This is a genomic window from Bradyrhizobium sp. AZCC 1678 (assembly GCF_036924765.1).
GTDB lineage: Bacteria > Pseudomonadota > Alphaproteobacteria > Rhizobiales > Xanthobacteraceae > Bradyrhizobium > Bradyrhizobium algeriense.
Window position 1 is genome coordinate 54,876 of the sequence record NZ_JAZHSE010000001.1, and the last position, 114,501, is coordinate 169,376.

Here is a 114,501-nt window from a genome sequence, read left to right on the forward strand (position 1 = left end):
TCGGACCGTCCTGGCCGAAACCGGTGACCGAACAGTAGACGAGCGACGGCTTCAGCCCGCGCAACGACGCCGCATCGAGACCGTACTTCGCGAGAGCGCCGACCTTGAAATTCTCGATCACGACATCGCATCGCTGCGCCATGGCGCGGATCAATTGCTGGCCCTCGGCGGTCGCGATGTCGACGGCAACCGATCGCTTGCCGCGATTGACCGAGAGGAAATAGCCGCTTTCACCGGTGGCGCTGCCCTCCCGGCCCTTAAGAAACGGCGGCCCCCAGGCGCGCGTATCGTCGCCTGCGCCCGGCCGCTCGATCTTGATGACGTCGGCGCCGAGATCGGCGAGAATCTGCGTCGCCCAGGGCGCTGCCATGATGCGCCCGAGGTCGAGCACGCGGATGTGCGTCAATGGACCCGTGCGTGGTTGCGCCGCCTCAGCCATCGACGATTTCCGTCGCCCGGGCCGACGGGCGCGCCGCAAACATGGCCTGCCACGCCGCCAGCCGGGGCCGGCCTTCGCGCCACGCGAGATCGGCAAAGCGGAAGTCCAGATAGGAGAGCGCGCAGCCGACCGCGATGTGCCCGATTCCGAACGGTTCGCTTTCCAGAGCGCCCGCCTCCGCCTCCATGCGGTCGAGCGTGGCGGCGGCCTTGACGGCAAAGGCGTCGAGCCACTCGTGCGTCTGCCGGCCGGCCGGCTTGTCGCGCTCGTTGCGCCAGAGCACGAGCAGGTCGAGCAGGCCGTCGGCGAGAGCCTGGTGGCTCAGCACCAGCCAGCGCTGCCTACCCGCCGGTGCGAGCAGCCGGCCGCCTCCGGCGAGACTGTCGAGATATTCGACGATGACCGCCGAATCGACCAGGACCGTGCCGTCCCCGAGAACCAGCGCCGGGATCTTGCTCAACGGATTGTCCAGCATGATCGAGGCGTTGGGTTTGCTCATCGCCGCGACACTACGCACGCATTCGATTTTTTCGGCGAGGCCAAGTTCGTGCGCGGCGACCATCACCTTTCGCACGAATGGCGACCGTGGAGACCAATGCAGTTTCATGCTTTCGCCCGTCGAGAATGCAGGCCGCTTCAAGGGCCTTCCTTTCGCGGTAAAGGTCATATATACGGACTTTTGTCAATTCGAACTGCCAGCCGGGGGAAAGCCGTGGCGAGCCTGACCGACGCCGGAGTACCTTTGAGCCGTAGCGCCGTGGCGCGCTACATCCAGCTCGCGACCCTGTTCCGCAGCCGCATCATGTCCGGCCAGTGGGCCGCCGGCGCGCAGATCCCGACCATCGAAGCGCTGATGGCCGAATGCGGCGTCGCGCGTGCAACGATCCGCCAAGCGCTCGGCCTGCTCGAGGACGAAGGCCTCGTCTCGCGCTATCGCGCCAAGGGCACGTTCGTCACGAACAAGGCCCGGGCGCATGTCTGGCTCGACGTGACGACCGACCTCCGCGGCATGTTGAACACGCGCGACGGCGCGACGATCGAGGTGCTCGAGGATACGCTGGTTCCTGCGCCCGAGCGATGGCCGCACGATATCGGCACGATATCGCGGACCTACCGGCGGCTGCGGCGCCGCCACTCCCGCGACGGGCGGGCGTTCCTTATCGCCGAAGTCTATATCGACGCAGGCCTGGCGAGCCGCCTGCCGAAGCGCGCCATCACCACGCTGACCGCGATGCGCCTCGCCGCGAGCATTCCCGGCGTGCAGATCGAAAGCGCACGTCAGACCATGACGATCGGCAGTTCGGATCTGGAAGTCTCGGAACTGCTCGGATTGCCGCTGAATGCGCCGATCTGTTTTGTCGATCGCTCGGCGGTGGATCAGCGGGGACGGCTGGTGCTGGTGTCGAAGGGCATCTACCGCGGCGACGTCGTGCGCGTCGACATGGACGTCAAGTAATCGGCATGGGCCCGATAGGTTATAAGTATGTACTTATGCGTAGCATGGTCGCTTTGGCCGCGATGGGGCCGGTGATGGCTGGCCCGGCGGCGTCTGCCGAGATGACGCGCAGCCGCGAAATCGTGCGCTATGACAACATCGAAATCGATCTCATCGCCGAAGGGCGCGGGCCGCTGATCGTCATGCTGCCGTCGCGCGGCCGCGACTCCGAGGATTTCGACGATGTCGCGTCCCGGCTTGCACAGGCCGGCTATCGCGTCCTCCGGCCACAGCCGCGGGGCGCCTGCCGGAGTACGGGCCCGCTCGAAGGCATCCGGATGCAGGATCTCGCCCGCGATGTCGCGCATGTCATCGCCCGCGAGAACGCAGGCCCGGCCGTGATCGCCGGTCATGCCTACGGCAACTGGATTGCGCGCATGACCGCCACCGACCATCCCGCGCTTGTGCGCGGCATCGTTCTGATGGCGGCGGCGGCCAAGACGTTCCCGGACGAACTACGCGCCGTCGTGCAGCAATCCGCTGACGCGAGCCTGCCGGACGAGCCGCGCCTCGCGGCCTTGCGCAAGGGCTTCTTCCTTCCGGCCCATGACGCCTCCGTGTGGCTGCACGGCTGGGCACCGGCCGCGAACAAGGCGCAGGGCGCAGCAGCATCGGCGACGAAGCAGGCCGAATACTGGCAGGCCGGCACGGTTCCGATGCTCGATCTGGTTCCCGAGCGGGACCCGTTCAAACCGAAGGAGAAGTGGAACGAAAGCCGCGCGGAGTCCGGCGAGCGCGTGTCCGTCGTCGTGATTCCGAACGCCAGCCACGCGCTGATCCCGGAGCAGCCGGGCGCCGTCGTCGACGCCATCGTGGCATGGATCGCGAAGCTGTAACGCACCAAACAATGAAAACGAGGTGCAGCAAGCACCTCGCACATGGGAGGAAAGTAATGATGCGAAGTCTTGTTCGCGGGATGATCGTGGCCGCGCTTCTGGTCGGGCCGCAAATGGCACAGGCGCAGTCCTATCCCAGCAAGCCGATCAAGCTGGTCGTGCCGTTTCCGGCCGGAGGTCCGGCCGACACGATCGCGCGTGTGCTGACGGAGAAGATGGCGCCTCTGCTGGGCCAGCCGATCATCATCGAAAGCCGTGCCGGCGCCGGCGGCGTGACAGGAATAACGGCGGTCGCGAAAGCGGAGCCCGACGGCTACACCATCGGCCTTTCAAGCGCCGGCCCGCTCGCGATCACGCCGGTGCTTTCCGAGACGATGCCGTACGACGTGCACAGGGACTTGAAGCTCCTGACGCAGGTCGTCGAGGTTCCCGAATTGCTTGTTGTCGCCGACAACGTCCCGGCGAAGACATTCGGCGAACTGATCGCGCTCGCCAAGTCGAAACCGGGCAAGCTCAATTTCGCCTCGACCGGCGTCGGCGGCGTGCCGCACATGGCAGGCGAATTGCTCAAGGTGTCGGCGGGCGTCGACGTCGAGCACGTGCCGTATCGCGGCGCCGCACCCGCCGTGAACGACCTGCTCGGCGGTCACGTCAACATGATGTTCGCCGACATTCCCGTGCTGCTCGGCAACGTCACGGCCGGCAAACTCCGTGCGCTCGCCATCGGCAGCGCCCGGCGTGCCCCGAGCGCGCCAGATGTGCCGACGACGGCCGAGCTCGGCATGCCGCAAGTGCTCGCCAACAACTGGTATGGGCTGGTGGCGCCGAGCGGCATTCCAGCCGACGTCGCCGCCAAAATCTATTCAGCGGCTACCGAGGCGTTGAACTCGGCCGAGGTCAAGGACAAGCTCGCCCTTCAGGGCGCAACCACGGTCGGCAGCACGGGCGCAGAGTTTGCGGCACATGTGAAGGCCGAGATGGAGAAGTGGGCGCAGGTCGGCAAGGCGGCGGGCGTCAAGCTGCAGTGATTTGCATGAAGCCGGGCCGGCGAGCCGGAATAATGACCTGGCGCCTGAGTTACGCCCGCGCCCGCTCGTTGCGGATGCTCTGCAGTTCCACCGGGCGGTCGGGGATCGAGATCCGGAAGGTGGCGCCGATGGTGCCCTCAACCAGGTGGATGTCGCCGCCATGGGCGCGCACCAGTTCGGCGGCGATCGCAAGCCCCAGCCCGCTGCCGCCGAGGCGGCCGGAGGTCTGGAACGCCTCGAACAAATGCTCGCGCGCCTTCGCCGGCACACCGGGGCCGGTGTCGGACACCTCGATGATCGCGACCGAGCCTTCGCGGCGGCCGGTGATGCGGATCTGCAAGGTCGCGGCATCGCCCTTGGCGCTTTCCAGCGCCTGGGCGGCATTGCGCACCAGGTTGAGCAGCACGCGAAACAGCTGGTCGGGATCGGCGTCGATCGAAAGCGAGCGCTCGATCGCGCTGATCCAGGTGATCGAGGCATCGGCGGCGAGGCCGGCGGATTCGCGCACTTCGGTCACCACGGGTTCAACCTGGATCATGCGGCGGTCGGGCTCGGCTTCCTGCGCGCGGCCGTAAGAAAGGGTCGACTGGCAGAAGTCGATGGCGCGCTCCAGCGAGCGCATCAGTTTCGGCGCAAATCGCTGCACGCGCGGATCCGGCACGCTGGCCAATTGATCCGACAGCAATTGCGAGGACGCGAGAAGATTGCGCAGATCGTGGTTGATCTTCGACACCGCAAGGCCGAGCGCGGCGAGCCGGCTCTTCTGCGAGAGCATCGAGACCAGATCGCGCTGCATGTCGGACAGTTCGCGTTCCGCCACGCCGATCTCGTCGCCGCGCTGGCTCGGCACGATGATGCGCGCAGCACTTTCCGGATTTTCGTGGAAGCCGACCAGATTTGCAGTCAGCCGCCGCATCGGGCGGACGAACAGATAATGCAGCGCGAGATAGACCAGTCCCGCGGCGAGCATCGCGATCCCCAGCGAGACCAGCAGCAGATTGCGGGAAAACCGGTACATCGCCTGCCGCAACGGCTTTTCATCGACCACGACCTCGATGAATTGCGCGCCGCCGGGCGCAGGCCCCACCACGCGAATCGTCTGGTTGCCTCGCTCCAGCATCGTCTCGAAGGATTCGACGATCGCGGACCACACCGTCAGGGTCCGCATGTCGATGTCGCGGTCGATCGCCGGCGGCAGATCGGCGCTGGCGAGCATCCGGCGCTGCTGCCCCATCTTGATGGCAACCGCGCGTGCCCCGACGCTGGTCAGGATCTGACGCGCCAGCGAATCCGGCACCATCCCCAAGGGGGCCGCATCCAGCACCAAGGCGGCCGTGTTGGCCGCCGCGAGGCGGTCGTTCAGCCGGTTGGTCCAGAAATTTGCGATCGAAGGCACGTAGATCATCAAGAGCGCGATCATCACGAGCGGAATGGTCAGCAGCAAAAGCTTGCCGGACAAGCCGAGCCGACGCGGGCCCGTGCACCGCGGGGCTTGAGGGATCGGCTGGTCGTCGGTCGCTGACACGAATATCCGCCTTGATATCTATGTGATTGGAGCCCCATGTTTGGAGCCCTGCCGGACACAGGACCGGCGCTGGTCTTGACCCGTACACTGATTCCGAGGATGCGTTCTGCGCCCCTGACCGGTCAAATTACCGATCGCTAATGTCCGCGAGTTCCGATGGTCGGGGCGCGCCGCCTTCTCGCCCACAAAAACCCCGCGAAAACAGATATATTCGCCCCAATTGCGACGTTTCAAAGAACTGACGCTGCAGCAACCCCCGACATTGACGAAAACAGGTCGCTCCCGTATAAGCCGCGCCAACTGTCCGCGATGGCCCGGTTCCACCGGGGGCGGCTCGTTTGGGCCGTAAATGGCCCCTTTTCGGGCTGGCCCGCATCACCGGACGCATCTCAATCCAACAGGCAAATTGCCCGGTCAGCGGAGAAATACCCGTGAAGCGGACTTATCAACCCAGCAAACTGGTGCGCAAGCGCCGTCACGGCTTCCGCGCCCGTCTCGCCACCGCCGGCGGTCGCAAGGTTCTCGCCGCCCGTCGTGCGCGCGGCCGCAAGCGTCTGAGCGCCTGAGCCGGATCTTCCGGAGATTTCATTCATGGATCGGCTGAGGCAGCGGGCGGACTTTCTCGCCGTTGCCAATGGCACGCGGGCGAACAGCGCTGCCTTCGTCGTGCAGGGCCGCTCCCGCGACGATGACGGCCCGATCCGGATCGGTTTCACCGTTACCAAAAAGAACGGTACTGCCACCGAGCGCAATCGCATCCGGCGCCGGCTTCGCGAACTCGTGAAGCGGCTGGACGTCATATCCATGCGACCACACCATGATTATGTGCTGGTAGGCCGCCGGGCCGCGCTCACCCGCGACTTCTCAACCATGCTCGACGATCTCCGCTCGGCGCTGCATCGCCTCGACCGGCAGCCGACCAAACTTCCGAATTGAATGGCGAGACCTCAAAAACGATGACCGACAATCGCAACACCATCCTCGCCGTCATTCTGTCCGGCCTCGTGCTGATCGCCTGGCAGTATTTCTACAACATGCCGCAGATGGAGCGGCAGCGCGCGCAAACCCAGACCCAGGCCGAGCTCAACAAGCCGGCGCCGCAGACGGCACCGGGATCGACCACGCCACAACCGGGCTCGGCGCCATCCGCCACCACGCCGGCCGGCCAGCCGGGCGCGCCCGCGCCCGTCGTCAGCCGCGACGCCGCGATCGCCGCCTCGCCCCGCATCAAGATCGAGACGCCGCGCCTTTCGGGCAGCATCGCGCTGAAGGGCGCGCGCGTCGACGACCTGTCGCTGGAGAAATTCCGCGATACCGTCGATCCGAAGTCGCCCGCGATCGTGCTGTTCTCGCCTTCGAACACGGCTCATCCCTATTATGCCGAGTTCGGCTGGGTCGCGGCCTCGGGCGCGACGGCGCGGCTTCCCGACCGTGAGACGGTGTGGCAGCAGGAGGGCTCCGGCAGCCTGACGCCCGGCACCCCGGTGACACTGAAATGGGACAATGGCGAAGGCCTCACCTTCCGCCGCACCATTGCGATCGACGACCGCTATCTCTTCACCATCAAGGACGACGTCACCAACGTCGGCGCTGCGCCGGTCACGCTCTATCCGTTCGCCCTCATCTCCCGCCACGGTACGCCTGAGGTCTCGGGCTACTACATCCTGCATGAAGGCCTGATCGGCTATCTCGGTGACAAGGGCCTGCAGGAGCACGGCTACAAGGCCGTCGCCGAGGCGCCTGTTCTGGGCAGCGGCGGACGGGGTTTTGAGTTCAATGTGACGAATGGCTGGCTCGGCATCACCGACAAGTATTGGGCCGCGGCGCTGTTGCCCGACACGACGGCGCGCCTCAAGGCCCGCTTCCTCGCCGAACCCGGCGCCAAGGTTCGCTATCAGACCGATTACCTGCAGGATCCGCAGACCATTGCGATCGGCGGCACCGGCAGCGCCAATGCGCGGCTGTTTGCGGGGGCCAAGGAGGCCGGCGTCGTCGGCATCAACTTCCCGCTGGCCGGCCACGGCGGCTACAACAAGCAGCTCGATCTGAACCATTTCGATCTCTTGATCGACTGGGGCTGGTTCTACTTCATCACCAAGCCGATGTTCCTGGCGCTCGACTATTTCTTCCACCTGGTCGGCAATTTCGGCGTCTCGATCCTGCTGGTGACGGTGCTGGTGAAGCTGCTGTTCTTCCCGCTCGCCAACAAATCCTATGCCTCGATGGCGAAGATGAAGTCGGTGCAGCCGCAACTGGCCGCGCTGAAGGAGCGCTATCCGGACGACCGCCAGAAGCAGCAGCAGGAGATGATGGAGATCTACCGCAAGGAGAAGATCAACCCGATCGCCGGCTGTCTTCCCGTCGCGCTACAGATCCCGGTGTTCTTCTCGCTCTACAAGGTGCTGTTCGTCACCATCGAAATGCGCCACGCCCCGTTCTACGGCTGGATCAAGGACCTCTCGGCCCCCGATCCGACCAACCTGTTCAACCTGTTCGGTCTGCTGCCCTTCGATCCGACGCATATACCGGTGATCGGATTTTACCTCGCGCTCGGCGTCTGGCCGATCATCATGGGCATCACGATGTGGTTCCAGATGAAGCTGAACCCGACGCCGCCGGATCCGACCCAGAAGATGATCTTCGACTGGATGCCGCTGATCTTCACCTTCATGCTGGCGGGCTTCCCGGCGGGTCTGGTGATCTACTGGGCCTGGAACAACCTGCTCTCGGTCCTGCAGCAGAGCTACATCATGCGCAAGAACGGCGTGAAGGTGGAGCTATTCGACAACATCAAGGCGACGTTCGCGCCCAAGAAGGCCGTCGAGAAGACGTGATAATCGCGTTTGCTCGCAATGCACTCCGTCATTGCGAGCGAAGCGAAGCAATCCATACCTCATCACGGGGATAGATGGATTGCTTCGTCGCTACGCTCCTCGCAATGACGGCGTGAAACCGAGAACCTTCGCATGAACGCTGACATCGATGCGAAGCTGATCGAAGAGGGCCGAAAACTCTTCGCTGGCGACTGGAAGTTCGTCTGGGCCTCGCCCTCGATCGAGACGCTGCCGCCGATGGCGGGCGTGGAGGTGGCGTTCGCCGGCCGCTCCAATGTCGGCAAATCGAGCCTGATCAATGCGCTCACCGGCCGCAACGCGCTGGCGCGCACCTCGCATACGCCGGGCCGCACCCAGGAACTGATCTTCTTCGACGGCCCGGACAGCGCAGGACTGCGGCTGGTCGACATGCCCGGCTATGGCTACGCCTCGGCGCCCAAGACGCAGGTCGCGTCATGGACCAAGCTGATCCATCAATTCCTGCAGGGACGCGCCACGCTGGCGCGGGTCTATGTGCTGATCGACGCGCGCCACGGCATCAAGGATGTCGACCAGGACGTGCTCAAGACGCTGGATAAATCCGCCGTGAGCTATCAGGTGGTGCTGACCAAGGCGGATCAGGTGAAGGCGACTGAGCTGGAGAGGAACATCGAGCAAACCACGGCGGCGCTCGCCAAGCATCCGGCGGCGTTTCCGGAAGTATTGGTAACGTCCTCGCGCTCCGGCGCCGGAATGCCGGAATTGCGCGCCGCGATGGTGCGCCTGTTGCACGAGCGCGCCCGATGAACCGCACGGCCCGCATCCTGATCGTGCTCGCCGCTATCATGGGCGCCGATGGCGTCATGCTGGCAGCCGCTTCCGCCCATGGCGCGGACGCGTCGCGGCTGGCTTCCGCCTCGTCGATGCTGCTGTTTCATGCCAGCGCGGTATTAGGTGCCGTCGCGCTGGCCGAGCGCGGGATTGTCCATGGCCGCATCGGGATCGTGGCCGCGTTCGGCTTCGTGCTAGCGGCAAGCCTGTTCGCCGGCGACCTGACGCTGCGGCATTATGCCGGGCATGGCCTGTTTCCGATGGCCGCGCCGACCGGCGGGACGCTGCTGATTGTGAGCTGGCTGGGACTGGCGGTCGCGGCGGCCTGGCCGAAGCGGGGTAAAATTCCGTAGCCCGGACGGAGCGAAGCGCAATCCGGGAAAACTGCATCATTGGACGGGACTGCCCCGGATTTCGCGGAGCCTGTCATCGGGCGCGCATTCGCGCGACCCGTTGGCTCCATCCGGGCTACGGCCTTTGCGATCCCCCACTTTGCGCCCTGCCCGCCAATCGGATAGAACCCGCCCCGACATCTGGAATGGCGAGACCCCGCTTCATGACATCAGCGCCGAATATCAGCCCACTCGATCAGGCCCGCATCCTGTCGGAAGCGCTGCCGCATATGCAGCAATATGACGAGGAAACCATCGTCATTAAATATGGCGGCCATGCCATGGGCGCGGAAGAAACCGCCAAGGCGTTCGCGCGCGACATCGTGCTTTTGGAGCAGACCGCGATCAATCCGGTGGTGGTGCATGGCGGCGGGCCGCAGATCGCGACCATGCTCAAGCGGCTCGGCATCCAGTCGGAATTCGCCGCCGGGCTTCGCATCACCGATGCCGCCACCATCGAGATCGTCGAGATGGTGCTGGCGGGCTCGGTCAACAAGCAGCTGGTCGGCTACATCAACGAGGCCGGCGGCAAGGCCGTGGGCTTAAGCGGCAAGGACGGCAACATGGTGAAGGCGTCGAAGACGTCGCGCACCATGGTCGATCCGGATTCCAACATCGAAAAGGCGATCGACCTCGGCTTCGTCGGCGATCCCGACAAGGTCGATCTGACGCTGTTGAACCAGTTGATCGGCTACGAGCTGATCCCGGTGCTGGCGCCGCTCGCGACCTCGCATGACGGCCACACGCTCAACGTCAACGCCGATACCTTTGCCGGCGCGGTGGCGGGCGCGCTGAAGGCGAAGCGGCTGCTGCTCCTGACCGACGTTCCCGGCGTGCTCGACAAGTCGAAGAAGCTGATTCCGGAGCTGTCGGTGAAGGACGCGCGAAAACTGATCGCCGACGGCACGATTTCCGGCGGCATGATCCCGAAGGTCGAGACCTGCATCTACGCGCTGGAACAGGGCGTGCAGGGCGTCGTCATCATCGACGGCAAGACGCAGCATGCGGTGCTGCTCGAATTGTTCACCAACCAGGGCACCGGCACGCTGATCCACAAGTGATGCACGAGCGGCAAAAGATGGTCGTCATGGCCGGGCATAGTCGTCCGAAGGACGGCGTCGCTCCCGCTAGCCTGCGCCCGGCCATCCACGCCTTTGCCGGCCGTGCGAAGAACGTGGATGCCCGGGAGCGCCGGCAAGTTTACGCAGTCTGCGCAAGGCGGACGGCTATGCCCGGGCATGACGAGCGGAGAACGAAGCCACAGCTTCGATCTGTCCTCACTCGCCTCCTCATGTCCCTGCCGGCCGCGGCGATCTCGCTGTTCGCTTCCTCGCTGCCCGCCTCCGCCGACCTCAAACTCTGCAACCGCATGAGCTATGTGGTCGAGGCCGCGATCGGCATCGACGACAAATCGGCGACCGCGACGCGGGGCTGGTTCCGGATCGATCCCGCCGCCTGCCGCGTGGTGCTGCAGGGCGCGCTGACCGCCGACCGCATTCTTCTGAATGCGCGCGCGCTCGGCGTCTACGGTGCTTCGCCGATCCCGCAGAACGGCAGCGACACGCTGTGCATTGCGCCGGAAAATTTCGTCATCGCCGCCGCCCGCCAGTGCCGGGGCAACCAGACGCCTGCGCCCTTCACCCAGATCACGCCGACGCGGACCGACGACGGCAACCTCGTCGCCTATCTCGCCGAGGATTCCGAATATGACGACGAGCAGGCGCGGCTTGCCGGCATCCAGCGGCTGCTGGTGATCGCGGGCTATGACGCCGCTCCGATCGACGGCGTCGACGGGCCGAAGACGCAAGGCGCCCTCTCGGCATTCCTGAAGAGCCGCGGGCTTGCCGCTGATACCGTGCAGTCGCAAAATTTCTTCACCACCATGATCGACGCCGTGCAGAAGCCTTCCTCCACCGGGCTGACCTGGTGCAACGATACGCCGCACAAGATCATGGCGGCGGTCGCCACCGACGATGGCAAGGCGCTGACCAGTCGCGGCTGGTACCGGATCGATCCCGGCAAGTGCCTGCATCCCGATGTGACCGGCCAGCCCAAACAGGTCTACAGCTTTGCCGAAGCCGTCGACGGCGAAAACCGCGTAGTCAAATACAGGGACAAGCCGTTGAACTGGGGCGGAGCGAAAGAGCTCTGCACGCGCGAGAGCAAGTTCGAGATTTCAGAGCAGGGCGATTGCGGTAGCCGCGGGCTTGCGCCGATCGGCTTTGCGCCGGTGGACATGAGCAGCGGCGGCAAGACGCTGCGATTTGCGATGCCGTGATGAGTCACAATTCTATCGTCGTCCCTGCGAACGTGTTTGGTCCCGGGAGATTGGCTGGATGGAATCGGTGTAGAACGAGGCATCGCCTTTGTCAGGGAGTGCCTCGTGTCATGGAACTGAGCCTGCACGCCAACGCTGCGACGACGCCGAAGACGCGCGCCTACATCCAGCGCAGCAAGAGGTCGGTCGCTGAATTGGCAGCCGAGCTCGGGGTCAGCGAGACCACGATCCGTCGTTGGCGCGGCCGCAGCACCGTGGCGGACCGGCCGCATACGCCAAAGACCCTGCAGACCGGTCTGTCGGCGATCGAAGAGCGGCTGGTCTGCGAACTGCGGACATCGCTGCAATTACCGCTCGACGACATCGTCGAGGTGATGCGGCGATGCGTCAACGCCGAGCTGTCGCGCAGCGCCATCCACCGTTGCCTGCAGCGCCACGGCATCAGCGCACGCCCTAAACCTGACAAGCCAAAAGTTGGCGTCTTCCAGACCACCGGTATTGGCTTCATCCATATCGACCTCAAGCATCTGCCGGCGCTGCAGCGCCACAAGAGCTATGCCTTTGTCGCGATCGATCGTGCCACCCGCTACGTCTATGTCGAGGTCCATTCCAGGCGGGATGGCAAGACGGCAGCCGCCTTCCTCGCGCGCTTCCTGGCCCACTTCCCGCACGAGGTCCATACCATCCTGACCGACAACGGCGCCGAGTTCACCGACCGCTTCGCCGTCGACATGAAGAACAAGCCGCCCGGCCGGCCCTCCGGCAACCATCCCTTTGATCGCCTCTGTCAGCAGCGCGGCATCGAACATCGCCTGACCAAGCCTTATCATCCGCAGACCAACGGCCTGGTCGAACGCTTCAACCGGCGCATTGCCGAAGCCATCGGTCGCGAGGACAAACGCGGCGGTGCTCGCCGCACCTTCACCTGCCACGCCGATCGCGACGCTTTCCTCAGCAAGTTCGTCCACGACTATAATCGAACCCGCCTAAAATGCCTCGGCTACCAGGCGCCGATCCAGGCCCTTGCCAATCTCCCGGGACCGAACACGAACGCAGGGACCCATAACCACCGAACTGAGTTTTGGCTACGATGTCACCCAGGACCAAAGGCAACACGCACCGTGCACACCAATAACCGCCGCGGCGTATGGGTCCCTGCGTCCGCAGGGACGACGGGATGAGGGAGCAATGAAAACCAACTCGCCCCGCCCCTTCACGCACATCGACACCTGGGTGTTCGATCTCGACAACACGCTGTACCCGCATCACGTCAATCTGTGGCAGCAGGTCGACGCGAGGATCGGCGAGTTCATCAGCGCGTTCTTGAAAATCTCCGCGGAAGAAGCCCGCGTGATCCAGAAGGATTATTACCGCCGCTACGGCACCAGCATGCGCGGCATGATGACCGAGCACGGCGTGCACGCCGACGATTATCTGGCCTATGTGCACAAGATCGATCATTCGCCACTGGAGCCTAACCCCGCGATGGGGGGCTGCGATCGCAAAACTTCCCGGCCGCAAGCTGATCCTGACCAACGGCTCGACCGACCATGCCGGCGCGGTGCTGGAACGACTCGGCATAACAGAACATTTCGAGGCGGTGTTCGACATCATCGCCGCCGAACTGGAGCCGAAGCCGGCGCCGCAGACCTACGACAAGTTCCTGCGCGTCCACGGCGTTGATCCCCTGAAATCGGCGATGTTCGAAGATCTCGCCCGCAACCTCGTGGTGCCGCACCAGCTCGGCATGACCACGGTCCTGGTGGTGCCCGATGGCGCCAAGGAAGTGGTGCGCGAGGATTGGGAGCTGGAAGGCCGGGATGCGGCCTATGTCGATCATGTCACGGATGATCTGACCGGGTTTTTGGAGACGTTGAGCGCTGCGTAGCCCGGATGGAGCGCAGCGAAATCCGGGGACGGTCTCGCAAATGGTGAACAATCCCGGATTGCGCTTCGCTCCATCCGGGCTACGACGCTCTTGCCGCCTTGACTCTCCCCTCCCAAATCCCGAAAAAGCCCGTCAACTTCGCCCGAAAGCCTGAGGAAATCCCGATGTCCCTGTCCGCGCTCGAATCCACCGTCAACGCCGCCTTCGATGCCCGCGACGGCATTTCGACGTCGACCAAGGGCGAAGTTCGCGAGGCTGTAGATCACGCGCTCGAACTGCTCGACAAGGGCGAGGCGCGCGTCGCCGAGCGCGAAGCTAGCGGCAAGTGGAAGGTCAATCAGTGGCTGAAGAAGGCGGTGCTGCTGTCGTTCCGCCTCAACGACATGGGCGCTATACCCGGCGGCCCGGGCAAGGCCTCGTGGTGGGACAAGGTGCCCTCGAAGTTCGAGGGCTGGGGCGAGAACCGTTTTCGCGATGCAGGCTTCCGCGCCGTCCCCGGCTCGATCGTGCGCCGTTCGGCGTTCATCGCCCGCAACGTCGTGCTGATGCCGTCCTTCGTCAATCTCGGCGCCTATGTCGATGAGGCGACCATGATCGACACCCTGGTCCACTGTCGGAAGCTGCGCGCAGATCGGCAAGCGCGTGCATATTTCCGGCGGCGTCGGCATCGGCGGCGTGCTCGAGCCGCTGCAGGCCGAGCCCGTGATCGTCGAGGACGATTGCTTCATCGGCGCGCGCAGCGAAGTGGCGGAAGGCGTGATCGTGCGCAAGGGCGCGGTGCTGGCGATGGGCGTGTTCCTCGGCGCTTCCACCAAGATCGTCGACCGCGACACCGGCGAAATCTTCATCGGCGAGGTGCCGGAATATTCGGTCGTGGTTCCCGGCGCCCTGCCCGGCAAGCCCATGAAGAACGGCCAGCCCGGCCCCTCCACCGCCTGCGCCGTGATCGTCAAGCGCGTCGACGAGCGCACCCGCGCCAAGACCAGCATTAACGAGCTGCTGAGGGACTAGGATTCGGCCATTTCGGGCACGATCTGGCCCAAAGCCGGGCCGGATCACGCCCCGTTCGAACCCCGAGCCCCATGGCGCGACCAATGTACCGGATGGCGTAAATGCCGCCGTTCGGAGGTCGGGCGATGGACTACGTCTGGTATCTGTTCAGTTTCGAGGGCCGCATCAACCGCGCCCGGTACTGGCTGGCGACGCTGATCATCGTGTGCTGGATGATCTTCCTGGGCGCGCTGACGATCGGCCTTGTCGTCCTGTTCGGTGGCACCGCGCCGATAAATCTCGGCTACGGCTTCGAAGATCTCTTCAAGGTCTTCGATCCTGCTTCCTATCGATCGCTTTCTCTGGCCGACCTGCCCGGAATTTTTCTCAATACGGCCTTCTCCACGCTGTTCATGTGGGTCTGGCTGGCCACCTCGATCAAACGCCTCCATGACCGCGACAAGAGCGGCTGGTGGGTGATTCTGTTTTTCGCCGTTCCACTCTACAACAAGCTCGTCGATCTGCTTCCTGACGATTCCTATTTCTTGGATGCCGCCCTTCCGCTTGGCCTCATCGCGCTCGCTGGCTGCATCTGGATCTTCGTCGAATTGTACCTCATCAAGGGCTCCCGCAAGACCAATCGGTTCGGCCCCGATCCGCTGGCATCGCCGCCGCGGCCGGATACACGGCCGCCCTGGGACCAGCAGAGCGAGATCGAAATGGTGCCGCACAAGGCTGGCCCGCCGCCGGTTTGGCGTGTTAAGCCGGGCTATGAATGACGCCGTTTCCATTACCCGCGACTTGGTCCGCTGCCCGTCTGTCACCCCTGCCGATGCCGGCGCGCTTGGCGTCGTCGAGCGCCTGCTGAAAGACGCCGGCTTCGAGGTGCACCGCGTCACCTTCGGCGAACCCGGCACATCAGACATCGACAACCTCTACGCCCGCATCGGCACCGAGGCGCCGCACATCACCTTTGCCGGACATACCGACGTGGTGCCGCCCGGCGACGAAACCGCATGGACGCTCGGCGCGTTCTCCGGCGAGATCAGGGACGGTTTCCTCTATGGCCGCGGCGCGGTCGACATGAAGGGCGGCATCGCCTGCTGCGTCGCCGCGGTGCTCGACTATCTGAAAGACAATGGCGGCAAACCGCAAAAAAATGGCGGAGGTTCGATCTCGTTTTTGATCACCGGCGACGAGGAAGACATTTCCGTCAACGGCACCATCAAACTTCTGAAATGGTGCGCCGAGCGCGGCGAGAAATTCGATCATTGCGTGCTTGGCGAGCCGTCGAATGTCGAAGTGCTCGGCGACTGCATCAAGATCGGCCGCCGCGGCTCGCAATCCGGCACGCTCTATGTCGACGGCGTGCAGGGCCACGTCGCCTATCCGCACCGCGCGGCCAATCCAGTGCCGGATATTTCGCGGCTGATCCTGGCGCTCTCCGACGAGCCGCTCGATCACGGCAGCGCGCAGTTCCAGGCCTCCAATCTCGAATTCACCTCCGTCGATGTCGGCAACACCGCGAGCAATGTGATCCCCGGCCAGGCGCGCGCAAAATTCAACATCCGCTTCAACGACAACCACACCCAGGAAACGCTGCGCGCGCTGGTTGAGGAACGGCTGGCGAAGGCCTGTGGCAACCGCATCCGCGCCCGCATCGTGTGGGAATATTCCAACTCCAACGTGTTCGTGACCAAACCCGGCGCCTTCACCGATCTCGCGGTCGCCGCGATCGAGGAGGTGACGGGACGCAAGCCGGAGCTTTCGACGAGCGGCGGGACCTCGGATGCACGGTTCATCTCGAGCTATTGCCCGGTGATCGAGTTCGGCCTGGTCGGCCAGACCATGCACCAGATCGACGAGCGCACGCCGGTGTCGGATCTGGAAAAGCTGACTCGGATTTATCGGGGCGTGTTGAACCGATATTTTGGGTAGCTCTTCTCCCTCGCCCCGCACTTGCGGGGAGAGGGTCGGGGTTAGGGGCTCTTTCCACGAGTCGTGTGCGGTGATGGACCTGTACCCCCTCACCCGGATCGCACCGGACGATGCTTCGCATCGCCGAGGCGATCCGACCTCTCCCCGCAAGCGGGGCGAGGTTAAGCGAGGCCGACTCCAGCCGCGCCTAATACTCCACCCGCACCAGATACAATCCCTCCGGCGGGGCGACGGGGCCGCAGGCGGCGCGGTTGCGGGCAGCGAGCGCAGCGGCGAGGTCGTCTGCGCTCCAGCGGCCTTCGCCGACCCACACCAGCGAGCCCACCATCGAGCGCACCTGGCTGTGCAGGAACGAGCGTGCGGAAGTGAGGATCGAAACCGCGTCGCCGTCCCTGACGACATCGAGCTGATCGAGCGTCTTTTCCGGCGATTTTGCCTGGCATTCAGTATCGCGAAAGGTCGTGAAATCGTGCTTGCCGAGCAGCCGTTGCGCGGCGATGTGCATCGCGTCCGTATCGAGATGCCGCGGTATCCGCCAGCTCCGCTTGATATCGAGCGCGAGGTTGGCTCTGGCGTTGGTGATGCGGTAGCGGTAGTGGCGCTTTTTGGCGGAGAAACGCGCCTCGAAATCATCGGCGACGATCTCCGCCGAGAGCACGCCGATCGGATGCGGGCGTAAATGCGCGTTCAATCCGTCGCGCAGCCGGCCGGGCGGAAACGGCTTTTTTATATCGCAATGCGCCACCTGCCCCAGCGCATGCACGCCGGCATCGGTGCGACCCGAGCCATGGACCCGAACCTGCTCGCCGCAGATCGCCATCACCGCGGCTTCCAGCGCGCCCTGCACGGTCGGTGCGTTGTCCTGGATCTGCCAGCCGGAGAACGGCGTGCCGTCATATTCGATGATGAGTTTGTAGCGGGGCATCAGCCGAGCCGCGCCGGCGGTTTGAGCGGCGTCCCGCGCAGGAAATCCGCCGACTTCATCGGGCCCTTGCCGGCGCGTTGCAGTTCGAGAATGCGGATCGCGCCGTCGCCGCAGGCGATGGTCAGGCGATCGTCGAGCACTTCGCCGGGCCTGCCAGGGCCCTTTGCGGATTCACAGCGCAGTATCTTGATGCGGGCCGGTTCGCCATCGGTTGCGATCTCGCACCAGGCGCCGGGGAACGGCGACAGGCCGTGAATATGCCGCAGCACTTCACGCGCCGGCCTGCTCCAGTCGATCCGCGCTTCGGCTTTCTCGATCTTGGCAGCGTAGGTCACGCCATCTTCGCTCTGCTTGCTGAGCCGAAGCCCGCCGCGCTCAAGTCCACCCATCGCGCGCACCATCAAGTCAGCGCCGAGCGGGGCCAGCGCGTCATGGAGATCGGCGGCGGTCATGGTGTCCGTGATCGCCAGCCGCTCCGCCATCGCGACATCGCCGGTGTCGAGGCCGACATCCATCTTCATCACCATCACGCCGCTCTCGGCGTCGCCGGCCATGATGGCGCGGTTGATCGGCGCGGCGCCGCGCCAGCGCGGCAGCAGCGAGGCGTGCAGGTTGAAACAACCGAGCGGCGGCGCATCGAGAATCGTTTGCGGCAGGATCATGCCGTAGGCGACGACGACGGCCGCATCGGCATTGTGCGCGCGAAATGCCTCAAGCGCTTCCGGCGTCTTCAGCGTCACTGGCGTCAGCACGGGAATGCCGAGCCGCCGCGCCTCCTGCTCCACGGGCGTCGGTTGCATCTTCATGCCACGCCCCGCCGGCTTCGGCGCGCGGGTGTAGACAGCCACGACCTCATGGCCGTGGGCCACGAGTTCGAGCAGCGTCGGCACCGCGAAATCGGGCGTGCCCATGAAGATCAAACGGAGAGGCATGAGGTTCGAAGTATCCCGAGGAGGTTCGATTTTACTCCGTCATGGTCGGTCATGACGGTCGATAGAGAGGGACTACTCCGCCGCGCGTTTGGCGGCCTTGGTGAACTTCTTCAACACGCGGTCGCGCTTCAGCTTCGACAGATAGTCCACGAACAGCACGCCGTTGAGGTGGTCGATCTCATGCTGGATGCAGGTCGCGAACAGCCCGTCGGCGTCCTCCTCGTGCACCTTGCCGTCGAGATCGGTGAAACGGATGCGGACCTGCGCCGGGCGCTCGACTTCCTCGTAATATTCGGGGATCGAGAGGCAGCCCTCCTCGTAGACCGACAACTCCTCCGACGAGGAAATGATTTCCGGATTGATGAACACCCGCGGCCTCGGTTTGGTCTCGCCGTTCTCATCCTTCTTGGCGAGGTCCATGGTGATCAGCCGCAAGGGTTGCGCGACCTGGATCGCCGCGAGCCCGATGCCGGGCGCGTCGTACATGGTCTCGAACATGTCGTCGGCGAGCTTGCGGATCTCCGCCGTCACCTTCTCGACGGGTTTGGAGACGAGCCGCAACTGCTTGTCCGGCAGGATGATGATTTCTCTGAGGGCCATAGCGCGCGATTTAAGCTGCTGATTTGTCGCGGTCAATGCGCCGGGGCGCCCGTTAAGGCGGCCTTAACCATGATTTTTAAGGCGGCGTTAACCACGAAAATTAACCCGCCGTTTACCATAAATGTTCCCTCTTCGTTCGCGAAAGTCGGCGAATCGGGCTACAAGTCGCGCATGAATGAAATTCTCTTCTCCGTCGGCGACCTGCCGATCCACGTCGGCGAGGCGCTGGCAGGCTTCGGCGTGCTGGCTTTGGTGCTGCTGCTGGCGATCGCCATCGTCATCGCCCGCTCCGGCCGCCGGGGCGCGGAACTGGCAATGGCTCAGGCGATTCGCGCCGACGAGCTGGAGGAGCGCCTAAGCGAGATGCTGCGGGCGCAGAGCGAGTCCACCGGCCGGGTCGACGCCATGGCGCAGGCGCTGGTGGGTCGCCAGTCCGAGATGACGCGCGCGGTCAACGAGCGGCTGGATTCGGTGACGCACCGGGTCGGCCAGTCGATGGAGGCGACCACGCGCCACACCATGGACAGCTTGCGCATGCTGCACGAGCGGCTCGGCATCATCGACAACGCGCACAAGAACCTCACCGACCTGACCTCGCAGGTGACCACGCTGCGCGATGTGCTCGCCAACAAGCAGTCGCGCGGCGCCTTCGGCCAGGCGCGGATGGAAGCGATCGTGCAGGACGGCATGCCGCAGGGCTCCTACGAGTTCCAATACACGCTCTCGACCGGCAAGCGGCCGGATTGCGTGGTGTTCCTGCCCGACCAGCGCCCGCTCTGCATCGACGCGAAATTTCCGCTGGAAGCGATGACCGCGCTGCATGACGCACGCAGCGACGAGGAGCGCAAATTCGCTACCCAGCGCCTGCGCAACGACGTGATGAAGCACGTCAACGACATCGCCGAGAAATATCTGATCGCCGGCGAGACCCAGGATACCGCGCTGATGTTCGTGCCGTCGGAATCGGTCTATGCCGAAATTCACGACGGTTTCGACGACGTGATCCAGAAGGCCTACCGCGCCCGCGTCGTGCTGGTATCGCCCTCGCTTCTGATGCTGGCGATCCAGGTGATGCAGCAGATCCTGAAAGACGCGCGGATGCGCGACGCCGCGGATCAAATCCGCACCGAAGTGCTCAATCTCGGCGACGATCTGGGGCGCCTGCGCGAGCGCGTGCTGAAGCTGCAGAAGCACTTTGGCGACGTCAACGAGGACGTCAGGCAGATCCTGATCTCCGCCGACAAGATCGAGAAGCGCGCCGGACGGATCGAGGAACTCGATTTCAGCAAGGCGGAGGCGCCGGTCGAGGCGCCGCGCGTGGTGAAGACCGGAACAGCCGAACTGTTCCCCGTGCCGCGCAAGCTGCAGGCGGGGGAGTGACGGGTCCTACCTCTCCCTGCTTGCGGAGAGGCACAGCCGTCAGAATCTGCTAACACCCCTCCATGACCGCACCAGAATCCGCCTCCGTTTCACCTGAGAAAGCCACACCCGCGCCCTCCTGGCGCGAGGCCTGGGCCGTGTATCTGCAGCCGCGCGTGCTGATCGTGCTGATGCTCGGCTTTTCGTCCGGGCTGCCATTGGCGCTGTCGGGATCGACTCTCCTGGTATGGATGCGCGAATCCGGCGTCGATCTCGGCACCATCGGGCTGTTTGCGCTGGTCGGCACGCCCTACACGCTGAAATTTATCTGGGCGCCGCTGGTCGATGCGCTGCATGTGCCGATCTTCACGCGCGCTTTCGGCCGCCGCCGCGGCTGGCTGGTGTTCTCGCAACTGCTCCTGATCGGTGCAATCCTGCTCTTGGCGCTGACCGACCCGGCGCGCTCGCCGCTGTTCGTCGCGCTCGGCGCGCTGCTGGTCGCAACGATGTCGTCGACGCAGGACATCGTGGTCGATGCGTTCCGCGTCGAAAGCCTGCCCGAGAGCGAACAGGCCGCCGGCATGGCGTCCTACGTCGCGGCCTACCGGATCGGCATGCTGGTCTCGACTGCCGGCGTGCTGTTCCTGGTGAGCGCATTCGAAGACACCGGCATCGGGCGCAACTCGGCATGGATGTGGGGCTATGTTGCCATGGCCGCGCTGGTGCTGATCGGCACCCTCACGGCGCTGGCCGCCACCGAACCCGAACAATCGGTGCGCGCGGAGGCCAAGACCCGCGGCGAGGCAGCTTTCTCGCGCGTCATGCATGCGGCCATCGGGGCATTCTCCGAATTTCTCGCCCGCAAATATGCCTGGATAGCACTGGCCTTCGTGGTGTTGTTCAAATTCACCGACGCATTTTCGGGCACGATGACCGCGCCGTTCGTAATCGACCTCGGCTTCACCCGCAACGACTACGCCGCCATCGTCAAGGGCGTCGGCCTCATCGCGACCCTGATCGGCGGTTTTGCCGGCGGCTATCTGGCGCGGCGCTATTCGCTGGTTGCAAGCCTGTGGATCGGCGGCGTGCTGCAGGCGATCTCCAACCTGGTGTTCGCTTGGCTCGCCTATGTCGGCGTCAATCAATGGGCGCTGGCGGTCGCCATCTCGGCCGAAAACTTCACTGGTGCGATCGGCACCGTGATCTTCGTCGCGTATCTCTCGGCGCTGTGCCAAAACCCGCTACACACGGCTACCCAATATGCGCTGCTCACCGCACTGGCCGCAGTCGGGCGGACCTATTTATCCTCCGGCGCGGGCTTTGTGGCGGAGACCACGGGCTGGCCTCTGTTCTTCGTGATCTCCGTCGCGGTCGCGGTGCCGAGCCTGATCCTGCTGGCCTGGCTGCAGCGGCGCGGGCATTTCGAGGCAGTGGGGCCGGTGAAGGTTTAAGTCTCTTGTAGCCCGGATGAAGCGAAGCGAAATCCGGAGTCGGTCCGACGGCGATGAGATCATCCCGGATTGCGCGGAGCCTGTCATCGGGCGCGCATTCGCGCGACCCGTTGGCTCCATCCGGGCTACGAAGTTCGCTACCTCAATGCTTGGTCACCACGCTCCATTTGGTGATCACGGCTTCGCTCATCTGCCCGGCGTCCTGCGCGCAGGCGACCTCGTCGACCTTCACGGAAATTTCCTTGCCGATGAAATTTTTCAGCTGCGCCGCCTGCGCGTCGCTGCTGGTGACGAGTTGGAACGTCTCAGGTCCGGTTTCGAGGTTGCACAGCCCGTTCGGCGGCGGCAGCCGGCGCGGTTCGCTGGTGATCTGGTAGGTCGAGGCGCGCTTGCTCTTCTTGCCGCCCTTCATGGCGTTGAGTTCACCGGACAGGACATCGCCGGCATTGATCGGCTTGCCGGGCTTCGGCGCCGGCTCGGCCTGCTGCGCCCACGCAGAAGGCGCGGCCAAGGCCACCGCCATCATGAAAACAAAACAGGAGCGCTTGCCGAATCGCGGTTTCGTCATGTCGATCAGTTCCGTTGTGTTGGCTAGAACAGCGTTCGCTGCCGCATGGCAGCCGATAGCGTACCTTCGTCGAGATAATCAAGCTCGCCGCCGACAGGCACGCCATGCGCGAGCCGGGTCACCTTGACGTTGGCGTCCTGCAGGAGATCGGTGATGTAATGGGCGGTGGTCTGGCCATCAACCGTTGCGTTCAGCGCCAGAACGATCTCGCTGACTTGTGATTCGTGCGCGCGGGCCACCAGCGCGTCGATGGTCAGGTCCTGCGGACCGACGCCGTCAAGTGGCGACAATGTGGCGCCGAGCACGTGATAGCGGCCGCTGGTCGCATTCGCCCGTTCCAGCGCCCAGAGATCGGCGACGTCGGCGACCACGACGATGGTCGAGGGATCGCGCCTTGGGTCCGTGCAGACCGTGCAGGGATTTTGCGTGTCGATATTGCCGCAAGTCTTGCAGACCTGGATCTTGTCGATTGCGACCTGCAGCGCACCGGCGAGCGGCGTCATCAGCGCCTCGCGCTTCTTGATCAGATGCAGCGCCGCACGCCGCGCCGAGCGCGGCCCCAGCCCCGGCAGGCGCGCCAGGAGCTGGATCAGACGTTCGATTTCGGGGCCGGCAACGCTGGCTGCCATTTCAGGTGAGGCCAAGCCCGGGCGGCAGACCGAGCCCGCCGGTCAGCGCCTGCATTTTTTCCATCGCCGCGGTTTCCGCCTTGCGTCGCGCGTCGTTATGCGCGGTCACCAGCAGATCCTCGAGCACTTCGCGCTCCTCGGCCTTCATCAGCGACGGATCGATCCTGACGCCCTTCACTTCCATTTTCGCCGTCATGCGCACGGCGACCAGCCCGCCGCCGGAAATGCCCTCGACCTCGAGATTACCGAGCTCTTCCTGCATCGCCTGCATCTTGGATTGCAGTTGCTGCGCCTGCTTCATCATGCCGAGAAAATCAGCCATTCGTCCGTCCTCTCGAGAGCCCGATCAGTCGTCGTCGCCGTCGGAGCTCTCGTTCAACTCTTCACTGTTAATATTGGATTCCGGCGGCTCGGCGGCAAGTCGACGCACCTCGACCACTTTGGCGCCGGGAAATCGCGCCAGCACCTCCTGCACCCGCGGATCGGCCTCGGCGGCGCGGGCGTGCTCGTTCCGCGCCTGCTCATTCTGCGAGCGCAGCGTCGGCTGGCCGGCCTCGTTGGAGACGATCACGGTCCAGCGCCGCCCGGTCCATTGCTCCAGCTTGCGGGAGAGGTCGTTGACCAGTCCCCGCGCCGCGTTACGTTCCAGCGCCACTTCCAGCCGCCCGTCCTCAAAACGGACGAGGCGCATGTCGGATTCCAGCGCCGCCTTGGTCAGGATATCGCGCTTCTCGGCGGCGAGCGCGACGAGCTGCGGGAAGGTCGTGAGCCGCAGGACGGGCGCGGACTCGGTTTGGATCGATGGCGCCACAATTTGCGGCCGCGCGGACGCTTCGGCGCCGGAGCGGGGCGAGGCAGGCGTCCGCATCGGCGACGCGGCAGACATTGAAGATACCGGTGCGGTGGACGCAGGGCGTGACGGCGCCGCGCCGCCGGAGGCCATTTGCGATCCGCCGCCGTTCTGGTCGAGCATCCGGATCGCCTCGTCCGGCGTCGGCAAATCGGCGACATAGGCGATGCGGACCAGCACCATTTCCGCCGCCGCCGCCGGCCGGGTCGCGGTCTGCACCTCGGTGATGCCCTTGAGCAGCATCTGCCACATCCGCGACAGCACCCGCATCGACAATTTTGCGGCGAATTCACGGGCGCGGACCCGCTCGGTCTCGCCGAATGCGACGTTATCGGCGGTGGCGGGGACGACCTTCACGCGGGTGACGAAATTGACGAATTCGGCGAGGTCGGACAGCACCACGACCGGATCGGCGCCGACGTCATACTGGCTGCGGAATTCGCCAAAGGCGCTGGCGATATCGCCGCGCGCCAGATGCTCGAACAGGTCGATCACCCGGGTGCGGTCGGCGAGCCCCAGCATCTGCCGCACGGCATCGGCACGGACAAGGCCCGCCGCATGCGCGATTGCCTGGTCGAACAAAGACAGCGAATCGCGCACCGAGCCTTCGGCGGCGCGGGCCATGATGCCGAGCGCCTCGGGCTCGACCTCGACGCCTTCCTTTTTCGCGATGTTGGAGAGATGCCCCATCAGCACGTCGGCCTCGACCCGGCGGAGATCAAAACGCTGGCAGCGCGACAGCACCGTGACCGGGACTTTGCGGATTTCCGTGGTGGCGAACACGAATTTGGCGTGCTCGGGCGGTTCCTCCAGCGTCTTCAGGAAGGCGTTGAAAGCCGCCGTCGACAGCATGTGGACTTCGTCGATGATGTAGACCTTGTAGCGGGCGCTGGCCGGCGCGTAGCGCACGCTGTCATTGATCTGGCGGACGTCGTCGACGCCGGTATGGGAGGCGGCGTCCATTTCCAGCACGTCCATGTGCCGGCTTTCCATGATCGGCTGGCAGTGCACGCCCAAATCCGGCATGTGGATGGTCGGCCCCTTCACCGAACCGTCCTGCTTTTCGTAGTTCAGCGCGCGGGCGAGAATCCGCGCCGTGGTGGTCTTGCCGACGCCGCGGACGCCGGTCAGGATCCAGGCCTGCGGAATCCGGCCCGTCTCGAACGCATTCGAGACGGTGCGGACCATGGCCTCCTGGCCGATCAGGTCTTCGAAACTGGACGGGCGGTATTTGCGTGCCAGCACCCGGTAGGGCTTGGCCGCCTCGTCTTGGCCGAGAGCAAAACCGCTCTGGCCGGCGCCATCTGACTTGTCGGGGGGAGCGCCAGCATCACTCATCGGTCGATCCGCAATTGATTGTCTCTCGGGCCGGCTTTGCGGAAAGGAACGAAATCGGGCGCAAGGGCAAGCTTTGCCGCCACCTGGCGCGATTCGCTCGAAAAACAGGTAGGAGACTGACGAGCGACCCGATCCGGACCTCGTTAGGGCTGCTTCCTTCCGGACCTGACCCGGTTGGCGAGTGGCTCGTCCACCGCCAATCTCCCGGTCCTTATTTGGGGCCAAAAGGGCTGGAAAGCAAGCGGGGTTGGCGCGTGCCATGCGTCGAAACCACCCCTGTTTCGTCATGGCCGGGCTTGACCCGGCCATCCACGTCTTGCTTGTTCCAATTCAGCGAAAAAAGACGTGGATGCCAGGCACGAGGCCGGGCATGACGAAGGAACGAGCATGCCCTCTGACGCCTCCGCCTGGTCGCTGCATTCCCAGCTCAAAAAGGACACGATCGACATCGGCGACCTGCCGCTGTGCAAGGTGCTGGTCATCAAGGACGCGCATTACCCGTGGCTGCTGCTGGTGCCGCGCCGGGAGGGTGCGGTGGAAATCATCGACCTCGACGAGGTCGCGCAGGCCCAGTTGATAACCGAAATCTCCCGGGTTTCGCGCGCACTGAAAGAGGTCACCAAATGCGACAAGCTCAATGTCGCGGCGCTGGGCAATCTGGTGCCGCAGTTGCATGTCCATGTCATCGCACGGCGCACCAGCGATGCGGCCTGGCCGCGCCCGGTCTGGGGCGTTATGCCGCCGCTGGCGCATGACGCCGAGGAAGTACAGAATTTCATCAACGCGCTTCGCCGCAAGATCTGGTTGGGTTGAACCGATGTCCACATTCGACAAATATCCGCTGGGGAAGCCCGCTTTCGTTACCCATATTCTGGATCGCGCCGCGCATCTGCGGGCCAATGACGAAAAACTGTTCGCGCTGGAGAGCCAGCGCAACGCCGGCGCCTATGTGATCTACCGCGACTCGCTTCTGGTGAGGCAGGAGGCGGATGGACCGCGCGTGCTGCTCGGCGTCGAAGAGGGCGGTGAAGCTCGGCGCCAATCCCGGCACGATCTTTTTGGGGTTGCGCGACGGCGCGCCGGTTTTCGGCATGGGCATTTCGGCCGCAGCCGTTGAGAAGCTGATCACGCGCGACGACGTCGCCGTGACCGAGCTGCGCGGCATGGCGATGCAGGGCACGGCGCCGCCGGAACAGCTCTCCGCCATCGCGATGGCCAAATCGATGGTGACGTGGCATCAGCGTCACGGCTTCTGCGCCAATTGCGGCACCCGCACCGCGATGAAGGAAGGCGGCTGGAAGCGCGAGTGCCCGAGCTGCAAGGCCGAGCATTTTCCGCGCACCGATCCGGTCGTGATCATGCTGGTCACGTCAGGCGAGAAATGCCTGCTCGGCCGGCAGAAGCAGTTCATGCCCGGGATGTGGTCGTGTCTGGCCGGCTTCGTCGAAGCGGCCGAGACCATCGAAGACGCGGTTCGCCGCGAGATTTTCGAGGAATCGGGCATCCGTTGCACCGACGTGAGCTATTACATGACGCAGCCATGGCCGTATCCGTCATCGTTGATGATCGGATGCGCCGCGCGCGCGCTCAACGAGGATATCGTGGTTGATCGCACCGAGCTTGAGGACGCGCGCTGGTTCGATCGCGCCGAGGTCGCCCTGATGCATCGGCGCGAACATCCTGACGGCTTATTTGCGGCGCATCCGTTCGCGATTGCGCACCATCTGATCGGACGCTGGGTGCATGGGAGAAACGAAACGAGCGCATAGCGGGAACCGTCCATGGACCAGTTGATTAACTCCGGACTTTGGTTCCGGCTGAAGGCGGAACCGACATGACGGACTCCCGAATGAACTTCCAAGACAATGCGCCCAAAATCCCGGCACGGATTCTCTGCATCGGCATGCCGGTGCGCGACCTTACTTTCCATACGCCGGGTGTTCCCGGGCGAGGCTCCAAGGAGAATGCTACCGCATTCGACGAAATCTGCGGCGGCAATGCGCTCAATGGCGCGATCGGTATCGCTCGGCTCGGTGGCCGCGCCTCGATCTGCGGGCCGATGGGCGATGCCAAGGAGGCATCGAGCCGCTTCATTTTCGATCAGATGGCGCATGAGGGCATCGAGACGAAACATCTCATCCACATGCCGGGGCTGGTGACGCCCATCTCGGCGGTGATGATCGATCCTTCCGGCGAGCGCACCATCGTGACCTTCCGCGATCCGGAACTGTGGCACGTGAAGTTGCCCGACTTCGACACGCTGTTGGACGATTGCGCCGCCATTCTCACCGAGAGCCGCTGCGCCGAATTCTGCACCGAGCTTTGCGCCGAGGCCGTCAGGCGCGGCATTCCCGTGATCGTCGACGTCGATCGCGCGATGTCGCTGCGCGAGGGCCTGCTGAACGCCTCCTCCCACCTGGTGTTCTCGAGCGAGCCGCTGCAGGAGACTGCAGACGTCACCGACGACGCCCAGGCGCTGAAGAAGATCGCCAAATTGACCCCGTCGTTCCTGGCGGGAACCCCGGGGCCCGAGGGGCACGATCTGGCTCGACGAGAACGGGAAGATCCAGGAGACCCCGGCCTTCCCGGTGCATACGGTGGACACCCTCGGCGCCGGCGACGTGTTCCACGGCGCGTTTGCGCTGGCCATCACCGAGAAGCAGGAATTGCGGCAAGCGCTGCGATTCGCCTCCGCCGCCGCAGCGCTGAAATGCACCCGCTTCGGCGGCGCTTTCGCCGCCCCGCAACGTGCTGAAGTTGAAGAGCTTTTGAGTCACGGCCAGGTGGCAGACCGGGCGCCGACCGGTCAATAGCAGGGCTTGCTATAGAAGAATTTTCTATATATTAGGAGATAGAACCTCCCGTATGGAACATTCTTCTCATGACCGACCTAGCCGTTCAGCTCCCTGAAGCCAACCGCCGCCTGGATGCCATCGACCGCAAGATCCTGACCGTGCTGCAGGAGGACGCCTCCTTGTCGGTCGCCGAGATCGGGGACCGGGTCGGGCTGTCGTCGACGCCGTGCTGGAAGCGCATCCAGCGGCTGGAGGCCGACGGCGTGATCCTGCGCCGGGTCGCGCTGGTCGACCAGAACAAGATCGGGCTGGGCATTTCGGTGTTCGTCTCGGTCGAGAGTTCCGACCATTCCGAGGCATGGCTGAAGACCTTCGCCAGCGCCGTCAGCGCCATGCCCGAGGTGATGGAGTTCTACCGGATGGCCGGCGACGTCGATTACATGCTGCGCGTCGTGGTCGCCGACATGGCGAGCTATGACGTGTTCTACAAAAAGCTGATCAGCGCCGTGCCGCTGAAGAACGTCACCTCGCGCTTTGCGATGGAGAAGATCAAGTCGGTAACGGCGCTGCCGGTGCCGGCGGCGTAAGTAACCTCCGTAATTCTACGGAGCGGGTCCGTTCACCGAACATTAGCCCTGTGTCCATAGACACGGCGGATGGGTCGGAATGCCACACTCAGCCACCGATGGCCCGCATGGCTCAACGCCGTGCTGTTGCTGATCGCCAGCTTCATCGGCGTCGCAGCACTGTCTTTTCAGGCTCGCCCAGGCACCGAAGTCGTGGCCGTAGCATTTCCCGTTTGGTGGGATTCTCAGCAGGCCTTCTCGGCCGCCGCGTCAGCCAATGCAGCAATCGTCCGCGTGACCGCCGTTCCATCGCTGCTGGTGGTGCGGCCCGATGGCGTTGAGGGATTGTCACGGCTGCACGAGGCCGGGGCCTGGTTCGTAATCGATCCGCAAGCGATCGCCGCCTGTTTCACAAACAAAGCAGCTATTTATTGAATGCATATTGGGAATCCGGAAATGACCATTGAAAGCGATGATCTTGCAGCTTTGCGCGAAACCACCAGCAAGGCCTTGCTGGGATTGCTCTGGCTTCATGTTCCCATTGCGCTCGCCATCGGCCTGATGCGCGATAGCGGCTGGCTGGCGCCAACCGCGCTGACGGCGGCGATGGCGCTGGCTGCGACCCTGTCGTGGCGCACCTCGGGTAACGGGCTTTCGACGCGGCTGATCTTTGGCGTCGCCCTGATGGGCAGCGTGTCGGTGTTTACCTTCCAGCTCGCCGGCCATGCCTGGCAGGTCGACACGCACATGTATTTCTTCGCCACGCTGGCATGTCTCCTCGCCTATTGCGACTATCGCCCGATCCTCGCCGGCGCGGTCGCGGTCGCGCTGCATCATCTGGTGCTGAACTTCCTGCTTCCGGCGGCGGTTTATCCCGGCGGCGCCGATCTCGGCCGCGTCGTGCTTCACGCCGTCATTCTTCTGATCGAGGCCGGCGTGCTGAGCTGGCTGGCGGTGAAGCTGTCCGGCCTGTTCGAGACGACCGCGCAGAAGACCGCCGAGGCGGAAGCGGCAAATGCCGCCGAAGCCCGAGCCAATATCGATCGGATAACCGCCGAACGGCAGGCCAAGCAGGACAGCGACGCGGCGCGCCGCGAACTCGCCGTGGGTTTCGAGCGCAAGATCGGCAGCATCGTCGAGGCGGTCGCGTTAACCGCCAACGAGGTGCAGGGCCTCTCCACCTTGATGAGCAAGAGCAACGCGGAAACCACGCGGCATACCGCAGAGGCGGCGGCCGCCTCGACCCGGGCCTCGTCGAACGTGGAAACGGTTGCGGCGGCGACCGAGGAGCTGACGGCCTCCATCAGCAACATTGCCCAGCAGGTGACGCGCTCCGCCGAAATCGCCAACAAGGCCGCCGAAGAGGCTCGCCGCACCAACTCCGTGGTTGAGGGGCTTGCCGCCGGCACCCAGAAGATCGGCGAAGTCGTCACGCTGATCCAGAGCATTGCGAGCCAGACCAACCTGCTGGCGCTGAACGCCACGATCGAAGCCGCCCGCGCCGGCGAACATGGACGGGGATTTGCGGTGGTGGCGAGCGAAGTCAAGGCGCTGGCCAATCAGACCGCGAAGGCAACGGAAGAAATCTCCGCGCAGGTGCAGGACATCCAGACGGCCACCAGCCAGGCCGTCAGCGCCATCCAGGCGATCGGCGGAACCATCGCCGAGATCGACGAGATATCCAATGAAGTCGCCGCCGCCGTCGATCAACAGGGCGCAGCGACGCGGGAAATCGCCGGCAATGTGCAGCAGGCGGCCAACGGTACGCGGGACGTCAACGGCAACATTGTCAGTGTCAGCCGTGCTTCCGAAGAGGCCGGCCGGGCAACATCGAAGCTACTGGATGCTGCGAACGGTCTGTCGTCGCAATCCGACCGGCTGAAGTCCGAGGTCGACAGCTTCCTGGGCTCGCTGCACGTGGCGTAAGAATTCGAGAACACTGTCATCGTCCGCCTTGTGCGCAATTGCGCACTGGGGTGGACGATCCAGTATTCCAGAGACTTCAGCGACCTAACAGGAAAGCCGCGGCGTACTGGATCCCCGCCTTCGCGGGGATGACGAACGCGTGATAGGCAAACACCGTCCGCCCCTCAAATCTTCTGATTATACGCGCCGACTTCCGGATGCGTGCGCAGCACGGAATCCATCGCCTCGAACATGTCGCGCATGCGCTGTTCGGAGACGGGGCTCTCGACCACGACCACCAGTTCCGGCTTGTTCGATGACGCCCGCACCAGACCCCAGCTGCCGTCCTCGACGGTAACGCGCACGCCGTTGACGGTGACGAGGTCGCGGATCTTCTGGCCGGCGACCTTGTCGCCCTTTTTCTGCAACGCCTCGAAATGCTTCACCACGGCGTCGGCGACGCCGTATTTGGTTTCGTCGGCGCAATGCGGCGACATCGTCGGCGACGACCAGGTCTTCGGAATCGCATCTTTCAGGTCCGCCATCGACTTGCCAGGCGCGCGGTCGAGCATCTCGCAGATCGCAATCGCCGAGACCAGACCGTCGTCATAGCCGCGGCCGAACGGCTTGTTGAAGAAGAAGTGTCCGGATTTTTCGAACCCCGCCAGCGCGCCCATCTCGTTGGTGCGGCGCTTCATGTAGGAATGTCCGGTCTTCCAATAGGCCGTCTTCGCGCCCTGCTTCTGCAGCACCGGGTCCGTCAGGAAAAGTCCGGTCGATTTCACGTCGACCACGAATTGCGCATCCTTGTGGATCGCCGACATGTCGCGCGCCAGCATCACGCCGACCTTGTCGGCGAAGATTTCCTCGCCGGTGTTGTCGACCACGCCGCAGCGGTCGCCGTCGCCGTCGAAGCCCAGCCCGACATCGGCCTTGTGCTTGAGTACCGAATCGCGGATCGCGTGCAGCATCTCCATGTCTTCGGGGTTCGGATTGTATTTCGGGAACGTATGATCGAGTTCGGTGTCGAGCGGGATCACCTCGCAGCCGATCGCTTCCATCACCTGCGGCGCGAACGCGCCGGCCGTGCCGTTGCCGCAGGCGACCACGACTTTCAGCTTGCGCTTCAGCTTCGGCCGGCTGGTGAGATCGGCGATGTAGCGCGCCGGGAAATTCTCGTGGAATTGATAGGAACCGCCCGCCTTGTTGTTGAACTCGGCGTTGAGCACGATTTGCTTCAGCCGCGTCATCTCGTCGGGACCGAAGGTGAGCGGACGGTTGGCGCCCATCTTGACGCCGGTCCAGCCATTGTCGTTATGCGAGGCCGTCACCATCGCGACGCAGGGCACGTCGAGATCGAACTGCGCGAAATAGGCCATCGGCGTCACCGCCAGCCCGATGTCGTGCACCTTGCAGCCCGCCGCCATCAGGCCTGAGATCAGCGCGTATTTGATCGAGGCCGAATAGCCGCGAAAATCATGGCCGGTAACGATTTCTTGTTTGACGCCGAGTTCGGCAATCAGCGCGCCGAGCCCCATGCCCAGCGCCTGAATACCCATCAGGTTGATTTCCTTCTCGAACAGCCAGCGCGCGTCGTATTCGCGAAAGCCGGTTGCCTTCACCATCGGCCCGGATTCGAACTCATAGGTATTCGGAACCAGCATGGATTTGGGCTTGGGGAACATGAGCTGCCTTGTCGTGAAAGCTTAAGGGAACACCGCAGCCATAGCGAATACGCGGGCCGGGCGATAGGCGGGAGTAGCGCCTTGTGGCAGCTAATTAAGGCAGATTGGTAACCGGTAAACCTTACTGTTCCAGCACCAGCCTGCCGTTGGCGTATTCGAACCGCTTCAGCTTCGACAGGAACGACAGGCCAAGCAGGTTCTCCGACAGCGCCTCGTCGGGCAGCACCACGGCGTCGACGTCGCGCACCACAAGGCCGCCGAGTTCGATCATCGCAAGCCGCGTGCGCGCGGCCTTGATGGTGCCGTTGGCGGTGGTGACGGTCGCGTTGTAGTCGCTGCGTGAGGGACGGAAGCCAAACCGCGCCGCGGACTTTTCGTTCAGCGCCACCAGCGAGGCGCCGGTGTCGACCATGAAATTCATGCGCTGACCGTCGATGTGGCCGTCGGTCTGGAAATGCCCGCGGGCGTCGCGGGGAATGTCGAGGCTGCGGCCGGAGGCCTGCGCGACCGTTTGCGCGGGCGCTGTTTTCGGCGAAGTGCTGGCCGAGGCCGGCGCCAGCGACATCTTGTCCGCCATCTGCCCCATGTAGGTGCCGAGACCGACCAGGACGGCGGCAAGGATCATCAGGTTACGCATTACGCCACACTCGATTCCCAGACCGCCGATAACACCACGCCAGGGGCCAAGCCGCGACTTAGCAGACGCGACCGAGGCTGCCATTTTGACGAAAAGGATGAGCGAAGCGTTAACGGCCGCGCGTTTACGTCCCGCGCGGCTTGACCCGCCGCGTCGGCAGCGCGGTGGCCGGGTCTTCCGGCCAGGGGTGGCGGGGATAGCGGCCGCGCAGGTCGGAGCGCACGGCCGCATAGCTGCCGCGCCAGAAGCCCGGCAGGTCGCGCGTCACCTGCACGGGACGTTGCGCTGGCGACAGCAATTCCAGCACCAGCGGCACCGCGCCCTTGGCGATCGAGGGATGGGTGTTGAGCCCGAACAATTCCTGCAAGCGCACGGCAATGGTCGGGCCCTGCTCGGCTTCATAGTCGATGGCCAGCATGGTGCCGGTCGGCGCTTCGAAATGCGTCGGCGCTTCGCGCTCCAGCCGCGCGCGCAATTCCCACGGCAACAATGCCATCAGCGCGTCCGAGAGATCGCCGGGGGAAAGCTCCTTCAGTGAGGTCTTGTCGTACAGAACAGGAACCAGCCAGTTCTCGCAGTCGGCAGCGAGCGCAGTGTCCGACAGATCGGGCCAGCTATCGCCTTCCGCCTTGCGCAGGAACATCACGCGGTCGCGCCACTGCTTCAGGGATTTCGACCACGGCAGCTTGTCGATCCCGGCCGCAACCAATCCTGCGGCGAAAATGCGCGCGGTTTCCGCGGAGGGCGACAGCGCGATCGGCGCTTCGGACAACGTGATCGCGTGCAGCGTCCGCTTGCGGCGCCCGCGCAGCGCCATCGCGCCGCGATCGAACGAAGTCTCTTCGGTATCCTCGATCTGATCGGCGAAGCGCGCTTCGATATCGGCTTGCGCGATCGGCGCCGCCAGCAGAATGCGCCCCTGGGCCGCGGTGCCGGTCAGCTCGGCAACGGCGATATAGGGCGCGCGTGCCAGCGACGAGGTTTGCTCGACGGCGGCGCCACGGCCATTGGCGAGCACGAAGCTGCCATTGCCGCGATTGCGCGCAACGCGGTCGGGAAAGGCGAGCGCGAGCATGATCCCGGTCGACGGCGAGGCGTCCTCGCCAGCCGGCCCTTCCGTTGAAGCCACCTGCTGCGCCCAGCGCTGCGCGAGGCTACGGGCGCTGGAAGCGCGCGGCGAGCGGTCGCGGCGGAACTGGTCGAGCCTGGCATCGAGATCGACACTGTCGCCGCCGAGGCCGCGCTCGGTCAGGATGGCGGCGATGTCGGCCGCCTCCTCGCCCGCCCCCAGCCGATGCGAATCCACGATCATGCGCGCCAGCCGAGGCGGCAGCGCCAGCGCCCGCAGGCTCTTGCCCTCCGCGGTGATCCGGCCATCCGAATCGAGCGCGCCGAGTTCGTGCAGCAGGCTGTTGGCTTCCTTCAAGGCCGGCGCCGGCGGGGAATCGAGAAACGCCAAGGTCGCCGGGTCACGGACGCCCCATTGCGCGAGATCGAGTACCAGCGAGGAAAGGTCGGCGGAGAGAATTTCGGGCTGGGTGTAGGCGGCGAGCGAGGCGGTCTGCGGCTCGTCCCACAGCCGGTAGCACACGCCGGGCTCCGTGCGGCCGGCGCGGCCGCGACGCTGATCGACCGCGGCGCGCGAGGCGCGCACGGTTTCCAGCCGGGTCAGGCCAATGTCTGGCTCGTAGCGGGGCACCCGCGCCAGGCCGGAATCGACGACGATGCGGACGCCCTCGATGGTCAGCGAGGTCTCGGCGATCGAGGTTGCTAGCACGACCTTGCGCTGGCCCTTCGGCGCCGGCGCGATGGCGCGGTCCTGCACGGCAGCATCGAGCGCACCGAACAGCGGCACGATTTCGACGCTCGCATCATGAACCCGTTCACTGAGAAAATTCTGCGTGCGGCGGATTTCGGAGGCGCCCGGCAGAAACGCCAGCACCGAGCCGGGATCGGCGCGCAGCGCGACAGCGATCGCATCCGCCATCTGCCGCTCAACGGGTGCATCCGCCTTGCGGCCGAGATAGCGCGTCTCGACCGGAAAGGCGCGGCCTTCGCTCGCCACCACCGGCGCGTCGCCGAGCAATTTGCCGACCCGTGCGCCGTCAAGCGTCGCCGACATCACCAGGATGCGCAAATCCTCGCGCAAGCCGGTCTGCGCATCGCGGGCCAGCGCCAGGCCCAGATCGGCATCGAGCGAACGCTCGTGAAACTCGTCGAACAGCACGGCGGCGACGCCTGATAGTTCGGGATCGTCGAGAATCTGACGCGAGAAGATTCCCTCGGTGACGACCTCAATCCGCGTCGCGCGCGATATCTTTGAGCCGAAGCGGACGCGATAGCCGACAGTCTCGCCGGCGCGCTCGCCCAGCGTCCGCGCCATGCGCTCGGCGCTGGCCCGCGCCGCGATCCGCCGCGGCTCCAGCATGATGATCTTTTTGCCGTTCAGCCAGGGCGCGTCGAGCAGCGCCAGCGGCACCCGCGTGGTCTTGCCGGCGCCGGGAGGGGCCACCAGCACCGCGGCGTTGTTGGCCGCGAGCGCGTGCGCGAGCTCGTCCAGCACCGCGTCGATCGGTAGAGGCGTGTCGAAGGTGCGGGGCAATTGCGGCTCGTATCATTGGCTCTCTTCCCCTCTCCCCTTGTGGGAGAAGGTGGATCGAATGAGCGTCAGCTCATTCGAGACGGGTGAGGGGTCTGTCTCCGCGGATAGAGACCCCTCATCCGTCTTCGCTTCGCGAAGCCACCTTCTCCCACAAGGGGAGAAGGGAAGGAAGATCAAGTCGTCACGCGCCCGACGCTCTCATAGGTAAACCCGTGGGCGGCCATGTCCTCGGGACGGTAGATGTTGCGCAAATCCACCACGACTGGCTGCGCCATTTCGGCCTTGAGGCGGGCCAGATCGAGCGCCCGGAACTGGACCCACTCGGTGACGATTACCAGCGCATCAGCGCCGCGCGCGCATTCGTAAGGGTCGGCGCAATATTCGATCTCGGGCAGTTCCTTCTTCGCCTGCTCCATGCCGACCGGATCGTGCGCGCGCACTTTCGCGCCCATGTCGAGCAGGCCGGTGACCAGCGGGATCGACGGTGCCTCCCGCATGTCGTCGGTGTCGGGCTTGAAGGTGAGACCGAGCACGGCGACCGTCTTGCCACGCAGGTTGCCGCCAGCGGCATTGGAAACCTTGCGCGCCATCGCCCGCTTTCTGATGTCGTTGACGCCGAGCACGGCCTCGACGATTCGCAACTGCACATCATGGTCCTGCGCGATCTTGACCAGCGCGCGGGTATCCTTCGGAAAACACGAGCCGCCGAAGCCCGGGCCGGCGTGCAGGAATTTCGCGCCGATGCGGTTGTCGAGCCCGATGCCGCGCGCGACCTGCTGGACGTCGGCGCCGACCTTCTCCGACAGGTCGGCGATTTCGTTGATGAAGGTGATCTTGGTGGCGAGGAACGCGTTGGCCGCGTATTTGATCAACTCCGCGGTGCGCCGCGCGGTGAACATCAGCGGCGCCTGGTTGAGCGACAGCGGCCGGTAGACGTCACCGAGCACCTTGCGCCCGCGTTCATCATCAGTGCCGACCACGATGCGATCGGGGAATTTGAAGTCGCGGATCGCGGCGCCCTCGCGCAGGAATTCCGGATTGGACGCGACCACGACCTCGGCCGACGGATTGGCTTCGCGGATCAGTCGTTCGACCTCGTCGCCGGTGCCGACCGGCACGGTCGATTTTGTCACTACCACCGTGAAGCCGGACAGCGCAGCCGCGATCTCGCGCGCGGCGCTGTAGACGTAGGTCAGGTCGGCGTGGCCGTCGCCGCGCCGCGACGGCGTGCCGACCGCGATAAACACGGCGTCGGCTTCCGCGACTGGCGCCGTCAGATCGGTGGTGAAATCCAGCCGCTTGGCCTTGACGTTGGACGCCACCAGGGCATCGAGCCCGGGCTCGAAGATCGGGATTTCACCCCTGCGCAGGGCTTCGATCTTGCCGACATCCTTGTCCACGCAGGTGACCTGGTGGCCGAAATCGGCAAAACAGGCGCCGGATACCAGCCCCACATAACCCGTGCCAATCATGGCGATTCGCATGAAAACAGTCCGTATTTGATGGTTAACGCCAATCCCGAATTCGCGGGCGTCTTAGAGCATTTTTCAGCAAAGGGGAAACCGGAAAAAGCGCAGAAAGCCGGCATGTCACTTGTATGGATAAAGGAGAAAGCAACGGATCGGGCCGAAGATGCGCCCGCCTCGCGCCGAAAAGGGACACCGATGACTTTAAACGGCACATCCGCCACCGACCGTTCCACCCGCATCGACTGGGTGGACTACGCCAAGGGCATCTGCATCGTCATGGTGGTGATGATGCATTCGGTGCTCGGCGTGGAAAAGGCGGCCGGCGACACCGGTTTCATGCATGCGTTCGTCATGTTCGCGCAGCCGTTCCGGATGCCGGACTTCTTCCTGATTTCGGGCCTTTTTCTCGCCGTCGTGATCGATCGCGACTGGCGCACCTATCTCGACCGCAAAGTCCTGCACTTCGCCTATTTCTACGTGCTGTGGATGACGATCCAGTTTGGCTTCAAGGCGCCAGGGTTCGCCGCCGAACAAGGCTGGCGCCATGTCGGGTTGCTGTATCTGGAATCCTTCGTCGAGCCGTTCGGCACGCTGTGGTTCATTTATTTGTTGCCGGTATTCTTCGTCGTCACAAAACTGTCACGCGGCATCCCCGCCATCGCGATCTGGCTCGTCGCCGCGGCGCTCGAGACGGCGCATGTCGTGACCGGCTGGACGGTGATCGACGAATTTTGCGGACGCTTCGTCTATTTCTATTCCGGCTATCTGTTTGCTTCCTTCGTGTTCGCGCTGGCGGATCGTTCGCGAGAGAAGCCGGCGCTGGCGCTGGCCGGACTGGTGCTATGGACGCTCGTCAATAGCGGCCTCGTGATCGCGGACTTCAGCCATTGGCCGCTGATCTCGCTGGCGCTCGGGTTCGCCGGCGCTGGCGCCATCATCGTGATGGGCGCGCTGCTGGCGCGGATGCAGTGGCTGAACTTCCTGCGCTATTGCGGCGAACACTCCATCGTCATCTATCTCGCGTTCTTCCTGCCGATGGCGGTGACCCGAACGCTGCTGCTGAAGACCGGCCTGATCGCCGATATCGGGGTGATCTCACTGATCGTCACCGTTGCCGGCGTTGCAGGCGCAGTGGTGATCTGGCGGCTGGCGCTGGCGCTGCGCGCCGACTTCCTGTTCGAGCGCCCCGAAGCCTTTTGGATCGCGCCAAAAAAGGCCGCTCCGGCGTTGCAGCCGGCGGAGTAAGTCGTCGGTCCCGTAGCCCGGATGGAGCGCAGCGCAATCCGGGGAAATCCCGCAACCGGCGCGAATCCCGGATTTCGCTGCGCTCCATCCGGGCTACGGCTTTTTGCCCGGGACGACGGCAATTTGGCTGTGCGGTAGCGACCAAAATCCACCTCTCAAGGCTGTCAATCCGCGCAAAAATCCCTAAATTTCGGCCATGCCGAAATCAGCCCCCAAAGCCGCCGCGAAACCCGCTCCCGCCGCCAAAACCCCTGCCAAGGCGCCAGCCAAACAGCCTGGCAAGGGCGACCATGTCTTTCTGGTCGACGGTTCCGGCTACATTTTCCGCGCCTATCACGCGCTGCCGCCCCTAAACCGCAGATCCGACGGGCTGCAGGTCAATGCCGTGCTCGGCTTCTGCAACATGCTGTGGAAGCTGCTCCGCGAAATGCCGGAGGATAACCGGCCGACGCATCTGGCGGTCGTGTTCGACAAATCCGAGATCACGTTCCGCAACAAGCTCTATCCCGATTACAAGGCGCACCGGGCAGCGGCGCCGGATGACCTGATCCCGCAATTTGCGCTGATCCGCGAGGCGGTGCGCGCGTTCGACCTGCCCTGTCTGGAACAGGTCGGCTTCGAGGCCGACGATCTGATCGCGACCTATGTCCGCATCGCCTGCGAGCGCGGGGCTTCCGCCACAATCGTGTCCTCGGACAAGGACCTGATGCAGCTCGTGACCGATTGCGTCACCATGTACGACACCATGAAGGATCGCCGGATCGGCATTCCCGAAGTGATTGAGAAATTCGGCGTGCCGCCGGAGAAGGTGGTCGAGGTGCAGGCACTGGCCGGCGATTCCACCGACAACGTGCCCGGCGTGCCCGGCATCGGCGTCAAGACCGCGGCGCAATTGATCATCGAGTATGGCGATCTGGAACAACTGCTGTTCCGCGCCGGCGAGATCAAGCAGCCGAAGCGGCGCGAGGCGCTGATCGAGAACGCCGAGAAGGCGCGGATTTCGCGGCAGCTGGTACTGCTCGACGACAAGGTCGATCTCGAAGTGCCGCTCGACGACCTCGCCGTGCACGAGCCGGATGCTCGCAAGCTGATCGCCTTCCTCAAGGCGATGGAGTTCTCCACCCTCACCCGCCGCGTCGCCGAATATTCGCAGATCGACCCGGCCGACGTGGAGGCCGATGCGGGTAACAAGAGCGGCGCGAGCGTTTTCGCAGTGCCGCCATCAGGCAAGAAGCCGGAGGGCTATTCCGAGGGAGCGACGCTGTTCGATGCTCCCGGCTCCTCTCCCGCTGCGCCCTCGGGCAAGGGAGGGACCGCGCCGGACAAGGGCGCCGACAAACAGGATAAGGCCGCGAGCCTCAAGGGAGCGCCGATCTCACTCGCCGCGGCCCGCGCCGAAGCCGCGCGCAAACTGCCGGTCGACCGCAGCAAGTATCAGACCATCCGCAACCTGGATGAACTCAAAGCGTGGATCGCGCGCGCCTACGATACGGGCACTTTCGCGATCAACGCCAAGGCGAGCTCCGACAATCCAATGCAGGCCGACATCTGTGGTATCGCGCTGGCGCTGGCGCCGAACGACGCCTGCTATGTGCCCCTCACCCACAAGCAGTCGGGCGGCGGCGCGGGCTTGTTCGACGCTGGCCTCGCGCCCGACCAGATCAAGGCCACTGAGGCGCTGGCGGCGCTGAAGCCGCTGCTGGAATCGGCAGGCATTCTCAAGATCGGCTTCGACATCAAGTTCAACGCCGTGATGCTGGCTCAGCATGGCGTCACGTTACGCAATATCGACGACGCGCAATTGATGTCGTATGCGCTCGATGCCGGGCGCAATTCGCATGCGCTGGAGTCGTTGGCCGAACGCTGGTTCGGACACGCTGTGGTCAACTATGGCGAGCTCACCGGCAGCGGCAAGAACAAGCTCACCTTCGATCAGGTCCCAATCGACAAGGCAGCCTCCTATTCGGCCGAAAGCGCCGACGTGATCCTGCGCCTGCATCGCGTGCTGAAGCCGCGGCTCGCCGCCGAACACATGACGACGGTCTACGAGACGCTCGAACGGCCGCTGGTCAGCGTGCTGGCGCGAATGGAACGGCGCGGCATCTCGATCGACCGCCAGGTGCTGTCGCGGCTGTCGGGCGAGTTTGCCCAGACCGCGGCCCGCGTCGAGGCCGAGCTGCAGGAGATTGCGGGCGAGCCGATCAATGTCGGCAGCCCCAAACAGATCGGCGACATCATCTTCGGCAAGATGGGAATAACCGGCGGCACCAAGACCAAGACCGGCGCATGGTCGACCTCGGCGCAGATCCTCGACGAACTCGCCGAACAGGGTCATGAGTTTCCGAGGAAGATTTTGGAATGGCGGCAGGTGTCGAAGCTGAAATCGACCTACACCGACGCGCTGCCGGAATATGTGCATCCACAGACCCATCGCGTGCACACGACGTATGCGCTGGCAGCGACCACCACGGGGCGGCTGTCGTCGAACGAGCCGAACCTGCAGAACATTCCTGTTCGCACCGAGGACGGCCGCAAGATCCGCCGCGCCTTTATCGCGACGCCCGGCCACAAGCTGGTGTCGGCGGACTATTCGCAGATCGAATTGCGGCTATTGGCCGAGATCGCCGACATCCCCGTGCTGAAGCAGGCGTTCCGCGACGGGCTCGACATTCACGCCATGACGGCGTCCGAAATGTTCGGCGTGCCGATCAAGGACATGCCGGGCGAGGTGCGCCGCCGGGCGAAGGCAATCAATTTCGGCATCATCTACGGCATCTCGGCATTTGGTCTGGCGAACCAGCTCGGCATCGCCCGCGAGGAAGCCTCCGCCTACATCAAGAAGTATTTCGAGCGCTTTCCGGGCATCCGCGCCTATATGGATGAGACCAAGGAATCATGCCGCACGAACGGTTATGTCACCACGCTGTTCGGCCGCAAGATGTACTACCCCGACATCAAGGCCTCCAACGCGTCGGTTCGCGCTTTCAACGAACGCGCGTCGATCAATGCGCGACTGCAAGGCACCGCCGCCGACATCATCCGCCGCGCCATGATCCGGATGGAAGACGCGCTGGCGGCGAAGAAACTTTCCGCGCAGATGCTCTTGCAGGTGCATGACGAACTGATCTTCGAGGTGCCCGACAACGAGGTCGCGGCGACGCTTCCGGTCGTGCAGCACGTCATGCAGGACGCGCCTTTCCCCGCGGTGCTGCTCTCGCTGCCGCTGCAGGTGGACGCGCGCGCCGCGAATAATTGGGACGAGGCGCATTAGCCACGCTGTCATCGACAGAAATGTCCTCGGAGCAATATACGAAATGACATCGCGGTCCGACGCGCGCTAGAAACTTGCGCATTCCGCCCGCGAGTCCCCCATGCCTCACATTGCAACGCTGCTCGGTTTCGCGCTGGTCTCGCTCGGCATGGTGCTGACGCCGGGGCCAAACATGATCTACCTGATCTCGCGCTCGATCACGCAAGGGCCGGCAGCGGGGATTGTGTCGCTCGGCGGCGTAGCCCTCGGCTTCGTGTTCTACATGCTGTGCGCGGCGTTCGGCATTACCGCGTTGTTGTTTGCGGTGCCTTACGCCTATGACGCGCTCCGCTTCGCCGGCGCCGCCTATCTGCTGTGGCTGGCGTGGCAGGCGCTGAAACCCAACGGGCGTTCGCCGTTTCAGGTGAAGAAGCTCGCGGTCGACGGCCCGCGCAAATTGTTCGCGATGGGGTTCGTCACCAACCTGCTCAATCCGAAGATCGCGATGCTGTATCTGGCGCTGCTGCCGCAGTTCATCGATCCCACTGTCGGCGGCGTGCTGACGCAGTCGCTGGCGCTGGGCGCGATCCAGATCGTCATCAGCGTCAGTGTTAACGCCATGATCGCACTCGCCGCGGGATCGATCGCGCGCTTTCTCGGCACGCGGCCGAGCTGGCTTCTGGTGCAGCGCTGGCTGATGGGCACCGTGCTGGCGGGGCTTGCCGTGAAGATGGCGTTTGAAGCGAAGCGGGCGTGATCTTCCTTCCTTCTCCCACAAGGGGAGAAGGAAAAGCAAAGCGCGTCCGCTAATCCAGCTTGGCTTCCATGCCGCGCTTGGTCGCCGGGCGGGCCATCAGGGCGTTGTACCAGCGCTCGACGTTCGGAAAATCCTTCAGCTCCACCTTGTGGCGCGGGTGGCGCCAGGCCCAGCCGAGGATGGCAAAGTCCGCAACCGATAAGGCGTCGGCGACGAATTCGCGCCCCTCCAGCCGACGGTCCAGCACGCCATAGAGCCGGCGCGTCTCGGCCATGAAGCGCTTCAGGCCATAGGCGCGGTCAGTTTCATTTTCCAGCGCGATGAAGTGATGCACCTGGCCCGGCATCGGCCCAAAACCGCCCATCTGCCACATCAGCCATTCATAAACCGGAATACGCTCGGCAAGCGGCTTGGGCAGGAACTTGCCGGTCTTCTCGCCGAGATAGAGCAGGATCGCGCCGGATTCGAAGATGCTGACCGGCTCGCCGCCGGGGCCGTCGGGATCGACGATCGCAGGGATCTTGTTGTTCGGGCTGAGCTTGAGAAAGGCGGGTGCATTCTGCTCGCCCTTGGTGATGTTCACCGGGATCACCTTGTAGGGCAGCCCCATTTCCTCCAGCGCGACCGAGATCTTGCGACCGTTCGGCGTGTTCCAGGTGTGCAGTTCGATCGTCATTTACGGTTTCCCCCAAGAGAAGCTTGGTAGAAGCTTTGGTAGAAGCTTTGGCCCTCCCGTAGCGCGGAACCAAAGGGCCTTACAACGGTCCTTTCCGAATGCCGTCCCTGCGTTCATCGGGCCGCCGCGGGACACCGTGCCCTGTTGACGGCACGAGATCAGCGCTGGAATGTGCCTGGCAGCGCCGATAGATTGCGCCCGGCCTGAAACCCCGGGGAAACCGCCTTGTCCAAATCCGCCTCCCGCGCCCGCCTCGCCGAGATCATCCGCAAGCGTTCGTTCGGGCGCGGCGAGATCACGCTGGCCTCGGGCCGCAAGAGCGACTTCTACTTCAACCTCAAGCCGACCATGCTCGACCCCGAAGGCGCGGCGCTGCTGGCGGAACTGACCTATGAGGCGCTGAAGGACGACAACCTCGATTTCGTCGGCGGGCTGGAGATGGGCGCAGTCCCACTGGCGGGCGCGATCGCGCAGCTGTCCTGGCTCAAGGGTCACCCGATCGCCGCCTTCTTCGTGCGCAAGAAGCCGAAGGAACATGGCGCCCGCCTCGCGGTGGAGGGGCTTGCCAAGGGCGAGACCTTGCAGGGCAAGCGCATCGTCATCGTCGAGGACGTCACCACGACCGGCGGCTCGGCGCTGAAGGCGGTGGAAGCCGTGCGCGACGCCGGCGGCGAGATCGTGCTGGTGTTGACCATGGTCGACCGCGAGGAAGGCGCGACCGAAACGTTCGCGGAAGCCGGCTTGGAGTTTCGTTCACTCTACAAGGCCGGTGAATTTTTGAAGGGGTGATTGCGACTTCTACTCCCTCGCCCGCTCTTTTGCGGGGCGAGACAAGAAGAAGCCCGCATTTCTTTTCCGCCTTCCCGCCCCCGGTAAAAGCTCGTTTACCATCCCCCGTTAAGGTTACCCCGAACTGAAGTCTATGGCGCTTCAGCGCGTTGGCGGGGTGGAGTTGGCGTTGCGTACAGAGTTGGCTTTTTCGCGCGTGCGGCGCCGCGCGACATTTGCGACGGCCGCCACCCTTGCGGGCTCGCTTGCGCTGGCACCCGGCAGCGTCTCCGCCGAAGGTCTGTTCGATTTCCTGTTCGGCGGCGCCCAAAAGCCGCAGGCGCGGCAAGCCCCCGCGCAGGCGAACTTCTTCGCCGATCCGTTCGGCACCAATCAACCGGCCCATTCCGCGCCGGCGCCGCGCGTTGCGGGGTCTGGGCCTGCCTTCTGCGTGCGAAGCTGCGACGGCAAGTATTTTCCGCTGACCATGCGCGGCAACGCCACACCGGTTCAGACCTGCCAGGCCTTCTGCCCGGCGAGCGTCACCAAGGTGTTTTACGGCAGCCATATCGACAGCGCGACCGCAAGCAATGGCGAGCGCTATGCCGACAGCGAAAACGCCTTTGCCTATCGCAAGGCGCTGCGCGCCGATTGCACCTGCAACGGCCGAAGCCCGTCCGGGCTGGCGCCGGTCGATCTCACGCTCGATACCTCGCTGCGCTCCGGCGATGTCGTCGCCACCACCGACGGCCTGGTGGCCTATACCGGCGTCCGCCTGGGGGCCGACCAGACGGCGGAATTCACCCCCGTCGCCTCCTATCCCGGCCTCACGGCAGATGTCCGCGCCCGGCTCGGCGAAATGAAGGTCGCGCCTGTCAGCGCCGAGATGGTCGCCGGCAACGCGCCGCTGCCCGAAGCACGACGCGACGACGACCTGCCGACCGCCTCGATTCCGAAGCCGGCTGTACCGAAAGCGGCGAAGCGAGCGGAAGTGCGATAAGGCCGCCCGCAGTCACCGCGGAGCCCAAACACAAAATTGCGAAAACAACCCCATGCAAAGTAGCATGGGCCCCGCTCGCAGCATTCACGTAGCTGACGCCAGCATTACCGCCCGACGATGACCCCAATCACGTTCGGCGCGGACAGATATTTTTCCTCGATCGCCGCACGCGCCGCGGCGCGGTTTTCCGGCGTCAGCAGGCCGCGCTTCTCGGCCAGGATCATCCAGCAATAGCCCCACCAGTCCGTCAGCATGCCCTGATCGTCGACGAGGTCGTAGCCTTGTTCGGCGGCAAAGATTCGTGCCTGCGTTTCATCCAGCGCGTCGAGAAAGGCGTGGTCCTCGACCGAAAACAGCTCGTCGCTGAAATCGTCCGTGGTGTAGCCCCACACCGACATGCAGACCGCGTTGAACTCGCGGTCGATCGCGTCGTCGTCGACGAGCCGGCGGCGCGAGGCCTGATGCAGGCGCGACAGCGAGCGCGCGAAATCGGCGATACGGGTGAGAGCGAACTGATCGTAGGCGATGGTGGACATGTAGTCCTCACAAACTCGGATAGACCATAGATGTTGTGCCGGCGGCGCACCGAATCACAATGATATATCAAACACTTGCTAAAGTGTTCTTAATTTGTTCTGGTAGAGCAGCAAAATATCCCCTATCAGAGATTGTCTTTCGGTGATTTGCCGCAAAGAACCGAGGACGATGGACGCGACGCAGGCTACCGAGATCCGGACCTTGTTACTGGAAGCGGCCGACGCGATCGACCGCACGAATGCGATCGTGTCCGCCCTCGACAGCGACGATCGGGCCCTGCTTGCCAAGCCTCTCGACGAGATATCGTCCGCCTTGCATTTCGAGCTGCTGCAAAAGCTCTATCTCCGCTACCCCGGACTTGCCGAGGAAGGCGAAGGCTGGCACGGCGCCACGGCATGAACCGTCCGGGGCTCAATCCTTCACATCGCCGAGAGCAGCTTGTCGCCGCAGTAATTGGCGTAGAATTTTCCGCCACACTGCCGCTTGATCGCCGCGCAGCGCGCCGCTGGCGAAGCGCCTTGCGCGACGCTGAAGGAACAGCTCAGGCCGTCGGCGCTCTTGCCGGCCTTGCCGGCGGCAAAGGCGGCGCTGGTCGCACTGATGCAGACGACCAACAACGCAGCGGCGACGATCTCGATCGTCAATCTCATGGCAAGCCTCCCGTTCTGGCGGCACGCGTTTCCTTAAGCGCGCACTGGCACCCGGTTATCCCAGCGATCCCTCGGCTTCCGCACTCGATTATATCACCAAAGGCAGCCGCCGGTGCCGCGAAATCGGCCCGGTCCTTGCATAAAATCATACCAGCGCAGTGCACAACGCACTCCGGCATACTCCGGCGTTTCGATTGCCGGGCAAGGCGCGTATCTTCGTTCTGAGTCTCAATCGCAGGAATCGACGTATTGCAGGAACAAATCCCAGGAAACCATCCGACCAGTTATCCGGCGCTGGATCAGCCGATCGACGAGCTGTCGCTGGCCGAAATCAAGGGCGCAATCCTCGCCAAGCTCCGGCTTGCGATCGGCAAGGACGCCGGCATGGCGACACGGCGCGACTGGTACAAGGCCGCGGCGCTGGCGCTGCGCGACCGCATCGTGCACCGCTGGCTGACGGCCGAGAAGGAGAGCTACGACGCCGGCAGCAAGCGGGTCTATTACCTCTCGCTCGAATTCCTGATCGGGCGGCTGTTCACCGACGCGCTGAACAATATGGGCCTGCTGCCGGTGTTCGAGGCGGCGCTCGGCGATCTCGGCGTCGGGCTTGACGACCTGCGCAAATGCGAGCCGGACGCGGCGCTCGGCAATGGCGGCCTCGGGCGGCTCGCGGCGTGCTTCATGGAGAGCATGGCGACGCTGGCGATTCCCGCCATCGGCTACGGCATACGCTACGATTTCGGCCTGTTCCGCCAGATCATCGCGCAGGGCTGGCAGCACGAATACCCGGACGAATGGCTGAGTTTTGGCAACCCCTGGGAATTCCAGCGGGCCGAGGTGGTCTACCACATCCATTTCGGCGGCTTTGTCGACCACGTCAACGACCGCGGCCGCGACCGCGCGACGTGGCGTCCGGCGGAAACCGTGCAGGCTGTCGCCTACGACACCCCGATCGTCGGCTGGCGCGGCCAGCACGTCAATGCGCTGCGGCTGTGGTCGGCGCGCGCGCCCGACCCGCTGCGGCTCGATGTCTTCAACACCGGCGATTATCTCGGCGCCGTCGCCGAGGAAGCGCGCGCGGAATCGATCTGCAAATTCCTCTATCCGAATGACGAGAGCTCTGCGGGGCGCGAACTGCGGCTGCGGCAGGAATATTTCTTCGTCTCGGCCTCGCTGCAGGACCTGATCAAGCGGCACCTTGCGTCCGACGGGCAGTTGCGCAACCTCCCCTCCAAGGTCGCGGTGCAGCTCAACGACACCCATCCCAGCCTCGCCGTCACCGAGCTGATGCGGATCCTGGTGGACCTGCACAATTTCCGCTGGGACGAAGCGTGGAAGCTCACGGTGGCGACGCTGTCCTACACCAATCACACGCTGCTGCCGGAAGCGCTGGAGACCTGGCCGGTCGAACTGTTCGAGCGGCTGCTGCCGCGGCATCTCGAAATCATCTACCGCATCAATGTCGCGCATCTGGCGATGGCCGAACAGCGTTGCCCCGGCGACATCGATTTCCGTGCCTCGGTGTCGCTGATCGACGAGAAGTCCGGACGGCGGGTGCGGATGGGGCAACTCGCTTTCGTCGGCTCGCACCGCATCAATGGCGTCTCGGCGATGCATTCCGACCTGATGAAGGAGACCGTGTTCCACGATCTCAACCATCTCTATCCCGGCCGCATCACCAACAAGACCAACGGCATCACCTTCCGCCGCTGGCTGATGCTCGCCAACCCGAAGCTGACCGGACTGATGCGCGAGGTCTGCGGCGAGGCCGTGCTCGACGACTTCTCCCTGTTCGAGCGCCTCGAGGCCCGCGCCAGCGACAACGCGTTCCAGCAGCGTTTTCGCGAGGTCAAGCATCACAACAAGCTGGCGCTGGCGCGGCTGATCAACGAGCGGCTCCGCATCAAGATCGATCCGTCGGCGCTGTTCGATATCCAGATCAAGCGCATCCACGAATACAAGCGGCAATTGCTTAACGTCGTCGAGACCGTCGCGCTGTATCAGGCGATCAGGGACGAGCCGCAGCGCGACTGGGTGCCGCGGGTCAAGATCTTCGCCGGCAAGGCGGCGGCGAGCTATCGCTATGCCAAGCTGATCATCAAGCTGATCAACGATGTTGCCGAAGTCGTCAACAACGACCCCGTCATCGCAGGAAGGCTCAAGGTCGTCTTCCTCGCCGACTACAATGTCAGCCTTGCAGAGGTGATCATTCCGGCCGCCGATCTCTCCGAGCAGATCTCGACCGCCGGCATGGAAGCCTCCGGCACCGGCAACATGAAGCTGGCGCTGAACGGCGCGCTCACCATCGGCACGCTTGACGGCGCCAATATCGAAATCCGCGACCATGTCGGTGCGGAGAACATCGCGATCTTCGGCATGGAGGCCGGCGACGTCATGGTCCGCCGCAAGCAGGGGCTGGACGCAACGGATGTGATCAGCCGCTCGCCGCGGCTGGCGCGGGCGATTACCGCCATCGAGAGCGGCGCGTTCTCGCCCGACGATCCCGCCCGCTTTGCCTCGATGGGTCACGCGCTGCGTTATCTCGACCACTACATGGTCTCGGCCGATTTCGATTCCTACTACGCAGCCCAGCGCGGCATCGACGCCCGCTGGCAGGTGGTGCCGGCCTGGACCCGCGCCTCGATCCTCAACGTCGCGCGGATGCCATGGTTCTCCTCCGACCGCACCATCCGGGAGTATGCCGAGGATATCTGGCATGTGCCGGTGCGCGCCGCGGCGCCGGTGCCGGAGCCAAGCGCCCAGCGCGGGGTGACGCGGTAAATCCCGGCGGGCGGAAATCCATTACCTCGGGCGTCATTGAATTCGGCAAAAGAGTCGCGATACTCCATCCGCCGTCATTGCGAGGAGCGTAGCGACGAAGCAATCCATTCCTCCGCTTGCGGCGCGATGGATTGCTTCGGCGGAGCCTGTCATCGGGCGCGCATTCGCGCGACCCGTTGGTTCGCAATGACGGCATTTGCGGCGACCACGTCGCGCCCTTCTAGACCGAAGAGTATCAATGCTGATAAAAGCCCCGCATCTTTTCGACGACGCCACACGCGTCACCGCCGGCGATAGCTGCTGGCAGGGCAGGACCAGTCCGGACTACTGGGCCTTTGTCGGGCCGTTCGGCGGCTGCACGGCCGCCACCATCCTGCGCGCGCTGATCGACCATCCGCAGCGGGCGGGCGATCCGCTGTCGCTGACCGTGAATTTCTGCGCGCCGGTGGCCGAAGGCGCGTTCGACCTCGACGTGCGGCTGGTCAAGGCCAACCGTTCGAGCCAGCACTGGTGCGTGGAGATGACGCAGGGCGGCGGCGACGTTGCGACGCTGGCGACCGCCGTGTTCGCCGAGCGCCGCCCGTCATGGTCGCACCAGCAGGCAAAATTTCCCGGCGCTACGCCGTTCGAGCAGGCGCGCGCGTTTCCGAACACGCCGATGACGTGGACGCACCAGTATGATTTCCGCTTCGTCGAGGGCGAGCCGAGTTTCTATGGCTCGCCGGCGTCGCCGCCGCTCGATGCGTACTCGAAGCAGTGGATCGGCGACCACGTGCCGCGAAAGATCGACATGCTGTCGCTGATGTCGATGTCGGATGCGTTCTTCGGCCGGGTATTTCTGGCGCGCCGGGAATTGATGCCGTTCGGCACCGTATCGATCACGACGTATTTTCATACGGCGTCGGACGACCTCGCGGCCGAGGATATCACGCGGGTGTTGGCGGTGGCGGATGCCAAGATCTTCCACAGGAGCTATGGCGACCAGAACGGCGAATTGTGGTCGCCGTCGGGGCGGTTGCTCGCGACGACGACGCAGATCGCCTATTTCAAGGCTTAGCGGAACATTAAAGTGCCGGCTCTCTTGTAGGGTGGGCAAAGGCACCCTTGCGCCGTGCCCACCATGTATCCGATAATTACCCCGAAATGGTGGGCACGCTTCGCTTTGCCCACCCTACCTTTTCTGCGATTCATCAAAGGCGCTCCATGTCCGACGGCAACGTTGCCCGCATCGCCCTGCTCGGCGTCCCCATCGAGATCGGGGCTTCGCAACTCGGAACCTTGATGGGACCGGACGCGCTGCGCACCGCGGGCATTGGCCGCATCCTCAATCAGCTCGGCTTTGCCGTCGAGGATCACGGCAACATGGCCAAACCTGACGTTGCTCTCGACGAGGGCCCGCCGCCGGCGAATGCCAAATACTACGACACCATCAAAGGCTGGATCCGCGAGCTCAGCGAGCGTTCCTATTCGCTGGCGCGCTCCGGCGCCGTTCCGATCTTCATGGGCGGCGATCACTCGTTGTCGATGGGATCGGTGAACGGCGTAGCACGCCACTGGCAGGAGCAGGGCCGGCCGCTGTTCGTGCTCTGGGTCGATGCCCATGCGGACTACAACACACCGCAGACGACGGAGACCGGCAACATGCATGGCATGTCGGCCGCGTTCCTGTGCGGCGAGGGCGGCCTCGACAATCTGCTCGGCAACCATCCGCGCGCCTCGATCGGCCCCGACCAGCTCGACCTGTTCGGCATCCGCTCGATCGATCCGCTGGAGAAGCAACTGGTGTTCGAGCGCCGCATCGCGATCGCCGACATGCGCGCCATCGACGAGTTCGGCGTCGGCGTGCTGATCCGCAAGGTGATCGATCGCGTACGCGCCAAAAATGGCGTGCTGCATCTAAGCTTCGACGTCGACTTTCTCGATCCCGCGGTCGCGCCCGGCGTCGGCACCACGGTGCCGGGCGGCGCGACCTATCGCGAGGCGCATCTGATCATGGAGCTGCTGCACGATTCCGACCTGGTGCGCTCGGTCGATATCGTCGAGCTCAACCCGTTCCTCGACGAACGCGGCCGCACGGCGCGTGTCGTCGTCGAACTGATCGGCAGCCTGTTCGGACTGCAGATCACTGATCGCCGCACGCCGAGCAACGCGGTGCTTCCGGGTAACGGCTGACTGCGTATCCACAACAAAAGGGCGGCTCATGGAGCCGCCCTTTTCAAATGTGTTCGTTATCGTTTGCCGGTTACTCCGCCGCGAGCTTGAGGTCCGGCGCAGCGGCGCGGACTTCGGCGTCGACCTGGGCTTCGAACTTGGCAAAGTTCTTCTGGAACATGCCGACCAGGCTACGGGCGGTCTTGTCGAACTCAGCCTTGTCCTTCCAGGTGTTGACGGGGTTGAGGATCTCGCTCGGAACGCCCGGCAGCGCCGTCGGCACCGCGAAGCCAAAGTACTTGTCGGTGCGGAATTCGACGTTGCGCAGGCTGCCGTCGAGCGCCGCGGTGAGCAGTGCGCGCGTGACCTTGATCGGCATCCGGCTGCCGGTGCCGTATTTGCCGCCGGTCCAGCCGGTGTTGACCAGCCAGCAATCGACATTGTGCTTGGCGATCAGCTCGCGAAGCATGTTGCCATAGACGGAAGGATCGAGCGGCAGGAACGGCGAACCGAAGCAGGTGGAGAATTCCGGCTGCGGCTCGTTGCCAAGACCGCGCTCGGTGCCAGCGACCTTGGCGGTGTAGCCGGACAGGAAGTGATACATCGCCTGCGCCGGCGAGAGCTTTGCAATCGGCGGCAGCACGCCGAAGGCGTCGGCGGCCAGCATCACGACGTTCTTCGGCTGGCCGGCGCGGCCGGTGCGCGAAGCGTTCGGGATGAACTCGAGCGGATAGGCCGAGCGGGTGTTTTCGGTCTTCGAACCGTCGTCGAAGTCAGGCACGCGGGTATCTTCGCCGAGCACCACGTTTTCCAGCACGGCGCCGAAGCGGCTGCTGGCGGCGAAGATCTGCGGCTCGGCTTCCTTCGACAGCTTGATGCACTTGGCGTAGCAGCCGCCCTCGAAATTGAAGACACCGTCATTGCCCCAACCGTGCTCGTCGTCGCCGATCAGCGTGCGGTTCGGATCGGCCGACAGCGTGGTCTTGCCGGTGCCGGAAAGGCCAAAGAAGATCGCGGTGTCGCCCTTGGGCCCGACATTGGCCGAGCAGTGCATCGGCAGCACGCCCTTGGCGGGCAGATAATAGTTCAGCGTGGTGAAGACCGACTTCTTCATCTCGCCGGCATAATAAGACCCGCCGATCAGGACGATCTTGCGGGCGAAATCGATCGCGACGACGTTCTCCGAGCGCACGCCATGGCGTTTAGGATCGGCGCGGAAGCTCGGCAGGTCGATGATGGTGAGCTCGGGCACGAAATCCCTGATCGCCGAAGCCTCGGGACGGATCAGCAGCGTGCGGATGAACAGCGAGTGCCAGGCAAGTTCGGTGAAAACGCGCGTCTTGATCTGGAAGCTCGGATCGGCGCCGCCATAGAGATCCTGCGCGAACAGCGTCATGCCTTCGGCATGCTTGAGGAAGTCGGCATAGAGCGCGGAGAACTGGTCCGCGGATATCGACTGGTTGCCGGCCCACCACATGTTCTTGTCGGTGGTCGCATCGCGAACCGTGAACTTGTCCTTCGGGCTGCGGCCGGTGAACTCACCAGTGTCCGCACACAATGCGCCATCCGCCGACAGTACGGCTTCACCCGCGGAGAGCGAATATTGATAGAGCTGCGGCGCACCGAGATTCCAGTGCACCGTCTTGAGATTTTTTAAGCCGAATTTGTCGGCGCCGAAGGCACCGTTGCGTAGACCCGTCTCTTGCACGAAGAAATCCCTCCTCGAACCCGCGTTACTCGAATCGCGCGCATGTCGCTTGACGCGCTCTGTCGCGGTGACCCCTGAATATAGCCTTCCGGCCTCGGTCCGGCGACCTAATACTGATGAACGCTGTGCTTGCCAAGCCGATCCACGCGATTTGGTTTATTCAGGCGCGAGTGGTTGATCTGCATCAATCGTTTGCTGCAGCGCTTTTAGCGAGTTTGCCGTCGTGGTTGCGCGACCATCCGTCGCTGCCTCGCCTGACTGAAAATTGCTGCGTCGCACAATTAGAAAATTTCAACGCGCGGCCCCTTCTCCGATCAGCGCAAATGGCCCCCAGAACGCCGGATAGGCGTTGCGGGGCGAGGACGCATCGTTGAGATAGGCCAGCATGGCCTGCCGCAGCGCCTCGGCGCGGCCGAGCTTGGGATCGCCCTTCAGCCGGTCGAAGGTCGAAATCGAGAGCCGCGTGGCGGCCTCCGAATTGACCGCCCAATGCGACACCAGCAGCGCCCGCGCACCGGCGTAGAAGAACGATCGCGCGAGCCCCGAGAGCGCTTCGGCGCCGGGCTTGTCGCCGGCGATCGTATTGCAGGCTGACAGCACCACCCAATCGGCATTGAGCTTCAACTGCGCGACTTCGCTCGCGGTGAGCAGGCCATCATCGAATTCCGACGGCTGTTTTGGAATGCTCAGCACCAGCGACGGTTCGGCAAGCCCTTTCACATCGCCGGCGACAAGACCATGGGTGGCGAAATAGACGATGCCGTAATCGGCCAGCGGCGTGCGCTTGAGCGTGGTTTCGCTGGCGTCCTCGCCGAGGTGAATATCGGCGGCCGCGACGCCGAGGTTTTTGGCTATCGCGTTGAGTTCGTCGGCGGTGTCGGGCAATTGCGCGAGCGCGTCCGAAAGCCGCGCGCGATCGACGCCGGCGCCCTGCCAGAAATCCGTGTAGGCGCCGGTCGCAAGGCTGCGCGCGGCGGCCCTGGTGGGACGGTTGCCATCAGTGGACTTCCCAGCGGGATTGAAAATCGGATCGCCAAAGCCCGTCATCGGCTTGGTGCTTTGCTCACTTCGCGCTGCAAACACCCGCAGCGCTTTCAGGCTCGCGGCCGACGGCAACACCGATACCGCATACTTTGCGTACCCACGACAAAAGTCTATCACTGACTGGCGCGATTCAGCGTTTCCGAGGTGGCGACCCGATTCGCGCTCTAGTTTGCGGCTACCCAGCCGCTGCACGCGGCGGAGAAGATTTTGGTCTCGGTGCAAGCCTATGTTGACGATTCGCGCAGCGATCAGGGCGAACAGCGGTTGGTTTTGGCTGGCTACATCAACACTGCCGAAAGATGGTCGCGGTTCTCAAACGCATGGTACGCCGAACTGCGGCGCTCCCCCTCCATAGATTACTTCAAGATGGTTGAAGCGGCTGGTCTGCGGGGCCAGTTCGGCGGATGGTCCACTGTGGACCGAGACAACAAGGTTGAGGACCTGGCTCGTATTATCCGGCACTGGGAACCCGCTTCAATCCACTCATCAGTTAGCCAAAAGCTAGTGGCAGAAATAGTTAAGCCGGTCGCGCCTTACGGGATGGCAAGTGCGTATTCATTTGGCTTCGAAGCAATCATGATCCCTCTGGCAATCCACCAGTCAAAACAGAAGGACCTGATGCAGGTCCCAATTGACTTCATTTTCGACCACCAAGAAGGGTTGGGTGACGCGGCTAAGCTCCTTTACCAGTCCATCAGGGCACGGCAGCCAAGGGCTGTTCAAAAGGTTCTTTCCGTCGAGCCTGTATTCCGAGACGACAAGTTGATTATGCCTCTGCAGGCGGCCGACATGCTTGCGTGGCATATCAGGAAGCATTTTGAGAGTGGCGACCCGGATGCATTCCCGGTTCCTCCCATGCTCTCTGCGAACGGAATGCATAGCGCGTCGGATATTCCCGAGTGGTATCTCCGGCGCGCCGCCGAGCAGTTCTCGAATGTGCCGGGCGCATCTACCTTGTCTGACAAGAAAGAATGGAAGAAGTATCGCAATGAGGCGCGTCAGCTAGGAATGCCCACTTTTCCGGTTGAGAGGCCCTTTGGTCGGGAGAATGCGATCGATCGCTTCAGAAAATTTCTCGCCAGACTCATCGCTGGATAGCTCCCGCGCGGTCTCAATGAACCGCGCGGACCGATCTTTGTCGGGCTTGCTCTTCGGTTTTGCCTTGGGCTTTGGTTTTTCTGCCATATCGCTTCGGTCCCTCAAATAAGTGTTCGGTACTTGAGGCGCTTGCCGACGACGCTGGTCAACATGCGGTCGGTGCGGTTCACGTCATCGCAACCGAGCGCAACGCGGTTGTTATCGCGGAAGTCGTATTCAGCTAGATAGCGGTGCAGGTGCTTTCGCCGCAGTGCTGATAGATGCCGTCATGCCGCGTTTGAAGATAGAGAACACGCCTTCAACGGCGCTCGTCGCCGCCATCTCGCCCTTTGCGCGCACGACGGCGCGGAGAGGCAGGTGCCCGACAACAGCGCGAGACACACTGAAAATATCCTTCGATTGCGGGATTTCATGCGGGCTTTCGCTGGTCACCTTTGCGCGGGCTTGCCTTAGTCGCGCAAAGGTCTGCGCCCGTTCAAATCCGCGATCGATGGACGGCAAGCGTTAACCCTTGTTAGTCCTTGCCCCGCGCCTCGCCCGCCAGCCGCACCAGCATCTTGCGCAACGCCATGGCGCCGGTGACCCGTTCCGGAAAATCCAGCCGCAGCGTCGCGCTGCCAGCCTGCATGTCCATGCCGTCGGGGTCGCAGCCGGTGCAGCGCCAATCGGCGGATTCGGCCCCCAGCAGCCTGGTCGCATAGAGGTTCATCGCCTCGCGGTGATCCTCGTTCATATGCTCCACCGCGCCCTGCTCGGCTTCCAGCAGTTCTTCGGCATCGCCGATCCCGGTCAGAAACTGTTCTGGCTTGAGGTCGATGATGCGGCCAAAACCGGCGACCAGATGCAGGCCCGACGGGGCGATCCGAAAGAACGAGAAATCCTTGAAATCCACAAAGGCTTCCGCGGATGGATGGGCGTTGAGGTAGCGCCGGCGCACGATTTTCGCAGCCTCGCCACTGGCCTCCTCGGCCCGGCCCGCCAGCATGATCCGCGCGCCCTCCAGGGGATCGCCGGCGGCGCGCTCGTCCAGCATCAGCGAGACCCTTCCGTCGCCGAGGATGTTCTTCGTATGCAGCGCCAGCCGCGAAATCAGCAGGATCGGCGAGGCATCGGCATGGCTGGCAACGTTAACCAACGAGCAGTAGGGATCGCCGCTTTCAGGCATAAGAGTGGCGAGCGCGCCCTGCCGGCTGCGCCGCAGCAGCGAACGGGCGAGTTTAGAAGCATCAAAATCTGCGGTGGGCTGCATGGTTCCGTTCCGGCCATCTTATTGCAAAAAGGGGGTTTTCTCCACCAGACAGGGTGCTATATGGGGGACAGCGCGTCTCCGCGGGAACGTTTTGCGGAACTCGGTCACACTTCAGCCCAGCTTGCATTGCTCGTTGACCGTGTACAAAGCCCATTTATGCGGCGTCTGGCTGGATTGCCCGCCGTTTAAGCCACTCTCTTATTCGAAAGCAGGCTCATGCCCACAATCGCCCTGGTCGATGATGACCGCAACATTCTCACTTCCGTGTCGATCGCACTCGAAGCCGAAGGCTATCGCATCATGACCTACACGGATGGTGCTTCGGCGCTCGACGGCTTCCGCACTTCGCCGCCGGACCTCGCGATCCTCGACATCAAGATGCCGCGCATGGACGGCATGGAAACGCTACGCCGGCTGCGGCAGAAGTCCGACCTGCCGGTGATCTTCCTGACCTCCAAGGATGAAGAGATCGACGAATTGTTCGGCCTCAAGATGGGCGCCGACGATTTCATCCGCAAGCCGTTCTCGCAGCGCCTGCTGGTCGAGCGCGTCAAGGCCGTGCTCCGCCGCGGCCAGCCCAAGGATCCGACCGCCGTGCCGAAGGAGCCGGATGCGCGCGCGCTGGACCGCGGCCTGCTGCGGATGGATCCGGAGCGTCACACCTGCACCTGGAAAAACGAGCCGGTGACGCTGACGGTGACCGAATTCCTGATCCTGCAGGCGCTGGCGACCCGGCCGGGCGTGGTGAAAAGCCGCAACGCGCTGATGGACGCGGCCTATGACGATCAGGTCTATGTCGACGACCGCACCATCGACAGCCACATCAAGCGGCTGCGCAAGAAGTTCAAGGTTGTCGACGACGATTTCGAGATGATCGAGACGCTGTACGGCGTCGGCTATCGCTTCAAGGAAGCCTGATCTGCGTTTTCCGGGCGGAAGTGCCGACTGACACATCCGCCCGTTCGGCGTAGAAGCGTAGAATTACGAAAGCGGCGCATCACAACCGGCAGCTCGACCATTGCTAGATCGAACGCAGCCCGATTCCAGCCTGAACCACGAGGATGCTTCCGAGCTCCTCGAGCAGCGCAGCGTTGCCGACGATAGCCCGGGCGAAAAGGGCTGGCGGCGGCCGCTCGGCTGGTTGCGCCGGGCCGGGCAATTCTTCTTCGCGCTGTCCTTCTCCAGCCTCACGCGCCGGATCGTTTCGCTCAATCTGGCGGGCCTCGTCGCCCTGGTGGCGAGCATTCTCTATCTCTCGCAGTTCCGCGCCGGCCTGATCGACGCGCGGGCGCAGAGCCTGCTGGTACAGGCCGAAATCATCGCCGGCGCGATTGCCGCCTCCGCGACCGTCGAAACCAACACCATCACTATCGATCCGGACCGCCTGCTCGACCTCAAGCCCGGCGAAAGCTACGGCGCGCCGGACGAATCCTCGGGGCTCGATTTTCCGATCAATCCGGAGCGCGTCGCGCCGGTGCTGCGGCGGCTGATCTCGCCGACCAAGACCCGCGCGCGCATCTATGGCGGCGACGGCGGCATGATCCTCGACAGCCGCAGCCTCTATGGCAAGGGGGACGTGCTGCGCTTCGAACTGCCGCCGCCTTCGACGGAGAAGCCGGGCTTTGTCGAGCGCGCCACGATCTCGATCCGCACCTGGCTCAATCGCGGCGACCTGCCGCTGTATCGCGAGCTGGGTCCGGAAAACGGCAAGGGTTACCAGGAAATCGTGCAGGCGCTCGACGGCGTCAAGAGCAGCATGGTGCGGGTCAACGATCGCGGCGAGGTGATCGTCTCGGTCGCGGTCCCGGTGCAGCGTTTCCGCGCCGTGCATGGCGCCTTGATGCTCTCGACGCAGGGCGACGACATCGACCAGATGGTGACCGCCGAGCGGCTGGCGATCCTCAAGGTCGGCGGCGTCGCCTCCGCCGTCATGATCGTGCTGTCGCTCTTGCTGGCGAGCACGATTGCGGGTCCGGTGCGGCGGCTGGCCGACGGCGCCGAGCGCGTCCGCCGGCGCATCCAGACCCGCGTCGAGATTCCCGATTTCACCCGCCGCCGCGACGAGATCGGCCATCTCTCGGGCGCGCTGCGCGACATGACGAATGCGCTGTATAGCCGCATCGAGGCGATCGAGATGTTCGCCGCCGACGTCGCCCATGAATTGAAGAACCCGCTGACCTCGCTGCGATCGGCGGTGGAAACGCTGCCGCTGGCGCGCAACGACACCAGCCGCGCGCGCCTGCTCGAGGTGATCGAGCACGACGTCAAGCGGCTCGACCGGCTGATCTCGGATATTTCCGACGCCAGCCGCCTCGATGCCGAATTGCAGCGCCAAGACATGGCGCCGGTCAATGTGCGACGGCTGCTGACGACGCTGGCCTCGGTCGCCAACGAAACCCGGCTGGGTCATGACGTCGCAGTCGAGGCGCGCTTCGAAGGCCGCGGCGCAACCGACGCGTTCTCTGTGCCGGGCCACGATTCGCGGCTTGGGCAGGTGATCTCCAACCTGCTGTCCAACGCGCAATCCTTCTCCAACCCCGGAGGCAAGGTGCGCGTCACCTGCCGCCGCGTGCGCTCGGAAATCGAAATCGTCGTCGATGACGACGGGCCGGGCATCGGCGAGGATGCGCTGGAGCGCATCTTCGAGCGTTTCTACACCGACCGGCCGCATCAGGGCTTTGGCCAGAACTCGGGCCTCGGCCTGTCGATCTCCAAGCAGATCATCGAAGCGCATAACGGGCGGGTCTGGGCGGAAAATCGCCACGGCCCGGCTGATGCCGACGGCAGGCCGACGGTGGTCGGCGCGCGCTTCGTGGTTCGGCTGCCAGCGCCATGATGACGCAGGGCGCGAGCGTGCACGCCTCCGCCGTGCTGGTGGGCGATCGCGCCGTGCTGATCCGGGGCCCGTCAGGCGCCGGCAAGTCCCGGCTGGCCTTCGATCTGATTCTCGCCGGACGCGCCGGGCAGCTTCCGCCGGCCGTTTTGGTCGGCGATGACCGTGTCCATCTCGACACAGTGGACGGACAATTGTGGGTCCGGCCGGCGCGGGAACTGGCCGGCCTGATCGAGATTCGGGGCCTCGGAATCCGCCGCTGCGACGTCGTCATTGAGGCCATCGTTGGGCTTGTGGTCGATCTGGCGGCCGGCGATGCGGAGCGGCTGCCGCCGCCAGAAGCGCTCTCCATTCGCTTAAACGGTGTTTTGTTACCGCGAATCCCCGTTGGAAGCGGCTATGACCCCCTCCCGATGATTGCAGCAGCCCTGACGACAACCGCAAGTTCAGGTTCCGTCCAACCTTTGGATGATTGTTCGAAGGGGATTGGTAACCATATAAGCCCCAATATCGCCACCGATTAAACCGGCACAGGCCTCACTGTTTACCGCCAAGTACTGGAACAATAGCCAAGATGCCCTCTTGCGCGGGGCCTCTGGATGGTCAAAGTGGCGCGTTCGTGCGGTGCACCAAAAAGCACCCGCGAGGAGTTTCCGATGATTGGTCTAGTGCTTGTGACCCATGGGCGCCTTGCCGACGAGTTCAAGGCGGCGCTCGAACATGTCATGGGTCCGCAAAAACAAATTGAAGCCATCACGATTGGAGCCGAGGACGACTCCGATTTGTGTCGAAGCGATATCATCGAAGCGGTGAATCGCGTCGACAGTGGCGATGGTGTCGCTATCCTCACCGACATGTTCGGCGGCACACCTTCCAACCTCGCAATATCCTGCATGAGCCGTCCCAAGGTGGAGGTGCTCGCAGGCATCAATCTTCCCATGCTGGTTAAGCTTGCCAAGGTGCGCGAAGAGCGCTCGCTTCCCGATGCCATCGCCATGGCCCAGGAAGCCGGCCGCAAATACGTCACCATCGCCAGCCGCGTGCTCGCCGGCAAATGAGCGACGAGGCCGCGCCCGAAAAGGAACTCGGGCCGACCGTGCCTGCGGGCGCCATTTCGCGGGAACTTCAAATCATCAACAAGCGGGGCCTGCACGCGCGGGCCTCGGCCAAGTTCGTGCAGATGGTCGAAAAGTTCAACGCCGAGGTCTGGGTGACGCGCGGCAGCGAGACCGTCGGCGGCACCTCGATCATGGGTCTGATGATGCTGGCGGCGGGACCGGGAACCTCCGTGACGGTCTCCGCGATCGGCCCCGAAGCCCAGGCCGCGGTCGATGCGATCGCCGCGCTGGTCGCCGACAAGTTCAACGAAGAAGGTGTGTGATGCTTGGCCTGCTCCCTCGCCAAGCTCTTTGCGGGGAGAGGGTTGGGGTGAGGGGCTCTCTCCGCGAAGTTGATGCGAGTTGATAGACCTGTACCCCCTCACCCGGATCACATCTGACGATGTGATCCGACCTCTCCCCGCAAGCGGGGCGAGGTCAGCAGCGCCATCCCAAATCTTTCAAAACGGGTTCGTCACGATTCCCCCGTCGACGCGGAGCGCGGCGCCGTTGGTGGCGCTGGAGGCTTTCGAGCAGACGTAGCAGATCAGGTTGGCGACCTCTTCCGGCTTGGCGTAGCGCTGCAGCAGCGACGCCGGGCGGCGTTCGGTGAAGGTGCGCGCGACGAGATCCTCCACCGTCGTTCCCATCGTCTTTGCGCGCGCGGCGAGACGGACCGGCGCCATCTCGACCCAGGTCGGGCCCGGCATCACCGAGTTGACGGTTACGTTGGTGCCCTTGGTCGTCTCCGCCGCGCCGCGCGCGATGACGAGCTGCGCCGATTTGGAGAAGCCGTAATGCACCATCTCCTTCGGTATGTAGACGCCTGACTCGCTGGAGACGAACACGACGCGGCCCCAGTCCTTGTCCTCAAGCATCCGCTTCAAATAATGCCGCGTCAGCCGGACCCCGCTCATGACGTTGACTTCGAACATCTTTGACCAGTCCGAATCCTCGATCTCGAAGAATCCCTTTGGATCGTAGATGCCGAGATTGTTGACGAGGATATCGACGTCAGGGAATTGCTTCACCAGCGCGGCACAGCCGGCCGCATTGCCGAGATCGAACACCGCGGCATGCACCTTGGCTAACGGCGCGGCCCCCTGGACTTTCGCCACGGCCTCGCCGACCGCCGCCTTGTCGCGCCCGTTGATGATCACTTCCGCACCCATTTGCGCAAGCCCGCTGGCGGTCGCGAGCCCGATGCCGCGCGTCGAACCGGTGACGAGCGCCGTCTTGTCCGTCAGGTCGAGATCCATGCGTTACCCTCTTTCGATTTTCTTATGGCCGCTTCTATTTGGCCGGCGGCACGATGAAGATATTCCAGGCCGTCGCGGGGCCGGGCATCCCCAGAAAGTACCGCCGCGTGGTCATCACCATGCGCTCGGCATTGGCGGCATGGGCTTTCATCCACGCCTCGCATTTTTCCAGCTTCCAGTCGCCGACCTCGCAGATGCCGATGAAGCCCGATCGCTTCGCTTCGTCGAGCGAGGTCAGGCCCGACGACCACGGCTCGTCGCGGTGTCAGTGGCGCCGGATGATCGGGGCTGTAGAAGGTAACGGGCTGGCCGGTATCGGTATAGGCCGCGACCACCGGCCAGCGCGAATAAAACCGCGTGTGCCAGGCTTCCGTCAGTTCGCGGGCGAGTTCGGAACGCGCCCGGTAGGTCGCGCCTGCGGTGCGCTTTTCATTCATTTCATAGGCGACGATCCTTGGCGAGACCGCCAGCACGACGAGCGAAATCACCAGCCAGGTCGCCGTCAGGTTCAACAGCGCGATTTTCCGGACCCGCACCGCTGATATCGCGATCAACGCGAGCGGCATCAGGAAGAACAGCGAGATGCCCCAATCGGTCTTGATGTAGATGTGGAACAGCAGGGCGCCGAGCGGCGGCCCGATCGCCACCACCGCCTGGACGATCCAGACATTGAACGCCTGCGACGTGTTCACGCCGGAATTGGCGCCGCGCGCCAGGGCTGGAAACGGCGTCAAACGCAGCGGCCGCCAGCCAAGCGCGATCGCGCCGAGCACCACCGGCAAGGCCAGCAGCGCCAGATTATGCAAGACATAGCCGAGCGCGAGATCGTCGATCATCGCGCGGTCGGTGAGCGAATACGTATTGCCGGCATAGGTGAGCGGGACGAAGTCGACCTGCTTCAGCCACATCAAGTGCGGCAGCATCGCCACCACGAGCGTGACAATCGCGACCCACGGCGCCGGCGAGCGCAGGAATTGCAGGCGGTCGGGATGGATCAGCGCGGCAAGGCCGACGGCGCCGATCATGGTCAGCACCCAGTATTTGGTCATCAGCGCCAGCGCACCGGCGAGCCCGAGCCACACGCCGGATTTGATGGTGCGCTTCTCGAACGCGTCGAGATAGGCCAGCACGACGAGCGGCAACGTGACGAGCTGCAGCAGGTCCGGATTGTACTTGAAACCCTTGAAGTTGAAGATCGGATAGAGCGCCAGCATCACCACGACGAAGAACGCGCGGCGGCGATCGACCACGCGCAGCGCCAACAGCCAGCAGATCACGAGGCCACAGCCGAGCGTCGCCATCGCCAGCGCATAGGTCGCCCAGTCGGTGACCGGAAACAGCATGAACCAGACGCCGGCGACCCATCCCGACAGCGGCGGGTGCTTGCCATAGCCAAGCAGGAACTTCTGCCCCCAGGCGTAAGCTTCCGCGACGTCCATATGGACGTCCTGCCCGGCCTTCAGATTGACCAGAATCAGCGTCCACATGACGGCGTGAACCGCCGCAAAGCCGGTGACCAGCCACAGGCCGGTTTTGGGATCGCTGGCGAGCGAGGCCAGCCACGCCGCCAGCCGCCGGAGGGAGGGAATGCGTTTTGGGCGCGCAGCTGCTGACGAAACAGAGGTACTCGACATGGCCCCGTGCGTAGCGCGTTTTGGGCTTGAGTGGAATCAGCTTGGCGTGAAGAATCCCCCTTAGAATACAGCAATATGGTTGCCGCACGGGGATGTGAATGCTATCCCGCGCCTCATGACAACCGTCCCCATTTCCAACATCCGCAACTTCTCCATCGTCGCCCATATCGACCATGGCAAATCGACGCTGGCCGACCGCCTGATTCAGATGACCGGGGGCCTGACCGATCGCGAAATGGCGGGCAAGGAACAGGTGCTCGATTCCATGGATATCGAGCGCGAGCGCGGCATCACCATCAAGGCGCAGACGGTGCGGCTGAACTACCGCGCCAAGGACGGCAAGGACTACATCTTCAACCTGATGGACACGCCAGGCCATGTCGACTTCGCCTACGAAGTCTCGCGGTCGCTGGCGGCCTGCGAGGGGTCGCTGCTCGTGGTCGACGCCAGCCAGGGCGTCGAAGCGCAGACGCTCGCCAACGTCTACCAGGCGCTCGACAACAATCACGAGATCGTTCCTGTCCTCAACAAGGTCGACCTGCCCGCGGCCGAGCCCGAGAAGATAAGGCAGCAGATCGAGGACGTGATCGGCATCGATGCGTCGGATGCCGTGATGATCTCGGCCAAGACCGGCCTCGGTGTGCCCGATGTGCTGGAAGCGATCGTCACCCGCCTGCCGCCGCCAAAGGGCGACCGCGAGGCGACGCTGAAGGCGCTGCTGGTCGATAGCTGGTACGACGTCTATCTCGGCGTCGTCGTGCTCATTCGCGTGGTCGACGGCACCATGAAGAAGGGCAGCCGCATCCGCATGATGGGCACCAATGCGGCCTATGACGTCGAGCGCGTCGGCTTCTTCACGCCCAAGATGGAGCAGGTCGACGAGCTCGGCCCCGGCGAGATCGGATTCATCACCGCGGCGATCAAGGAAGTGGCCGACACGAGAGTGGGCGACACCATCACCGACGACAAGAAGCCGGTCACCGAGATGCTGCCGGGCTTCAAGCCGGCGATCCCCGTCGTCTTCTGCGGCCTGTTCCCGGTCGATGCCAACGATTTCGAGACGCTGCGCGCGGCGATGGGCAAATTGCGGCTCAACGACGCCAGCTTCTCCTACGAGATGGAAACCTCAGCGGCACTGGGTTTCGGCTTCCGCTGCGGCTTCCTCGGGCTGTTGCATCTGGAGATCATCCAGGAGCGGCTGTCGCGCGAGTTCGACCTCAACCTGATCGCGACGGCGCCGAGCGTGATCTACAAGATGCACCTGACCGACGGCCAGGAGATCGAGATCCACAATCCCGTCGACATGCCTGATGTCGTCAAGATCGCCGATATCGAGGAGCCGTGGATCGAGGCGACGATCCTCACACCCGACGAATATCTCGGCAGCGTGCTGAAGCTCTGCCAGGACCGCCGCGGCGCGCAGAAGGAGCTGACCTATGTGGGCTCCCGCGCCATGGTGAAATACGATCTGCCGCTCAACGAGGTCGTGTTCGATTTCTACGACCGGCTGAAATCGGTCTCCAAGGGCTACGCCTCGTTCGACTATCACCTGACCGACTACAAGGTGGCCGACCTCGTCAAGATGCAGATCCTCGTCAACAACGAGCCGGTGGACGCGCTGTCGATGCTGGTGCACCGGACCCGCGCGGAAGGGCGCGGCCGCGCCATGGTCGAGAAGATGAAGGAATTGATCCCGCCGCACATGTTCCAGATCCCGATCCAGGCCGCGATCGGCGGCAAGGTGATCGCCCGCGAAACCGTCCGCGCGCTGCGCAAGGACGTCACCGCCAAATGCTACGGCGGCGACATCACGCGCAAACGCAAGCTTCTGGAGAAGCAGAAGGAAGGCAAGAAGAAGATGCGGCAGTTCGGCAAGGTCGACATCCCGCAGGAAGCTTTTATTGCGGCGCTGAAGGTGGATAGCTGAGGCGAGCGCTCAAACCGCCAAAGCATGATGAGATCAGGTCCGGCCTGAGGCGTCCGCGACTGGACAACAAAAATATCGAAAACAACCCCATGCAAAGTAGCCGGCGGGGCCGGCGCGACGTCCTTCGCATTTTACGAAATCGTTTGACGCGTCGGGCAAATCACCGGCACGATGCCATCATCGCCTGGGCGTGTGATCGGTGGTGCCCTTTCCGAGCCATCGAAACAGGCGCAATCCCGCCTCGCCCCGTTAGCCTGGCCTCCGCACCGGTTGCATTGGGGGCAGAGCGGACATCAAATGGCAGGTAAAGGCCGAAGGCTCGGTCGAAAATGACCCATTTCGGAAATTGCGTCTCCCTTTTCCGGAGCGAATGCCATGTCGAGAGCCTCATTTGCTGGCCGCGCCGATTGAGAGTCTTGCGAGAGTCTTCTTCGACGGAATCACGATCGTGGGATCGAACGGCCTGTCGAGCGTCCCCAGCTGCCCTTCCAGCTGGGACAAGCCGAGAGACGCTCCTCGCGTCCAGTTCTCGAAGTGGATGGATCGAGGCGATGCGTCGCCGCCTATACCGACAAGCATGATTCGCTCTGCCGGTTCGCAGACGAATGTATGCAGTGTTCCTGATCCGGACCGATAAGCATGATCGAACACGGGCGATCCCGCGTGATTGAGCGCGGCAAATAATTGTTGAGATGACAGTTCGGCACGAGACCATGTTTCGAGAGGGGGAAGGCGCCGGTGTGACCCCGGGTTACGCCGGTTATAACGTCCAAGTTTTGCGATCTGAAAGTGATTGGTGCAAGCAAGCTCCCGGCCATCCCGCACGGATGTTGCCAATGGCGAAGCCTCAACGACCGCTGCGGCTCCGATTGCGTCGAGAAGCGAATAGTTGAAGGGTTGGCCATGGGGAATTCGCGTCAGCAATCGGACCGCCTCCCGCGTCGTCGCACATTGGTCCAGCACCATGCGGACGATCAGGATGCAAACCAGCCCGGGCCGGACCGGCCGGTAGTTGACAAAGTGCAACCCGACGCAAAGACCGTGCTCATTCATTCCGTCTACGCGGCCGGTAAACCTGTCCGAAAATGCGAGACTGGCATGCATGCCCTTCGGCTGCACGGCAACCAAAGTAGGATCATATCGACGCGGACTGTAGTCGTAATTGCGCCCGTAGAACGCATTAGTCATGACTGAGGAGCATCCGCGCTTCGGAAAGCTAAGGCGGGCGTTCGAGTATTGGGCAGCGGCCCGCTCCAGTGGAATCTTGAGGCCGTCTGCCAGTCCGTGCAGTTCTTCCCAGATATTCGGCGCGTAGGTGCAGAGCGCCGCCTGCGCGTCTTTCAGAACGAAACCGAATGGCTGATGCCCCTTGCGCCTGTGAAACGTCGCTCCGCGAGTGGTTTTCAGAAAGCCTTCGGCCATCTGCTTGCCGACGTCATAGGAGCTTCCTCTGCACTGCAGCACGTCCACTCGCCACGGTTTGTTCATTTTCACTTCTTTCCCGAAACGGCCTGATTGCTGCTGGTGGCTTGCTCACAGGTAAACTCTTGCGAGCGATGTTGATCGTCAAGCGAGAGACGAGCATAACCGCTGAGCTTTGGGCGGCCTTTACGGCCGCAGGAGCTGCATCTACACTGACTGAAATTGCAAATTTCTCGCGTGCGCATTCCCAAACAACTTCGAGGAGTAGAGTGCGGACTTGCGGAAGCGAATGTCCCTTCATGGCCCATCGCGTCATATCGCTGCTACGCAGCAACCACGTCGCTTTGATAGCAAAGCAGACATCAACTTCGGCACGCACGCCGCCAGATTTATGAGTAAACGGCCTAATCTGGTCTTCTCCAAAGCGCGCCACGCCAGGACCGTGCGGGCGCTGCGCAACGACCCTATGCAAGTAGCCGGTGACCGCCGGCGTAATACTTTGCGAATTTCCGAAATTGACAGATTGGCAAATTAGCGGCACGACGCCATCATCGCAGCGCATGTGCTCGGTAGGGACTTCTGGAGAAGAACGCAATAAGATGCGGCAGTTCGGCAAGGCCGACATCCCGCAGGAAGCGTTCATCGCGGCGCCGAAGGTGGATAGCCGAGGCGTATTGAACGGGCGGGCGGCTTAAGTGAACGCCGCGGTCTCCTCATCTACCAAACGCTCCAGCGCGACCTTCGAGGCGCGTTGATCGCTGACCAGCTTTTTGGCCATGGCGAGCCGGGTGATCGTCCGCACCAGCGCGGTCGCCACGGGATTGGGGCCTTCAGGCTTCGCGCAGCGTAGCGACAGATGCGTGCCACCGTTTTCGAGCGGCGTGAGCTCGGCCATCTGCCTCACGACGGCGCCCATCGGGAGGTGGATATGCCAGGTGACGTAGTCGAACGGCCGCCAGTCGACGATATCGTGCACCGTCGAATCCTTGCCATGGGCGCAATGCTGCGTCGCTCCCAGCCCGACCCGCCCCCGGGCAAGTCCGGTCATCGTCATGCCGTCGATGCCGTGCTGCCAGCGGATCTTCTTCTCGATGTCGGTGACATAGGCCCAGGCAATCGCCGGCGGCACCGGCAGGTCGCATTCCATCGATTCGAAAGCCAGGGGCTCGTCATGCTGCACCACAACGCGGCGCGTCGCGCGCCATAGCGTAAAGATCGGGGCCAAATCGTAAACATAACAAACCGTCTCGCCGAACTCGCCAAGGTTCTCGACGTGACGGATTGAGCCAGCGAAGAAATCCGGCAGGCCGATTGCGTCTGCCGCCTGCTCCGTCACCAGCGCGTAGGCCTTGATGCCAGTCGCCGCCGTCACTGAATTCTTCATCAGCCGATGCAGGCGGATCACCTCCGCCCCCTGCAATTCGGTGCGTCCGGCCATCTCCTGCGTGGCGTACGTGCCGTGATGCAGGAAGAATTTGAGATCGAGTTGACCCATGTTGCGGCATGCGTTGCAGGTGCATGTCGTGTTCAGGCGCATGGCGCCGAGCGTATTGGCGAAGCTGCAGTAAATCCGCTCGATCGCATCCAGCGGAAACTGGCGCTGCGGCAGATTGGCGTCGGGCAGATAGGTCAGTGCCGCGTCGCCCTGCAGGTTGGACAGGATGATTGGCGGCTTGATCTCGGCAAAAATGCTCTTGAACAGCGCATCGAGAATTCCCTGCGCGTGCTCGAGCTCGGAGCGCGTCAGGAACATGGTGTAGCCGGCAATATCGGCAATGAGCAGAAAGCCCTGTTGCGCCATGGCGTGTACTCCCGGAGGATTACGACGCGAAATGCGGCCAGTTTAGCAGAAAGTTGCGGTCCGCGCGCCGGAGAATGAGAGGTATTCCCGTCCCCGCCTTGCTCCGCGAGGCTCGATAAGCCACCATCCTCCTGCTCAGATCACAACTACAAAAAGAGCGAAGGAAACGCATGAGCAAGTCCTCCGGATTTTCCTACGGCTGGGTCGTCGTCGCTGTGGGCGCGCTGATGACATGCGTCGCGTTCGGGTCGATGCTGTCGCTGGCCGTGTTCTTGCAGCCGATTTCGGAAGCGATGGGCTGGTCGCGCAGCGGCGTCTCGGCGGCGGCGACGATCGACTTTCTTGCGATGGGGGTGGCGGCGTTCTTCTGGGGCGCCTTGTCCGACCGGTTTGGTACCCGCACCGTCGTGCTATCAGGCACGCTGTTGCTGGGAGCCGGCTTGATCGCGGCGAGCCAGGCCACCGCGCTCTGGCAATTTCAGTTGGCGTTCGGCGTCCTGATCGGGATTGCCGCCGGCAGTTTCTACGCGCCGATGATGGCAGCCGCGAGCGCCTGGATCGAGGATCAGCGCAGCCTCGCGGTTGCGCTGGTGTCGGCTGGCATGGGCGTGGCGCCGCTGACGGTTGCGCCGTTCGCGAGCTGGCTGATCACCACCTACGACTGGCGCACGGCGATGCTGGTGATCGGCATCGTGGCGCTGGCGCTGCTGATTCCGGCTTCGCTGCTGGTGCGCCCGGCGCCGCAGGCCGCGGCGTCTGCAACAGCAGGCGTGGACGGCGCGCCCGACGTGCAGTGGACGGCCGCTCAGGCATTCAAAACCCCGCAATTCATCACGCTCGCGCTCGCGCATTTCGCCTGCTGCGCGGCGCATTCGGGGCCGATCTTCCACATGGTGAGCTACGCCATGGTCTGCGGCATCGCGCCGCTAACCGCCGTCACCGTCTATAGTCTTGCCGGGTTCTCCGGTCTTGGCGGCCGTCTGCTGCTTGGCGCGCTGGCCGATCGAATCGGCGCCAAGCACGTATTGGTCGGCGGCCTGTTCGTGCAGGCCTTGTCGGTCGCGAGCTATCTCGCCGTCGGCCAGCTCGGCGAATTCTATGCGCTGTCGGTGGTGTTCGGCCTCGCCTATGGCGGCGTGATGCCGCTCTACGCGGTTCTGGTGCGCGAATATTTCGGCGCGCGGATCATGGGCACAGTGTTCGGCGCCGTCTCCGCCTTTGCGAGCCTTGGCATGGCGCTGGGGCCGTTGGCCGGCGGATGGGTGTTCGACACCTTCCACGCCTATAACTGGCTCTATGTCGGCTCTTTTGCGATCGGAATAGCGGCGGTCGCGGTAGCGCTCAGCTTCCCGTCGACAAAGCGGCCATCGCAGCCGTCGCTGGGTCTCGGCCGCGCAGCGGCGTGAGGAGGAAGCCGGAAGACTGCCTGTCCACGCCGCCTTGATCGGCGGCGGCGGATGGGCCACCATCACTGTTGCTCCGGAGAACAAGAAAACGCGAGGAAGCATGAACAAGCCTCCCGGCATCGACCTGGTCGAGCGCGCGCGGGCACTCGCGCCGCTGATCGCTCGCGACGCCGACGAGATCGAGCGGACGCGGCGGCTGACATCAGCGGTGACACAGGCGCTGATCGAGAACGGGCTTTATCGCGCGCTGCTGCCGAAGAGTTTTGGCGGCATCGAGGCTTCGCTGGAAGCGTTCATGCAGATGCAGGAGGAGATCGCCAAGGCCGATGCCTCGACCGCGTGGTGCCTGGGCCAGTGCAGCGTCTGCGCCATGACCGCGGCCTATCTCGATCCTGATGCGGCCAACGAGATCTTCAATGTCGCACCCGGCATTCTGGCATGGGGCGCGATCAATCATGAAGTGCAGGCGGTTCCGGGCGGCTACAAGGCGAGCGCGCGCTGGGATTTTGCCTCCGGATCGCGGCAGGCAAGCTGGCTGGGCGCCCATGTCCGCGTCGTCGAGGCCGATGGCACGCCGCGGCGCAAGCCGGATGGCTCGCCGGAGATCCGCACCATCCTGTTTCCGGTGACCAGCGCCACGATGTACGATGTCTGGGACGTGATCGGGCTACGCGGCACCGGCACCGATTCCTATTCGGTCGACAATCTCTTCATACCTGAAAAATTCGCCGCACTTCGCGACGAACCGCAGGCCCGGCGCGAAGACGGGCCGCTGTACAAGCTCTCCACCAACATGGTGTTCGGCATGGGCTTTGCGGCAACCTCGCTCGGCGTCGCCCGCGCGACGCTGGATGCGGCGATCGACCTTGCCCGCGCCAAGACCCCGCAGGCGCAGAAGCCGATGCGCGACAACAATGCCGTGCAGGGATTGATCGGCCGCACCGAGGCGACCTTGCGCGCGGCGCGGGCCTATCTCTACGCGACCGCGGCCGAAGTCTGGCGGGACCTTTCGCGCGGTGAGGCCACCACCGAAGCGCATCGCATCGCGCTTCGCATTGCCACCACCTGGACCATTCATCAATCGGCCGCCGTGGTCGACACCGCCTATCGCATGGCCGGCGCCACCGCCGTGTTCAACGCCAACAAGTTCGAGCGCCGCTTTCGCGACATGCACGCCATCGCGCAGCAGATCCAGGGCCGCGACGCGCATTATGAAGATGCCGGCAAGGCGATCCTGTCAGGCCATCTCGATACGCCGCCGACGATGCGGTATCCGTAGTTCTACGGACCGGCTCGCGCCCCTGTTGTTAAATAATTCATGAAATCTCTTATGGAGCCTCGTCCGCTGGAGCTTCCGTATTTCTCATGTTCAAAATTCGTTCGATCGCCGTTCGGCTGATCCTCGCCATTTCGCTGACGGTAGCCGTCGCCTGCGGCATCCTTGGAACCTTCTCGATCATCCAGCAGCGCTCGCTAACGCAGCTCGCACTCGATCAGCAGCTCAAACTGCAATACGACAGCGTCATCGCCGCCATCGACTATGAGGGGCGCGCCGCGCTTGCGGTCTCAACCGTGATCGCATCCTTGCCGCCGGTCGCTGACGCCATAGCAAAGGGCGACCGCGACGGATTAGGCAAGCTGCTTGGCGAGGCCATGGAGCCGATGAAGGCGCAAGGCATCCCGTTGATTTCGTTCTGGCGGGCGCCCGCGATTTCCTTTTACCGCGTCCATGCGCCGAAGGTGTTCGACGACGATGCTTCCGCGCGGCGTTCCACGGTGGTCGAAGCGATAAAGACCGGCAAAACCATCGTCGGCGTCGAGCCCGGTCGCGAGGCGCTCTCGATCTTCGGCATGACGCCGATCGTGCGCGACGGCAAGACGCTGGCCAATGTCGACGTCGGCGCCGCCTTCGGCAAGGAATTCGTCGATCGCGCCAAGAAGCGCTTTGGCATCGACCTTGCGGTCTATTCGTTCGACGGCAAGGACTTCAAGAAGCTATCCTCGACCTTCGGCGACGAAGTGGTCGCGACATCAGGCGAATTGAAGGGCGTGTTCGACGGCCAGCCGTTGCGCCGGGACGCCACGATCGGCGGACGCCCCTCCGCGCTCTATCTCGGGCAGATCAAGAATTACGCCGGCCAGCCGGTCGGCATTCTGGAAGTCATCAAGGATACGACCGAGTACGAGGCCGCAGCGGCGAGCTCGCAGCGCAACCTTATCCTCGGCACGATCGCGATCCTGTTTGGCGCAATCGTGCTGGCGTTCCTGCTCGGTCGCGGCCTGTCGCGCCCATTGGCCGCGATCACCGCGGTCATGAACCGCCTTTCCGGCGGCGAGATCGACGTCACGATCCCCGGCAGCGAGCGCCGGGATGAACTTGGCACCATGGCGAGCGCAGTCGACGTGTTCCGCCGCAGCATGATCGAGTCGCGTAGCATGCGCGAGGCGCAGGAGGCCACCAAGCAGCAGTCCGAACTCGAGAAGAAGGCGCTGCAGCGTCAGATGGCCGATCGGTTCGAGACCGACGTCAAGAGCGTCGTCGCCACGGTCGCCCGGGCAACCACCGAGATGCAGCGTGTGGCCGGCGAGATCGCGACCAGCGTGAACGGCACCTCGGAGCGGGCTGCCGCAGCCGCAGCCGCCTCCGACGAGGCGTCTGGCAGCGTCAACGCGGTTGCCGCCGCGACCGAACAACTGGCATCCTCGGTGGCCGAGATCGGCCGTCAGGTCACCCATTCCAGCCAGGTCGCCGACAACGCCGTGGTCAAGGCCGGACAGACCACCGAAATGGTGAGCAGCCTGGCCTCGGCCGCCGAAAAGATCGGCGATGTGCTTCGCCTGATCGGGGCGATTGCCAGCCAGACCAATTTGCTGGCGCTGAACGCGACCATCGAGGCCGCGCGTGCCGGCGAGGCCGGCAGAGGCTTTGCCGTCGTCGCATCGGAGGTCAAGGGGCTCGCCAGCCAGACCGCGAAGGCAACCGAGGAAATCGCCGGACAGGTGGCTGCAATCCAGTCCGCCACCGGTGACTGCGTCACGGCGATCAGCGGCATCAGCGACACCATCCGCGAAATCAGCGCGATCGCCACCACCATCGCCGCAGCCGTGGAAGAGCAGGATTCGGCGACGCGGGAAATCGCCCGCAGCGTGCAGCAGGCCGCCACCGGCACCGGCGAAGTCTCGCTCAACGTGACCGGCGCCAGCCAGTCCGCCAACCAGTCCCGGACACTGGCCGATAACGTGGCGACCGCGACCAACCAGCTCAGCCAGCAAGCCGATGCGCTGAATAAAAGCGTCGACACGTTCCTGGCGGGCCTGCGCGACGCCGCGTAGTCATTCGAAACGGCAGGCCGTCTCCCGTCGCGTTCGGAACCCCCTCGCTGGGCCTGCGTTGCTTCTTCAGCAACCGCAACAACGAGGGAGATACGGCATGCCCCGTGGTGACAAGTCCAGCTACACGAACAAACAGAAACGCAAGGCCGAGTATATCGAGGAAGGCTACGAAAAGCGCGGCGTCAGCAAGGATGAAGCCGAGCGGCGGGCTTGGGCGACCGTCAACAAGGAAACCGGCGGCGGCAATAAGAGCGGCTCCGGCCGCGGCGTCAAGGACACCAATGTCGCGGCGAAAAAGGGCGGCCGGATCGGCGGCCCGCGCGGCGGCAAAGCGGCTGCCAGACGGCCTGCCGCAGCGCGATCGCGCTCGGCCAAGAAGGCGGCTGCAACGCGCAAACGAAAGACGGCCGCGAGATCCAGCGCCCGCAAGACGACACGATCCGGTGCTCGCAAGACGACGCGGACAGGCGCACGCAAGGCTGCGCGGAAGCGCTAGCCGCCACTAGTCGCTTCCGGCTGTCTGTCCGTGCTATGGGTTGTGCGAGCAGCTGATATACACGGAAGGACGGATGAAGAGGCCGACAGCGAAGAAAGCCACAAAGCGCGCCGTTGCGCGGCCGCGCGGGCATTTTGCAGAGCCCGCGGTGGATGCGATCTTCAGTGCCTACCCCAATCCGGTCAAATCAAAGCTGCTGGCGCTGCGCCGGCTGATCTTCGATACCGCTGATACCACCGAAGGCGTCGGCGCGCTGGAAGAGACGCTGAAATGGGGGCAGCCGAGCTATCTCACGACCGAGAGCAGAGCGGCAGCACGATCCGGATCGACCAGGTGAAGGCGGAAGCCGGCCAATACGCCGTCTATTTTCACTGCCAGACCGATCTGGTCGAGACCTTTCGCGAGCCTTATCCGGAACTGCGCTATGGCGGCAACCGCAGCATTCTGCTCGACGCCGGCGAGAAGCTGCCCGAGGCGGCGCTACGCCACTGCGTCGCGCTGGCGCTGACGTATCACGCGAGGAAGAAGGCGGAACGAGTGAAGTAGCCTCCTCCGTCATTGCGAGCGAAGCGAAGCAATCCATCTCAACAGACGCTGAGCGGTTGGATTGCTTCTCGCTTCAGCGCAAAATTGCTACGACAATTTTGTCGCGAGCTCCTCGCGATGACGGCCGCGAAAGTAGCGCCAGCTTCACGCCACCAGCGCCGCGCCTGCCGGCGAGCTCCAGTTGCCTTGCGTCTTCAACAGGCCCACGATCTCCGCATTGGGCCGCGCGCGGCTGAACAGAAAGCCCTGCCCCTCGTGGCATCCCTCGTTGCGCAGGCAGTTTACTTCGGCTTCGGTCTCGACGCCTTCCGCCGTGATGGTGACGCCCAGGCCCTTGCCGAGGCTGATGATCGAACGCACGATCGCCTGCGCGTCGGGGTTGGCGGCGAGGTCGCGCACGAAGGACTGGTCGATCTTGATCTTGTCGAACGGAAAGCTGCGCAGGTAGCTCAGGCTTGAATAGCCGGTGCCGAAATCGTCCATCGAGATGCGAACACCGAGCGCGCGCAGCGCATGCAGCGTCGCCAGCACCTCGCTGCTCTTTTCCAGAAGCAGCGTTTCCGTGATCTCGAGTTCCAGGCGCCTGGCCGGCAGGCCGGACTGCTTCAGCGTATCCGTTACCAGTGACAAGAGATTGCCGAGGCGGAACTGCAGCGGCGACAGGTTGACTGCGACGTGGACGTCGTCGGGCCATTGCGCCGCATCCGTGCAGGCGCGCCGCAGCATCAAACCGCCGACCGCGTTGATCAGTCCAGTCTCCTCCGCAACGGGAATGAATTCGGCCGGCGAGATCATGCCGCGCTCGGGGTGCGGCCAACGCACCAGCGCTTCGAAGCCGGTGATGCGCCCGCTCGAAAGATCGACCAGCGGCTGGTAATAGGGCCGCAGCGTATCGCCCTGGACGGCCTCGCGCAGCTCGGTTTCGATCTTGCGGCGGGACTGGGCGCGCGCGTCCATTCCGGCCTCAAAGAACGAGAATGTGCCGCGCGAATCGTTCTTGGCGCGCGACAATGCGAGGTCGGCGTTCTTCAAAAGCTTCTCGGATTCATCGCCGTCGCCGGGCGACATCGCAATGCCGACGCTGGCGCCGATCACGACCGAATGCCCGTCCAGAAGATAGGGATCGCCGATGGCGTCCAGGAGGCGCCTCGCCAGGAACGCCGCATCCTCAGGCCGCGTCACCCCGCTCTGGACGATTGCGAATTCGTCGGAGTTGAGCCGGGCCAGCACATCGTCGTCGCGCAGCATCGATCGCAATCGTTTGCCTACGCCGCGCAGGAGCTTGTCGCCGATGCCATGGCCGAGCGTATCGTTGACCGCCTTGAAATGGTCGAGGCCGAGCACGAGCACCGCCACCTGCTCGGCGTTGCGGCGTGTGCGCAGCAGGATGTCGTCCATCTGCTGACGCAGCAAATTGCGGTTCGGCAGTCCCGTCAGGCCGTCGTGCTGGGCCATGAAAGTCAGCCGCGCCTCGGCGCGTTTGCGTTCGGTAGTGTCCATCAGCGCCAGCAGGGCCGCAGGCCGATCGCCGTAAACGAGCTGGCGCGAATAGATCGCCAGATCGATCCGCGTACCGTCGGCCCTGACGTGCTTCCAGGTTTGCGCCGCGCGCTCGTCGCCGGTCCACGGCAGTTCGGCGTCGAAGGCCTGCAGGCTGCGGATCGTCAGCTTCTCGAATTCGCCGCGGCTGTAACCGTAGTGCTGGATCGCAGCGTCGTTGACGGCGAGAATGCGTTCGTCACCCAGCGCGCAGACGATCATCGGAACCGGATTGCTGTCGAACAGCAGCCGGAACGAAGCCTCGCGCTGCTTCAATTCGGTGATATCGACGCGCAGGCCGATGATGCCGCCATCCTCGGTCAGGCGCTCATCGATCAGGATGACGCGGCCATCGGCCAGCGTCTGCTCATGCCGCGCGCCCGGCTGGTACATCTTCTTGAGCCGCGCGGCGATCCATTCTTCCTCGCGGCCGATCGCTTCCGGATAGTCGCCGCGCGCGACGCCGAGGCGGATCGTATCCTCCAGCCGCGCGCCGGGCTTGAACAGGTCCGAACTGCGGCGGTACATCTCCGCATATTTCTTGTTCCAGAGAATATAGCGGCCTTCGGCATCGAGAAACACGACGCCCTGCGGCAGGATGTCGATCGCCTCGCACAAGCGCTCGTGCGATTTGCGCGCCTCGGCAAGCGCTGCGTCGACCTCGGCGCGCTTGAGCGCGATCTCGCCGGCCGCGGCGGACGGGCGACGCTCGCGTTTGGCTGATGGCTTGGGCACGGGTTTTGCCGGACGACCGCGAAAGCGGACAATCGCCGCCTGCTTGGGCTTCCCTAGAGTTCTTCGCTTCTTCGTCGACATCGCCAGGCCTACCCCGCGCATTGCTGCGGGCGATGTTTGCAGAAAAGTGTCTGAAAAAAAGGTATCTCTTGCCGCATAAAGGGCTCGTGCGCGCCCGCATTCACTGCCCAACGGAAAGGCGGACGCACGCTCTGCGTGTATCGCTTTTGACGAAAATCGCAAGTTAACAGGGCAAAATCGTCGCGCTTGCGCGGCAGACGGGCGACACCATCCCTGATGCACAAGGAATGCGCGAAACGCCGCGCGTGCGCATGAGTATACGTCAACGATCGACAGGGTTATCGCGCGGTTAAGGGCGGTGGCGGCATAACGCCCGTTCAACCCAAAGCAGCCGCCGCGGCTTGCGCTTCGGGCACGACGTCGTGATCGTAAAGCCGCCTGCGAAACGCCGCATGCGCCGATATCTCGGCATCGCGAACGCCGAGATCGGAATAGGAGGAGTCGTAGCGCATGCCGTTCTCGCGCGCACCGCGCTGAACCGCCGCCACGCGCTCGCGTCGCAGCCGCTCATACGCAAGCAGCGCCGCCGGTACGCTGGCGCGCGTCGCCTGTGCCAGAATTGTCGCCAGCGCCATGCCGTCTTCGATCGACTGGTTGGCGCCCTGGCCGAGATGCGGCAGCATCGGGTGCGCGGCGTCGCCGAGCAGCGTCAAGCGGCCACGCGTCCAGCTCGGCAGCGGCTCGCGGTCGTACAGCGCCCATCGGAATGTCGTTTCAACCTGGCTCAGCAGGGTTGCGATGCGCGGGTCCCATCCCCAAAACTCGTGGCGCAGCACATCGGGATCTCCGGGCGCCGACCATGATTCCTTCATTTCCGCATCGGCCGGCACGAAGCCGACATAGTTGATGAGTTCGCCTGATCGCACCGGAAAGCTCAGGAAATGTTTTCCCTTGCCGAGCCACATCTGCCAGCAATCGGTCGGCCAGTGCGGAATGCGCGCATGCGGCAGCACGCCGCGATAGGCGACGGAGCCGTGGAAGACCGGCCGCGACGGCGGCGCGGCATAGGGCCGGAGTTCGGAGTGAATGCCATCGGCCGCGATGACGACATCGCCTTCGGCCACCGCACCGTTGGCGAATGACACGCGCGCGACCTCGCCGGCCTGCTCAAAGCCCGTGCCGCGATGTCCGGTGCGCACCACGCCTGGTGGCAATGCGCCCGACAGCATCTCGACGAGGTCGGCGCGATGCATGCCGAAGGTGGCGTTCCAGCCGGCAGAATCCGTTACCTGGACCGGGGCTATCGGCGCGCCGTCGTGGCGAAAATAGTGAGAACCGTGGCCGACCCTGGCGCCCCGTCGTTCTACCTGAGGTCCAAGACCCACGCGCTGCAATTGCCGCACGCTGTTCGGCGTCAGAAAGACCCCTGCTCCGACCTCGCCGAGTGCGGGTGCCTGCTCATAGACGGAAACATCGAAGCCGCGGGCGATCAGCGCGTTGGCGGCGAAGAGCCCGCCAATTCCGCCTCCAATGATCACGACAGTGAGCTGCGTCATCGTCCCACGCAAAAAAGGCTTCGGAAGCTTGCTGGTTCAAGCTATCCTTCCTTGCTGCAAATACCAAGCGCCGACAGCTCAGACTGGACGGGGCAAAACGGTAGCGGGAGGAGTTTGAATGCACGGCTCTGCGCCAGCTCTACTTCCCGTTCGCGGTAAACTGATGATCGTGACACTGCTTCTGGCCTTGTTCGCGCCTGGTGAAATGCCGGCGCTGGCCGGCGATTACCCGGATCGTGCCGTCAAGATCGTCGTTCCATTCCCGGCCGGAGGAACGGCCGATGCGATTCCACGAATTGTCGGCGACTGGCTGTCGCGCAAATGGAGCCAGCCGGTGGTCATCGAGAACCGCACGGGCGCCGCCGGAAACATCGGCGCTGAACAGGTCTATCATTCGGCGCCCGACGGCTACACCCTGCTCTCGTCGCCGCCGCCGCCGCTCGTGATCAATCACAATCTGTATCCCAAACTCGGCTACGATCCGACGAAGTTCGAGCCTGTCATCGTCATGGCCCAGGTGCCAAATGCGCTGATCGTCAATCCGGACAACATCAAGGCATCGAGCGTGCCCGAGTTGATCGAATACCTGAAGGGCAATTCCGACAAGACCATCTGCGCCACGCAAGGCAACGGCACGACCTCGCATCTGAGCTCGGAGCTGTTTCAGCTGATGGCAAAGGTGAAGCTGCGGCACATTCCGTATCGCGGCTCGGCGCCGGCGCTGCAGGGTCTCGTCGCCGGCGACGTCGACGTCATGTTCGACAATCTCGGCGTCTCGCTGGCGCTGGTTCAGGCCGGCAAGCTGAAACTGCTCGCGGTGGCCTCATCCGATCGTCTGCCGGCGCTGCCGGATGTCCCGACGATCGCCGAAACGCTTCCGGGTTTTGAAGCGGTCGCCTGGTACGGCATCGTGGCGCCGCCCAAGACTCCGAAGAACATCGTCGACAAGATCAATGCCGACGTGAACGAGGCGTTGCGTCAGCCCCAGGTGCAGGAACAACTCAAGAAGCTGTCCGCCGTCATTTTCGGCGGCTCGGTCGACAAATCGTCCAAATACATGCGCGAGGAAGTCGACCGATGGGCGGCGGTGATCAAGTCGGCCAATATCGAGCTGCAGTAGTCGCGGCCTCAGTTGATCTCGATCCGCCACGTACCGGTTGAACGCCGCCGTGCACGTGATAGATTGTGCGTGCCATGATGATCCGCACCTCCCATATCGCTTCTGTCTTCTTTCTCGCGCGCTGACCGCGTTGCCCGCTCAGGCGGGCGGAAGTTTCCGACAGAAATAGCCCGGCCGCTCCTGCTTCGCGCAGGCCACGGTCGTTTGCCCAGCGATAAAGAGGATTCTCATGCCTACCAGCAAACCAGCGCGCGCGCTCAGCGACGCGCAGATCGAGCAATTCATTCAGGACGGCTTCGTCCGGATCGATCGCGCCTTTCCGCGCGAGCTCGCCGAGCAGGGTCGCGCCATCCTGTGGCGCGATCTGCCATGCGACCCCGATGACCCCGCAACCTGGACGCGGCCGGTGATCCGCCTCGGCTATTACAGCGACGACCCCTTCAGGAAAGCCGTCAACAGCCCGCTGCTTCATGCCGCCTTTGACCAGCTCGTCGGAAAGGGACGCTGGTGGCCGCGAGCCGACCTCGGCACCTTCCCCGTGCGGTTTCCGAGCCCGCACGATCCCGGCGACGCCGGCTGGCATGTCGATCTCAGCTTCCCCGGCGAAGACGAACCTGTCGGCCGCCAGGATTACGCCGCATGGCGGGTCAACGTGACGTCGCGCGGACGTGCGCTGCTGATGCTGTTCCTGTTCTCCGATGTCGGGGAAGCCGACGCGCCCACCCGAATAAGGCCGGGCTCGCATCTGGACATGGCGCGCTTTCTCGAACCGGCGGGCGAGGCCGGCATGTCGCATTTCAGGCTGGACGAGATGGGAAGCGGCCGGCCCGAGATGCAGGCGACCGGCGATGCCGGCACGGTCTATCTGTGCCACCCGTTCCTCGTTCACGCCGCGCAAATGCACCGGGGATCCGCGCCGCGTTTCATGGCGCAGCCGCCGCTGCACCCGTCTCAGCCGTTCAGGCTTGCGCGAGCGGACGGCGATTATTCGCCGGTTGAGCGAGCCATCCGGCAGGCCTTGCAGGCGCGCGGATAACAAGAGCCGAGAATGAAAGCTAGGGCGGGGCCACCAACGAGGGGGTGTCCCCGTTCTAGTTGATCCCGATGCGCGTGTTGCGCGGACCGGTGCGCTGGAACAGGGCAAACAGCACCGCAATGGCGGTTGCAGCGCCTGTCGCCCGTTGCCAATTTCATGCTACGTTTTTCGCGAATAGAGTGATCCGATGAACCCCCGCCTGATTCCGATCCCCCTTCTGACCTTGATGATCGCCGCTAGCGTCGCGAGCGCATGGGCGCAGGACAAGGGCACGGTCCATCCAAAACCGCTGCCGCCGCTGGCCAACCCGAACGATCCCAACATCGCCGCCAAGGAGCTGTTCGGCCGCAAGATGCTGCCGGCGGCGCTGCCGACGCGGGTGCACGGGTTCTATGCCCATGGCTGCATCGCGGGCGCGGAAGGGTTGCCGATCAACGGCGACAATTGGCAGGTGATGCGGCTGTCGCGCAATCGCTACTGGGGCCATCCCGACCTGGTCGCGCTGGTCAAGCGGCTGGCCGCAAGAGCACGCAGGGATGCCGGCTGGCCGGGCATATTGGTCGGTGACATGTCGCAGCCGCGCGGCGGGCCGATGTTTACCGGACACGCCAGCCATCAGGTAGGGCTCGACGCCGACATCTGGCTGACGCCGATGCCGGGCCGACAATTGTCGCGCAACGAGCGCGAGGAGATGTCGGCCGTGATAATGGTGCGCGCCGACCGGCTCGACATCGATCCGCACGCCTGGACGCCGACGCATCTTGCGGTGATCCGCGCCGCCGCGCTGGAGCCCAGCGTGCAACGCATCTTCGTCAATGCCGCGATCAAGAAGGCGCTCTGCCGTGAGGCAAAAGGCGACCGCTACTGGCTCCACAAGGTGCGGCCGATGTACGGCCACGACTATCACTTCCACATCCGCATCAAATGCCCGCCCGGCGCCGGCGAATGCGAAAGCCAGCCCGATCCGAACGAGGGCGAAGGCTGCCAACCTGCCGATCTCGCCTATTGGTTCAGCGATGCGGTGCTGCATCCGAAGCCACCCAAAGTGCCGCCGAAGCCGAAGCCGCCGATGACCATGGCGGCGCTGCCGCCGGTCTGCAAAACCGTATTGCACGCGCCGGACGCAAAGCCCTGACCGCAAATCAACTCTGCAGGAGAATGATGATGAAGATTTGGCCCCTGATTGCTTCGATTGCCTTCGTCACCAGCGTACACGCACAAACTCCATATGCCGGGATGCAAGGCCGTTCGATCAAGGCGCTTTCCGATCAGCAGATCGCAGACCTCAACGCCGGCCGCGGCATGGGTCTGGCGCTCGCCGCCGAGTTGAACGGCTATCCGGGTCCGTCACACGTCCTTGAACTCGCCGACAAGCTCAACCTTACGGCCGATCAACGCGCCAGCACGCAACGCCTGTTCGATGCGATGAAGGACGAGGCGATGCCGCTGGGCTCGAAGCTGATCGAGCAGGAGGCCGAGCTGGACAGGCTGTTTGCAAGCCGAACCGTCACGCCGGAAAGCCTGAAGGCGTCCACGGCGGCCGTTGCCGCGACGCAGGGGATACTGCGCGAGACCCATTTGAAGTATCATTTGTCGACCGGAAGCATTTTGACGCCGGCGCAGATGACGAAGTATGCGGAATTGCGGGGTTACGGCAGCGGCCACAAGCGTCAACATCACCATTGAGGGCTCCGCAAGCCGGCCGGTCTGGCCTCGCGCGGTGAGGCCGGGCCTCGAGCCACCTTTACCTCGGCCGTCATCCTGATTATGTTGGGACTGGCGATATCCCGATCGACCGCAAGTCATCACGGGATTTCCGGAACGGCGCTTCCGACGATCGCCCGATCGACCCCAACCAACGCCTGTCTTGTGTGCGCCATCTGCGGCTCGCAAGCATGCATGGAGCGCCTCATGTATCGCAGCACCGGTATCTTCACTGCCCTTGTCATTCTGATCGGAGCGCTCTGCTCGCCCGCCGCCGCGCAGGACAAGACCATCACCGTCTTTGCCGCCGCCTCGATGAAGAACGCGCTCGACGACATCGACGCCGCCTACACCGCGAAGACGGGCGTCAAGATCGTCGTCAGCTACGGCCCGAGTTCGGGATTGGCCCGGCAGATCGAGCAAGGCGCGCCAGCCGACGTGTTCATCTCCGCCGATACCGACTGGATGGATTACGCAATCGGAAGGAAGACCATCAATGAACCGACCCGGGCCAACCTGCTCGGCAACAGCATCGTGCTGATCGCGCCGAAGGATTCCAAGGTCGACAATGTGAACATCGGCCCCGGCTTCGACATCGCCAAGCTTGCCGGCGACGGCAAGATCGCAACCGGCGATGTGAAATCGGTGCCGGCCGGCAAATACGCCAAGACCGCGCTGGAGAAGCTCGGTTCATGGCAGGCTGCCGAGCCGAAATTTGCGATGGCCGTCGATGTTCGCGCCGCGCTGACGCTGGTGGCGCGCGGTGAAGCCGCGCTCGGCATTGTCTATTCCACCGACGCCAAGGTTGAGCCCGGCGTCAAGGTCGTCGGCACCTTCCCAGCCGATTCCCATCCTGCGATCGTCTATCCCGTGGCGGCAACGACCACCGCAAAGCCGGAAGCGTCGAACTATCTCGCCTTCCTGCGCTCGACCGCGGCGAAGACCATCCTCGAAAAATACGGCTTCAAGTTCCTCGTCAGCCCTTCGACCTGATGTTCGAGATCTCGCCCGCCGAATGGACCGCCATCCTGCTGTCGCTGCGGGTCGCCGTCATGGCAACACTGGTGGCGACGCCGTTCGGCATCGCGTTGGCATGGCTGCTGGCGCGGCGTGAGTTCTGGGGCAAGTCGGTCCTCGACGCCCTGGTCCATTTGCCGCTGGTGCTGCCACCGGTCGCCACCGGATATTTGTTGCTGCTGACCTTCGGCCGCCGTGGCTTGGTCGGGGCGTGGCTCGCCGACAACCTTGGTATCGTGTTCGCGTTTCGCTGGACCGGCGCTGCGCTTGCCTGCGGCATCATGTCGTTTCCGCTGCTGGTGCGGCCGATCCGGCTGTCGATCGAAGCAATCGACCGCCGGCTGGAGCAGGCGTCGAGCACGCTCGGCGCCGCACCCTGGCAGGTGTTTGCCACCGTAACCTTGCCGCTGGCGCTGCCGGGCGTGCTGGCCGGCATGGTGCTCGGCTTCGCCAAGGCAATCGGCGAGTTCGGCGCCACCATCACTTTCGTCTCCAACATTCCCGGCGAGACCCAGACCATTTCTTCGGCGATCTATTCGCTGATCCAGACACCGGAGGGCGATACAGCCGCCGGGCGGTTGGTTGTCGTTTCCACCGTGATCGCAATGGGCGCCCTGATCGCATCCGAGTGGTTCGCGCGGCGCGCCACCAAACGCCTGCACGGGAATTGACCATGCTGCGGGTCGACGTCACCAAACAGCTCGGCGAATTCTCGCTCGAAGCTGCGTTCGAAAGCCAGGGCCGCGTCACTGGCCTGTTCGGTGCGTCCGGCGCCGGCAAGACGTCACTGATCAACATGATCGCAGGACTGTTGCGGCCCGACCGTGGCGTTATCGCACTCGACGGCGATACGCTGGACGACACGTCGAAAGGCATTCACGTGCCGCCGCACCGGCGGCGCATCGGCTACGTGTTTCAGGACGCGCGGCTGTTTCCGCATCTCGATGTGCGGCAAAATCTCGACTACGGCCGGCGCATGAATCGCCTTGCCGTGGATTCGGAGCAACATAAGCGCATCACCGACCTGCTCGATATCGGCCATCTGCTTGACCGCCGGCCGGGCCAGCTCTCCGGCGGCGAGCGCCAGCGTGTCGCGCTCGGCCGTGCGCTGCTATCGAAGCCGCGTCTGCTGCTGCTGGACGAGCCGCTGGGCTCGCTCGACGAGGGCCGCAAGGAGGAAATCCTGCCCTATCTGGTGCGGCTGCGCGACGAAGGCATTCCCATGGTCTATGTCAGCCACGATGCCGCGGAGCTGCGCCAGCTCGCGACGCAGATCGTCATGCTCAAGCGCGGCCGGGTGACCGCGCTCGGCGGCGTCAAGGTGCTGACGTAGCCCTTTAGTCGGGAACGACGCGCACCGCGCCGCGGGCCGCGCTGGTCGTCAGCGCCGCATAGGCCTTGAGCGCCATCGTCACCTTGCGGCTGCGCTTCTTGACGGGCTTCCACGCCTCCGCGCCGCGGGCCAGCATCGCTTCGCGGCGCTTTGCCAGCGTGGCGTCATCGACCACGAGGCTGATCGAACGCGCGGGGATGTCGATCTTGATAAGGTCGCCCTCTTCCACCAGACCGATCAACCCGCCTTCGGCGGCTTCCGGCGAAAGATGTCCGATCGACAGGCCTGACGAGCCGCCGGAGAAGCGGCCATCGGTGACCAGGGCGCAAACCTTTCCGAGGCCCTTCGACTTGAGGTAGCTGGTCGGATAGAGCATCTCCTGCATGCCGGGGCCACCGCGCGGGCCTTCATAGCGGACCACAACGACATCGCCGGCCTTGATCTTATTGCCCAAAATGCCTTCGACGGCGGCGTCCTGGCTTTCGAACACCCGTGCCGGCCCCTCGAACTTCAAAATGCTCTCATCGACGCCGGCAGTCTTCACGATGCAGCCATCGAGCGCGATGTTGCCTGACAGCACGGCAAGGCCACCATCTTTCGAATAAGCATGCTCGGCGTCGCGAACGCAGCCTGTGGCACGATCGGTATCAAGCTCTTCGAACCGGCGTTCCTGACTGAACGCCACTTGCGTCGGCACATTACCCGGCGCCGCCATGAAGAATTTGCGGACGCTCTCGCTCTTGGTGCGGACGATATCCCAGCGGCCAAGCGCATCTTCCAGCGTCCTGGAGTGAACCATCGGCAGGCCGCGGTTGAGCAGGCCTGCGCGATCGAGTTCGCCCAAAATGGCCATCACGCCACCGGCGCGATGGACGTCTTCCAGATGCACGTCCGCCACCGACGGCGCCACCTTGCAGAGCACCGGCACCCGCCGCGACAGGCGGTCGATATCCTGCATCGTGAACGGCACCTGCCCTTCATAGGCTGCCGCCAGCAGATGCAGCACGGTGTTGGTCGAGCCGCCCATGGCGATGTCGAGCGTCATCGCGTTCTCGAACGCCTTGAAGTTCGCGATGTTGCGCGGCAGCGCAGTCTCGTCGTCCTGCTCGTAGTAGCGCCGCGCCAGATCGACGATCAGATGCCCGGCCTCGACGAACAATCCCTTGCGGTCGGCATGCGTCGCCAGCACCGAGCCGTTGCCCGGCAGCGCCAACCCCAGCGCCTCGGTGAGGCAGTTCATGGAATTGGCCGTGAACATGCCCGAGCACGAGCCGCAGGTCGGACAGGCCGAGCGCTCGATCACTTCCACGTCGGCGTCGCTGACATTGCTGTCGGCGGCCGCGACCATGGCGTCGATCAGGTCGACGGCGCGGAGCTTGCCCTTGATGTTGACCTTGCCCGACTCCATCGGCCCGCCCGAGACGAACACGGTCGGGATGTTGATCCGCAGCGCCGCCATCAGCATGCCGGGGGTGATCTTGTCGCAGTTGGAGATGCAGACCACGGCGTCGGCGCAATGCGCGTTGACCATGTACTCGACGCTGTCGGCGATGATCTCGCGCGACGGCAGGCTGTACAACATGCCGTCATGGCCCATGGCGATGCCGTCATCGACCGCGATGGTGTTGAACTCCTTTGCGACACCGCCGGCGTTCTCGATTTCGCGCGCGACGAGCTGGCCGAGATCCTTCAGGTGGACGTGGCCGGGCACGAACTGGGTGAACGAATTGACCACGGCGATGATCGGTTTGCCAAAGTCCTCGTTCTTCATGCCGGTGGCGCGCCAGAGGCCGCGGGCGCCCGCCATGTTGCGGCCGTGGGTCGTGGTTCGGGAGCGGTAGGCGGGCATGATCTGTCCTTTTGGGAAGCGGGAAAGGCGTCTTTTAGACGGTGAGCCGGATCGATAAAAGCGGCTTGGCGCAGGGTCGCCATGCGCGGGCCCACCCAAAACGGGACAGGGCCCAGCGCCCCTGCCCCGGCTACCGCTAGACCACCTCGCGCGCGCGCAGTTCCGCGATCGCTTTCGCGTCATAGCCGAGCGAGGCCAGCACCTCGTCGGTATGGGCGCTGAGCGCGGGCGCCATCCGATCCAGCCTGCCGCCGCCATGGGCGAGCTGAAAGCCGCTGCCGGCAAAACGCAGGCGTCCATAGGGCGTATCGATCTCCTGAATAGCGCCGCGCGCGGCGATCTGGGGATGGTCGATCACCTCCTCGACCTTCCAGATGCTGGCGCAGGGCGCGCCCGCGGCCTCCAGGATCTTTTCCCACTCGCGCGGGTCCTTTTTCGAGAGCGCCTCCTCGATGATGGCCCGCAACGCCTTCTCGTTTTCCTGACGGGCGAACCAGTCGGCGAAGCGCGGATCTTCCAGCGCATCGGCACGGCCGAGCGCGGTCATCAGCGCGCGGTATTGTTTCTCGCTGTTGACGGCCAGCAGCAGATAGCCCTCACCCGCCCTAAACAAATTGGCGGTGGGGCGGCGGCTCACCGCCTGGTTGCCGGAGAGCTGCTGGCGATGGCCGGCGACCGAATAATCCGCGATCTGCCCGGACAGGAACGCCAGCGTCGCCTCCAGCATGGAGACATCGACCATTTGTCCCTTGCCGGTATGGGTGCGCTGGAAAAGCGCGCTCGACACGGCGAAGGCGGCGGTCGCGCCCGACAGCACGTCGCAGACTGCAAAGCCTGCGCGCGTCGGCCCGGTCTCGACGTGGCCGGTGATCGACATGATGCCTGACAGGGCCTGGATCTTGCCGTCATAGCCGGCGCCCAGCCGTTCCGGGCCGGTCTGGCCGAAGCCCGAGATGGCGCAATAGATCAGCCGCGGATTGATCGCGGAGAGTGCGGCGTAGCCGATGCCGAGCTTGTCCATCACGCCGGGGCGAAAGTTCTCCATCACCACGTCGGCCTGGGCGGCGAGTTGCTTGACGATGGCGATCGCCTCCGGCTTCTGCAAATCCAGGGTGAGGCTGCGCTTGTTGCCGTTGATGGCCTGCCAGCCCGGCGCAAGCCCGCGCTCGGCCCATTCGCGGCTCAGCGGCGTGCGGCGCATGTCCTCGCCTTCGCGGCGCTCCACCTTGATGACGTCGGCGCCGAGCAGCGCGAGCTGGTAGCTCGCATAGGGGCCGGCCAGCACCTGCGTGAAGTCGAGAATCTTCACGCCTTCGAACGGTCGGGTCAAATGGACGTCCTCCTGCTTCTTTCTTCCCTCTCCCCTTGTGGGAGAGGGTGGCTTCGCGAAGCGAAGACGGGTGAGGGGTTTCTCTCCGCGAATACCGCGTGCGCTGTGAGACACCCCTCATCCGGCGCTTCGCGCCACCTTCTCCCACAAGGGGAGAAGGAAGGGATCACGCCGCGCGGTTGCCGCGTGCGATTTCTTTCTGCTTGTCGAACTCGGCGCGGCGGCGTGCTAGCTCTTCCGGGCTCATCTGCGCGATGTTGTTGTAGTCGAGCTTCCAGGAGGCATCCTCGCTCCAGCGCAGCGGCGACTGCATCGTGGTGCGCGCGCCCGGCGCGGACTCCAGCAGACGCAGCGCCAGTTCGAGCGTCAGCGCCTGCGACTCCACATCATGCGGCTTGCCGGCGGAGTTGCCGAGCGGGAAATCCGAAAACAGGAAGCGCGGCGCGGCGGCATGTTCGACGATGTCCTTGGCGCAACCCATGACGACGGTGGCGATGCCGTTAGCTTCGAGATGCCGCGCCACCAGGGCTGACGTCTGGTGACAGACCGGGCAGTTCGGGACGATCACGGCAACATCGACCTTGTCGGCAATGCAACGCGCGAGAATATCCGGCGCGTCGACATCGATGGTGACGCGGTGGCTGCGATTGGTCGGCGCGCCGAAGAAGCGCGGCGCCACCTCGCCGATGCGCCCCGAGGCGGCGGCTTTCAGAACTTGCGGCAACGGAAACCACGTGCAGTTGTCGGTCGCCGCGGTGTGCTTGCGGTCGTAGCCGATATGCGAGATCCGCAAATCGTGCTGCTTGGCGGTGTCGCCGTCATAGACCTGGTAGAATTTTGCGCTGCCGTTGTAGGCCGCTCCGGGACCCTGATCGCCCTTGGTGGGATCATACTTTGCGGCTGTCGTGACGATGGTCACGCGCGACTGCGCGAGCGGCTTCTTCAGCGGCTGGAACGGCGCGTCAATGTAATGCGCCCAGCGGTAGGGCGTGGTGTAGCCAATCGCGGCGTAATAATCGCGGGTCCGCTGCATATAGGGGATCGCGGCATCGTAGTCGGGCGCAAAGCCGAGCTGATCGTCGAGGGGGCCGGACATTGTTGTGTCTCCTTGCGTTTCCACCGGGCGGCCGTCACGCGGCCTTTGCCCTGAGGCTAATGATACTTCGTTCATTCCTCAACTGCGGATATTGCATCAGACCTGCGCAGGATCGCGCCTCCTGGAGCGTTGCCTGATCAGCAAATCACGCAGCGCCTGCACCTTTGGCGAATCGGCTCCCTTCCGCCAGATCAGATAGGTATCGGCGCGATTCTCGCCCGGCGGCAGGCGATGGACCTTGAGCCGCCGGCTCTCCGGAAACGTCGTCAGCACGCTTCTCGGCAGCAGTGCGACGCCCATGCCGGCGACGACACATCCGAGCATGGCATGATAGGAGCCCAGTTCGATGGTGCGCTCCGGCATTTGATCGCGCAGCGCATACCAATCCTCCAGTCGCTTGCGGTGCGGGCAGCCATGCTCGAACGCGATGATGGTGCGCGGGAAGTAGGCATTTTTGCCCTTGCCGATCGCCGGCGTGCCGGCGGCGGAAACGATGACGGGCTCTTCCTCGAACACCGCCACCTTCTCGAACAGCGCGTCCGCAATCGGCAAGGTCACCAGCGCGGCATCGAGTTCACGGGCCAGCAGCGCCTTTGAGAGCGTCGGCGGATTTCCGGTGCGAAGTTCGAAGGCCACGTCCGGATAAAGCCGATGATACTCATTCACCGGTCGGGGCAAGCGGACGGCGGCGGTGCTCTCCATTGCACCCAGGCGAAAAACGCCGCGCGGCCGTGGATCCTGCAGCGCATTGCGCGCCTCTTCGGCCAGCGCGAGGAGCCGGTCGGCATAGTCGATCAATATTTGCCCGGCCGGCGACAGATGCAGGCGCTTTCCTTCGCGAATGAAGAGTGAAACGCCGATATCCTCCTCGAGCTGGCGGATGCGCGTCGTCACATTGGACTGAACGCGATGCAGACGCTGCGCGGCTCTGGTCACACTGCCTTCGCGGACCACGGCACTGAATATCTTCAAATCGGACAGATCCATCTATCTCTCATAGAGATTATATTTATCATTATAATTCATTTTATATGATTATCACACCATCGTAAAGCCATCGCATCGCGGCGCTTCAAACGGCGCAAGCGCGAACGATGGAGCGGATGATGCAGGTCAAAAACCGGATTGAGGCCGCCACCCCCGAAATCCAGCTGAATTCGCCCGCTGATTATTCCGCAATGAAAGAAAGGCTCATTCGGGAAGCGCGGGTCGCGCAGGCCGCAGCTGTTCGAGCGGCGTTTGCCGGGTTGATCGCAGCGGTCGTCGCCTTCGCAACGCGGCTGAGCCATCCGCCATGCCTGCCGTCGCCTGAACCTGAACACGGAGATTGATCATGCCCAAAGCCTACTGGATCGTGCGCGTCAGCGTTCGGCAGCCCGAACGCTACCCGGATTACCTCGCGGCGGCGCGGCCGGCATTCGAGAAATTCGGAGCGAAGTTCATCGTACGCGGTGGCCCATTCGAACTCATGGAAGGCGATGCGCGCGATCGTAACGTCGTCGTGGAGTTCGCCGATCGCGAAACGGCGATGGCCTGCTACCGGAGCGCCGAATATCAGAAAGCGAGAACGATCCGCCAGCAATATGCGGATGCCGACTTCATCATCGTCGAAGGCGCTTGATGAAGGTCGGCAGCGCTATGCGACGGTGCGCTCAAACCCCCGCCACCGACGACCAGATATCTGCAAGCTTGCGCCTGAACGCCTGCCGGCGCGTCAGGGGCACGGCCGCTTCCTCATCCTCGGGCAGCCGCAGGCCGACCACGTTGACCCGCCCGCCGCTGATGCTGCGTGCGACCAGCACAATGGGATCCAGCACCAGCTCAGCGCCTTCCTTGGGCGCACGGTCGAGATGAATGTCGAAATAATCCGCCAGCGTCAGCTTCGCCTGCTCCTCCCCGGCCGATACGCCGTAGATCTCGGCCAGCTCGCCGAGCGTGTGTTCGCCCGATACCATGAAGTCGCCGAGCAGATGCGGGTCGGGCGCCGAGCTCGGCGCCATGTCGACGAAGAAGCGATCCAGCGCCTCGGCTTTTTCCGGCGGTGCCAGCAGATAGAGGTAGTCGCCGGCCGCGACCGGATCGGCTTCGACAGGCGAGAGGATGCGCTCGTCGCGGATCACCAGCGTCGGCTTCGACCAGGATGGCAGCAGGCCACGCCGGAAGTAGAGACTCTTCGGCCGAACCGGATAGCCGACCAGTTGCTGTTCGAGCTGGCCCGGCAGATCGAGCTCGACGCGCCGCGGACCGCGGTCGACGCGTGGCAGCGCCACATGCAGCCACCGCGCCGCCGGCGCCAGCGTCCAACCCTGCAGCAGCAGCGAGATGACGACCACGACAAAGGCGACGTCGAAATAGAGATAGGCTTTCGACAGCCCGACCAGCATCGGGATCGAGGCGAGAAAGATCGCGACCGCACCGCGCAGGCCGGTCCAGGCGATGAAGACCTTTTCGCGCCAGTTGAACCGGAATGGCATGAGGCACAGCAGCACCGCGAGCGGCCGCGCCACCAGCATCAGCACCAGCGCCACGACCACCGAGGGACCCACGCTGTCCAGAAGGCGCTGCGGCGATGCCAGCAGGCCCAGCAGAACGAACATCACGATCTGCGCCAGCCAGGTCGCGGCGTCGAGAAACGTCACCACCGAATTATGCGCGCGCGTCGGCCGGTTGCCGATGATGATGCCGGCGAGATAGACCGCGAGAAATCCGGAGGCGTGCGAGATCTGCGCCACGCCGAAGATCACGAGCGCAGCGGTCGTGACAAAGGGCGCATGCAGGCCTTGCGGCAGCGCCATGCGATTGAGCGCCACCACCACCAGGCGGCCACCGATCACGCCGAGGACGGCGCCGAGCACGCCTTCGCGCGCGAGCTCCAGCACAACATGCGCGGGCGAGCTCTCGCCGAGTGAAATGAATTCGACCAGCATCAGGGTGAGAAAGATCGCGAACGGGTCGTTGGTGCCGGATTCGGCTTCCAGGGTTGCGCCGACGCGGGGACGCAGGCGCAGGCCCTGGGTGTGAACGAGCAGGAACACCGCCGCGGCATCGGTCGATGCCACCACGGCGCCGACCAGCAGCGCCTCGGTCCAGTTCAGATCGAGCGCATATTTGGCGGCCGGCGCGGCAACCAGCGCGGTGACCAGCACGCCGACGGTTGCCAGCACCATCGATGGCGCCAGCACAGTACGGATGCTTTGAAACCTGGTTCGCAGACCGCCGTCGAACAGGATCAGCGCCAGCGCCACCGATCCCACCAGATAGGTGGTGCGGACGTCATCGAAGGAGAGCTGGCCCGGCCCGGCATCGCCGGCCAGCATGCCGATCAGGAGGAACACCAGCAGCAGCGGCGCCCCGAAGCGCAGCGCGAGCAGGCTCGACAGGATGCCCGCCATCACCAGAACAGCGCCCAGAAAGATGGCGATGCTGACCGAGTCGAGAGAAGCCATGAATCTCCGCAGTAACCTCAACAATCCTGGCAAATACTTGCAATTGCATCCTTATCGTTGCCACAGTTGAACGCCAACCCATTTCTGCGTTAGTGGCAATGTGCCCGATTTTAGGGGCCTGACCTGCCCCCGCGCCTGCTGTGCCGATGGCATCCGCCCGGCGCTTATGAGAATCTGCCTGCTATTCGCGAATCAACTTTGTCCGGCGGGCCGGGCAGCCCCAAACGAGATTTGGCCGATGGACCTGAAAGAGATCATCGAGTTCTTGCACGCTACCGCGCGCTCGCTCGGCGCCGAGGTCACCTCGCCCTGGTTCTATCTGCAATTTGGCCTGATCCTCACCGCCGGCGGCATTGCCTGGGCCAGCGAGGCATCCATTCGCGCCCGCGTCGACATGACCTCGCTTGCGATGCGGTGGCCGGTAGCGCTGCGCCGCTTCGCCCACGTTCTGGTCGGCAGCACCTCCACCGTCGTGTTCGCGATCCTGGTGATCGTGGAGCGCTTCGTGATGGTCCACTCGACCTGGCCGAGCCGCAGCTATTTGCTGGCGGTTTCCGCCAAGCTTGCGGTGGCCTGGCTCGTGATCCGGCTGGTGACGTCGGTCATTCGCAACGAGTTCATCGTCAGGCTGGTGTCGCTGTCGGCCTGGCTGGTGGCAGCTCTCAGTGTCATCGGCCAGCTCGAGCCGACCCTGCAGTTGCTGGATTCGGATTCCGTCTCGATCGTTCTCGGCGGCTTGCGGCTGACGCCGCTGGTTCTGATCAAGCTCGGCGCGCTCCTGATCCTGGCGCTATGGCTGACCAACATCGCCAGCAATTTCATTGAAAGCCGGATCAACCGCTCCGCCGACCTCACCCCGTCCATTCAGGTGCTGCTGGTCAAGATGATCCGGATGGGGCTCTTGACGGTCGCCGTCATCGTCGCGCTCGGCGCCGTCGGCATCAACCTTTCGGCGCTGGCGGTGTTTTCCGGCGCGGTCGGCGTCGGTATCGGTATCGGCCTGCAGAAGATCGTCGCCAATTTCATCTCAGGGATCATCCTGCTGGCGGACAAGTCGGTGAAACCCGGCGATCTCGTCACCATCGGCGACAGCTCGGGCCGGATCAGCGCGATGAAGACGCGCTACATCTCGGTCGCCGCCGGCGACGGCCGCGAGTTCCTGATCCCGAACGAGGATCTGGTGACGCAGAAGGTCGTGAACTGGACCTATACCGACAAGAACACGCTGGTGAAGGTGCTGTTCAGCACCAATTACGACGCCGATCCCCGCCTCGTCTGCAAGCTGGCGATCGAGATCGCTGCGGCTGCCCCGCGCGCCATCAAGAACAAGCCGCCGAACTGCATCCTGACCGAATTCGCCGAGGCCGGCATGAAGTTTTCGCTGACCTTCTGGATCGCCGATCCCGATGGCATGGACAACGTAAAGAGCGAGGTGATGCTGGCGCTGTGGGACGCCTTCAAGCGCGAGGGGATCCGTGTTCCCTATCCGGTCCGCGAAATCCGCGTCCGCGGCGGTGCGCTGCCGGTCGAGCAGGTGGTGGAAGTTTCCGGCTAGATGCAAGTCTTTTTGGAGCTCCGGCGCCTTAACCTCGACTTGCCGCAGACCGCTCTGATCACTAAATTAGACCATTAAACCAATCGTTCCCGTTCCTCCGAAGCATGACCGCCCCATGAGCTATATTGAAGCGTCTGACACCTCTTTGCGAAAAACCGGCCAGATTAAACTGCATGGCGCGAGCGGGTTCGCCGGCATGCGCAAGGCGGGCGCGCTGGTCGCAAAGTGCCTCGACGAGCTCACCGACATCGTCAAGGCAGGCGTTCCGACCTCCCGGATCGACGAATTCGTCCGCGACTTCGCCTTCAACCACGGCGCCTATCCGGCGACGCTGATGTATCGCGGCTACCGCTATTCGACCTGCACCTCGATCAATCACGTGGTCTGCCACGGCATGCCCGGCGACCGCGCGCTGAAAGAGGGCGACATCGTCAATATCGACGTCACCTTTATCGTCGAAGGCTGGTACGGCGATTCCAGCCGCATGTATGTGATCGGCCCGATCGCGCGCAAGGCCGAGCGGCTGATCGAAGTAACCTATGAAGCCATGATGCGCGGCATCGCTGCGGTGAAGCCCGGCGCCACCACCGGCGACATCGGCCACGCCATCCAGAGTTTCGTCGAGCCGCAGGGCATGAGCGTGGTGCGCGATTTCTGCGGCCATGGGCTGGGACGCATGTTCCATGACGAGCCGAACATCATCCATATCGGCCGGCCCGGCGAGGGCGTGATGCTGAAGCCCGGCATGTTCTTCACCATCGAGCCGATGATCAATCTCGGCAAGCCGCATGTAAAAATCCTGTCGGACGGCTGGACCGCGGTGACGCGCGACCGTTCGCTGTCGGCACAGTTCGAGCATTCGGTCGGCGTGACCGCGACCGGCGTCGAGATCTTCACGCTGTCGCAGCGCAACGGCGAGAAGCCACTGACTCCGGCATAGTTGGGCTCCGGCATAATTGGGCGGAAGCCTGGTTCCAGCCTGCCAACGATCCAGCCACATAACCGAATGAGTTCGCAGGCAGGGCGCCACGCGAGCAAACTCATCGCGGCTTGTTGCGCGCGGGAATCGAAACATTGGCCAGGTGCGGCGCGCCGTTCGGAAGGCTGTCGAACAAGACCACAATCTGCGCCTTGTCGCCCGTCATATCGAGAACCGTCACGCCCTCGGCCTTGCCTGTTTTCATCTCGCCGTCGACCTGCCCTGTCACCGCCGCGAGCGGCCCGATCGGCGTCACCCTGTCTTTGGCCGGATCGACGACAAAGAGCTTGAAGGGGACTTCCGGCCCATGGGCCGCGCCGGCGACGACGAGCAGACGCTTGTCGGGCAATGGCGCGAGGTCGCGGATTCCCAGCCCATCAAGATCGATCGGAACGACTTCGGGCTTGGCTTTGCTTCGCTTGTTTCCGGCCTTGAACAGGTCGGCGATATCGCCGGATACCAGATAAGCGGTTTTGTTCTTGCGCACAGGTCCCCGCAAGCCGAACCAGATCGTGTCGCCCTGCACCGCGACGCCTTCGATGTTCAGTCCGTCAGCGGATTCCAGATCCTTGCCGAAAAATGCCGCCGCCTTTCCGGTGCGTTTCAACAGATCCGAGACGCGATAGGTGGTCTCAACCGCTTGCGCGAAGTTTTCGCGCGCCAGCGGCCTGCCGGCGCGATCGGCCGGTTGTCCCTGCCGATCGACCCGCACCCGCGCGAGGATAAAGGAAGATAGCCGGAACTTGCCCCTGGAGCGTCCGCATCCGTGCGAACCGGCGACATAAAAATAGCGCGCGGCATACGCGACCCCCTCACCGTCCAAATCCTTGAAATCATCTGCTTTCTCGCAGGTCTCGTCCGGTGGACGTCCGAGCGTCCGTGAGTCCGGCGCGCTGCCGATCAACGGCACAGGGTCTCCGACGACCATGCGATCTTCCTGGATCGCGGCGAACTGCGCGTTCTTGTTCTCGTCGTTGACCAGCAGGCACTTTCGCGGCGTGCCTTCCGGCAGGCAAGCCATCCCGCTGATGTCGGTCGCGGCCGCGCCTTCACTGACCGCAAAGTCACCCTGGATCGTCATTCGCTTGAGGGGGATGGACGAGGTCTGTTGCGCCTCAGAGCTGCCACCAATGCAGCCCAGCAAGCCCATGGTGACGAGGGCGAAACGTACCGAACGCATTTCTCTTTCCTCAAGACAAGCGTGTCGATAAAATGCACTGCAACCCATCATTGCATCCGTCACAATTCGTTGCAACAGGGAGCTGACGGTGACGACGATAGAACGGGGAGCGAAACTGGTTGCGACCTACCTCATCGCATGCGCCGTTTTCTTCGCAGGCCAGAGCAACGCGGCCGAGGACCCCCTGTTCGTAAGCAAGAGGATCACGCCGCAGGGCGAGTATACTCCCGGCATCGAAGGTCCCGCGGTCGACGCATCCGGCAACCTCTACGTTGTCAATTTTCAACAGAGCGGCAGTATCGGCAAGGTCGCGGCTGGCGCCTCGCAATCCCAGCTCTTCGCATTGCTTCCTGTGGGCAGCATCGGTAACGGCATTCGTTTCGATCGCGGCGGGCGGATGTACGTCGCTGATTTCAAGAAGCACAATGTCTGGGTCATTGAACGCGGCGAAACCACGCCGCAGGTCTATTTTCATTCCGATCGGTTCAATCAGCCAAACGACCTGGCGATCGCGGCGGACGGCACGCTCTATGCCAGCGACCCGCAATTTGCATCGCCCGCGGGCGGCCAGATCTGGCGCATTACCCGCGGCGCGGACGGCAAAGGTCGCGGCGAAGTGATGTCCAGCACAAGGCGCCTCGGCGTGACCAACGGAATCGATCTGAGCCCGGACGGCGCGACGCTTTACGTCAGCGAGTCGAATTCGCGGCAGGTATGGGCCTATCGCCTCGATGGCAGCAAATTGCTCGACCCGCGGCTGGTCAGGGGTTTTGCGGATTTCGAGGTCGACGGCCTGCGTACCGACCTCGACGGCCGGATTTATCTCGCGCGGCTTTCGGCCGGTAAAATCGCCATCATCGGCGCCGATGGATCGCTCCAGCGCGAGGTGCCCCTGAACGGAAAACAGCCGACCAACCTCACCTTTGGCGGTCCTGACGGCAAAACCGTGTTCGTGACCCAAAAGGAAGGCCGCTTCATCGAGGCGTTCCGCGTGGACCGTCCCGGCCGCGAGCCATGCCTGCAAGTGCCCGGTAGGTGCTGAGACGCCGGAACGCGAAGAAACCGCTGAACGATCTTGATGCCATCATAAGGGGAAGGACGAAGAGTGGGCCAGCGCAGCATGTATATCTGGAAGCTTCGTGAAGTGGTGGCCGCGGAAGGCAGTCCGGCAGAAATTATCGCGAAAGCCAAACGGGCCAACCTTTCAGCGCTGTGGGTGAAAGTTGCGGACGGAACTTCGCGTTATGCGAATGTGAGAGATGGTGTTGCGCGCGACTTCAAGGAACTGATCCGCCTGGCGCGTGACAACGGTATCGAGATTTGGGGCTGGCAGGTCCCCCATTGCGCGACGACTGCCGTTGCGAAGAAAGAGGCCAAGCTGCTCGGCGATCTCGTTGAGGAGTTCGAACTCGACGGCATGATCATGGATGCCGAGGGAACGAGCGCATACTTTCATGGCGACCTGGCGGAAGCGAAGGCTTACGCCGCTGCGATGCGGCAAATTGCAGACAACCTCGAAAAACCGCTTGGAATATCCAGCAACGACATTCCGCAAAATATCGACGGCTGGCTGCCGAAATTCAACGAGATCGCCAAGAAGGCGCATATCAACTTCCCGCAAACCTATTATGGCGCCAGTCCCAGCGTCGCCAACCGCGTCGACCGCGCGGAGACGGGCAATGCACATTTGACGATTCCGTTCGTCCCGGTCGGCGCGGGCTTCATTGGAACGGCCGAAGGCGGCTGTGCCTCGGCGTCGGCCTGCGCCGAGCGCGCCCGGGAATTCATTCGGCTGTGCAACGCCAGAAATTACCAAGGCTACTCATTCTGGCATTGGGGCGGAGCCCCGATGACGTTGTGGGAGGTATTGAATACCGTTCAACCCTAGATCCTCAGCGGAATCGTCAATATCGACGTCACCTCATCGTCGATGGCTGGTACGGCGATTCCAGCCATGAACCCGATCGACCCGCGGACAAGCCATCTGTTACCGCACAATTGGGGCCGGCGGGTCATCCTCGTCCTGCCTCCCGGCGGGTCCTCCCGCACCGCCGCAACCGCCTGTCATTGAGCCGGAATCGCACCGGAATATGCTGGGTTGTGCGGGGTAGCATGTAGCGTGAGCCCTTCGGAACAAAGGGCCAGGCGGGCTTAAGGATCAACAAAAGGGAGCAAGGGCAATGTTCGAGATTTCACGTCGCGATCTGGTCCTCGGGAGCACGGGGGCAGCGCTCGTTTTCGGCCTCAAGGCGCCGGTTTCATTCATCGGCGCGGCGCATGCGCAGCGCGCCGCGGACAGCCTCAAATACAAGGTCGGCGACATCGAGGTCTTCAGCCTGCATGACGGCAGCATCGAGCGGGTTCTGGCTGACGGCTTCGTCAAGAACGCCTCGCTCGACGACGTCAAGAAGGCTTTGACCGCCAGCGGGATCGGCCCGGACAAGTTCGATAACTGCTCGCGGCAATGTGCGGCGCATTCAGTCCACCTTCCCGACCTGGAAGAACATCAAGCAATATGCCGACGGCGCCGAACTGGTCCCCGGCGTGCGCGCCATTGCCACGCCCGGCCACACCGTCGGCCACATGTCCTTCCTGGTGGCATCGGGCGGGCAGCAACTGTTCATCCAGAGCGACGTCACCGGTATCCCTCAGTTGTTCGTCAAGAATCCCGGCTGGTTCTCGATGTTCGACACGGATGGCCCCCAGGCGGAAGCCACGCGGCGCGCGTTCTTCGATCGCGTCATTGCCGAAAAAGGCATGATCGCCGGCTATCATTTCGGTTTCCCGAACGTCGGCACGCTGTCGAAGGACGGCAACGGCTATGCGTTCGCAGCCGTGAAGGCCTGATAGCGCGGCTGGCTTGAAACTACCGGAGGCGCCGTGCTTCGCGCGGCGCCTTTTCCTCTATCCGAAATCGTCGGCTGGCCTGACACTTCAGAGTTGCAAAAGCTGACCGGCACGGCAATTGTTAGTGCCGATGCCCGCCAAGACCAGTGATACACCAGATCAACCCACCGAGACGCCGCATTATCACGGCCACCGTGAACGGCTGCGCGAGCGGTTTTACAGTGCCGGGCCGGAGGCGCTGAGCGACTATGAACTGCTGGAGATGGCGCTGTTTCCCGCTTTGCCCCGGCGCGACACCAAGCCGCTGGCGAAGGCGCTATTGAAAAAATTCGGCTCGTTCGCCGAAGTCATTCATGCGCCGGTCGCCCGCCTGCGCGAGATCGATGGCATCGGCGAGGCCTCGATCAACCAGATCAAGCTGCTCGCCGCGGCGGCGAGCCGGGTGGCAAAGGGCGAGATCAAGCGCAAGATCGCGCTATCGTCCTGGAACGACGTAATCGAGTACTGCCGGACCGGCATGGCGTTCGCCGACAAGGAGCAGTTCCGCCTGCTGTTCCTCGACAAACGCAACCAGTTGATCGCGGATGAAATTCAGCAGACCGGCACCGTCGACCACACCCCGGTCTATCCGCGCGAGGTGATCAAGCGCGCGCTCGAACTATCGGCGACCGCGCTGATCCTGGTGCACAACCATCCTAGCGGCGATCCGACGCCCTCGCAGGCCGATATCCATATGACCAAGGCGATCGTCCAGATCGCCACCCCGCTCGGCATTTCCGTGCACGACCACATCATCGTCGGCAAGAACGGTCATTCGAGCCTCAAGGCGCTGAAGCTGATCTAGTAGGGCGTGAACCCATAAATTCAGAGGAGGAGCGCATTCCGGACTCAAGTCAGATACCGCGCAAGATCTGAAAAGTGCCGATACTGTTGAAAAAGTCGAAAATCGAGCGGCCCCAAAGATCTCGCGAATGTCAGTTTTTGGTTGTCTCTGCCGCGGGGAGCCCTTGTAAGACAAGTACGGGAGTCACTGGTCGGTTTTGCGCGAATCGATGAGGTCCCCCACGTCGCCGAGCGTTAGACGCACCAATAGTGCTGAAAAATTTCGTTCATAAGCTGAAGAGGACTTCTTCAACGGTATCTGCCAACAGGCGACATCGGAAAGAACAAAGCCTCCTATCGAGGAGACCGTAGTTAGGCGGTTGTATCCCGGCGAATTGGCCCAATCCTTTTTCGCTGATGACTGGAAATTCTCAGGACCGCTGGAGCGTGTCTCTCGCTGCGAGTTGAGGGACCTGGAGCGCAAGGGACAAAATTGGCCGAGCTTCGGAGGCACGATGTCTACAAGACGCCCCGTGTACCGTGTGACCCGATCGCAGGACCGAAAGCGAATCGTGCTGCTTCAAGAAATCCAAGTATACTACCGATTATCAACGTGCTCTCAATGCCTTGACTTGCCGGTGGTGGTGCTTTGGCGCTATGCCGTAGTGCTCGCCACCCGTGCATGCGACCAAAGGACCCAAGGTGCAGTTCCTGTTCGCCGACTACGTACTTGACCTTAATCGGCGGGAGCTCACCCGCGGCTCGGCCGCAATTGCAATTGGCCCAAGGGTGTTCGACCTGCTGGTCTACCTGGTGCAAGCCCGCGACCGCGTCGTCACCAGGGATGAACTGCTGGACACCGTGTGGAGCGGGCGCATCGTCTCTGAATCAACGCTCACCAGCCATATCAACGCGGTGCGCAAAGCTATTGGCGATAGCGGCCAGGAACAGCGCCTGATCCGAACGATTGCCCGCAAGGGCCTCCGGTTCGTGGGCGAGGTTGAGGCAAAAGGCCCCGATAGCGCCATCATCCGAAACGCGGAGCAGGCTAACTCGAATGAGCGCCAGGAGCCGTCTCTTCCTGACAAGCCCTCGGTTGCCGTCCTGCCGTTTCAGAACCTGAGCGGTGATCCCGAGCAGGAGTACTTCGCCGATGGTGTTGTTGAGGACATCATCCTGGCCTTGTCGCGGATACGCTGGCTGTTCGTTATCGCCCGGAATTCGAGCTTCACATACAAGGGCAGGGCCGTGGATGTCCGACAGGTGGGGCGCGAATTGGGCGTGCGATATGTGCTTGAAGGCAGCGTGCGCAAGGTGGCGACAAGGGTGCGCATCACCGGGCAACTCATTGATGCGACCAATGGCGTGCATCTCTGGGCCGAGCGTTTCGAAGGCACCCTCGACGACATCTTTGAGCTGCAGGACACGGTCGCCGCAGGCGTCGTCAGTGCGATCGCGCCGCAGCTTGAGCTTGCCGAAATCGAGCGTGCGAGCCGAAAGCCGACCGAAAGCCTCCACGCCTATGACTATTACTTGCGTGGATTGACCAAATTTCACCTTGCGACCAGGGCCGGCCTCGATGAGGCATTGCCGCTATTCTACAAGGCGATCGAGCTCGATGCGGAGTTCGCCTCCGCGTATGGAATGGCGGCGTGGTGCTACTACTGGCGCAAGATGAATCGTTGGCTCAACGATCGAGAGGCAGACGGCAACGAGGCTGCGCGATTGTGCCGACACGCCGTGACGCTGGGAAAGAATGACGCGGTCGCTCTGACCAGAGGCGGGCACGCATGGCCTCATTTTGGCGGTGACCTCGAAAGTTGCGTCACCTATGTCGACAGGGCCATGGTGCTCAATCCCAATCTCTCGACGATCTGGTACCTCGGCGGGTACCAGCGAATTTCCCTCGGCAAACATGATAGTGCGATCGAATATTTCACGCGTGCCATGCGCCTCAGTCCGCTGGATCCGGAGACATTTCAAATGCAGACCGGAATCGCGATGGGGCATTTGTATTCCGGGCGATTTGATGCGGCTGTCGCCTGTTTAGAGATGGCATGGCGGGAGGTACCGAATGTGCTGCGGGTTGCGGCCTTTATGGCCGCAAGCCATGCGCTGGCAGGCCGGGAGGAAGAAGCGCGACAAGCCATGCACCACGTGCGTCGGCTCGATCCCACGCTGCGCATTGGCAAGCTCGATGACTGGCTGCTGGTCCAACCGAAGGATTTCGCGGTAGCCGTGGAAGGCCTGCGAAGAGCGGGATTGCCGGAGTAACGGCACCGCTTACTCCTGCTTCTACCCCCCGAAGGATCAGAAGATCGAAAAGCCGCGGTCCAACAGGGATGCGTCCGAATCGTCTTTGAGTTCCCGCCTGCCGGCGTCAGACAATAATCTTCGGCTATCCGGATTATCGTGTGGAATGCCGCGCGTGCGCCGTGGCCTTGACTGCTGTAGGCGCTTCCAATCCTTCGCTACCCGGATTCCTGGGTGACACCGCGGGAATTTTCTGAGCGACTGCGGGCATTGGCTTACGCCTGCCGATACAGAATGATCGGAACTCCCGGAGCAAGTTGGTTCAGGAAGTCGAAGTCGCCGACATTCCCTGTCAATATGCTGGCACCGATACCCCGCGCCTGAAGATAGATGAGCGCATCGTTGAGGTATTTCCGCTCATGACCCGCACCCTTCGGCGCGCCGCTGAGACGAACGAGCTCACCCGCAAGCATTCCCGCTTCGCCCCACATTGCCGTGTCTGGAGCTTGCAAGCGATGCTGCGGAATGTCTTCAATCACATCCCGTACCGTTTGCAGAACCCCACTCGTTGAGGGGTGGGCCGGATCGAGCCGCCCGAACACATGCGTTAGTTCGGCTAGGCAGACGGCCGAGTGGTGGCAGACGCGATATGTCAGCAATTCATCGACGGCGTCCGGCGTGCGTGCCTGCAAGACGTCGAGGTAAACGCTGGTATCGAGAATTAGCGCGCCGCCGATGAGCGGCTCGTCGGATGCCCAGGCAAGCTCGGAATCCGCTCGTCGCGTCAACCGCTCCAAACGCTTGTGCGGCTTCAGCCTCCGCAACGTTCCCTGGAGATCAAATGGCAAGATCGATATCTGCCGGGACGCTTCCCTTGCGCCGGACAAGACGCGCGCCGAAATCGTCTTCGAGCGCCAAGCGCGACAACGCGAGCTCTAGAAGTTCGGTATCGGAAGATACGTGAGCCCGCTTCTTTGCCGCTTCGATCAGGCCTGCCGGCACGCGCCCGGACAAGCGCGTGTTCTTGGCCTCACCGAGCAGCCCGACGGCGCGCGCCTGCTCGAGCACGAGCCGATTGCGCTTAAGCGCAATGTGCTCCTCGGTCTCTGTCGACGTGCGGGTCCGCATAACCATGGCAATCTCCAGCGTTGAACAAAATATAACAATTGTTCAACACCCTTGCAAGGCGGGAAATGAGGCCTTGTCCGGTAATCGGTGCGCGACCACCGTGCACGCGCTCGCGGCTACAACATCAACCGGCGGCTTGGCCCCGACCCGGCGCGCGATGTTCAACACGAAATTCCGAATGGCCTAATCTTCAAATGAAATTGGCGCTCCGCGCGCCGCTTGGACAAATTTCCAAGGTAAATCCAATCGCAATCCAACATGGCTGCAAGGCTTTTCGGCCAGCTTGGGCGCAATCTCCCCTCGCTTTCACAAGCAAGGCCATTGGTGGCCCGAAAGTCGAGGGAAAGTCATGAAGATTGTCATTATTGGCGGTACCGGGCTCATCGGAACGAAGCTCGCGAGCAAGCTCCGTCAGAAAGGCCACGAGGTGATCGCGGCATCTCCCAGCACGGGTGTCAACACGATCACCGGCGAGGGTCTCGACAGAGCGCTTTCGGGCGCCGAGATTGTCGTCGATGTTGCAAATTCGCCCTCCTTCGAGGACCGTGCGGTTCTGAAATTCTTCGAAACGTCAGGCCGCAATCTTCTCGCCGCCGAGGCCGCCGCCTCGGTACGCCATCATGTAGCGCTGTCCGTTGTCGGGGTCGACCGCCTTTCGGAAAACGGTTACTTCCGCGCCAAGCTGGTGCAGGAAAGCCTGATCAAGGCCTCGAAGATTTCCTACTCGATCTTGCGCGCGACCCAGTTCTTCGAGTTCGTCGGCGGGATCGTCGATTCTTCTGCTGATGGACAAATCGTCAGGCTGTCGCCTGCCCTGTTTCAGCCCGTGGCTTCGGACGACGTCGCTGCCGCCCTGGCCGACGTCACGCTCGGCGGTCCGGTCAACGGCATCGTTGAGCTGGCCGGACCGGAACCGTTCACTCTCGATGACTTCGCCCGGCAATATCTGACGGCGACAAAGGACCCGCGCAAGGTCGTCGCCGACATCCATGCTCGCTATTTCGGAGCAGAACTGGACGATCGGTCTCTCACGCCGGGCCAGAATCCCCGGCTCGGCGCCGTACGTTTCGAGGACTGGCTGGCCGGGCTCCGCCAGTGACGGGCACGACCAAGGCCCGCAAATCGATACTCACGACGCCCGGCGCATCGCGAGCAAGACAGGGCCCGCGCGTCTGCTTGCCGTTTCGTCGTGGATAGCGACGAAAAGAACCTGACCATTCCGGATCATGACGACTAGCGGGAGCTGCTCGTCATACCGTACCCGGCTTCCCTAGCCCGAGGACAAAACCATGAGTAAGCCGATCTTGCGCGATTCCTCGCATGAGGATCCGTCGGCGGCGTCTGAGGCGCGCCAACACCAGTCGCCCGATGCCGACCGGCGCCCTGCCGATGTGGAGATGGCGCGCGTGCTCAGGACCGCGCCCCTTCGCATGGCCTCCGACCCGTCCAGCGGCGCAATCGCCTATTGGAAACATGAGCCCGTGCACGACGTCGTCGAGCCCATGGCTGATCACGTCATCATGACTTACCCCGCCGGCTCGCAGCGCCTGGAGCGGCGCACCGGGAGATCAGCCGCGATTGCAACGGCGCGTCCCGGGGGTGTGACGATCATTCCGGCCGGTTCGACCTCCCGGTGGGACATTCACAAGCCCATGCATGTCGTTCAGCTCTACCTTCCGCACAGAACGCTCGAACGTGTTGCCGGCGAAGCCGACCTGGCCGCTCCCGGCGATCTCCTGGAAAGAACGGGGCACACCGACCTCATTACATCCCGATTGCTCATGAGTGCGGCGGATGCGCTTGAGGGCAGCGCGGCGTTGGATGCCCTGTTCAGGCAGCAACTGACGGATCTTTTGGCCAACCGTCTACTGGCCGCGCACGCCGGCTCGCCGATCGTGTCCCCGCCGGTCGTGGGCGGCCTCGCGCCGAAGGTCCTGCTCCGCGCCATCGAACGCCTGCGTTCCGATAGCGATGCGGACGTCTCGCTCGCAGCGCTCGCTTCGGATGCTGGACTGTCGCGCTTCCACTTCTGCCGTGCCTTCAAGGAAAGCACCGGGCTTTCGCCGCATGCCTGGCTGCGCCAGCACCGACTCGAGCAGGCCATGAACATGCTGCGCGACACCGACGCGTCGGTCGTGTCGGTTGCCGCCGCGCTTGGTTATGCCTCCCAGACCGCCTTCGCTGCGGCGTTCAGGCGGCTGACCGGAGAAACCCCGAGCGATTGGCGACGACGCTTTCGGTAACAGCAATCGCTCTGCGATGGCAGCAATCGCGCTGGCGCAGCCGCAGGACTGGTTCGCTAAGACATCACGGAGCATTCGCCAACACCAGGGAAGACAAGAAAATGGTCAGGAACAAATCCATCAGCCAGCTTGCAACTACTTCGCGCCGGAAAGTGCTCGCAAGCGCGCTCATTTACGCGACTTCGCTCACCGTCCGCTCCTCTTCGGCGACCGGCAAGGAAAAAGACTCTTCGACATTCCCCTCTCAAAGGACTGATCCCATGACCTCCGTCACCACCAAGGATGGCGTACAGATCTTCTACAAGGACTGGGGACCGAAATCCGCCCAGCCCATCGTCTTTCACCACGGCTGGCCGCTGAGCTCCGACGACTGGGAGACGCAGATGCTCTTCTTCGTCGGCAAGGGCTATCGCGTCATCGCCCATGATCGCCGCGGTCACGGTCGCTCAAGCCAGGTGAGCGACGGCCACGACATGGACCACTATGCCGCCGATGCCGCGGCGGTCGTCGAGCACCTCGATCTTCGCAACGCCATTCACGTCGGCCATTCCACCGGCGGCGGCCAAGCCGCGCGCTACGTCGCGCGTCACGGCAAGGATCGCGTCGCAAAACTGGTACTGATCAGCGCCGTGCCGCCGTTGATGCTTAAGACGGAAGCCAATCCCGGCGGCCTGCCGATCGAAGTGTTCGACGGCCTACGCAAGCAGCTCGCCGCCGGCAGATCGCAGTTCTATCTCGATTTCGCCAGCGGCCCGTTCTACGGCTACAACCGTCCGGGCGCCAAGGCATCGGAAGCAATCATCTGGAATTGGTGGCGCCAAGGCATGATGGGCGGCGCCAACGCGCACTATGACGGGATCAAGGCGTTCTCGGAAACGGACTTCACCGAGGACCTGAAGAGCATCACTGTGCCCACGCTCGTCCTGCACGGTGACGACGACCAGATCGTGCCCGTCGCCGATTCTGCGCCGCTGTCGGCGAAGCTGCTGAAGCGCAGCACTCTCAAAATCTACGAGGGGCTGCCGCACGGTATGTGCACGACCCATGCCGACCTCATCAACGCCGAGCTGCTCTCGTTCATCGCGGCCTAGCGCCTTCGCTTACGTCTTTTCATCGAAAACACTCAAAACCAGGATCAAACCACATGCGACTAGTCATCATCGGCGCCGGCTTCGCCGGCATGTACGCTGCACTTTCCGCCGCCCGCCTGCGCGACATCCAGGGCGTTTCGCCCGAAGAACTCGAGATCGCGCTGGTTGCACCGGAGCCGACGCTGGTGGTCCGCCCGCGGCTTTACGAACCGAAGCCCGAAACCCTGACCGCGCCGCTGCTTGACGTCCTCAAGGCGATCGATGTCGACTACATTCAGGGCAGCGCCGAGACGATCAACACCGATGCTCGAACGGTGCAGATCACGACTCCAAAGGGCCCGCGAAAGACTCTGTCCTACGACCGTCTCGTGGTGGCCACCGGCAGCCGCCTCTTCCGCCCCAACATTCCGGGCCTTGCAGATCACGGCTTCAGTGTTGACTCGCTCGATGACGCAATCGCGCTCGACAAGCATCTACACAGCCTGGCCGACCGGCCGGCCATCAACGGGCGCGATACGGTTGTCGTCGCCGGCGGCGGCTTCACCGGCATCGAGGCAGCAACGGAGCTGCCCGCGCGCTTGCGCGAAATCCTTGGCAAGGACGCCAAGACACGCGTGATCATCGTCGACCGCAACAGTGCGATCGCTCCCGACATGGGCGAAGGCCCTCGCCCAGTGATCGAGGAAGCGTTGCGCAAGCTCGGCGTAGAGACCCGGCTCGGGGCCGGCGTCGCCTCGCTCGACAAATCCGGCGTCACCCTGTCGACCGGCGAACACATCGAAACCGAGACAGTGGTCTGGGCGGCCGGCATCCGCGCCGCGCCGTTGACGGCGCAGATTCCCACCGAGCGCGACAATTTCGGCCGGCTGCTGGTGGATCGCGATCTGCGCGTGCCGGGTGTCGCCGGCGTCTTCGCCACCGGCGATGCTGCGCGGGCCGCATGCGACGACGAAGGCAACTACGCGTTGATGTCGTGCCAGCACGCCACGCGTATGGGCGCCTTTGCCGGCAACAATGCCGCCGCCGAACTCCTGGGCGTTTCGACCAGGCCGTATCACCAGAAGGCCTACGTCACCTGCCTCGACCTCGGCGAAGCTGGCGCTCTGTTCACGCGCGGCTGGGAGCGCAAGGTCGAGATGGTCGGCGACGTCGCCAAGAAGACCAAGCAGGAGATCAATACTGTCTGGATCTACCCGCCCCGCGCCGAGCGCGCCGCGGCGCTCGCGTCGGCCGATCCGGAGCGCGTGACCAATCTCTAGACGCCCCAAGCGATGGCGGCCGCGCTCCCCTGGCTGCGCGGCCTGCTCAACCAAGACCAGCCAGAACCAAACCAACCAGGCACCTTTACCATGAAACAGGAGACGATCATGAACCTGCACAATACCTCATACCCCGTTACATCGGGACCCGAAGAGCTCGTTCCGTCGCGCTACGCGCTGAAGGTAGGCGACATTGATGTGCTGGTGGTCAGCGATGGAGTGCTGCCGCTCCCAACCCAAATGTTGGGACACAACGCCGACCCGGCCGACCGCGCGGCCTGGCTGAAAGACATGTTCCTGCCGCAGGACGCGTTCGACTGGGCGCTGAACGTGGTCGTGGTGCGTAGCGGCGGCAAGACCATCCTCATTGACGCTGGACTAGGGTCCGATCCGGACTTGAACTTGCCGCGGGCCGGCCAGTTGATCAAGCGACTGGAGGCCGCCGGCATCGATCTCGGGTCCGTGACCGACCTGGTGCTGACCCACATGCACATGGACCACATTGGCGGGCTGCTCGTCGAGGGGGTGAAGGAGCGACTGCGTAAAGACCTGCGGATCCACGTGGCGGCCGCCGAGGTCAAGTTCTGGGAGTCGCCCGATTTCTCCCACACCTCCATGCCGCAGGGTTTCCCGGATGCGCTTCGGTCGGCCGCCAAGCGGTTCGTGAGCGAGTACGGGAGCAACCTGCGGACGTTCGATGAGGAGCACGAGATTGCGCCGGGCGTGGTCGCCCGTCGCACCGGCGGTCACACTCCCGGGCACAGCGTGGTCCGCGTGGCGTCCGGCGATGACGGGCTGACGTTCGCCGGCGACGCCGTGTTTACTGTCGGGTTCGAGCAGCCCGACTGGCACAACGGTTTCGAACACGACCCCGAAGAGGCGGCGCGCGTTCGGGTCCGTCTTTTGCGGGAGCTGGCTAAGAGCGGCGAGATGCTGGTGGCCACTCACCTGCCGTTCCCGTCCATCGGACGGGTGGCGGCCGACGGCGACGCCTTCCGTTTCGTACCGGTCTTCTGGGACTACTGACCGCTCGTTGGGTTAAGGCCGAACCAGGGCGCGTGTATGAGTTCGCGCCCTGGTTCAATACCTCGCAACCACTGAGCCGCTGAAACCGAAGCGGTCGCTTAATGCCCGCTTTGACCAACTTCCAACTTTACAGATGAGTCGAACGAACATGCAGAACGAAAAAGTCATGATCATAACGGGCGGCAGCTCTGGCATCGGTCGGGCGGCCGCGCTCCGTTTTGCCAACCAGGGCGACAAGGTCCTCATCACCGGCCGCCGCGCCGGCCCCGTCGAGCAAACGGTGGCGGCGCATAAGAATATCGCGGGCATCGTTGCGAATACCGCCTCTGCTGAAGACGCCAGGCGGACCATCGCCACGGCGGTCGACAAGTGGGGCCGAGTGGATGCGCTCGTCAACAACGCCGGCGCGGGCGCCATCCTTCCGTTATCGGATGCGACAGCCGATCGGATCACAGACATCTTTTCCGTCAATGTGTTCGGTCCGAGCCTGCTGGCCCGCGCCGCCCTTCCTCACCTGAAGGCGACGCAGGGCACCATCATCAACATCTCCTCGACCTTCGGTCACCGGCCGGCGGCGGGACTATCCCACTACGCCGCCAGCAAGGCGGCGCTGGAACACCTGACCCGCTGCTGGGCGCTCGAACTCGCGCCGCTCGGAATAAGGGTGAATGCGGTCGCGGCCGGGCCCACGGAATCCGGCGCCTTGACCGGGATGATGGGGCTATCTGCGGAACAGGCAGAAGCCGTCAAGGAAGACGAGCGCGCACGGATTCCACTCGGTCGGCGCGGCGTTCCCGACGACGTCGCGGAATGGATTGTCCAGCTTGCGGGCCCCGCCTCGCAATGGCTGACGGGCCAGGTTCTCGCCGTCGATGGCGGCTTGGGACTGGCTTAGTTTCCAAGCTGCCGTGCGGTCCGACCTGAACGAAAGGCTCACGCACTGACATCGAAGCTGATCTGGCGAAGTCTGCTTTGTGGCAGAGCGGACCTTGTTGCGCACATCATGCGTGATGAGTGGCACCGTGCAGGAGTCATCGGGCGATCTCCGTCAAGGTCAATAGACATCGCGCCTCAGGGCGAACGAAATACGATCTGGAAATAGTTGTCGCATGCGTGCGGCGTGAGTGTTCGCTACCGCCGCCGCTACGTGCAAACCTTGATCAATGAGTGACCAAGGCGATCGTCCAGCTCGCCACCCCGCTCGGCATTTCCGTGCACGACCACATCATCGTCGGCAAGAACGGGCATGCGAGCTTGAAGGGGATGCGGCTGATCCAGTTGCTGCCTGCATTTACCATCTATTAACTATCCGCTTCGCGCTTTGGCGAACGCGTGAGAGAGTGGTTCATCGGATGAGAGGGGGTAGCTCATTCGAATGAGAGGGGATCGATGATGAATCAGCTAGCAGAGCGGATGAGGGTCGCGGCTCTTTCGATGAGCCCGGAGTATCTGGTCGACAAATTTCTGGACTGGCTCGAGGAACTGAGGAGCGCAATGGCGCTTGCTGAAATCAACAGTTTGGCCCGCAACGAGGCGCGAACCAAGGTGCTGTTCGATTGATTGACGACTAAAGCGCGATGGCACGGTCGAACCGCCATCGTGCTTTTATTGGCCGGGTGCGATGGCATGAAGCCATTGAAACAAGTCAGCACCGGGCCAAATGGAGTGGATGTTTGCCCAAATAGGCAAATTGCTATGCAGGCCGGAAGGGGATACGGCTGATCCAGCGTACTGCTAGCGCTCAATGATCGCCTATCCCAGCGAGCCGATCAGCATCGTGCCGCTGTAAGACCCCGCACGACGAAACCGCGACCGGCGATACTAAAATCAGGTGATCGCAACGCGAAGTTGCGCTAGTATCCACGTGTCGAACATCCGCGCCGCGTGCCGTCGCGTCGGGGAACCGACAAACCAACGTCGGGCAGGTTTTCGCATCGGAGGACCGTCATGACCAATACTTCAGGTACGATCGGAGATCCCCAGGCCGGTTCGGATACGGCGCCACTGCGTGCCAAGTCGGGCTGGATCATCGCACTCGGCGTCGTCTATCTCATCGCAGGATTTATCGCGCTTGGCAGCGTTGCGATGGCTACCGTCGCGAGCGTCCTCATCGTCGGCGTGATGATGATCATCGCCGGCGTCGCCGAAGTGTTCAGCGCCTTCCAGATCAAGAACTGGGGCAAATTCCTGCTCTGGGCCCTGCTCGGCGTGCTCTACATTCTCGCGGGCTTCGTCACGTTCCAGAATCCGCTGCTCGCGGCCGTGCTGCTCACCCTCATTCTCGGCGCAGCGCTGGTGGCCTCGGGCATCATGCGGATCTTCCTGGCCTTCAGCATGAAGCGGGAAACTCCCTGGATCTGGGTGGCGCTCTCAGGCGTGATCACGCTGCTGCTCGGCTTGTTGATCCTGGTGCGCTGGCCGGTCTCGAGCCTCTACATCCTCGGCCTGTTCCTCGGCATCGATCTCATCATCGCCGGTGCAGGCTGGATCGGAATAGGCTTCGGCCTGCGCCGCGCTCGTTGAGGTGGTTGTGGCGACTGCGCGCGACGCGGTCGATCGACGATTAGGAGGCGCCCATGCGCTGGATCTACCTCGCCGTCATCATCCTGTTCGCCGCCGCGACGATCATCTTCGCCGTGCAGAACTTCGAGATTGTCACCATGTCCTTCCTCGGCATCAATGCCCGCGTGCCGCTCGCGCTGCTGGTCGCCGTCGCCTACCTCCTTGGCGCGGTGACGGGCGGCAGCCTGTACGCGCTGCTGCGTCGATCCTACGAAGGGTCCAGACGAAGCATTGTGGGCTCGTCCTGACCTAGGGCACCGTTTCATCTCCGGCCGAGGAGGATGAAGATGGCAGAAACCGCGCGCGAACCGGTCCTGGTGGATCTCGCCTTGCAAGGCGGCGGCTCTCACGGCGCGTTCACCTGGGGCGTGCTCGACCGGCTGATCGAGGAGCCGTGGCTGCGGATCGAAGCGATCTCCGGCACGTCGGCGGGCGCGATGAACGCAGCGCTGTTGGCGGACGGATGGACGCAAGGCGGCGCCGAAGGCGCGCGGGCGGCGCTCGATACCTATTGGCGGCGGGTGTCTCAGGCTGCGGCGTTGAGCCCGCTGCAGCGTTCGCCGCTTGACCGCCTGATGGGCCGCTGGACGCTCGACACCTCGCCCGCCTATATCGCCATGGACCTGATGGCCCGCGTGGTTTCGCCCTATGATCTCAATCCGCTTGGCCACAACCCGCTGCGCGCGCTCCTCGCCGACAGCATCGATTTCGACCGGCTGGCCCGCGCACCAATCAGGCTGTTCGTTACCGCGACTAATGTGCGCACCGGCCGCGGCCGCATCTTCCGCAACAAGGAGATCACCGCCGACGTCCTGCTTGCATCGGCCTGCCTGCCGACCATGTTCCATGCGATCGAGATCGACGGCGAACCTTACTGGGACGGCGGCTATGCCGGCAATCCGACGCTGACGCCGCTGGTGCGCGAAAGCGACGCGCGTGACACCATTCTGGTGCAGATCAATCCGCGCGAACGGCCGGAGCCGCCGCGCACGGCAAATGAAATCCTCAACCGGCTCAACGAGATTTCCTTCAACTCGCCGCTGATGAAGGAATTGCGCATGATGGCGCTGCTGCGCCAGGTGGCGGACCCCGGACACGGCGAGGGCGCGCGCTGGGCCGGTATGCGCACGCACCGGATCATGACCGACGCGCTCACAGAGTTCGGCGCGTCGTCGAAGCTCAACGCTGAGTGGGCGTTCGTCTCGCTGCTGAAGGAAGAGGGCCGCAAGAGTGCCGACGCATTCCTTGAGGCCCACGGCGAGGATATCGGCAAGCAATCCACGACCGATCTCGACGCACTGCTCGCGGAATGCTGAGGCCATGACGGCGTCCGGGCTTCTCGGCATCCTGATCGGGCTAGGTCTTTTGATCGCGTTCGCGTTCCGGGGCTGGAGCGTGTTGCTGCTTGCGCCGCTCACCGCCGTGATCGCAGCGCTGTTCTCCCGCGAGCCGCTGCTCGCCCACTGGACCCAGACCTTCATGCCCAGCGCGGCGGGCTTTCTGGCGCAGTTCTTTCCGCTGTTTCTGCTTGGCGCGCTGTTCGGCAAGCTGATGGAGGACAGCGGCTCGGTCGCCGCGATCGCGAACTTCATGACCGAGCGGCTCGGCCCGCAGCGGGCCGTGCTGGCGGTCGTGCTCGCCGGGGCGCTCGTCACCTATGGCGGCGTCAGCCTGTTCGTCGCCTTCTTCGTGCTGGCGCCGATGGCGCAGGAGCTGTTTCGTGCGGCCGGAATCCCGCGGCGTCTGATGCCGGCGGCCATCGTGCTCGGCACCTCGACCTTCACCATGTCGGCACTGCCCGGCACGCCGTCGATCCAGAACGCGATTCCGATGCCGTTCTTCGGCACCACGCCCTTTGCCGCGCCCGGCCTCGGCATCCTGGCATCGCTGATCATGCTCGGCTTCGGCCTGTGGTGGCTCCATCGCCAGGAGGCGATCGCAAAGCGGAATGGCGAAGGCTTCGGCGAGGGCGCGCCGATGCCGTCCGACCGTCTCGCCACCGACGAAAAATTACGTGAACGCGCCACCACCGCGCGCGAGTTCGATCCGGCGGAGATCGTGCACGGTGAGGTGACCGACCTGCTGCCTCCGGCCATGCTCGCCGCGCTACCCCTTATCATGGTGATGGTCGTCAATCTCGCGATGTCGCTGCTCATCCTGCCGGCACTCGACACCCGTTTTCTCGCCGAAGTTCGCTGGGGTGGGACGTCGCTTGCCGCTGTCGGTGGCGTGTGGGCGGTGATCACGGCGCTTGCCTGCGCGATTCTGACCGTGCTCGCGGTGAGCCATCGGCGGCTGCCGGCGCTGCGCGCGACCATGGACGCCGGCGCCAACGCCTCGGTATTGCCGGCGATGAGCGTGGCGAGCCTGGTCGGCTTTGGCGCCGTGGTGGCGGCGATGCCTGCCTTCACGGTGGTGCGCGACGCCGTGCTCGGCATCGGCGGTGGACCGCTGGTATCGCTGGCAGTCGCCACCAACGTGCTCGCAGCCTTGACCGGCTCGGCGTCGGGCGGGCTGACCATCGCGCTCGACGCGCTCGGAGCGACCTACGTGACGCGCGCAGCGGAGATCGGACTCGATCCCGCGCTGCTGCATCGCGTGGCGGTGATCGGTTCGGGTACGCTCGACAGCCTGCCTCATAACGGCGCGGTCGTCACGCTGCTCGCCGTCTGCGGATCGACGCACCGGGACAGCTATCGCGACATCGTCATGGTCGGTATCGTCGGCGCGCTCATCGCCCTCACTGCCGTCATCGCGCTCGGCTCGGTTGCAGGATCGTTCTGAGCATAGGCACGGCTGTTGTCTCGACTGACTGATGATTGCCGCACGCGAATACCTGATGCCGCAGCGATCATTATTCAGTCCGACCGGACAGAACGGTGATGCCAGCGTCATTCACGGGAACGCGGAGTCATGTGCCAAGCCATGCCGTGAGCCGTGATCTTTCCCTGACCAGGCCATCCTGATTGAAGTGGTGAACACAAAAGTGCGCCCATGAATCTTCGAACGCCATTTCCATGTCACCTGTGACCGACGTGGTACCTATCCCGATTTCTGCGTAGGTAAACTCGAAACTGCCACTAGGACGCGCCAGCGCAATGTGGAACGGTTGACCGGTAAACTCGTTGATCGTCGGCCTGCCGGTGCTCCGCATGACGCCGGGTATCTCTACCCTTGCGGTTCTCTGTTCCAAGTCCGCATCAAGATCAATCGGCAGGAACAACGTCTCGCAGAATTCCGAGCATGTGGACGCGAATACAGCAAAAAGATTGCTCAGTGGTTCGCATGCCTCGCCTGAGATGATCGTTTCAAGCGCGATCCGTTGAGCTTCATCTGCACGCTCGTCGATAACGATCTGGCGCCGGCCGTTTCCGTCCTTGATTTCGCCAGGCCACTTGTACAGCGCCGCCCAGTTCAGGCCTGAGAGCGGGGTATCGTTGAATTGGCCTTCAACGATGGTGCCGACGAAGGCCGACTGACAGTAGCCGTGGGTACTCGGCAGGTTGAACTGGCAACCACAATTCATAGCGCAATTGCAGTTATCATAGGACTCGCTCTTGAATAGCCATTGATCAGCCATCTCACTGCGCCTCCCGAAAGCGATGACGCTCAACTCGACTCTGCGCGAGCTTCAAGTCGGAACGAAGCGATAGGCGCCATCCTTGCGCTCGACGAAGCCGGTGCCAGGGAACGGCAGGTGAGCGCCGATCAGCCGACGCTTGTCAATGACGATGCGATCAAGCAGGCGGAGGCGGGTCGAGATGCCCCGATCAGGCTCATGGTCGACTGGCACCCGCCACGACGGATGCTGGAATGAGATCACAGCGTGCGTAAGCGCGTCCGCAACGACGACGAGACCATCCCCGCCGGCGATTTCGACCGAGATGTGGCCCTGCGTATGCCCTGGCGTATCGATGACCTGCACGCCACTGACAATCTCATCGCCATCCCGTACCGTCCTCATCTTGTCCTTGACGTGCGAGAAATGGTTCTTGGCACCATTGATGATGCGATCGTTGGTTGCCAAGACTGCCGGCAACCTTCGCATCACATCAGGGTCGGCCCAAAGGTTCCATTCGACGGTCGAAACGAAATAGCTCGCATTCGGATAGATCGGCTTGTCATTCGCGTCGAGGATGCCCCAGAGGTGGTCGGGATGGCCGTGGGTCAGGACGATCTTGGTCACGGCCGCCGGTGGAATGCCGGCAGCTTCGAGGTTCTCCGCAAGCTTTCCCGCCGTGGGCTGGTGGCGCGGGCCGGTGCCCGCGTCGACCAGAACCACATCGGACTGGCTACGGATCACCGCGACAGTGTTCATGAGCTGGAGCTGTTCGCCGGTTTG

The 114,501-nt window shown here is 63.6% G+C and carries 105 protein-coding genes, 1 other RNA gene and 8 pseudogenes (2 of these 114 running past the window's edge); 74 read left to right on the forward strand and 40 right to left on the reverse strand.

The window, feature by feature from the left end:
* Both V1294_RS00300 and V1294_RS00305 read right to left on the reverse strand, forming a co-directional pair.
* Positions 1–439 carry the 5' end (the start) of a CaiB/BaiF CoA transferase family protein gene (locus V1294_RS00300; protein WP_334494438.1) on the reverse strand. It extends 779 nt beyond the left edge of the window, so the window shows 439 of its 1,218 coding nt (coding positions 1–439); the start codon lies at positions 437–439; the stop codon falls past the left edge of the window.
* Positions 432–1,106 (reverse strand): glutathione S-transferase family protein, encoded by a 675-nt coding sequence (locus V1294_RS00305; RefSeq protein WP_334494439.1) that lies wholly within the window; start codon positions 1,104–1,106, stop codon positions 432–434. Before V1294_RS00305 ends, V1294_RS00300 begins: the two co-directional genes overlap by 8 nt.
* A gap of 45 nt (positions 1,107–1,151) precedes the next feature.
* Here V1294_RS00305 and V1294_RS00310 point away from each other — a divergent pair, with 45 nt between their 5' ends.
* From V1294_RS00310 to V1294_RS00320, 3 genes are read left to right on the forward strand one after another with little or no spacing between them, the layout of a single operon-like run.
* Positions 1,152–1,895, forward strand: a complete 744-nt coding sequence (locus tag V1294_RS00310) for a GntR family transcriptional regulator (protein WP_334494441.1) — start codon at positions 1,152–1,154, stop codon at positions 1,893–1,895.
* Between the two features lie 35 nt (positions 1,896–1,930).
* Positions 1,931–2,770, forward strand: a complete 840-nt coding sequence (locus tag V1294_RS00315; protein ID WP_334494443.1) for an alpha/beta fold hydrolase — start codon at positions 1,931–1,933, stop codon at positions 2,768–2,770.
* Positions 2,771–2,826: 56 nt separating this feature from the next.
* Positions 2,827–3,798 carry a Bug family tripartite tricarboxylate transporter substrate binding protein gene (locus V1294_RS00320; protein ID WP_334494445.1) on the forward strand — a complete coding sequence of 324 codons (972 nt, stop codon included), beginning with the start codon at positions 2,827–2,829 and terminating at the stop codon, positions 3,796–3,798.
* A 49-nt stretch (positions 3,799–3,847) separates the two neighbouring features.
* Here the strand turns inward: V1294_RS00320 and V1294_RS00325 are convergent, their stop codons facing one another.
* Positions 3,848–5,323 carry a HAMP domain-containing sensor histidine kinase gene (locus V1294_RS00325; protein ID WP_334486377.1) on the reverse strand — a complete coding sequence of 492 codons (1,476 nt, stop codon included), beginning with the start codon at positions 5,321–5,323 and terminating at the stop codon, positions 3,848–3,850.
* A 431-nt stretch (positions 5,324–5,754) separates the two neighbouring features.
* Between V1294_RS00325 and rpmH the strand changes: the two genes are divergently transcribed.
* The 12 genes and pseudogenes from rpmH (at position 5,755) to dapE (ending at position 16,453) form a co-directional block, all read left to right on the forward strand.
* Positions 5,755–5,889: a 50S ribosomal protein L34 gene (gene rpmH / locus V1294_RS00330; RefSeq protein WP_008542748.1), complete on the forward strand. Its 135-nt coding sequence runs from the start codon at positions 5,755–5,757 to the stop codon at positions 5,887–5,889.
* 25 nt (positions 5,890–5,914) lie between these two features.
* Entirely contained in the window at positions 5,915–6,259 is a 345-nt protein-coding gene (gene rnpA, locus V1294_RS00335) for a ribonuclease P protein component (protein ID WP_334486379.1), read from the forward strand.
* Between the two features lie 20 nt (positions 6,260–6,279).
* Entirely contained in the window at positions 6,280–8,157 is a 1,878-nt protein-coding gene (gene yidC, locus V1294_RS00340; protein WP_334494447.1) for a membrane protein insertase YidC, read from the forward strand.
* A gap of 132 nt (positions 8,158–8,289) precedes the next feature.
* Positions 8,290–8,943: a ribosome biogenesis GTP-binding protein YihA/YsxC gene (gene yihA / locus V1294_RS00345; RefSeq protein WP_334494448.1), complete on the forward strand. Its 654-nt coding sequence runs from the start codon at positions 8,290–8,292 to the stop codon at positions 8,941–8,943.
* Positions 8,940–9,320 (forward strand): DUF423 domain-containing protein, encoded by a 381-nt coding sequence (locus tag V1294_RS00350; protein WP_334494449.1) that lies wholly within the window; start codon positions 8,940–8,942, stop codon positions 9,318–9,320. The genes yihA and V1294_RS00350 overlap by 4 nt, the downstream gene beginning before the upstream one ends.
* 203 nt (positions 9,321–9,523) lie before the next feature.
* On the forward strand, positions 9,524–10,420 hold the full coding sequence (argB, locus tag V1294_RS00355; protein ID WP_334494451.1) for an acetylglutamate kinase: 897 nt from the start codon (positions 9,524–9,526) through the stop codon (positions 10,418–10,420).
* A gap of 230 nt (positions 10,421–10,650) precedes the next feature.
* Entirely contained in the window at positions 10,651–11,637 is a 987-nt protein-coding gene (locus V1294_RS00360; RefSeq protein WP_334494453.1) for a DUF1036 domain-containing protein, read from the forward strand.
* Between the two features lie 110 nt (positions 11,638–11,747).
* Complete coding sequence (locus tag V1294_RS00365; RefSeq protein ID WP_334494454.1) at positions 11,748–12,818, forward strand: IS481 family transposase; 1,071 nt, start codon at positions 11,748–11,750, stop codon at positions 12,816–12,818.
* 7 nt (positions 12,819–12,825) lie between these two features.
* A pseudogene (locus tag V1294_RS00370) lies at positions 12,826–13,525 on the forward strand (pyrimidine 5'-nucleotidase).
* A 164-nt stretch (positions 13,526–13,689) separates the two neighbouring features.
* Positions 13,690–14,536, forward strand: a pseudogene (gene dapD, locus V1294_RS00375) (2,3,4,5-tetrahydropyridine-2,6-dicarboxylate N-succinyltransferase).
* Positions 14,537–14,661: 125 nt separating this feature from the next.
* Positions 14,662–15,294 carry a DUF805 domain-containing protein gene (locus V1294_RS00380; protein ID WP_334494456.1) on the forward strand — a complete coding sequence of 211 codons (633 nt, stop codon included), beginning with the start codon at positions 14,662–14,664 and terminating at the stop codon, positions 15,292–15,294.
* On the forward strand, positions 15,287–16,453 hold the full coding sequence (dapE, locus tag V1294_RS00385; protein ID WP_334494458.1) for a succinyl-diaminopimelate desuccinylase: 1,167 nt from the start codon (positions 15,287–15,289) through the stop codon (positions 16,451–16,453). The genes V1294_RS00380 and dapE overlap by 8 nt, the downstream gene beginning before the upstream one ends.
* A gap of 187 nt (positions 16,454–16,640) precedes the next feature.
* Here the strand turns inward: dapE and truA are convergent, their stop codons facing one another.
* The 3 genes from truA to def form a co-directional block, all read right to left on the reverse strand.
* A complete protein-coding gene (gene truA, locus V1294_RS00390; RefSeq protein WP_334494460.1) occupies positions 16,641–17,378 on the reverse strand; it encodes a tRNA pseudouridine(38-40) synthase TruA in 738 nt (245 codons plus the stop codon).
* Positions 17,378–18,310 carry a methionyl-tRNA formyltransferase gene (gene fmt / locus V1294_RS00395; RefSeq protein WP_334494462.1) on the reverse strand — a complete coding sequence of 311 codons (933 nt, stop codon included), beginning with the start codon at positions 18,308–18,310 and terminating at the stop codon, positions 17,378–17,380. The genes truA and fmt overlap by 1 nt, the downstream gene beginning before the upstream one ends.
* Before the next feature lie 72 nt (positions 18,311–18,382).
* Positions 18,383–18,910: a peptide deformylase gene (gene def, locus V1294_RS00400; RefSeq protein WP_108512310.1), complete on the reverse strand. Its 528-nt coding sequence runs from the start codon at positions 18,908–18,910 to the stop codon at positions 18,383–18,385.
* Between the two features lie 171 nt (positions 18,911–19,081).
* Here def and V1294_RS00405 point away from each other — a divergent pair, with 171 nt between their 5' ends.
* Both V1294_RS00405 and V1294_RS00410 read left to right on the forward strand, forming a co-directional pair.
* The gene (locus V1294_RS00405; RefSeq protein WP_334494464.1) at positions 19,082–20,290 is read left to right on the forward strand and encodes a DNA recombination protein RmuC; all 1,209 of its coding nucleotides are present in this window, start codon (positions 19,082–19,084) and stop codon (positions 20,288–20,290) included.
* 62 nt (positions 20,291–20,352) lie between these two features.
* Positions 20,353–21,720 carry an AmpG family muropeptide MFS transporter gene (locus V1294_RS00410; protein ID WP_334494465.1) on the forward strand — a complete coding sequence of 456 codons (1,368 nt, stop codon included), beginning with the start codon at positions 20,353–20,355 and terminating at the stop codon, positions 21,718–21,720.
* A gap of 142 nt (positions 21,721–21,862) precedes the next feature.
* Here the strand turns inward: V1294_RS00410 and V1294_RS00415 are convergent, their stop codons facing one another.
* The 5 genes from V1294_RS00415 to ffs form a co-directional block, all read right to left on the reverse strand.
* Positions 21,863–22,288 carry a hypothetical protein gene (locus V1294_RS00415; RefSeq protein ID WP_334494467.1) on the reverse strand — a complete coding sequence of 142 codons (426 nt, stop codon included), beginning with the start codon at positions 22,286–22,288 and terminating at the stop codon, positions 21,863–21,865.
* Between the two features lie 23 nt (positions 22,289–22,311).
* Positions 22,312–22,917, reverse strand: a complete 606-nt coding sequence (gene recR, locus V1294_RS00420) for a recombination mediator RecR (RefSeq protein ID WP_247834175.1) — start codon at positions 22,915–22,917, stop codon at positions 22,312–22,314.
* Between the two features lies 1 nt (position 22,918).
* Positions 22,919–23,239: a YbaB/EbfC family nucleoid-associated protein gene (locus V1294_RS00425; protein WP_247781658.1), complete on the reverse strand. Its 321-nt coding sequence runs from the start codon at positions 23,237–23,239 to the stop codon at positions 22,919–22,921.
* A 24-nt stretch (positions 23,240–23,263) separates the two neighbouring features.
* Complete coding sequence (locus tag V1294_RS00430; protein WP_334494471.1) at positions 23,264–25,105, reverse strand: DNA polymerase III subunit gamma/tau; 1,842 nt, start codon at positions 25,103–25,105, stop codon at positions 23,264–23,266.
* Positions 25,106–25,213: 108 nt separating this feature from the next.
* Positions 25,214–25,310: signal recognition particle sRNA small type (gene ffs / locus V1294_RS00435), an RNA gene on the reverse strand.
* Positions 25,311–25,492: 182 nt separating this feature from the next.
* Here ffs and V1294_RS00440 point away from each other — a divergent pair.
* From V1294_RS00440 to V1294_RS00465, 6 genes and pseudogenes are all read left to right on the forward strand, one after another.
* Positions 25,493–25,918, forward strand: a complete 426-nt coding sequence (locus V1294_RS00440; RefSeq protein ID WP_334490034.1) for an HIT family protein — start codon at positions 25,493–25,495, stop codon at positions 25,916–25,918.
* A gap of 4 nt (positions 25,919–25,922) precedes the next feature.
* A pseudogene (gene nudC / locus V1294_RS00445) lies at positions 25,923–26,874 on the forward strand (NAD(+) diphosphatase).
* A gap of 80 nt (positions 26,875–26,954) precedes the next feature.
* A pseudogene (locus tag V1294_RS00450) lies at positions 26,955–27,918 on the forward strand (sugar kinase).
* 68 nt (positions 27,919–27,986) lie between these two features.
* A complete protein-coding gene (locus V1294_RS00455) occupies positions 27,987–28,487 on the forward strand; it encodes an Lrp/AsnC family transcriptional regulator (protein ID WP_108512319.1) in 501 nt (166 codons plus the stop codon).
* A 120-nt stretch (positions 28,488–28,607) separates the two neighbouring features.
* Complete coding sequence (locus V1294_RS00460) at positions 28,608–28,901, forward strand: hypothetical protein (RefSeq protein ID WP_108512793.1); 294 nt, start codon at positions 28,608–28,610, stop codon at positions 28,899–28,901.
* A 21-nt stretch (positions 28,902–28,922) separates the two neighbouring features.
* The gene (locus V1294_RS00465) at positions 28,923–30,392 is read left to right on the forward strand and encodes a methyl-accepting chemotaxis protein (RefSeq protein WP_334494472.1); all 1,470 of its coding nucleotides are present in this window, start codon (positions 28,923–28,925) and stop codon (positions 30,390–30,392) included.
* Between the two features lie 164 nt (positions 30,393–30,556).
* Here the strand turns inward: V1294_RS00465 and V1294_RS00470 are convergent, their stop codons facing one another.
* The 4 genes from V1294_RS00470 to V1294_RS00485 all read right to left on the reverse strand — a co-directional run bounded on the left by V1294_RS00470 (position 30,557) and on the right by V1294_RS00485 (position 36,779).
* Positions 30,557–32,056 carry a phosphomannomutase/phosphoglucomutase gene (locus tag V1294_RS00470; RefSeq protein WP_334494473.1) on the reverse strand — a complete coding sequence of 500 codons (1,500 nt, stop codon included), beginning with the start codon at positions 32,054–32,056 and terminating at the stop codon, positions 30,557–30,559.
* A gap of 121 nt (positions 32,057–32,177) precedes the next feature.
* Positions 32,178–32,693, reverse strand: a complete 516-nt coding sequence (locus tag V1294_RS00475; protein WP_334486447.1) for a TIGR02281 family clan AA aspartic protease — start codon at positions 32,691–32,693, stop codon at positions 32,178–32,180.
* Between the two features lie 124 nt (positions 32,694–32,817).
* The gene (hrpB, locus tag V1294_RS00480; protein ID WP_334494475.1) at positions 32,818–35,295 is read right to left on the reverse strand and encodes an ATP-dependent helicase HrpB; all 2,478 of its coding nucleotides are present in this window, start codon (positions 35,293–35,295) and stop codon (positions 32,818–32,820) included.
* Between the two features lie 173 nt (positions 35,296–35,468).
* Complete coding sequence (locus tag V1294_RS00485; RefSeq protein ID WP_334494476.1) at positions 35,469–36,779, reverse strand: UDP-glucose dehydrogenase family protein; 1,311 nt, start codon at positions 36,777–36,779, stop codon at positions 35,469–35,471.
* Between the two features lie 180 nt (positions 36,780–36,959).
* Here V1294_RS00485 and V1294_RS00490 point away from each other — a divergent pair, with 180 nt between their 5' ends.
* From V1294_RS00490 to V1294_RS00500, 3 genes are all read left to right on the forward strand, one after another.
* The gene (locus V1294_RS00490) at positions 36,960–38,009 is read left to right on the forward strand and encodes an acyltransferase family protein (RefSeq protein WP_334494478.1); all 1,050 of its coding nucleotides are present in this window, start codon (positions 36,960–36,962) and stop codon (positions 38,007–38,009) included.
* Positions 38,010–38,205: 196 nt separating this feature from the next.
* Positions 38,206–41,280: a DNA polymerase I gene (polA, locus tag V1294_RS00495; RefSeq protein ID WP_334494479.1), complete on the forward strand. Its 3,075-nt coding sequence runs from the start codon at positions 38,206–38,208 to the stop codon at positions 41,278–41,280.
* A 100-nt stretch (positions 41,281–41,380) separates the two neighbouring features.
* On the forward strand, positions 41,381–42,016 hold the full coding sequence (locus tag V1294_RS00500) for a LysE family translocator (protein WP_334494480.1): 636 nt from the start codon (positions 41,381–41,383) through the stop codon (positions 42,014–42,016).
* Positions 42,017–42,065: 49 nt separating this feature from the next.
* Here V1294_RS00500 and V1294_RS00505 read toward each other — a convergent pair whose 3' ends face one another.
* Positions 42,066–42,692, reverse strand: a complete 627-nt coding sequence (locus tag V1294_RS00505; protein ID WP_108512326.1) for a glutathione S-transferase family protein — start codon at positions 42,690–42,692, stop codon at positions 42,066–42,068.
* Between the two features lie 225 nt (positions 42,693–42,917).
* On the opposite strand from V1294_RS00505, the gene pyrE reads away from it, so the two are divergent.
* Both pyrE and V1294_RS00515 read left to right on the forward strand, forming a co-directional pair.
* Complete coding sequence (gene pyrE / locus V1294_RS00510) at positions 42,918–43,481, forward strand: orotate phosphoribosyltransferase (protein ID WP_214489055.1); 564 nt, start codon at positions 42,918–42,920, stop codon at positions 43,479–43,481.
* Positions 43,482–43,650: 169 nt separating this feature from the next.
* Complete coding sequence (locus V1294_RS00515; protein ID WP_334494482.1) at positions 43,651–44,460, forward strand: DUF2865 domain-containing protein; 810 nt, start codon at positions 43,651–43,653, stop codon at positions 44,458–44,460.
* A gap of 104 nt (positions 44,461–44,564) precedes the next feature.
* Here the strand turns inward: V1294_RS00515 and V1294_RS00520 are convergent, their stop codons facing one another.
* On the reverse strand, positions 44,565–44,996 hold the full coding sequence (locus V1294_RS00520; protein ID WP_334486471.1) for a hypothetical protein: 432 nt from the start codon (positions 44,994–44,996) through the stop codon (positions 44,565–44,567).
* Positions 44,997–45,165: 169 nt separating this feature from the next.
* On the opposite strand from V1294_RS00520, the gene V1294_RS00525 reads away from it, so the two are divergent.
* Positions 45,166–45,396: a hypothetical protein gene (locus V1294_RS00525; protein ID WP_334486473.1), complete on the forward strand. Its 231-nt coding sequence runs from the start codon at positions 45,166–45,168 to the stop codon at positions 45,394–45,396.
* A 20-nt stretch (positions 45,397–45,416) separates the two neighbouring features.
* Here V1294_RS00525 and V1294_RS00530 read toward each other — a convergent pair whose 3' ends face one another.
* Positions 45,417–45,647 (reverse strand): hypothetical protein, encoded by a 231-nt coding sequence (locus V1294_RS00530; protein WP_334486476.1) that lies wholly within the window; start codon positions 45,645–45,647, stop codon positions 45,417–45,419.
* A gap of 240 nt (positions 45,648–45,887) precedes the next feature.
* Here V1294_RS00530 and V1294_RS00535 point away from each other — a divergent pair, with 240 nt between their 5' ends.
* From V1294_RS00535 to rocF, 3 genes are all read left to right on the forward strand, one after another.
* Positions 45,888–48,428 (forward strand): glycogen/starch/alpha-glucan phosphorylase, encoded by a 2,541-nt coding sequence (locus tag V1294_RS00535; RefSeq protein WP_442895417.1) that lies wholly within the window; start codon positions 45,888–45,890, stop codon positions 48,426–48,428.
* 238 nt (positions 48,429–48,666) lie between these two features.
* Positions 48,667–49,485, forward strand: a complete 819-nt coding sequence (locus V1294_RS00540) for an acyl-CoA thioesterase (protein ID WP_334494485.1) — start codon at positions 48,667–48,669, stop codon at positions 49,483–49,485.
* 146 nt (positions 49,486–49,631) lie between these two features.
* On the forward strand, positions 49,632–50,600 hold the full coding sequence (rocF, locus tag V1294_RS00545) for an arginase (protein WP_334494487.1): 969 nt from the start codon (positions 49,632–49,634) through the stop codon (positions 50,598–50,600).
* 70 nt (positions 50,601–50,670) lie between these two features.
* Here the strand turns inward: rocF and V1294_RS00550 are convergent, their stop codons facing one another.
* Positions 50,671–52,287: a phosphoenolpyruvate carboxykinase gene (locus V1294_RS00550; RefSeq protein ID WP_334494489.1), complete on the reverse strand. Its 1,617-nt coding sequence runs from the start codon at positions 52,285–52,287 to the stop codon at positions 50,671–50,673.
* A gap of 291 nt (positions 52,288–52,578) precedes the next feature.
* Positions 52,579–53,478: pseudogene (locus V1294_RS00555) on the reverse strand (CHAT domain-containing protein); the annotation flags it as partial.
* Between the two features lie 69 nt (positions 53,479–53,547).
* On the opposite strand from V1294_RS00555, the gene V1294_RS00560 reads away from it, so the two are divergent.
* Positions 53,548–54,429, forward strand: coding sequence for a DUF3800 domain-containing protein (locus V1294_RS00560; RefSeq protein WP_334504434.1), 882 nt, complete (start codon positions 53,548–53,550; stop codon positions 54,427–54,429).
* A 101-nt stretch (positions 54,430–54,530) separates the two neighbouring features.
* On the opposite strand, the pseudogene V1294_RS00565 reads toward V1294_RS00560, so the two are convergent.
* Positions 54,531–54,741: pseudogene (locus tag V1294_RS00565) on the reverse strand (transposase); the annotation flags it as partial.
* Positions 54,742–54,943: 202 nt separating this feature from the next.
* Entirely contained in the window at positions 54,944–55,678 is a 735-nt protein-coding gene (locus V1294_RS00570) for a HugZ family pyridoxamine 5'-phosphate oxidase (protein ID WP_334494491.1), read from the reverse strand.
* A gap of 216 nt (positions 55,679–55,894) precedes the next feature.
* Between V1294_RS00570 and V1294_RS00575 the strand changes: the two genes are divergently transcribed.
* The 5 genes from V1294_RS00575 (at position 55,895) to V1294_RS00595 (ending at position 59,892) form a co-directional block, all read left to right on the forward strand.
* Positions 55,895–56,596 (forward strand): response regulator transcription factor, encoded by a 702-nt coding sequence (locus V1294_RS00575; RefSeq protein WP_027541437.1) that lies wholly within the window; start codon positions 55,895–55,897, stop codon positions 56,594–56,596.
* A gap of 100 nt (positions 56,597–56,696) precedes the next feature.
* On the forward strand, positions 56,697–58,514 hold the full coding sequence (locus V1294_RS00580) for a sensor histidine kinase (RefSeq protein WP_334486490.1): 1,818 nt from the start codon (positions 56,697–56,699) through the stop codon (positions 58,512–58,514).
* Entirely contained in the window at positions 58,511–59,035 is a 525-nt protein-coding gene (locus tag V1294_RS00585) for an HPr kinase/phosphorylase (protein ID WP_334494493.1), read from the forward strand. The genes V1294_RS00580 and V1294_RS00585 overlap by 4 nt, the downstream gene beginning before the upstream one ends.
* A gap of 132 nt (positions 59,036–59,167) precedes the next feature.
* Positions 59,168–59,569, forward strand: a complete 402-nt coding sequence (locus V1294_RS00590; protein ID WP_024339151.1) for a PTS sugar transporter subunit IIA — start codon at positions 59,168–59,170, stop codon at positions 59,567–59,569.
* On the forward strand, positions 59,566–59,892 hold the full coding sequence (locus V1294_RS00595; RefSeq protein WP_108512340.1) for an HPr family phosphocarrier protein: 327 nt from the start codon (positions 59,566–59,568) through the stop codon (positions 59,890–59,892). The genes V1294_RS00590 and V1294_RS00595 overlap by 4 nt, the downstream gene beginning before the upstream one ends.
* Before the next feature lie 177 nt (positions 59,893–60,069).
* On the opposite strand, the gene V1294_RS00600 is transcribed toward V1294_RS00595, so the two are convergent.
* Together V1294_RS00600 and V1294_RS00605 are read right to left on the reverse strand one after the other, a co-directional pair.
* On the reverse strand, positions 60,070–60,867 hold the full coding sequence (locus V1294_RS00600) for an SDR family NAD(P)-dependent oxidoreductase (protein ID WP_334494494.1): 798 nt from the start codon (positions 60,865–60,867) through the stop codon (positions 60,070–60,072).
* A 34-nt stretch (positions 60,868–60,901) separates the two neighbouring features.
* A pseudogene (locus tag V1294_RS00605) lies at positions 60,902–62,501 on the reverse strand (glycosyltransferase family 39 protein).
* A gap of 115 nt (positions 62,502–62,616) precedes the next feature.
* Here V1294_RS00605 and lepA point away from each other — a divergent pair.
* Positions 62,617–64,428, forward strand: coding sequence for a translation elongation factor 4 (lepA, locus tag V1294_RS00610; RefSeq protein ID WP_108512343.1), 1,812 nt, complete (start codon positions 62,617–62,619; stop codon positions 64,426–64,428).
* A 387-nt stretch (positions 64,429–64,815) separates the two neighbouring features.
* Here lepA and V1294_RS00615 read toward each other — a convergent pair whose 3' ends face one another.
* From V1294_RS00615 to V1294_RS00625, 3 genes are read right to left on the reverse strand one after another with little or no spacing between them, the layout of a single operon-like run.
* Positions 64,816–65,916 (reverse strand): C45 family peptidase, encoded by a 1,101-nt coding sequence (locus tag V1294_RS00615; RefSeq protein WP_334494495.1) that lies wholly within the window; start codon positions 65,914–65,916, stop codon positions 64,816–64,818.
* Positions 65,864–66,493 (reverse strand): hypothetical protein, encoded by a 630-nt coding sequence (locus V1294_RS00620; protein WP_334494497.1) that lies wholly within the window; start codon positions 66,491–66,493, stop codon positions 65,864–65,866. The genes V1294_RS00615 and V1294_RS00620 overlap by 53 nt, the downstream gene beginning before the upstream one ends.
* A 48-nt stretch (positions 66,494–66,541) precedes the next feature.
* On the reverse strand, positions 66,542–67,651 hold the full coding sequence (locus V1294_RS00625) for a DUF2652 domain-containing protein (protein ID WP_334494498.1): 1,110 nt from the start codon (positions 67,649–67,651) through the stop codon (positions 66,542–66,544).
* Between the two features lie 170 nt (positions 67,652–67,821).
* Between V1294_RS00625 and V1294_RS00630 the strand changes: the two genes are divergently transcribed.
* From V1294_RS00630 to V1294_RS00655, 6 genes are all read left to right on the forward strand, one after another.
* Positions 67,822–69,057: an MFS transporter gene (locus V1294_RS00630; RefSeq protein ID WP_334494500.1), complete on the forward strand. Its 1,236-nt coding sequence runs from the start codon at positions 67,822–67,824 to the stop codon at positions 69,055–69,057.
* A 100-nt stretch (positions 69,058–69,157) separates the two neighbouring features.
* On the forward strand, positions 69,158–70,336 hold the full coding sequence (locus V1294_RS00635) for an acyl-CoA dehydrogenase family protein (RefSeq protein ID WP_334494502.1): 1,179 nt from the start codon (positions 69,158–69,160) through the stop codon (positions 70,334–70,336).
* Positions 70,337–70,422: 86 nt separating this feature from the next.
* Positions 70,423–72,390, forward strand: a complete 1,968-nt coding sequence (locus V1294_RS00640) for a methyl-accepting chemotaxis protein (RefSeq protein ID WP_334494504.1) — start codon at positions 70,423–70,425, stop codon at positions 72,388–72,390.
* A 97-nt stretch (positions 72,391–72,487) separates the two neighbouring features.
* Positions 72,488–72,886 carry a hypothetical protein gene (locus tag V1294_RS00645; RefSeq protein ID WP_334494506.1) on the forward strand — a complete coding sequence of 133 codons (399 nt, stop codon included), beginning with the start codon at positions 72,488–72,490 and terminating at the stop codon, positions 72,884–72,886.
* 73 nt (positions 72,887–72,959) lie between these two features.
* On the forward strand, positions 72,960–73,223 hold the full coding sequence (locus tag V1294_RS00650; protein WP_334494508.1) for a hypothetical protein: 264 nt from the start codon (positions 72,960–72,962) through the stop codon (positions 73,221–73,223).
* A complete protein-coding gene (locus tag V1294_RS00655) occupies positions 73,220–73,432 on the forward strand; it encodes a hypothetical protein (RefSeq protein ID WP_334494509.1) in 213 nt (70 codons plus the stop codon). The genes V1294_RS00650 and V1294_RS00655 overlap by 4 nt, the downstream gene beginning before the upstream one ends.
* Before the next feature lie 144 nt (positions 73,433–73,576).
* On the opposite strand, the gene V1294_RS00660 is transcribed toward V1294_RS00655, so the two are convergent.
* Positions 73,577–75,787, reverse strand: a complete 2,211-nt coding sequence (locus V1294_RS00660) for a putative bifunctional diguanylate cyclase/phosphodiesterase (protein ID WP_334494511.1) — start codon at positions 75,785–75,787, stop codon at positions 73,577–73,579.
* A gap of 317 nt (positions 75,788–76,104) precedes the next feature.
* Positions 76,105–77,283, reverse strand: a complete 1,179-nt coding sequence (locus V1294_RS00665; protein ID WP_334494512.1) for an FAD-dependent monooxygenase — start codon at positions 77,281–77,283, stop codon at positions 76,105–76,107.
* Between the two features lie 163 nt (positions 77,284–77,446).
* Between V1294_RS00665 and V1294_RS00670 the strand changes: the two genes are divergently transcribed.
* The 7 genes from V1294_RS00670 to modC all read left to right on the forward strand — a co-directional run bounded on the left by V1294_RS00670 (position 77,447) and on the right by modC (position 83,493).
* Positions 77,447–78,403 carry a Bug family tripartite tricarboxylate transporter substrate binding protein gene (locus V1294_RS00670; RefSeq protein WP_334494514.1) on the forward strand — a complete coding sequence of 319 codons (957 nt, stop codon included), beginning with the start codon at positions 77,447–77,449 and terminating at the stop codon, positions 78,401–78,403.
* Positions 78,404–78,632: 229 nt separating this feature from the next.
* Positions 78,633–79,439, forward strand: a complete 807-nt coding sequence (locus tag V1294_RS00675) for a phytanoyl-CoA dioxygenase family protein (RefSeq protein ID WP_334494516.1) — start codon at positions 78,633–78,635, stop codon at positions 79,437–79,439.
* Between the two features lie 187 nt (positions 79,440–79,626).
* Positions 79,627–80,574 (forward strand): penicillin-insensitive murein endopeptidase, encoded by a 948-nt coding sequence (mepA, locus tag V1294_RS00680; RefSeq protein ID WP_334494518.1) that lies wholly within the window; start codon positions 79,627–79,629, stop codon positions 80,572–80,574.
* A gap of 29 nt (positions 80,575–80,603) precedes the next feature.
* Positions 80,604–81,125, forward strand: coding sequence for a Spy/CpxP family protein refolding chaperone (locus V1294_RS00685; protein WP_334494519.1), 522 nt, complete (start codon positions 80,604–80,606; stop codon positions 81,123–81,125).
* 225 nt (positions 81,126–81,350) lie between these two features.
* A complete protein-coding gene (modA, locus tag V1294_RS00690; RefSeq protein ID WP_334494520.1) occupies positions 81,351–82,136 on the forward strand; it encodes a molybdate ABC transporter substrate-binding protein in 786 nt (261 codons plus the stop codon).
* Entirely contained in the window at positions 82,136–82,831 is a 696-nt protein-coding gene (gene modB, locus V1294_RS00695; protein ID WP_334494522.1) for a molybdate ABC transporter permease subunit, read from the forward strand. The genes modA and modB overlap by 1 nt, the downstream gene beginning before the upstream one ends.
* A 2-nt stretch (positions 82,832–82,833) precedes the next feature.
* The gene (gene modC, locus V1294_RS00700; RefSeq protein WP_334494523.1) at positions 82,834–83,493 is read left to right on the forward strand and encodes a molybdenum ABC transporter ATP-binding protein; all 660 of its coding nucleotides are present in this window, start codon (positions 82,834–82,836) and stop codon (positions 83,491–83,493) included.
* A 4-nt stretch (positions 83,494–83,497) separates the two neighbouring features.
* Here the strand turns inward: modC and ilvD are convergent, their stop codons facing one another.
* The 4 genes from ilvD to V1294_RS00720 all read right to left on the reverse strand — a co-directional run bounded on the left by ilvD (position 83,498) and on the right by V1294_RS00720 (position 88,755).
* Positions 83,498–85,342 carry a dihydroxy-acid dehydratase gene (gene ilvD / locus V1294_RS00705; protein ID WP_334494524.1) on the reverse strand — a complete coding sequence of 615 codons (1,845 nt, stop codon included), beginning with the start codon at positions 85,340–85,342 and terminating at the stop codon, positions 83,498–83,500.
* Between the two features lie 136 nt (positions 85,343–85,478).
* The gene (locus tag V1294_RS00710; protein ID WP_334494526.1) at positions 85,479–86,672 is read right to left on the reverse strand and encodes a CaiB/BaiF CoA transferase family protein; all 1,194 of its coding nucleotides are present in this window, start codon (positions 86,670–86,672) and stop codon (positions 85,479–85,481) included.
* A 166-nt stretch (positions 86,673–86,838) separates the two neighbouring features.
* Positions 86,839–87,768, reverse strand: a complete 930-nt coding sequence (locus V1294_RS00715; protein ID WP_334494527.1) for a glycine reductase — start codon at positions 87,766–87,768, stop codon at positions 86,839–86,841.
* Positions 87,769–87,864: 96 nt separating this feature from the next.
* On the reverse strand, positions 87,865–88,755 hold the full coding sequence (locus V1294_RS00720) for a LysR family transcriptional regulator (protein ID WP_334494529.1): 891 nt from the start codon (positions 88,753–88,755) through the stop codon (positions 87,865–87,867).
* A 119-nt stretch (positions 88,756–88,874) separates the two neighbouring features.
* On the opposite strand from V1294_RS00720, the gene V1294_RS00725 reads away from it, so the two are divergent.
* Both V1294_RS00725 and V1294_RS00730 read left to right on the forward strand, forming a co-directional pair.
* Positions 88,875–89,099: a hypothetical protein gene (locus V1294_RS00725; protein WP_334494531.1), complete on the forward strand. Its 225-nt coding sequence runs from the start codon at positions 88,875–88,877 to the stop codon at positions 89,097–89,099.
* A 2-nt stretch (positions 89,100–89,101) separates the two neighbouring features.
* Positions 89,102–89,389, forward strand: coding sequence for a DUF1330 domain-containing protein (locus V1294_RS00730; RefSeq protein WP_334486559.1), 288 nt, complete (start codon positions 89,102–89,104; stop codon positions 89,387–89,389).
* A gap of 31 nt (positions 89,390–89,420) precedes the next feature.
* Here the strand turns inward: V1294_RS00730 and V1294_RS00735 are convergent, their stop codons facing one another.
* Entirely contained in the window at positions 89,421–91,214 is a 1,794-nt protein-coding gene (locus V1294_RS00735) for a potassium/proton antiporter (RefSeq protein WP_334494532.1), read from the reverse strand.
* A gap of 238 nt (positions 91,215–91,452) precedes the next feature.
* Between V1294_RS00735 and V1294_RS00740 the strand changes: the two genes are divergently transcribed.
* Both V1294_RS00740 and map read left to right on the forward strand, forming a co-directional pair.
* Positions 91,453–92,769 (forward strand): mechanosensitive ion channel family protein, encoded by a 1,317-nt coding sequence (locus tag V1294_RS00740; RefSeq protein WP_334494534.1) that lies wholly within the window; start codon positions 91,453–91,455, stop codon positions 92,767–92,769.
* Between the two features lie 115 nt (positions 92,770–92,884).
* Positions 92,885–93,709: a type I methionyl aminopeptidase gene (gene map / locus V1294_RS00745; RefSeq protein ID WP_334486575.1), complete on the forward strand. Its 825-nt coding sequence runs from the start codon at positions 92,885–92,887 to the stop codon at positions 93,707–93,709.
* Between the two features lie 100 nt (positions 93,710–93,809).
* On the opposite strand, the gene V1294_RS00750 is transcribed toward map, so the two are convergent.
* The gene (locus tag V1294_RS00750) at positions 93,810–94,928 is read right to left on the reverse strand and encodes a DUF3616 domain-containing protein (RefSeq protein ID WP_334494535.1); all 1,119 of its coding nucleotides are present in this window, start codon (positions 94,926–94,928) and stop codon (positions 93,810–93,812) included.
* Positions 94,929–95,016: 88 nt separating this feature from the next.
* On the opposite strand from V1294_RS00750, the gene V1294_RS00755 reads away from it, so the two are divergent.
* Both V1294_RS00755 and V1294_RS00760 read left to right on the forward strand, forming a co-directional pair.
* Entirely contained in the window at positions 95,017–95,970 is a 954-nt protein-coding gene (locus tag V1294_RS00755) for an SMP-30/gluconolactonase/LRE family protein (protein WP_334494537.1), read from the forward strand.
* Positions 95,971–96,033: 63 nt separating this feature from the next.
* Positions 96,034–96,816 (forward strand): hypothetical protein, encoded by a 783-nt coding sequence (locus tag V1294_RS00760; protein ID WP_334486584.1) that lies wholly within the window; start codon positions 96,034–96,036, stop codon positions 96,814–96,816.
* Between the two features lie 370 nt (positions 96,817–97,186).
* Here V1294_RS00760 and V1294_RS00765 read toward each other — a convergent pair whose 3' ends face one another.
* A complete protein-coding gene (locus V1294_RS00765) occupies positions 97,187–97,405 on the reverse strand; it encodes a hypothetical protein (RefSeq protein ID WP_334494539.1) in 219 nt (72 codons plus the stop codon).
* Between V1294_RS00765 and V1294_RS00770 the strand changes: the two genes are divergently transcribed.
* From V1294_RS00770 to V1294_RS00780, 3 genes are all read left to right on the forward strand, one after another.
* Positions 97,395–97,775: a hypothetical protein gene (locus V1294_RS00770; RefSeq protein ID WP_334494541.1), complete on the forward strand. Its 381-nt coding sequence runs from the start codon at positions 97,395–97,397 to the stop codon at positions 97,773–97,775. The genes V1294_RS00765 and V1294_RS00770 overlap by 11 nt on opposite strands.
* Before the next feature lie 130 nt (positions 97,776–97,905).
* Positions 97,906–98,619, forward strand: a complete 714-nt coding sequence (gene radC, locus V1294_RS00775; RefSeq protein ID WP_334504436.1) for a RadC family protein — start codon at positions 97,906–97,908, stop codon at positions 98,617–98,619.
* Positions 98,620–99,299: 680 nt separating this feature from the next.
* On the forward strand, positions 99,300–100,871 hold the full coding sequence (locus tag V1294_RS00780) for a winged helix-turn-helix domain-containing tetratricopeptide repeat protein (RefSeq protein WP_334494542.1): 1,572 nt from the start codon (positions 99,300–99,302) through the stop codon (positions 100,869–100,871).
* 254 nt (positions 100,872–101,125) lie between these two features.
* On the opposite strand, the gene V1294_RS00785 is transcribed toward V1294_RS00780, so the two are convergent.
* Both V1294_RS00785 and V1294_RS00790 read right to left on the reverse strand, forming a co-directional pair.
* A complete protein-coding gene (locus tag V1294_RS00785; protein WP_334486594.1) occupies positions 101,126–101,698 on the reverse strand; it encodes a type II toxin-antitoxin system VapC family toxin in 573 nt (190 codons plus the stop codon).
* Positions 101,688–101,984: a hypothetical protein gene (locus V1294_RS00790; protein ID WP_334494544.1), complete on the reverse strand. Its 297-nt coding sequence runs from the start codon at positions 101,982–101,984 to the stop codon at positions 101,688–101,690. The genes V1294_RS00785 and V1294_RS00790 overlap by 11 nt, the downstream gene beginning before the upstream one ends.
* 343 nt (positions 101,985–102,327) lie before the next feature.
* Here V1294_RS00790 and V1294_RS00795 point away from each other — a divergent pair, with 343 nt between their 5' ends.
* The 13 genes and pseudogenes from V1294_RS00795 to V1294_RS00855 all read left to right on the forward strand — a co-directional run bounded on the left by V1294_RS00795 (position 102,328) and on the right by V1294_RS00855 (position 112,943).
* Positions 102,328–103,077, forward strand: coding sequence for an SDR family oxidoreductase (locus tag V1294_RS00795; protein WP_334494545.1), 750 nt, complete (start codon positions 102,328–102,330; stop codon positions 103,075–103,077).
* A 190-nt stretch (positions 103,078–103,267) separates the two neighbouring features.
* Positions 103,268–104,221 (forward strand): helix-turn-helix transcriptional regulator, encoded by a 954-nt coding sequence (locus V1294_RS00800; protein ID WP_334494547.1) that lies wholly within the window; start codon positions 103,268–103,270, stop codon positions 104,219–104,221.
* A gap of 16 nt (positions 104,222–104,237) precedes the next feature.
* Positions 104,238–104,477, forward strand: a complete 240-nt coding sequence (locus V1294_RS00805) for a hypothetical protein (protein WP_334494549.1) — start codon at positions 104,238–104,240, stop codon at positions 104,475–104,477.
* A 4-nt stretch (positions 104,478–104,481) separates the two neighbouring features.
* On the forward strand, positions 104,482–105,312 hold the full coding sequence (locus V1294_RS00810) for an alpha/beta fold hydrolase (RefSeq protein WP_334494551.1): 831 nt from the start codon (positions 104,482–104,484) through the stop codon (positions 105,310–105,312).
* Between the two features lie 53 nt (positions 105,313–105,365).
* Entirely contained in the window at positions 105,366–106,571 is a 1,206-nt protein-coding gene (locus V1294_RS00815; protein ID WP_334494553.1) for an NAD(P)/FAD-dependent oxidoreductase, read from the forward strand.
* Between the two features lie 108 nt (positions 106,572–106,679).
* On the forward strand, positions 106,680–107,597 hold the full coding sequence (locus V1294_RS00820; protein WP_334504438.1) for an MBL fold metallo-hydrolase: 918 nt from the start codon (positions 106,680–106,682) through the stop codon (positions 107,595–107,597).
* Positions 107,598–107,763: 166 nt separating this feature from the next.
* Positions 107,764–108,492: an SDR family NAD(P)-dependent oxidoreductase gene (locus V1294_RS00825; protein ID WP_334494555.1), complete on the forward strand. Its 729-nt coding sequence runs from the start codon at positions 107,764–107,766 to the stop codon at positions 108,490–108,492.
* 272 nt (positions 108,493–108,764) lie between these two features.
* Positions 108,765–108,902, forward strand: a pseudogene (locus V1294_RS00830) (JAB domain-containing protein); the annotation flags it as partial.
* Between the two features lie 87 nt (positions 108,903–108,989).
* Complete coding sequence (locus tag V1294_RS00835; protein ID WP_190241623.1) at positions 108,990–109,157, forward strand: hypothetical protein; 168 nt, start codon at positions 108,990–108,992, stop codon at positions 109,155–109,157.
* Between the two features lie 387 nt (positions 109,158–109,544).
* A complete protein-coding gene (locus V1294_RS00840) occupies positions 109,545–110,120 on the forward strand; it encodes an HdeD family acid-resistance protein (protein WP_334494557.1) in 576 nt (191 codons plus the stop codon).
* 53 nt (positions 110,121–110,173) lie between these two features.
* On the forward strand, positions 110,174–110,407 hold the full coding sequence (locus V1294_RS00845; RefSeq protein WP_108512376.1) for a hypothetical protein: 234 nt from the start codon (positions 110,174–110,176) through the stop codon (positions 110,405–110,407).
* 39 nt (positions 110,408–110,446) lie between these two features.
* Complete coding sequence (locus V1294_RS00850) at positions 110,447–111,475, forward strand: patatin-like phospholipase family protein (protein WP_334494558.1); 1,029 nt, start codon at positions 110,447–110,449, stop codon at positions 111,473–111,475.
* Positions 111,476–111,479: 4 nt separating this feature from the next.
* Positions 111,480–112,943 carry a GntP family permease gene (locus tag V1294_RS00855; protein ID WP_334494560.1) on the forward strand — a complete coding sequence of 488 codons (1,464 nt, stop codon included), beginning with the start codon at positions 111,480–111,482 and terminating at the stop codon, positions 112,941–112,943.
* A 127-nt stretch (positions 112,944–113,070) separates the two neighbouring features.
* Here V1294_RS00855 and V1294_RS00860 read toward each other — a convergent pair whose 3' ends face one another.
* Entirely contained in the window at positions 113,071–113,739 is a 669-nt protein-coding gene (locus V1294_RS00860) for a DUF1326 domain-containing protein (protein WP_334494562.1), read from the reverse strand.
* 51 nt (positions 113,740–113,790) lie between these two features.
* A protein-coding gene (locus V1294_RS00865) for an MBL fold metallo-hydrolase (protein ID WP_334494564.1) crosses the window boundary here: on the reverse strand, positions 113,791–114,501 show its 3' portion. 255 nt of this gene lie beyond the right edge of the window; 711 of the gene's 966 nt are visible here — the last part of the coding sequence; its start codon lies beyond the right edge, outside the window; its stop codon occupies positions 113,791–113,793.

Coding starts and splice junctions, on each gene's coding strand:
- V1294_RS00305 (WP_334494439.1), bottom strand. CDS start 1,106: ATGACCTTTACCGCGAAAGGAAGGCCCTTGAAGCGGCCTGCATTCTCG.
- V1294_RS00315 (WP_334494443.1), top strand. CDS start 1,931: ATGCGTAGCATGGTCGCTTTGGCCGCGATGGGGCCGGTGATGGCTGGC.
- V1294_RS00320 (WP_334494445.1), top strand. CDS start 2,827: ATGATGCGAAGTCTTGTTCGCGGGATGATCGTGGCCGCGCTTCTGGTC.
- rnpA (WP_334486379.1), top strand. CDS start 5,915: ATGGATCGGCTGAGGCAGCGGGCGGACTTTCTCGCCGTTGCCAATGGC.
- yidC (WP_334494447.1), top strand. CDS start 6,280: ATGACCGACAATCGCAACACCATCCTCGCCGTCATTCTGTCCGGCCTC.
- yihA (WP_334494448.1), top strand. CDS start 8,290: ATGAACGCTGACATCGATGCGAAGCTGATCGAAGAGGGCCGAAAACTC.
- V1294_RS00350 (WP_334494449.1), top strand. CDS start 8,940: ATGAACCGCACGGCCCGCATCCTGATCGTGCTCGCCGCTATCATGGGC.
- argB (WP_334494451.1), top strand. CDS start 9,524: ATGACATCAGCGCCGAATATCAGCCCACTCGATCAGGCCCGCATCCTG.
- V1294_RS00360 (WP_334494453.1), top strand. CDS start 10,651: ATGTCCCTGCCGGCCGCGGCGATCTCGCTGTTCGCTTCCTCGCTGCCC.
- V1294_RS00365 (WP_334494454.1), top strand. CDS start 11,748: ATGGAACTGAGCCTGCACGCCAACGCTGCGACGACGCCGAAGACGCGC.
- V1294_RS00380 (WP_334494456.1), top strand. CDS start 14,662: ATGGACTACGTCTGGTATCTGTTCAGTTTCGAGGGCCGCATCAACCGC.
- dapE (WP_334494458.1), top strand. CDS start 15,287: ATGAATGACGCCGTTTCCATTACCCGCGACTTGGTCCGCTGCCCGTCT.
- truA (WP_334494460.1), bottom strand. CDS start 17,378: ATGCCCCGCTACAAACTCATCATCGAATATGACGGCACGCCGTTCTCC.
- fmt (WP_334494462.1), bottom strand. CDS start 18,310: ATGCCTCTCCGTTTGATCTTCATGGGCACGCCCGATTTCGCGGTGCCG.
- def (WP_108512310.1), bottom strand. CDS start 18,910: ATGGCCCTCAGAGAAATCATCATCCTGCCGGACAAGCAGTTGCGGCTC.
- V1294_RS00405 (WP_334494464.1), top strand. CDS start 19,082: ATGAATGAAATTCTCTTCTCCGTCGGCGACCTGCCGATCCACGTCGGC.
- V1294_RS00410 (WP_334494465.1), top strand. CDS start 20,353: ATGACCGCACCAGAATCCGCCTCCGTTTCACCTGAGAAAGCCACACCC.
- V1294_RS00415 (WP_334494467.1), bottom strand. CDS start 22,288: ATGACGAAACCGCGATTCGGCAAGCGCTCCTGTTTTGTTTTCATGATG.
- recR (WP_247834175.1), bottom strand. CDS start 22,917: ATGGCAGCCAGCGTTGCCGGCCCCGAAATCGAACGTCTGATCCAGCTC.
- V1294_RS00425 (WP_247781658.1), bottom strand. CDS start 23,239: ATGGCTGATTTTCTCGGCATGATGAAGCAGGCGCAGCAACTGCAATCC.
- V1294_RS00430 (WP_334494471.1), bottom strand. CDS start 25,105: ATGAGTGATGCTGGCGCTCCCCCCGACAAGTCAGATGGCGCCGGCCAG.
- V1294_RS00440 (WP_334490034.1), top strand. CDS start 25,493: ATGCCCTCTGACGCCTCCGCCTGGTCGCTGCATTCCCAGCTCAAAAAG.
- V1294_RS00455 (WP_108512319.1), top strand. CDS start 27,987: ATGACCGACCTAGCCGTTCAGCTCCCTGAAGCCAACCGCCGCCTGGAT.
- V1294_RS00465 (WP_334494472.1), top strand. CDS start 28,923: ATGACCATTGAAAGCGATGATCTTGCAGCTTTGCGCGAAACCACCAGC.
- V1294_RS00470 (WP_334494473.1), bottom strand. CDS start 32,056: ATGTTCCCCAAGCCCAAATCCATGCTGGTTCCGAATACCTATGAGTTC.
- V1294_RS00475 (WP_334486447.1), bottom strand. CDS start 32,693: ATGCGTAACCTGATGATCCTTGCCGCCGTCCTGGTCGGTCTCGGCACC.
- V1294_RS00485 (WP_334494476.1), bottom strand. CDS start 36,779: ATGCGAATCGCCATGATTGGCACGGGTTATGTGGGGCTGGTATCCGGC.
- V1294_RS00490 (WP_334494478.1), top strand. CDS start 36,960: ATGACTTTAAACGGCACATCCGCCACCGACCGTTCCACCCGCATCGAC.
- polA (WP_334494479.1), top strand. CDS start 38,206: ATGCCGAAATCAGCCCCCAAAGCCGCCGCGAAACCCGCTCCCGCCGCC.
- V1294_RS00500 (WP_334494480.1), top strand. CDS start 41,381: ATGCCTCACATTGCAACGCTGCTCGGTTTCGCGCTGGTCTCGCTCGGC.
- V1294_RS00505 (WP_108512326.1), bottom strand. CDS start 42,692: ATGACGATCGAACTGCACACCTGGAACACGCCGAACGGTCGCAAGATC.
- V1294_RS00520 (WP_334486471.1), bottom strand. CDS start 44,996: ATGTCCACCATCGCCTACGATCAGTTCGCTCTCACCCGTATCGCCGAT.
- V1294_RS00525 (WP_334486473.1), top strand. CDS start 45,166: ATGGACGCGACGCAGGCTACCGAGATCCGGACCTTGTTACTGGAAGCG.
- V1294_RS00530 (WP_334486476.1), bottom strand. CDS start 45,647: ATGAGATTGACGATCGAGATCGTCGCCGCTGCGTTGTTGGTCGTCTGC.
- V1294_RS00540 (WP_334494485.1), top strand. CDS start 48,667: ATGCTGATAAAAGCCCCGCATCTTTTCGACGACGCCACACGCGTCACC.
- rocF (WP_334494487.1), top strand. CDS start 49,632: ATGTCCGACGGCAACGTTGCCCGCATCGCCCTGCTCGGCGTCCCCATC.
- V1294_RS00570 (WP_334494491.1), bottom strand. CDS start 55,678: ATGCAGCCCACCGCAGATTTTGATGCTTCTAAACTCGCCCGTTCGCTG.
- V1294_RS00575 (WP_027541437.1), top strand. CDS start 55,895: ATGCCCACAATCGCCCTGGTCGATGATGACCGCAACATTCTCACTTCC.
- V1294_RS00585 (WP_334494493.1), top strand. CDS start 58,511: ATGATGACGCAGGGCGCGAGCGTGCACGCCTCCGCCGTGCTGGTGGGC.
- V1294_RS00590 (WP_024339151.1), top strand. CDS start 59,168: ATGATTGGTCTAGTGCTTGTGACCCATGGGCGCCTTGCCGACGAGTTC.
- V1294_RS00595 (WP_108512340.1), top strand. CDS start 59,566: ATGAGCGACGAGGCCGCGCCCGAAAAGGAACTCGGGCCGACCGTGCCT.
- V1294_RS00600 (WP_334494494.1), bottom strand. CDS start 60,867: ATGGATCTCGACCTGACGGACAAGACGGCGCTCGTCACCGGTTCGACG.
- lepA (WP_108512343.1), top strand. CDS start 62,617: ATGACAACCGTCCCCATTTCCAACATCCGCAACTTCTCCATCGTCGCC.
- V1294_RS00615 (WP_334494495.1), bottom strand. CDS start 65,916: ATGAACAAACCGTGGCGAGTGGACGTGCTGCAGTGCAGAGGAAGCTCC.
- V1294_RS00620 (WP_334494497.1), bottom strand. CDS start 66,493: ATGAACGCTTCCTGCGGGATGTCGGCCTTGCCGAACTGCCGCATCTTA.
- V1294_RS00625 (WP_334494498.1), bottom strand. CDS start 67,651: ATGGCGCAACAGGGCTTTCTGCTCATTGCCGATATTGCCGGCTACACC.
- V1294_RS00630 (WP_334494500.1), top strand. CDS start 67,822: ATGAGCAAGTCCTCCGGATTTTCCTACGGCTGGGTCGTCGTCGCTGTG.
- V1294_RS00635 (WP_334494502.1), top strand. CDS start 69,158: ATGAACAAGCCTCCCGGCATCGACCTGGTCGAGCGCGCGCGGGCACTC.
- V1294_RS00640 (WP_334494504.1), top strand. CDS start 70,423: ATGTTCAAAATTCGTTCGATCGCCGTTCGGCTGATCCTCGCCATTTCG.
- V1294_RS00645 (WP_334494506.1), top strand. CDS start 72,488: ATGCCCCGTGGTGACAAGTCCAGCTACACGAACAAACAGAAACGCAAG.
- V1294_RS00650 (WP_334494508.1), top strand. CDS start 72,960: ATGAAGAGGCCGACAGCGAAGAAAGCCACAAAGCGCGCCGTTGCGCGG.
- V1294_RS00660 (WP_334494511.1), bottom strand. CDS start 75,787: ATGTCGACGAAGAAGCGAAGAACTCTAGGGAAGCCCAAGCAGGCGGCG.
- V1294_RS00665 (WP_334494512.1), bottom strand. CDS start 77,283: ATGACGCAGCTCACTGTCGTGATCATTGGAGGCGGAATTGGCGGGCTC.
- V1294_RS00670 (WP_334494514.1), top strand. CDS start 77,447: ATGATCGTGACACTGCTTCTGGCCTTGTTCGCGCCTGGTGAAATGCCG.
- V1294_RS00675 (WP_334494516.1), top strand. CDS start 78,633: ATGCCTACCAGCAAACCAGCGCGCGCGCTCAGCGACGCGCAGATCGAG.
- mepA (WP_334494518.1), top strand. CDS start 79,627: ATGAACCCCCGCCTGATTCCGATCCCCCTTCTGACCTTGATGATCGCC.
- V1294_RS00685 (WP_334494519.1), top strand. CDS start 80,604: ATGAAGATTTGGCCCCTGATTGCTTCGATTGCCTTCGTCACCAGCGTA.
- modA (WP_334494520.1), top strand. CDS start 81,351: ATGTATCGCAGCACCGGTATCTTCACTGCCCTTGTCATTCTGATCGGA.
- modB (WP_334494522.1), top strand. CDS start 82,136: ATGTTCGAGATCTCGCCCGCCGAATGGACCGCCATCCTGCTGTCGCTG.
- modC (WP_334494523.1), top strand. CDS start 82,834: ATGCTGCGGGTCGACGTCACCAAACAGCTCGGCGAATTCTCGCTCGAA.
- ilvD (WP_334494524.1), bottom strand. CDS start 85,342: ATGCCCGCCTACCGCTCCCGAACCACGACCCACGGCCGCAACATGGCG.
- V1294_RS00715 (WP_334494527.1), bottom strand. CDS start 87,768: ATGTCCGGCCCCCTCGACGATCAGCTCGGCTTTGCGCCCGACTACGAT.
- V1294_RS00720 (WP_334494529.1), bottom strand. CDS start 88,755: ATGGATCTGTCCGATTTGAAGATATTCAGTGCCGTGGTCCGCGAAGGC.
- V1294_RS00725 (WP_334494531.1), top strand. CDS start 88,875: ATGCAGGTCAAAAACCGGATTGAGGCCGCCACCCCCGAAATCCAGCTG.
- V1294_RS00730 (WP_334486559.1), top strand. CDS start 89,102: ATGCCCAAAGCCTACTGGATCGTGCGCGTCAGCGTTCGGCAGCCCGAA.
- V1294_RS00735 (WP_334494532.1), bottom strand. CDS start 91,214: ATGGCTTCTCTCGACTCGGTCAGCATCGCCATCTTTCTGGGCGCTGTT.
- V1294_RS00740 (WP_334494534.1), top strand. CDS start 91,453: ATGGACCTGAAAGAGATCATCGAGTTCTTGCACGCTACCGCGCGCTCG.
- map (WP_334486575.1), top strand. CDS start 92,885: ATGAGCTATATTGAAGCGTCTGACACCTCTTTGCGAAAAACCGGCCAG.
- V1294_RS00750 (WP_334494535.1), bottom strand. CDS start 94,928: ATGCGTTCGGTACGTTTCGCCCTCGTCACCATGGGCTTGCTGGGCTGC.
- V1294_RS00765 (WP_334494539.1), bottom strand. CDS start 97,405: ATGCGCCGCACATTGCCGCGAGCAGTTATCGAACTTGTCCGGGCCGAT.
- radC (WP_334504436.1), top strand. CDS start 97,906: ATGCCCGCCAAGACCAGTGATACACCAGATCAACCCACCGAGACGCCG.
- V1294_RS00790 (WP_334494544.1), bottom strand. CDS start 101,984: ATGGTTATGCGGACCCGCACGTCGACAGAGACCGAGGAGCACATTGCG.
- V1294_RS00795 (WP_334494545.1), top strand. CDS start 102,328: ATGAAGATTGTCATTATTGGCGGTACCGGGCTCATCGGAACGAAGCTC.
- V1294_RS00800 (WP_334494547.1), top strand. CDS start 103,268: ATGAGTAAGCCGATCTTGCGCGATTCCTCGCATGAGGATCCGTCGGCG.
- V1294_RS00805 (WP_334494549.1), top strand. CDS start 104,238: ATGGCAGCAATCGCGCTGGCGCAGCCGCAGGACTGGTTCGCTAAGACA.
- V1294_RS00810 (WP_334494551.1), top strand. CDS start 104,482: ATGACCTCCGTCACCACCAAGGATGGCGTACAGATCTTCTACAAGGAC.
- V1294_RS00815 (WP_334494553.1), top strand. CDS start 105,366: ATGCGACTAGTCATCATCGGCGCCGGCTTCGCCGGCATGTACGCTGCA.
- V1294_RS00820 (WP_334504438.1), top strand. CDS start 106,680: ATGAACCTGCACAATACCTCATACCCCGTTACATCGGGACCCGAAGAG.
- V1294_RS00825 (WP_334494555.1), top strand. CDS start 107,764: ATGATCATAACGGGCGGCAGCTCTGGCATCGGTCGGGCGGCCGCGCTC.
- V1294_RS00835 (WP_190241623.1), top strand. CDS start 108,990: ATGAATCAGCTAGCAGAGCGGATGAGGGTCGCGGCTCTTTCGATGAGC.
- V1294_RS00840 (WP_334494557.1), top strand. CDS start 109,545: ATGACCAATACTTCAGGTACGATCGGAGATCCCCAGGCCGGTTCGGAT.
- V1294_RS00845 (WP_108512376.1), top strand. CDS start 110,174: ATGCGCTGGATCTACCTCGCCGTCATCATCCTGTTCGCCGCCGCGACG.
- V1294_RS00850 (WP_334494558.1), top strand. CDS start 110,447: ATGGCAGAAACCGCGCGCGAACCGGTCCTGGTGGATCTCGCCTTGCAA.
- V1294_RS00855 (WP_334494560.1), top strand. CDS start 111,480: ATGACGGCGTCCGGGCTTCTCGGCATCCTGATCGGGCTAGGTCTTTTG.
- V1294_RS00860 (WP_334494562.1), bottom strand. CDS start 113,739: ATGGCTGATCAATGGCTATTCAAGAGCGAGTCCTATGATAACTGCAAT.